This window comes from Streptococcus parasanguinis (assembly GCF_015557775.1).
Classification (GTDB): domain Bacteria; phylum Bacillota; class Bacilli; order Lactobacillales; family Streptococcaceae; genus Streptococcus; species Streptococcus parasanguinis_AA.
The window spans coordinates 271,098-377,215 of the sequence record NZ_JADNOY010000002.1 but is presented as its reverse complement, the minus strand read 5'-3'; the positions used below and the strand labels follow the sequence as shown (position 1 = coordinate 377,215).

Below are 106,118 nucleotides of genomic sequence, written 5' to 3'. Positions count from 1 at the left end.
AAAGATTCTGCGTCAAACTTCCTATTTTGACTTTATCCGCAGACGCCCTTTGTATCTTGATTTAGTCATGGAACTTCATCGAAGTTCGCTGACGTCCGTTCTCACCTAAGGAAAGTTTCTAAGAGGACCTTGTCTACATTCTAATTTCTGAGCTTTTCTTATTACATGATCCCGTTCTTTCCTGTCGGTAGGCTAATCCCTGCTTCCATCAAGGCATCATGGTAGAGTTTATAGTAGGTATGATAGACAGTCGTCTGGGTTCCATTTTGCGCAGTCATCGCAATGCGGAAGGAATAACGGCCATTTTTTTCAATCTGTGGGCCTAAAATCGTAGGACCTGTCAACACCTCTGGGTGTTTATCTTGTTCAGACTGATTGACCTGAGCAATCACCTGATAAATCTTGTCGAGATCGGTATTTGCATCTAGTGGAATATCGATTAGCACGCGCATATCGCCACGTGAGAGATTGCTGACAACGGTAATATTGCGATTCGGAACAAAGTGGAGAGTTCCATCAAAATCCCGCACCTGGGTCGTGCGAATCCCGACACTACTGACGATTCCGGCAATATTAATAGACCCATTCGTGAGACGAACATTGTCTCCCACGTCCAGCTGGCGTTCTAAAAGGATGAAGAAACCATTGACCAAATCGGAAAGAAAACCCTGGGCTCCCATCCCAATCGCCACCCCAGCAATCCCAGCACCAGCCAAGAGACTAGAGACTGGAAGACCCAGAATCGACAAAATCCAGTAGATCAAGATGAAATACAAACAATAGTTTAAGAGGCTCTCAACCAAACGGAGAATCGTATTTTTACGGGCTTCATCCTGCACCGTATACTTAAAGGAAGGGGTTAATATCCGCTTAACCAGGCTATGGATGACCTTTTTAGCGATAAAAAATAAGAGAAAGACAAAAATCAGAGAGATACATTTTGAGATCAGATCATCAAAAATCTTCGTCCAGTCTATTTTACTGAAATAACGTTGGAAAGCTTGACTCATTTATTCGGGCCTTTCTACCAAAGAATAGTATGATTATATCAAATATTCGGAAATAAGGCTATTTTTTAAAAATTTCATTACTTTTCCCCCCTCACTATCGTATGATATTCCTTAATTATTTTTTAAGGAGGTCCTACATGATTCATCGACTGATTACCACTTGGAATAAAACCAACCTTATGAAAAGGATCGCAATCGGGATTGTACTTGGAGTCATCCTAGCACTTCTCTTTCCGAAAGCAACTGGCATTGGACTCTTAGGAGAGTTCTTTGTTGGGGGGCTCCGTGCGATCGCACCCCTTCTGGTCTTTGCGCTCGTCGCAAATGCCCTCTCCCAACACCAAAAAGGGACAGAGACTAATATGAAAAAAGTCATCGTCCTCTATCTTCTAGGAACCTTTGCTGCTGCCTTTGTTGCTGTTTTGGTCAATTACATCTTCCCGATCACCATTACCCTGACTGGAAAGGCCGCTGAAGGATCCTCTCCAAACGGGATTGGCGAAGTGATTAGTAACCTCTTGCTCAAGATCGTCGACAACCCGGTCAATGCCTTGCAGCAAGCCAACTACATTGGAATCCTTTCTTGGGCAACTGTCTTTGGGATTGCCATGAGAGAGGCGAGTGAACATAGTAAAGACCTCCTCCAAACTCTAGCAGACATCACTTCAAAAATTGTTGAGTGGATTATCAACCTAGCTCCATTTGGGATCTTAGGCTTGGTCTTCACGACCATCGCTGGCCAAGGACTCAGTGCCCTTAGTAACTACGGGATTCTCTTACTTGTTTTGGTTGGTACCATGGCATTTGTAGCCCTGGTCATCAATCCATTGATCGTCTTTTTCATGATCCGCAAGAACCCTTATCCCCTTGTTTTTAAATGCCTCCGTGTCAGTGGGGTAACAGCCTTCTTCACCAGAAGTTCTGCAGCCAATATCCCTGTCAATATGCGTCTCTGTGAAGAGTTGGGGCTGAATCCAGACACCTATTCTGTCTCCATTCCACTTGGTTCAACTGTAAACATGGCAGGCGCAGCCGTGACGATCAATATTTTGACGCTAGCTGCTGCCAATACCTTACACATTCAGGTTGACTTTGGAACGGCGCTCATCCTGAGTGTCGTAGCGGCTATCTCTGCTTGTGGAGCATCTGGAGTTGCAGGAGGTTCTCTCCTTCTCATCCCTGTTGCTTGTAGCCTCTTTGGTATCACCAATGATTTGGCCATGCAAGTCGTCAGCGTCGGCTTTATCATCGGGGTCATCCAAGACTCTTGCGAAACAGCCCTCAACTCTTCGACAGATGTGCTCTTCACTGCCATCGCCGAAATGAGCAACTGGCCAAAAGAAAAACGCTATTAAATGATCCTATCTCACATAGACAAGAAAACCCAGACCTCGCGATCTGGGTTTTCTTATTTCTTAAAGTATTGTTTGCTTTCTTTGATGATGACAGGGGAAAGGACTAAGAGGGCGATCAGGTTGGGCAAAGCCATCAGCCCATTCACAATATCCGCGATCACCCAGACCAGGTCCAGCTTAAGGAAGCCTCCCAGTCCAACCATAAAGACAAAGAAGGTCCGATAGAGGTTTATATGTTTGACACCAAAAAGGAATTCGAAACACCGCTCTCCGTAATAAGACCATCCAAGAATAGTCGTGGTCGCAAAAAGCACCAAGCATAGCGTTAGAATGATGCCTCCGACTGGGCCAAAGACGCCTGTAAACGTATCCTGAGTCAGGGTGCTAGTGCTGCCCCTAGCCATCCACTCACCTGAAACCAAGAGCGAAAGTCCTGTCAAACTACAGATGATAATGGTATCAATAAAGGTTCCCGTCATGGAGATCAACCCTTGCTCGACGGGCTCATTGGTCTTCGCCGCCGCTGCTGCAATGGGTGCAGATCCGAGACCAGATTCATTGGAGAAAACTCCACGCGCTACCCCTTTTTGGATAGCCATTTTAACCGTTGCTCCTGCAAAACCTCCCATGGCTGCAGTCCCTGTAAAAGCACCCGAAAAGACTGCTTTTAAGGCTGGAAGCAATTGGTCCAGATGCAAGGCAATAATCGTGATGGTCGCAAAGATATAGGCAGCCGCCATAAAAGGAACCACTTTTTCAGAGACTTTGGAAATCCAGTGAATCCCTCCAAAGATGATGGTTGAAACCACCAGAGCAATTACTACACTAGCCACTTCTGGAGCTGTTCCAAAACTGGCTTGAAGGAATCCCGTAATGGAATTAACCTGGGTCATGGTTCCGATCCCAAAGAGGGCTACCAGCACTCCTGCAACCGCAAAGAAAATAGCCAGTGGTCGCCACTTCTCTCCCATCCCGTGAAGAATGTAGTACATCGGACCACCCGAGATATGACCATTGTCATCCTTGGTCCGATAACGAATGGCTAAGAGCCCTTCTGCATACTTGGTCGCCATTCCAAAGAAGGCTGCCATCCACATCCAAAAGAGGGCCCCTGAGCCACCTGTCTGAATCGCTGTAGCCACCCCTACAATATTCCCCGTCCCTACAGTAGCCGCTAGGGCTGTCGCAAGGGCTCCGAAGCTCGAGATATCCCCGTGTCCCTCATCTTCTGTAAAGATCAGGCGAAAAGCTTTTGGAAGGTAGCGGATCTGAAGTAAACCCAAGCGAAGGGTCAGGTAGATCCCTGTTCCTACCAAGAGCACCAACAGCGGGGCGCCCCACACTAGATTATCGAGTTGTTGAAAAAACTGCAATACATGATCCATTTTCTGTCTCCTTTTTCATCGACCGCTCGACAGAAAAGAGAAAAAGAAAGAGCACATGTCAAACATGTACTCTGGTCCTGCTTAAAATAGGGGACTTCCCCTATCTTTCGCTCTGTCCTTTTACCTGAGAGTTTGAGTAGATGCATCCTCTACCTTGCCCCTTCGGTGCCATTTCTGGTCTCTCCAGAGTTCCGTCCATTCACAGTCACTCACGCTCCTGCAAACTTCATTCGGTCGTATGTAATTTTCTCTATTTTAATCGATTTTCAAAAGTTTGTCAATCATTTCTGAAAATATCTTGTAAACTACCTGAAAATGTACGCTTTTTAATCACTCAAGGAGAAGTGATTGGTCATGAGGTTGCTAGCATCGAGCAAAATCTTGTCCAAGAGTTGATCTGTTGCTTCCTGGATTTGATCACTCATAGCTTGGTTTTCCGCCTCAAAATCAACAGTGTCACCTGCTGCAAGTGCACGATCGACTTTATTGATGCGCGCATGTCCCCAGGCCATTGTCGTCTCTTGGTAATCGTCCAAATCACCAACATGGTGAGCATAGTGAGGATCTGCTAGTCCTGCAATAATCCGGTTGGCCCAGTAGAAGGAATCCGTTGTTACCTTAGCCGTCGTATTGGCAAAGTAGTCTGGCGTTGTATCCACTTGGGTAAAGAAAGGAACGGCTGTATTGTAAGGCATGGAGCCATAAGAAATCCATTGGATGCCTGTCGTTTCTTGTGGTTTATTGGGACGCAATTGCAGAATCGCTGTCTGGCTGGTCCGGTTAATCCCGATCGTCCGAAAGGTCCGTTGACTCACGTGATCTCCTTCAGGACCATAAGGATCGTAGATGGTGTCTTGGTAATGGTTGCTCAAGACATATTTGACATCTTCAATCGTTACCTTGCGATAAGGTTTTTGACACCAAGGAATCTCAAAGCTCCGTGGATCCTGCTTGATTTCAGGATTGAGGAAACGCTGGATGGCCCAAGCCCGCGGTGTATTGTAGTGACGGTCCTTGTCTTTTTGGCTACCAAAGGCATAGCGTGGATTAAAACCTTTCCCTTCTTGATCCAGAATCAAATGGTGCTCTGTGACAAAACGTTCAAGATCCGGGTCACAAAGAAACTCATCTGGATTTCCAAATTCAAAATAATCGCTTCCCAGTTGGTTGGGGTTGGTCACATAGGCATCATCAGGGACACGGCGCGCCATCCAGTGGTGACCTCCGATGGTCTCCAACCACCAGATTTCATTCACATCTGAAATCGCAATCCCGTTAGACTCATAAGTTCCATACTCTTCCAAGATCTTTCCGAGACGCAAGACCCCTTCGCGGGCTGTCTTGACATAAGGCAAGACCAAGGTCAGCATATCTTCCTCACCGATACCACTCTCTACAAGAGGATCTGCCCCTAACACACGGCTATTGGTCGTAATGGTCTCTGTCTCACTCATGGCTACATTATAGACATTGATCCCAGCTTCTCCCCAGATCCCGTCTTTAGGAATCGCATCTGGAACCGCTGTATAGCGAACTGGATTATCTGGCAAGTCGATTTCAAAAGTTGATAAAACAGACTTGTAATGACGCGGTTGATCTTCTGGTTTGACCACGATCAATTTCTTGGGCGTAAAAACGCCATTTTGAGAATCCTCTGTTCGTGCTACAATGGTCGAACCATCATAACTAGCATTTTTTCCGACTAGAATCGTTGTACACGAATCTGCACTTTCACGTATACGCATGCGTATCCTCCCAAATCATTCATTGCCTCTATTATATCACTTTTAAAAGGGAGGACCTATTGAAAATCAGATTTAAAAGCGAATCCTTTTCAACAACTTTCAAATATTTTCATTTTATAAAATTTTAAAAACCCTAGCTGATAAACAGCTAGGTTTCGATTAGCCTTTAAACGTAACAATAGTCGCGCCACTTCCACCTGCATTTTGGGGGGCATATTCAAAACTCTTGACGTGTTTGTTGCGGCGGAGGTACTTGGTCACCCCTTCACGGATAACTCCCGTCCCGATTCCGTGGATGATATCGACTTGAGCCATGTTGTTGAGCAGGGCCTGATCGATAAAGCCATCTAGCTCTTGCATGGCCTCTTCATAGCGTTTCCCACGGAGGTCCAGACGCGCTCTCGGGCCACTCGTGTTCGAGCGTTTGACGACATTCACCTGGCGTTTCTTAGGTTGAGCCGCTTCTTTTTCAGCCTTGATGAGGTTGAATTCTTTTTCTTCCAAGGTCATCTTGATCAAGCCGACTTGCGCCTCCCAGCGGCCATCTTTGAGTTGCTTGACCAGGGTTCCGCGTTGGCCATAGCTGATAACCAAGATTTCATCTCCCACCTTAGGAGCACGCGCCTTTTTGGCTTTTTTCAAGACCTTGTTTTTAGAAAGGTCGACGGTTTCAGGAGCGAGTTTTTTCAACTGAGCCTTGGCTTCAATGATCTCATGTGGTTTCAACTGGGATTTGGCGTGAAGGCCTTGAAGGATACGGTCACTCTCTGAGAGGGCCATGTCCACAATTTCCTTGGCTTCTTCTCTCGCCTTATTGAGCTCTGTTTCTCTCTCTCGGGTCAGTTCGTTATAGAGTTTTCGAAGAGCACGATTGAATTTGAGATTTTCTTGCTCGACCTCTTGAATGGTATCCAAGCGCTTGCGACTTTCTAAGGTCTGTGCCTCCAATTTTTCAATAATCTGATTGACATCGTTATCCGTATTGGTCATCTTCATGGCATCCTGGATAATGGTCTCAGACAAGCCCAATCGGCGAGCGATCTCAAAGGCATTGGAGCGTCCAGGCACCCCTTGCATGAAGCGATAAGTCGGACGCAGACTCGCTGTATCAAATTCCATGCTGGCATTTTGCACTCCTGCAGTCTCAATCCCGTAGGCCTTGAGCTCTGGATAGTGGGTTGTCGCCATGGTCTTAATCCCGCGTAAGTGCAGGTCTTCTAGGATAGCAATAGCAAGGCCAGCCCCCTCTTGAGGATCGGTTCCAGCCCCCAACTCATCCAGAAGGATCAAGGAGGCGGTATCCACTTGATTTAAGATAGATACGATATTGGTCATATGACTGGAGAAGGTCGACAAGCTCTGCTCGATCGATTGTTCATCTCCAATATCCGCAAAGACCTGTGAGAAGATGCCCACACGACTACCTGGATCCGCTAGGATGGGAAGACCAGACTGGGCCATAATTTGCGCTAGTCCCAGCGTTTTGAGCATGATGGTTTTCCCCCCTGTATTGGGACCGGTAATCACGATTTCTGTCAAGTCCTCGGTAAAATGCAGGTCATTCGCGACGGCATTTTCAATCAAGGGATGACGTAGTTGCAAGAGCTGAATAGAGCGATTGCTACTAACCTCTGGTACCACTGCCTTACAATCGCGCATAAAGCGATACTTGGCTTTGATCAAGTCCAAGTGACCGATAATCCAAGCGTTATTTGCAATCTCTGCTGCATGAGGGCGCAGGGTGTCAGACAATTCCTCCAGAATCTGAATGATTTCATACCGTTCATCGGCTCGATGATTGGCAATTTCTTCATTAAGATTGACCACTGCTCGAGGCTCGATATAAACGGTATTCCCGCTGGCTGAGATATCGTGGACCACCCCTGCAATCCGGTTGCGATAGGTGTTTTTTACGGGTAGAACATTGCGGCCATTCCGACTAGCAATCACAGCATCCGCCAACATATCGGCCTTGCTTTTCAGCAGGTCTTGGAGAATCTCTCTGACCTGGTGTTCATTTTCCTGGATTCGACGGCGGATTTTGGCCAATTTTTCGCTGGCAAAAGACTCGACAAAGCCTCCTTCGTTGATAGCTTGAAGCCCACCTTGTAGGCGAGGAAGATCCACCAAGTTGTCAAAGAGGCGATTGAGCCTTTCCAGACGGACATTTTCCAAGTTGTCGTAGAAATCCTTGAGTTCATGTGTCACCCGAAGGACGGCTTTTAGCGCTAGTAATTCATCGATATTGAGGGATGCCTCCATCTCCAAACGCTTGGCGACTGGACGGACATCTTGAATGGTCGACACGGCAAAGCGAGGCTCTTCCAAGAGGATCTGCTCCATATCTTCTAGCTCCATAAAGGCCGTTTCGATGCTTTCTTTTTTATCAGTTGGAGTAAGGGCTGCTAGCTCCATCTCCCCTTGTTCTGTCTGTAGATAGGGTTCAAAGAGTTGCTTGACCTTGTCAAACTCCAGAATATCTAAGATTTTTTTGTTCATATTTCTCCTACAAAAAAAGTGAGCGTCCTTCTTTGAATCGGACTTGTCTCACTCCTTTCTTCATTTTTGCTCCTTAAGCTCCGATAATCGCAGTCACCCACAAGTTGTGGAACAAACTGGAACTAATCGGGGTATGAAGGATGATAAAGCGGATCAATCCACTTGCATTGAGTCTATTTTGGATGGAAGCCATGGGAACTGTTGAGAGGACAGTCAAGCCCATCTGGATGACCAAGAGAGTTATCACGACGGCGATCACTCCCGCTCCAATTTGATACTTGCGATCCTCCAATTTTTCTGGCTGAGGTACCAAGTGCATAAAGATCCCAATCACACGACCAATCAGGTAGACCATCGCAAAAATCAATACATATGCTAATCCTGCATAAAAGATGTCATCTAATTGAAATAGGTAGCGGTTGGCATAAAAATAATTCACCGATTGCTGGGTGGGACTCGAAAAAGGAACCCATAGAGACAACACCTTGGCCAGTCCCTTATAGCTGCCACCTGCAATCAAGAGGGCCACTAAGGTCACTAGAAAGTAATAGGACTGGAGGATAATCCCTCTTGCATAGCCAATATAAAAGCTCCATGCCAAAATCAATAAGATTAAGAAAGTTAACATGTATCTCCTCTTATTTGGATGATTTATCCTTTAAGTCGTCTAAAGCCTTGCGACGAAAAGCATCTAATTCTTTTTCTTTGTCATCAAACTCAATCTCGCGATTCAGTTGCATGGACAAACTATTTACTGCCAATAAGATCGCGATGGTTTCATCATCTGCCTCTGGCATTTGTTCCTTAATTGCTTGGTATTTTTCTTTCGCAACACGTTCGACTTCTTCCATAAACAAATTATCATGGTTGGTTGTTAAAGTGAGCGCTTTGTTTCCAAATGTAAATTTATATCTATTTAAGCTCGCCATAAAAATCACCTCACGGTATTATACCAAAAAAGGCTAGCTTTGTCAGTAGCAAAGCCCCTCTTCACAGGGATTTTCCAGTGGATTCTTTCTTTCTTTTTGCTCCCTCTCTCCCTGAATTTGTGGTACAATAGTGGTTATGGAAAGTATGACACTCACTCCAACACAGGAGCAAATCCTTGATTTTGTCCATACCTATCGCAACTCTCTCTCTCAAAGCAAGAATCCTCATATGGATTATTTCTTTCGACTAGAGGGAGCGACCGTTTCGATCTACAAGTCTGGAAAAGTCTTGCTTCAAGGCAATGACCTTACTCCTTACCTGGCCTTTTTCGGGCAAGATGCTGGGAACCCTAAAGGTTCTACTACTTCATCTGCAGGACAAGATCTAGCCATGATCGGAACCGACGAGGTCGGAAACGGCTCTTATTTTGGTGGACTCACCGTCGTTGCATCCTTTGTCACACCTGACCAGCACGACTGGCTCAAAAAGCTCGGTGTTGGGGATTCAAAGACCTTGGATGATCGAAAAATTCAGCAATTGGCTCCTCTCCTTGAGGAAAACATCCAGCACCAAGCACTCTTATTGTCTCCAAAGAAGTACAATGAAGTCATTGCTTCTGGCTATAATGCTGTTTCGGTCAAAGTGGCCCTGCACAACCAGGCCATCTATCTTCTATTAAATAAAGGAGTCCAAGCAGAGCGAATTGTGATCGATGCCTTTACGACGGCTAAAAACTACCAAAAATATGTGAAAGCTGAAAAAAATCAGGTCACCCAAGCCATTGAGTTGGAAGAAAAAGCAGAAGGTAAGTATTTAGCTGTTGCAGTTAGTTCCATCATCGCCCGCAATCTCTTCCTTCAAAATCTGGAAGATCTGGGCAAGGAACTGGGCTTTAATCTCCCTAGTGGAGCAGGGACGAAGTCTGACCAAGTCGCTGCTAAATTGCTCCAGACCTACGGGATGAAAGCTCTGGATTATTGTGCCAAACTCCATTTTAAAAACACAGAAAAAGCAAAGAAATTACTAGAAAGATAAGTTATGTCAAAAAGAAGTTCAAAACAGTCATCTAGCTCACCAGTGGTGAGATTCCTTAAAGAATGGGGCCTCTTCAGCATCATCGTTGGTCTCATCATTGCCTCTCGCATTTACCTCTGGGCTCCGGTCAAGGTGGATGGCCATTCGATGGATCCGACCCTGGCTGATAGCGAGTACCTCCTTGTGGTCAACCACCTCTCGATTGATCGTTTCGACATTGTCGTTGCCAGTGAAAAAGACGATGACGGCAAAACCAAGGACATCGTCAAGCGGGTCATCGGTCTTCCTGGAGATACTATCCAATACGACAACGACACCCTTTACATCAATGGGAAAAAGACCAATGAGCCTTATTTGAAAGACTACATCGCTCGTTTCAAAAAAGATAAATTGCAATCGACCTACACTGGAAAAGGGTTCGAAGAAAACGGAGAACTCTTCCGTCAATTGGCCAATACAGCCCAAGCTTTTACAGTAGACAAGGATGGCAATCCTAAATTTACCTTGAAGTTACTCGACGATGAATACCTCCTACTTGGAGATGACCGGATCGTTTCAAAAGATAGCCGTCAGGTCGGAGCTTTCAAGAAAGAACAAATCAAAGGGCAAGCCGTCTTTAGACTATGGCCGATCTACCCTTTCAAAACTTATTAGTATAGATTAACAAACTGAGGCTGAGACAAGTATGTCCCAGCCTTGCTTTATAAAAAGGAAAGAAATGATGGAATATTATTTTTCTGGTACTATTGAGCGCATTATTTTTGAAAACCCTAGCAGTTTTTTTCGAATCCTCTTGCTCGACATCAGCGATACCGATGCCGAAGACTTTGATGATTTTGAGATTATTGTGACAGGAACCATGGCAGATATCATGGAAGGCGAAGACTACACCTTCTGGGGGGAGCTGGTCCATCATCCTAAATACGGAGAGCAGCTCAAAATCAGTCGCTATGAACGTGCCAAACCCTCTAGCAAGGGCTTGGTGAAATATTTTTCCAGCGATCACTTTAAAGGAATTGGTCTCAAAACAGCCCAAAAAATCGTGGACCTCTATGGGGACGATACCATTGACAAAATTTTGGAGGCCCCTGAAAAATTAGAAGAAATCACAGGTCTCTCCAAGAAAAATCGCCTGGCTTTTGTGGAAAAACTCCGTCAGAATTACGGAACGGAGCGCATTCTCGCCCAACTAGCCAACTATGGCATTCCCAATAAATTGGCCTTTCAGATCCAAGATTTTTATAATGAAGAAACCCTCCAGATCGTGGAGCAACAGCCCTATCGATTGGTGGAAGATATCCAAGGCATGGGCTTTAAAATCGCGGACCAACTAGCCGAAGAATTGGGGATTGCAAGTGACGCCCCTGAGCGTTTCCGCGCGGGCCTGATCCACAGCCTTTTTAGCTACTCTATCGAGACTGGAAATACCTACATCGAAGCCAAGGACCTCCTGCGCTATACCATTGACCTGTTAGAATCCGCTCGTCCAATAGAATTGGATCCTTCCACTGTCGCCCAAGAATTAGGACGCCTCATCGAGGAAGACAAGGTCCAAAACGTGGACACCAAGATCTTTGACAACAGCCTCTTCTTTGCGGAGGAAGGGATTCGTAGTCATATCGGTCGATTATTGGAAAAAGGAAAGTCGACTTCATTTGACCCTGAGAAAATCAACCAGGCGATTGAGGCGGTTGAAAAAGATTTGGGGATTCGCTACGATGCCATTCAAAAAGAGGCCATTCACCAAGCTATCCAAAATAAGGTCTTTATCCTCACCGGGGGACCGGGGACAGGAAAGACTACCGTTATCAATGGGATGATCAGTGTCTATGCCCAACTCCACCAGCTGGATCTTCGGAAGAAACAAGACCTGCCGATCCTCTTGGCTGCCCCAACAGGACGGGCAGCTAGACGCATGAATGAGCTGACAGGACTTCCGAGCGCCACCATCCACCGCCATTTGGGGATGACAGGAGATGATGACACCAGCCACTTAGAGGACTATCTGGATGCAGACTTCATCATTGTGGACGAATTTTCCATGGTTGATACCTGGCTGGCTAATCAATTACTCAGCAACATCGCAACAGATACCAAACTCTTGATTGTGGGAGATGCCGACCAATTACCTTCCGTCAGCCCTGGTCAGGTCTTGGCTGATCTCTTGCAGATCCCAAGCATCCCTCAGACCAAACTCGAACATATTTTCCGTCAGAGTGAAGATTCGACCATTGTCTCACTTGCAGGAGACATTCGCCAGGGCAAGCTTCCTCAAGATTTCACAGAACGAAAAGCCGACCGCTCTTATTTCGAAGCCGGAAGCGAACACATCCCTAAGATGATCGAACAGATCACCTCAGCTGCCCTTCGCAGTCAGATCCCGGCTCGAGATATCCAAGTCTTGGCACCTATGTACAAGGGCCAGGCTGGCATTGACAACATCAATACACTCATGCAAGACCTTCTCAATCCAGCTATCAAAGATCAGGTCGTCTTTGACACGCCAGACTGCCAATACCGCGATGGAGATAAGGTCATTCATCTGGTTAATGATGCAGAAAGCAATGTCTTTAACGGAGATATCGGCTACATCACCGATCTTCTCCCAGGAAAATATACAGAATCCAAGCAAGATGAATTGACCATCCAATTTGATGGCAATGAAATCGTCTACCCGCGCAATGAATGGTACAAGATTCGCTTAGCCTATGCGATGAGTATTCACAAATCGCAAGGAAGCGAATTTCCGGTAGTGATTTTACCCATTACCAATCAAAGCCACCGGATGTTGCAACGTAATTTGATCTATACTGCCATCACGCGCTCAAAAAGCAAACTGATTCTCTTAGGAGAATACAGCGCCTTTGATTACGCCACTAAAAATACAGGCACAGCGCGCAAGACCTACTTGGTGGAACGCTTCAAGGACCTGGACGGAGGCGAGGCAACCAAAGACTCTTCTTCATCCGTTGCCACGGATTCCCCTACAGTCGAATCCGCACGAATCAAGGAAGAAACTGTTGTAAAGAAGGCTGAGCCTGATGAACCGACTGTCTATCGACTGACAGAAGACAATCTCCACACCATCTCTCCTATGATTGGACTGACTGAAGAAGAGATTGCAGCCTTTTTTGACATCAAAAAATACGACTAGTGAACAAACTAGTCGTTTTCTTTTTCTTCCACCAAAGGCAACTCGGTATGATCCACGAAATTGGTCATGGTGACACCCAAGAGGCGGATTCCAGTATTTGTCGATTCAATTTCTTGAAAAATTTGGCGAGCGGAACGATTGATCCGCTCAGCCTCTCGTGTTGGCTCCGTCAATGTCATTCGCTTGGTCAGGGTGGTGAAGTCTCCATAGCGCACCTTTAAAACCAAGGTCTTTCCTTGCTTGCCGTTTTTTTCCAGCGATTGGGCTACTTTACTGGACAGATTGACAATTTCTTCTAAAATATCATCTTCAGCATAAAGGAGCTTGCGGTAGGTCCGCTCTTTTCCAATCGACTTGCGAATACGATGGCTCTTGACAGGGCTATTGTGAATTCCTCGCGCCTTGCGGAAGAGATCATAGCCAAAGCGTCCAAACTGATCGATCAAGGTCATCTCCGGAATGGCTAAAAGATCCGCGCCAGTATAGACCCCCATCTCATGCAGCCGCTCCACTGTCTTCTTTCCTACCCCGTGAAATTTGGCAATGTCCATCTGGCTCAGGAAATCCTCAGCATCCTCCGGCAAGACCACCGTTAGGCCACGGGGTTTTTGGTAGTCACTTGCCATCTTGGCCAAAAACTTATTATAAGAGACACCCGCTGAAGCTGTGAGATGCAGCTCTTCCCAGATCGCATGCTGAATCAAGCGAGCGATCTTGACAGCTGATTTGCTCTGGATTTTATTTTCCGTCACATCTAGATAGGCTTCATCAATACTCACGGGCTCGATGAGATCCGTATACCGCCTAAAAATCTCACGAACCTGCTCACCCACTTCTCGGTATTTTTCATAATTCCCAGAAATAAAGATCGCTTTTGGGCAGAGCTCCAACGCTTCTTTGGAGCTCATAGCCGAGTGGATCCCGTATTTTCGAGCCTCATAGTTGCAGGTCGAGACCACCCCTCTTCCCCCTGACTGTCGAGGGTCCTGGCCAATGACAAGCGGTTGTCCTTTCAAACTAGGATTGTCTCTTTCTTCGACAGCAGCAAAAAATGCATCCATATCAATATGAATGATCTTACGACTTGTATCGTTCACTAATGGAAATATCAGCATTTTTCACCCTCCTTTTTCTATTATAAAAATAAAATTTTGGAATTGCAAAAATCGGCCCTTCCTAAAAACATGAAAATTGATGGAAATTCGTGTTCATTTTCAAAAATGTAGTACAGTATCACAGAAGAATTGAAACTGTATTATAAAAGAATCTGCTATTTTTCGCAATTTGTCTTTGTGTAACCGATTTCTGTATGGTATACTACTATTGTAAGTGCAACAGATATAGTTGCTAGAAAGACAATAGAGGAAAATAAAAATGGTTGTTAAAACAGTCGTTGAAGCACAAGATATTTTTGACAAAGCCTGGGAAGGCTTCAAAGGTGAAGATTGGAAAGAAAAAGCAAGCGTTTCTCGCTTCGTTCAAGCTAACTACACACCTTATGATGGAGATGAAAGCTTCCTAGCTGGTCCAACTGAACGTTCTCTTCACATCAAGAAGATTGTTGAAGAAACAAAAGCTCATTACGAAGAAACTCGTTTCCCATACGATAACCGTCCAACATCTATCGCTGATATCGCAGCTGGATATATCGACAAAGAAAACGAAGTCATCTTCGGTATCCAAAATGATGAATTGTTCAAATTGAACTTCATGCCTCGTGGTGGTATTCGTATGGCGGAAACTACTTTGAAAGAAAATGGATACGAACCAGATCCAGCAGTTCATGAAATCTTCACAAAATACGTTACAACTGTAAACGATGGTATCTTCCGCGCTTACACTTCTAACATCCGTCGTGCTCGTCACGCTCACACAGTAACTGGTCTTCCAGATGCATACTCACGTGGACGTATCATCGGGGTTTATGCTCGTTTGGCCCTTTATGGAGCTGACTACTTGATGGCTGAAAAAGCAAACGACTGGAACGCGATTACTGAAATCGATGAAGAAACAATCCGTCTTCGTGAAGAAGTAAACCTTCAATACCAAGCGCTTCAAGAAGTTGTTAAATTGGGTGACCTTTATGGTGTAGACGTACGTCGTCCTGCCTTCGATACAAAAGAAGCAATCCAATGGACAAACATCGCCTTCATGGCTGTCTGCCGTGTGATCAACGGTGCTGCTACTTCTCTTGGACGTGTGCCAATCGTTTTGGATATCTACGCTGAACGTGACTTGGCTCGTGGTACTTACACTGAATCTGAAATCCAAGAATTCGTTGACGATTTCGTTATGAAATTGCGTACTGTTAAATTTGCTCGTACAAAAGCTTACGACCAATTGTACTCAGGTGACCCAACCTTCATCACAACTTCTATGGCTGGTATGGGTAACGACGGACGTCACCGTGTTACTAAGATGGACTTCCGTTTCTTGAACACTTTGGACAACATCGGTAACTCTCCAGAACCAAACTTGACAGTTCTTTGGACTGACAAATTGCCATACAGCTTCCGTCGCTACTGTATGCACATGAGCCACAAACACTCTTCTATCCAATACGAAGGTGTAACTACTATGGCTAAAGACGGATACGGTGAAATGAGCTGTATCTCATGTTGTGTATCTCCACTTGACCCAGAAAATGAAGAACAACGCCACAACATTCAGTACTTCGGTGCTCGTGTAAACGTGCTTAAAGCTCTTCTTACTGGTTTGAACGGTGGTTACGACGACGTTCATAAAGACTACAAAGTATTTGACATCGATCCTATCCGTGACGAAGTTCTTGAATTCGAATCTGTTAAAGCAAACTTCGAAAAATCTCTTGACTGGTTGACAGACACTTACGTAGATGCTTTGAACATCATCCACTACATGACTGATAAGTACAACTACGAAGCTGTTCAAATGGCCTTCTTGCCAACTCACCAACGCGCTAACATGGGATTCGGTATCTGTGGATTCGCTAACACTGTTGATACTTTGTCAGCAATCAAATACGCTACTGTTAAACCAATCCGTGACGAAGATGGCTACATCTACGATTACGAAACAATCGGTGAATACCCACGTTGGGGTGAAGATGACCCACGTTCTAACGAATTGGCAGAATGGTTGATCGAAGCTTACACTACTCGTCTTCGCAGCCACAAACTTTACAAGAACGCTGAAGCAACTGTTTCACTTCTTACCATCACTTCTAACGTTGCATACTCTAAACAAACTGGTAACTCACCAGTCCACAAAGGTGTATACCTCAACGAAGATGGTTCTGTGAACTTGTCTAAACTTGAATTCTTCTCACCAGGTGCTAACCCATCTAACAAAGCTAAAGGTGGATGGTTGCAAAACTTGAACTCACTTGCTAGCCTTGACTTTGGTTATGCAGCTGATGGTATCTCATTGACAACTCAAGTATCACCTCGCGCTCTTGGTAAAACTCGTGACGAACAAGTTGATAACTTGGTAACAATCCTTGATGGTTACTTCGAAAACGGTGGACAACACGTTAACTTGAATGTTATGGACTTGAACGATGTTTACGAAAAGATCATGTCAGGTGAAGACGTAATCGTACGTATCTCTGGATACTGTGTAAACACTAAATACCTCACTCCAGAACAAAAAACTGAATTGACACAACGTGTCTTCCACGAAGTTCTTTCAATGGATGATGCATTGAGCTAAGATTCAAATAGGTCTTAAAAACCAGTCGGAAACGGCTGGTTTTTTCATCCCCATCGCAAGAGTATTCTGAATTTTGAAAGAGTTTAAGAGCCTACCATATAGGGTTTGACAGCGCTTTCTCCAAGTGTTATAGTAGAGCTGTAAATAAGTTAGAAGGGGTGATCCTATGTTTTTAACATTTATTTTCGCTATTATTTGGCTCTTTATCCTGATTGCACTGATCTTTTTAGCAACCCTTCTCGTCCAGGATAGCACCGTGCAGCACCACCACCCGAGTTAACGAATGATAAGCCTAAACAATAGCTATTCTAAACGAATTCAGAAAGGATAAGAAACAAACTAGAATTGTCAAATTTTAGTTCTGTCTCTCGTCCTTTTTTGCTATAATAGAAACAGATTATTTAGTAAGAAGGAAATTATGGAAGAGTCAAAACAGATCAACCAAGTGATCGACGTCCTGATGTTAGCTGGAACCCTCCTGATCGAGAGCGGTTCTGAGATTCACCGGGTCGAAGATACCATGATCCGGATCGCCCATTCACAAGGAATCGTCGATTGCAATGTTTTAGCGATGCCAGTCGCTATTTTCTTTTCAATTGAGAATGCCAATGTCACACGCATGAAACGGATCTTGCGGACCAATTACAATATCGAAAAGGTCTGTGATGTCAATCAGATCTCTCGTCAACTTGTCTCTGGAGAGATCGATCTTGAGCAAGCCTACCAGGCCCTGAGCGAGTTGAAAATGAAGCGCGTTCCTTATACTAATCTCCAGTTAACCATTGCGGCAACCCTCAGTGCCCCTTTCTTCTCCATCATGTTTGGAGGAAATTTCTATGATGCGATTGGAGCAGGTATTGCGACTGTCTTTGCCTTTGCTTTTTCTCTTGTCGTTGAGAAATACGTTCGCATTCCTTTTGTCACTGCCTTTGCGGCCGCCTTTGTCTTTGGTTTTTTGGCCCATATCTGGACGCGCTATAGTGGTTTTCCTTCCAATACCGATCTCATTATCGCAGGCTGTGTCATGCCCTTCGTTCCTGGAATCGCTATGACCAATGCCGTCCGAGATCTCATGAATTACCACCTCAACTCTGGGATGAGCAAACTCTTTGAGACTCTTCTCATTACTCTTGCACTTGGTGCCGGTACAACCGTTGCCCTCGTCCTTATGAAATAAAATCATGAACTTAACTGAATTTTTAATCCAAGCGGTGGCCAGTTTGATTGCCATCATCACCTTTTTAATCGTCCTCAATGTGCAGCGCTCCATGTTGATTCCTGGAGGAATCCTCGGTATGGGCATCTGGCTACTTTACTATATCCTAAAAGGGCCTACCAATGTCATCGTTGCAACCTTTATCGCAGCCATTGTCGGCTCCTGTATCAGTCAGATTTTAAGTATCATTCTCAAGACGCCTGTCGTGGTCTTTATGTTGTCCATTCTCGCGCCCTTGGTTCCTGGATATATTTCCTATCGAACTACTTCCTTTTTTGTCAGTGGCCAATATCGTCAGGCAGTGACCAGCGTGACCCTGGTGGTTATTCTGGCCTTGGTGATCTCCATCGGGATGGCTAGTGGATCTGTCGTTTTGAAACTCTACCATTCTTATCAACGCTATCAAAAAAGAAAAATGACCAATGCTAACTAGCATTTGTCATGTTGGTAACAAAGTCTTCTTAAAACTTTCCTTAGGTGAGCACGGACGTCAGCGAACTTCGTAGAAGTTCCATGACTTAGTTTTGGACCTAAGGTTCCAAAACTCCCGAGTGCTAGAAACAATAGTGTTTCTAGCACTTTTCTCACGGCGGAAAGTTTTTGTATTTTCTTGATTCATTTTAACAATTGGAACTCATTTTTATTTTTTGAAGAAAACTAAAAGTTTATGTACAATTGACTAAACTAAAGCTAAACCATTGATACAACTGAATTAGAAGCATAAAGTACATTCTTTAAAAAGTGTACTTTATTTTTGTTTTGTAAATTATTCTGAAACTACTTTCACATATTAAAAATTGAATCTAAATTGCTGTAGGCCTATAATAAAGATAGGAATAATAAGAATTCTTCCTAGAAAGGAGTATACTGTATCATATATGACAGTATTATTAATAAATCATGAAAAAAATAATTACTATAGTACAGTGCATTTTGTTCCTCGTGTCTCCTTACATAGCTAGAGAACTATGCTTGATGAGTAAAAATCTAGTCGATAATATGTTCCTTACATTCTTTATCATGCTAACAATTTCTTTTTGGCTTGGTATTTGGAAGTTGGGAGATCTTGTAGGAAATCCAAAATAGAAAGTAAAAAGTTGTGCTAGAGATGAGATTTTTATTTATTTTAATCATTTATATGCCTTATTTCTTTTATTTAAATTGGAAGGATAAGCCTAAACAAAAAAATAAGTCCTTTTGCTATCTTTATAAGTTTTACATGATTTACTTGTGGTTTATCCTCATAATTACCATAATGGCTATCGGTATTTTATCCCTTGGAGTAGTAGCTGGTATGAGAGAAGAACTTACGTTTGGTTTCTTTGTTTTATCTTTTTTAGGTGTAGTTCTATTTAGTTTCTATATTTTTAGTATTCTAAAAGAGATAAAGGAATTAAAGCAAATAAAAGGTAAGTAAATAGATAGACGTAATCTAATTTGAATTGTCTTTATCTGGACTATACATCAAAATAAACAAGAATAGGGAAAAGTCTTTAGGATCAAAAAACGCATAATATTAGGTTTTGAAGAACCTTGATACTATGCGTTTTATTGTGGGGAGATTTACTTTATTTTCTCCTGAAATTAAGTTTTTACCTAGTATCGTTTTACTTCCGATTAGAGATAACAAATTTATCAATGAATAGTAAGTGATATAATGCAAGTACAAATCCCCAGAAACTACCACGAAGAGAAAATTCTTGATGATTAAGAGGAAGCAAATCACGGTTTCCTATATAGATGCATGTCAAAATCACAAATAGAATCCAAAATAAATCAGTCCATTTATATTTTGAAAAAAGACAAGGTGTTTTATCCTTGTCTTTTTCGTTTTACGTTTTAGTACTGCTTTTGTTTCAATGTCAATAAATGTGTTCTTTTTGGAGTATTCTATAGATTCGAGGTAACATTATCACGGTATAGATCAGGAGAGAAACACCTCCAAATATGAATATAAGACCTCCGTTTATGTCCTTTTGAAATAGATAAGTAAATACAATGGTACCTATCGGCATGATAGACGTATTTAGTGTGAACAGAGTACTCATTACTCTTCCTAAATAATTTGTTTCAATACTACTTTGAAGATAGGTCATGACGACAATATTTAGAATAACAAGAGTAAATGCTATAATTCCCATAAATAAACCGCCAACGGAAGAAATAATCACTTGGGTGTTAGTAGTTGCAAATGTAATACCCAAACCAACGATAGCGATGGTTAGAAGAAAAAGTGGAATGCGAATTCTATTAGAAAGAAGTGTATTATTTTCTTTTTTGTCTGGCAATAGTGACATAGACACACTGGCTAATAACATTCCAACTGCAGACATTGTTTCTAGGATACCTACTGTTGCATTATCTAATAAGAGTTGCTCTTTGACTACAAATGGCACTCCAATGCTAATGGAAGTATAGAAAAAATTCAGTACAACACTAACAAGAATAATATATTTGACAATCTGATTTTCTTTTAAGAATTGGATAATTTCTTTGACCCCGTGTTGATGCTTTTCATTCTGTTTAATCTTAGCTTCTTGCTCTTCGTGTTCATAGAAGAATTTCATGGTAAGTAAGACACCTAAAGAAAGGATATTTGCAATGATTTCTATAAGAATAAAGCCTGAGAAGCCTAACCAATTATAAAGAATGACTCCAATAGCTGGGGAAAGCATGGTTGCGATAGCAATGGCGGTTTGTGTAACAGAGCTTAATCGTTGAATTTTTGTATCATTTACTAACTCGTGGATAGAGGCTGAATAACAAGTATCATTGATGTTAACTGTGACAGAGTGAAGTATGACAAACGGAATTACTAAATATAAGATAGTAGATGAATTCGTTAAAAAATAAAATGCATAAAACAGAAGAAAGATAATAATTCTAAAAATAAAATTATAAATTAAGATCTTTTTATGACGGTATCGGTCTACTAAATTACCGATTGGAACCAAGAAAATCAAACTAACTAAAGGATAGATGATCATATTGATTCCAAAACTCATTGCCGATTTTGTTTGGTCCAGTAACATTAATCCTAAAGCAAAATTAAAAGCTTTTCCACTTAAAGAACTAATAAAACTACTAATAAAGTCTTTGATGATTTGTCTATTAGACATTTGATCACTTATTAAATTCTTAATATTAGCCCCCTCCATTCGTTTCAACATTGCTTCGGTTATCTAATCCTATTCAATCAACCTGTGTTGTAAGGTAATTGGGATAGTAGATAGACCATAATTTTTATTAATTAAGATTTTACCAATTATACTAATAAAAGTATAATAAAAAATGTAAAAAATATTGTCTTTATGTTTACTAATTATATTTCTCTCTTGCTTGACATTATCTAAATTGATAACTTCTTACGTACCTCTTCTAAAATAGGATATATTTTACAATCGTTAAAGGATTTCAAAATGAAACAGATTGTTTTATTTTGCTTTTTGTAGGTTTTAACTTCATTCTAGATGTTGATACTATTTATCATAACGCTTGACGTCGCTTTCAAACGGGAGTACAATAATATTGAGGACAAGATGGTTAATCTCTTTTATTTAGGAGGTGTCAGATATGCAAATCTATTTTGTTTATTCTATTTTCTATCTATTATCACGCGTAGTAGCACTTGTAGTTCTAGCTTATCTTATTAAGTTACTCATTGCTCGTTTAAAAAGAAACTAAGTAACATTTTGCCCAAATAGTAGTTATTTGGGCTTTTTGCTATACTTTAGCCTAGTGGATTAAATTTATAAAGATAGGATTTAGCATATTCTTATTGAGTGATTTTATTTTATGAAGGTTGTTTATAGGTAAAGGGGAAAATAGATGGTTTCTAAAATTGATGTGGCTTGGGACTTGTTTCTGGAGGGAAAAACATCAGAAGCTAAAAAGTTGGTTGAACAAGATTTTTCCATTGATACCTGTACAGATTTTAGCCTTTTAAATCTGATGGGGTATTTATTATTGGCAGAAAAAGACTATGCCTCGTGTACCCGTATCTTTGAGAAATACATTTTATTAGCTCAACAAAATGAAGACAAAGAACATGAACACATTGGATTACATCAATTAGCTATGATCTACAGAGATCAGGGTGATTTTCATAAGGCTTTAAAGCTCATTGAAGATGAAGAGAAGATAATTGAAGAGCATTTTCCCAATGATAATCTAAAGAAAGCTGTGAATAACTACGAACAAGGCTATTTGAGATTGAAATTAAACAATCTTGATGAAGCTCTTACATTCATGAATCTATCACTGGAACAATCTTTAGAAACTGATGATGTGATTTCTCAAGCTTGTAGCTATAGAGGGTTAGGTGAAATCTATTTAGCTTTGGAAGATACGGAATTATCCAATAGACATTTCAAACGAGCTATAGAACTTTTCGAAAGTGTTGGAGAGTTTGAAGGGATAAAGGAAATTGAGGAATTGATTCACGAATGATTTTACATTTAGTTTTTGTTATTAGTTTGCTTAAATAAAGTACATAATTGACATGATTAGCTCAAAAAATTTTTTTGTTACTAAAGTAATCGCTTCACTTATCTTAAAATAGTTTTTCTCCATTCAAACTAATGCAAAATAATATTCGTTTTTCAATTTCTCAAAGTGTTATCGCTTGCATTTTTACTTAAAAGGGATACAATGATGGTGAAAAAACAAATCCTTTAAAGTATGCGAGGTGCTGTATGATGATAAGCAAGTATATCAAGTATCTTCCTTGGATGATCCTAGGAACCCTCTCCTCCTATCTATTAGCAACTGATTATGCCCGTAATTCATTTGACTTGTTCTATCTGACCTTGAACTTTACGATTGTGTACATCGCTTTAATCGTCTTCTACGAAAAAGTTCTAAGAGACAAATGCAAAGAACTCTTCATACGAATCATGAGCAATCCTAAAAAAGATAAGCAAGGATAAGAGTTGAAAAGCCATCTGAGGATGGCTTTTTCTTATAGATTCTCTATTTTTCTTTGAAACATTGCAAAATCGGTCCCGAGAATGATTTCCTTGCTGATCTAGCTTTTTCAAGGGAGTTTAACCCTTAAATATGGTAAAATAGTAACGAAATATACTAGTAGATATCAAATAAAAAAGAGGTTAAGAATGACAATTGGGATTGATAAGATTGGTTTTGCGACGAGCCCTTATGTCTTGCGTTTAGAAGATTTGGCTACTGCTCGTGATACTGATCCCGAAAAACTGAGCAAGGGTCTTCTCTTAAAAGAACAAAGTGTTGCACCGATCACAGAAGACATCGTCACATTGGCTGCTACTGCAGCAGATGATATTTTAACAGACGAAGATAAAGAAGCAATCGACATGGTGATTCTTGCGACAGAATCTGGAATTGACCAGAGTAAGGCTGCTGCTGTGTTTGTCCATGGCTTACTAGACATCCAGCCTTTCGCCCGCTCTTTTGAGATGAAAGAAGCCTGCTATGCTGCAACTGCTGCCTTGGATTATGCTAAACTCCATGTTGAAAAATTCCCACAGAGTAAGGTTTTGGTCATTGCCAGTGACATTGCTAAATACGGAATTGGAACTCCTGGAGAACCAACACAGGGGGCCGGAGCGGTTGCCATGCTAATCAGCCAAAATCCTCGTATTCTATCTTTTAACGATGATAATGTTGCCCAAACACGCGATGTCATGGATTTTTGGCGTCCAAATTACGCGACAACTCCCTTCGTGAATGGAATTTATTCAACACAACAATATCTAGATTCTCTGAAAACAACCTGGGCGGAATACCAGAAACGGACTGGCCTTACCTTGACAGACTTTGCGGCCGTCTGCTTCCATTTACCTTATCCAAAATTAGCTCTCAAGGGCTTGAAAAAAATCTTGGATAAGTCAGTACCAGAAGAGAAAAAAGATCAATTACAATACAACTTTGATCAATCGATTCTATACAGCCAACGCGTAGGAAATATCTACACTGGATCTCTTTTCCTAGGCTTGCTGTCACTACTGGAAAATGACCCCCAACTCAAAGCTGGTGACCGAATCGCCCTCTTTAGCTATGGAAGTGGAGCGGTTTCTGAGATCTTTAGTGCCAATCTCGTTCCTGGTTTTGAGCAACTCTTAGATCACAAACGCATGGAAAGACTGGACCAACGTACGGTTCTTAGTGTTGCTGACTACGAACGACTCTTTTATGAAGAAGTAGATCTAGATCCTAGTGGCAATCAAGTGTTTGAGCCTGCTACGCATCAAACTTTTGCTTTGACAGAGATCAAGGAACACCAACGCACTTACCAGAAAGTAGAAAAATAATGGCACGATTACCAGGTTTTGCAAAACTTTCGCCCACAGAACGCATAGAGGCCTTACTGAAGGAAGGCCTCTTAACTTGGGATGAAGCACAGATCTTAAAAGAACAAAAGGGACTTCCCCTTTCTATTGCAGATCAATTGACGGAAAATGTCTTGTCGACTTTTGACTTGCCCTTTAGCCTTGCTCCTTATTTCCTGATCAATGGTCGTGACTATGTCCTTCCCATGGTCACAGAAGAGCCTTCCGTGGTAGCAGCTGCCAGCTTTGCGGCCAAGCTCATTCAACGTTCGGGCGGATTCACCACCCAGGTGCACCAACGCCAAATGATCGGTGAGATTGCTCTGACGGATGTTGAAGACATGGAAGTTGCTAGCAAGCGCATCCTCGAAGACAAGGAAACTCTTCTTCAGCTGGCTAATGAAGCCTATCCTTCGATCGTCAAGCGTGGAGGTGGAGCGAGGGATCTTTGGGTCGAAAACAAGGGGGACTTTCTTATTGTCTACTTGGCTGTCGATCCCAAAGAAGCCATGGGGGCCAATATGCTCAATACCATGTTAGAAGCTCTGACCGATCGTATCCAGGAACTCTCTGGTGGTCAGGCCTTGATGGCAATTTTATCCAACTTGGCTACTCGCTCTTTGGTGAGTGCACGATGTGCCATCGATTTTAAAGCACTGAGTCGAAATCCTGAGGAAGCCATTGAGATTGCCCACCGGATGGAGTTAGCCAGCCAACTGGCCCAAGTGGATCCTTACCGAGCAGCCACTCATAACAAGGGAATTTTCAACGGGATTGATGCCCTAGTCCTTGCGACAGGCAATGACTGGCGGGCCATCGAAGCAGGAGCCCATGCCTATGCTGCACAAAGTGGTTCATACAAGGGCTTGAGCCACTGGACAAGTCAGCCAGAAGAGAAAAAACTCTATGGAGAGATCACCCTACCAATGCCGGTTGCGACAAAAGGAGGCTCGATTGGCCTCAACCCAACGGTTCAAGTCAGTCACCGCTTGCTAGGGGAGCCTACTGCTATCGAATTAGCAGGTATCATTGCTTCACTCGGTTTGGCACAGAATTTCGCGGCCCTCAAAGCCCTTGTCACCACCGGGATTCAAGCAGGACATATGAAACTCCAAGCACGCTCTCTAGCCCTTCTAGCAGGAGCGAAGGAAGAGGAAGTTCCCCGATTGGTCAGCCAACTCCTTGAAAACAAACCCTTTAATTTAGAAAAAGCACAAACACTCTTACAAGAATTGAGAAAATAAAAGAACTAAGACCCACGTCTTAGTTCTTTTGTGTTTGAAAAATTTTTCTTATTGTTTTAAAAATGGCAACTCAGGATGTTTCTTGGTATAGAGCACCACTTCGATAAAGGTCCCTACTTGGACAGCAAAGAGCAGTCCGACGAGAAGATTAATCCGATGGTCTGTTTCATAAAACGGAGAGTTCCATAAGAAGTGATTGGCTACTGTTGAGAGAACACACCAGAGCCCAAAAAGTTTTTCCTTTTGCTGGGTCACTTGAGACAACAAGAGGAAGACACCAACTGATACAACAGCTGTATAGAGGGCATGTGAAGCTAATCCACCAGAGATCCGGTTGATGGCCTCAGTGACAGCGGCTAATTGGCTGGTTTTGGTTTGGCGGGCAACATACCCTAAATCCTCAATGATTTGAAAACCAAAGCCAGAGCCCAAGCCTGCAATTAGAATCGCTTTTAGATCTTTCTTGCCAACCATCAAGACAACCCAAAAGGCAACTAGAGCCTTAAAGAATTCCTCTGAAAATGGGGCCGTCAAGGCATCGGTCCACTTGTTAAAGACAGTGGCATCCTTGATCACATGGCTATTCATAATATCAATCAAGCTATTGCCTGAAAAGCTCAACCAGCCTGCTATGAAGGCTCCTCCAAACATGGCAATCCATAAGAGATAGGTTGGGACAGTCAACTGCTTGGCCAATCGTTTTGAAAAGAGATAGAGCGGGATAATAATAGCAGCTAAAACAGACAAGTTTAAGACCAAGTCTCTGCCTGCAGACTGGCTAAATTCTTGTTGAGAAAGATGACCGAGTTCAAACTCCAAGCCAATTCCTGCAAACAGTAGAAAAAGATAGATCGAGGCTCTTTGAATTTTAGTCATCTTGTTTTCCTCCCTTTTGTTTCTTTGAGCGAATCAAGTAGATCACAATCGCTAGAAGGGTTGCTCCGAACAAGCCTGCTGCTAAAATGTAATCATAGTCAAAATCAACGAGATCAATCTTTTCTTCATAAGCAGCATCTTCTTCGTCATCTAGATCCTGCAGGGCACTTTTTCCGTGTTCATCTGCTACCTTTTGTTCTGCTTCTTTTCTGATTTCTTGCAAGCGTTCGAAGGTTTTCTCAGCTCTCGCCAAGCTTTCCTCTGTTGCCTTCTTACTAGCTTCTTCAGGCTGAGAAGCAAGGGCGATTTGTTCCTGATCACTCAGATCTTGTTCGACCATCCACTGAGACTCCAATCGTTCCATTTCAGTACGAATCGCCCCATCTTCGAATAAATCTGGATACTTGGCCACAAGGTCATTGATTCTTGAAATGGTCCAATACCAAGAGCGATCATTGTAATGATCCCCTAATTCTTGGTAGGCTTGATAGGTGTTGAGAATATTGCCATAGTAGGGTAGGTATGGAGCATTTCGTGGACTACCCATCGACAGCCACATGGTACCTCCACCTGCACTTGCTGGGACATCATCTTTCAGTTGGAAAATATGGGCCTCCATGACATTTGGATTGGAAATAGGGTATTTATAAACCGCATCAAACTCTCCTTTTTTCGGAATGCCTTTTCCATCCAACTCCATTTGATCCTGTGGTTTATATTTGGTTCCTTCCAAACGATTGCGTTGGAGATTCATGGCATCGCGGAGGGTTAATTTTCGATCGGTTGTATGAAGAAGGTCAAAGGACGCATCGTCATATTTAACAGGAGAGCTTGGGTCTAGCGATTTGATTCCCGACCAAACCCGAGAGCGATCTGCTTCTTGCAAAGGCGGATTATAGGATTGAGAAACGTGGAATTTTTCATCCACTTCCTTATAGCTATTGGCTTTTTTGGCGACTTTTTCAAGATCTTTTGAAGCGATCGTGCGTTCGGTATCTGATAGATCGACATGCCCTAAGAAGAAGGTATTTGGAAAGACCGCAAATCGATCCTCTGGGAAGAGAATCGCTGCATATTGATGGCCAGATAGGATTTCCATATACCAGACGCCTTCTTTATCGGCAATGGTCACAATATTTCCTTCTGCAGCGCCTTTTTCTTCGACGATCTTAGCAATGAGTTCAACCCCTTCTCTTGCGGTTTTCACACTAGGGAGAACGATACTGGTCAAGCCCGATTCTGCGAGGCCATCCTTGACGTAGGGATCCACTTTTTGGATCTTGTCATTTGCTGAAGCAGATACAGTGGCAGAAATGGAAACCCCATATTCATTGAATCCTGCTTCGTCAAAAATTCCCTGATCAGGGGTGACATCTGGAACCGCTGTATACTTATAGCTAATCTCTGGCAAGGGATATTGAAAACCGTTGGCAGCATCCTCAAAGATGGCTCCTTTTTTATTGTAGACACGCTCTCTGACCACAAAATTTTTATTATGGTTGGGCTCTAAATCTTCGGTACGACCTACCAAGGTCGAACCGTCGGCCGTCAGTTTCTTCCCGATGATGAACCCTGTACAAGCCTCAACAGGTTGAGCAATCAACAAAAGCGGAAGCAAGGCTGCTACAGCTGATCGAAAATAGTGCTTCTTCATCCTAAACTCCTTTTTAAAAATGTTTTTCCTTATTTAGTATACTCTTTTACACGCCTATTTTGCAAGCGATTCCACCAACCGTAAACGATTCGTAAACTATCAGAATTTTTGAGGGGAATCACTTTTTCAAAAAAGAAAGGATTGGCTTATTTTGCCAATCCTTTTCATTTTCTCTGTTGCTTCGCTTGCCACAATTTTCCATAGAGGAGATAGTCGACTTCTCGGAGCTCTTTCAGGTTCTGACAACCGAGCGCACAAAGGAGTAATTTAAGGTCTTCTTTCCATCCTTGGACAATAGCAATCACTTCTTCGATGCTCTTGGTCTCTACCATCTCAAGAAAAACGCGGGAAAGTCCTACGCCACGCGCTCCAAGGACCAAGGCCTTGACCATATCAAGGGGATGACGGATGCCACCACTCGCGAGGATCTCAACCTGATCTATCTGATCTTGTAACTGTAAGAGACACTGCGCAGTTGATTGTCCCCAATCATCCAGATAAGCGCGACTGCCACCACGACGATTCTCAATATAGGCAAAACTAGTGCCACCACGGCCAGAAATGTCAACTGTTTTAATCCCAGCCTCTAGTGCCAGCTGGACTGTTTTGGGATCCATACCAAAGCCGACTTCTTTCAGGACTACCGGCACAGGAAAGGCCTGCCCATAGCTCTTGAGATGGTCTTTCCAAGTGTGGAAAATCCGCTCCCCTTCTGGCATGAGTAACTCTTGCATCAGATTCACATGAACTTGAAGAAAGAGAGGGTGCAGCTCTTCCACCGTTTGTAAACCCAAGTCTGGCTCTTTATCGAGGCCAATATTGGTCGCTAACAGAAGACGAGGGTGATCTGTTTTGACAGCGTACGATTGATCGCTCGGATCCTTCAGCCCTGCACTGTAAGAGCCCGTCACAAAGAGAATCCCACAGGCTTGGGCTACTGCTGCCAACTTTTGATTGATCTCTTTGGCCCGTTCACTCCCGCCTGTCATGGCATTGATATAAAAAGGGACTTCCCAATCACGGCCTGCGAAATGGGTCGTTAGATCAATCTCCGCTAGATCTACAAGTGGGAGGGAACGGTGAATTAGCTCGATCTCATCAAAGCTATTATAGGAGGAGCTTTGCTCTAAGGCATAGTGAATATGCTGGTCTTTTCGATTTTCGCTCACGAATCTCCCATCCTTTCTTGGTAAATGACTTCAATATTCTTTTCCTTCCAGCGGTCTATCAAGGTCTGAGTCTCAACCGGGTCAAAACTAAGGGCGATTCCACAGTCGCCGCCTCCAGCACCACTGGATTTGGCACAGGCAGAAAGGCCCTCTGTCGCTTCTTGCAACTTTTTTAGAGCTGGGGTATAGATCAGATGGTTTAAGGATTTTAGGTTCTGATCTGCACGTTGGATACTGGCCTCGATCTCCCTTTGTTTTCCTTCACGGAGGCCTTTTTCAAGATTCTTCACTGCAGTCTGACTCTTCTTGAGAAAGGCTTCATTGATCGCCCCCTTGACCTTGCGGATCAAATCACTTGAAATCGCTGGTTCCTTGGTCCAACCAACCAGAAAATCATAAGAGATGGCTGGCTGAATCACTCGGATCTGGTAGTTCCAATCCAGGTCTAAAACTTGTGAGAGGGGCTGGAAAGTCAAGACTTCAGGCAACCAAGCCCGATCAAAGGATTGGTAATAAATCAAGTCCTCGTAGGCAATACAAGCCAAATCACCCATGGAACCATTGTCCCCTCTTTGCACTAAGACGACTGCTGCTAGTCGAAAAAGCAGATCGGGGCTTAGGTCTATTTCATACAGAGCGGCCATGGCCTTGATCACGAGCAAAACCACACTTCCGCTGGAACCAATCCCATACTTCTTCCCCTCTTCACCCAGTGTCCCCCTAAGGTGAAGATCAAGGGGTTTCGGGGCTATCCCCTGATCTTTCAGCCACTCTTCCATAAGCTGAATAGTCTCTTGAATCAAGGCGTAGTCCTTATTTGGGGTCAAATCTACCTTGTAACCAAAAAGGTCTGAGGCTAGCTGGTAGGCTGTTGCTTCTTGGATGGTAGCTGATAGATAAATGGGGATAAACTGAATCACTGCCCCATAGCCAGGTGTTAGCACCGCGTATTCTCCAGCTAGATAGAGCTTACCTCCAGTCTGTACCTGATACTTAGTCTTCATCTTGAGGGTCCTTTGTTTTAGATACGATGGTCCGATAGCGGGCATCAAATAAAGGCACCAGCTGATCCAAGTCTTCTTCTAAACAGAGAACCTTAACATTCGGCCCTGCATCCATGGTAAAGTAACAAGCATGGCCTGCAGCGCGAAGCTCACGGACAAAGTCCATAGCTTTGTGGCTTTCTTCTGTCAAGTAGCTAAAGGCTGGAGTGGCTGTTCTAGTCGTCGCATGCATAGCAAGGGCATTGCGCTCTGTCAGCTGACCGACATGTTCAAAATTATTGCCAGCTAGATAGTCCAGCATATCCTTATAATCTTGTCTAGACTCTTCTATCCATTCTTTGAAATTAGTCGAAGTCTCCATGCAGCGTTTCATCCCTTCCCGGCTGGAAACGGGCTTTTGCTTGTCATTGAGAACCAGCATGATCATCGCGAGTTTTAGGTCTGTTTTAACCTTATAAATTTCTCCACTTTCTTTGTCCCAGGCTGCTAAGGGTCCAAAGAAAGACCGTGAAGAAGAACCCGAAGCAAACTTGGCTTTTTGAGCTAATTCCTCCTGACTCAAGCCCAAATCATAATACCGATTGCAAGCCTTGACGAGAGCAGAGAGCCCACTCGAGCTAGAGGACAAGCCTGCTGCTGTTGGCATGTTGTTGCTGGTATCCACCCGAACAAATCCCGCTTCATTTGCTGGCTTCAAGCCATCAATCACAGCTCCAATTTTGGCTTGCTCAGCTGGATTTTGGAATTCCCCATCGATGTAAAATTCATGCGCAGTCGCATTTGCTGGCAAGGGAGAGAGACTGGTCTCTGTATACATATTTTCTAAGGTCAACGAAATCGAACTGGTCGAAGGGACCATCTGTTTGGCATCTTCTTTTCCCCAGTATTTGATAATCGCGATATTGGCATAGGACTTAGCCTTTACAGGTTTTCGATCCATGTATGGTGCGCTCCTTCTTTTTCTAATGCATGGGCAATGGTTGCTGCTTCACGAGAATCCTTGACGAGGGCAATCACACAGCCACCAAGACCGCCTCCGCTCATTTTAGCGCCTAAGGCCCCATTTTCAAGGGCAACGGCGACCAGATGGTCTGCTTTTTCACAGCTGACACCCACGGCTCTCAAGTGCTCATGGCAAGTAGTCAGAGCCTGTCCTAGGTTCGTTAGATCATTCATTTTCAGAGCCTCTTCCACCTGCTGGGTCAACTGACCAATCTCATGGAAATGAGACAAAACTTCCTGCCCTTTAGCTTCAACCTTTTGAATCGCCTCACGGGTATTGCCGTGAATCCCCGTATCCGCAATCACCAAACTCGCTTTTATACCCAGCTCCAGTGGGTAAAAGCCGACATTCCGGATGAATTTAATGGCTTGATCGCTCAAACAGGTCTTGGCATCGAGTCCGCTTGGGTTCATATGGGCAATGGTTTCTGCTCGATTGACCAGGATTTCTAAGGTCTCTTCATCCAGCTCCTCTTGATAATAGTCAAAAACTGCACGAATAGCTGCGATACTGACCGCCGCAGAGGACCCCATCCCACGTTTTTCCGGTACCATGGACTGAATCCGGCAGCGAATCCGGGCCTCTTTAATCCCGAGGTGCTCAAGAGACGCAAAAACCGCCATGGACAAGGTGTCGTCTTCAAACAAAACCCATGGACTGTCTGCCGGGATGATCTGGCAGATCACTTCGATATGATGGAGTGGCAGCGCAATAGCCGGATAACCATAGACCACCGCATGCTCTCCAATTAAGATAATTTTACTATGCGCCCTTCCGACGCCTATCTCTTTGTTCATATTCATCTCGCTCTATTAAGGTCATTACTATTTTAATATAAATCAGCCAAAAAAGCGATGCTTTTGAAGGAAATCCAACCTAAGACGGAGTTGAGTTCTATCTGACAGACCGTAAAAGGCCAGGATCCATCATCCTAGCCTTCCATTTCTATTTTTCAAATTCTTGTTTGATCAAGTCCATCAAAGAGTTGCGGTCGAGGATCCATTGGGCCCGTTCGTCCTTCTCATAGGTCCGGTTGGACAAAAAGATCACCGCTTCCTGCCTCTTTCGATTGTACATGATGAAGGTTCCAGTATAGCCCGTATGATCTAACCAGTCCCCCTCTAGATTCCATCCGAGAGCGCGGGTCTTGCCCTCTTCACGCGCAAAATTCTGAGACAAGTCACGCGCAAAATCCTCCTTCAGATAACGCTCTAAGAAGCGCTCTAGATCAGCAACAGTTGAAAAAAGTCCAGCACTTCCCGCATGACGACCCAATACTCTCGCTTTGGGATCATGAACACTTCCAGAAGCCACTCCACGGACCGTTGGCACCGCCTTTTCGACCGGTCCAAACCGTGTCTCCGTCATCTTCCAAGGTGTAAAAATCAGCTCTTCAAATAAGCGATCCAAGGGCTGGCGAAACCTGTCTTCTAACCAAAAGCCCAGCAGAAGAAAATTGACGTCGGTGTAATGAAAACTCTTGTCTTCTTTTAACTGCAAATTTTCAAGAGCTGTTTTCAACTGTCTCGCATCCAATTGATCCCGGTTGGGGATAAAAGGATCGAGCCCAGAAGTATGGGTCAAGAGTTCCCGGATGGTCGTCTTCTCATGAGCAAAACGCGGGTAAAGCTCTTTAAAGGGGCGATCAAGCGCAAGCTCCCCTTTCGCATACAAAAAGGCACAGATGGTAGCAACTCCGACGACCTTACTGACACTAGCCAAATCATAGACCAGGTCAGCCACTACTGGCTCTCCTTTTTCAGGATCCGCTAGTCCCAGATAGTGCTCACTCCACTGACCATGGCGGTAAAGCGTAAGAGAGGCACCTGGATAGATGCCTTCTTGGATTTGTTCGGTAATTTTTTCGATGATTGCCTTCACGCTCATCACTCCATTCTTATTCTTCATAAGAAATATGGACCTGATCTTGATTGGCTTCAAACCAGAGTTCGATCTGACTTGGATCCTTGGCAATCAAGAAAGTTCCCTTACGGTGCACAAAATCGACAGCTTCTCCCAAGCGTTCTTTCAAGTCTTCCACATCAAAAGATGCCAATTCGACCTTGATCATGCTCAAATCCCAAGTAACCTTGTTCTCAACTTGGAGATCTTTTCCTTGGGCTTCCTGTAAATGGATAAAGTGGGCCAAAGCTGGCAAGTTGCTATAGAACTTCTCAGCCTCAGCAAGATCGGCCACATTGACCTCAAGAAAGTCCACATCAAAGCTGGTCAAACCTTTGAAATCTTCTGGAAGCTCAACAAGAGGCGCTTTCTCCAACGGTTCTAGGCTTTCAAGATTTTCTTCCGCATGCACGAAAATGGTATCTCCTTGAGGAGACACAACTTCAAAGGCGCGACCATTAGCTCCTTGGTAAAGGGCGCTTGTTTCTGGCTGGCGGGCCAACAAATAATCAATTTCTTGAGCTTGTGCCACTTTCACCACGATGCGACCCAATTTCTTTGGACCTTCGACCTTACGCGAACGCATACTCGGTGACTCTTCTAAGACAATTTTCTCTACTTTTGAGGCATCTCCTAAAGATAGGAGAGCTCCTTCTTCCACTAATACTTTCATTCCCAATGTCTCTTCATAAAAGCGTTGATTGACATTTCGGTTATTCACTTTCAAGACTGGGATCACTCTTACGATCTGATTTGCTGTCATACTTTCCTCCAAGCACTTTTTATTGTAAAAGATTTTCTGGCTTTTTACAAGAAATCTTGTGCAAAAAAGACAGATTTTTCAAAAATAAAAATCTGTCTTTCTTTTTTTAGTATACTGTTCGTGTATGGACCCGCCCGTTTGGAGCTTCAAATTCGTATTCTAAGTAATCCTGATAGGTCCCTGGTGCAATCACTCCACGCACATCTAATACAGCCGTTCCTGCCTGTCCCACAATGGAATCTGCTAACAGGCAGCAATTAGTAGACAGAACAAAGTAAGATTTAAAACGCGAAGAAGTAAATTTATATAGCTCAGCCCCTAAATCATATTTCAATTTGTAAGCGTAGGTCGGCTGACCGTCTTCCAGTAACCTCCTAGGTGGATCCCAAGGTTCTAACAACTGATCAATTTCAGCTAGACGCTTCTCTACTGCCTGATTCTCTTCTTCGGTAAGGGATAGGCTGTAGCCAAACAGCGTCTTTTGACTCTCTTTTTTACATAGTTCGATGTATGGTTCCTTATCCACTTTAAACAGTACGCCATCCCCAATCGTCCCAAATAGACGCTCTGAAAAGGGATCGTAACTTCCGTAAGAAATGACCTTCCCCTGATAACAAATATCTACATGCCCAATCGCTCCAAATAAGTTGCTGTCAGAAGTATGAACCAAAATTTCTAATTCCCTTGCCTCTTCTTCTTTTTTCACCAATCGATAAGGGCCTGTGTGTCCCGCCGAGCTCCCTTTTTGAAGAAACTGGTTAAACCGTTTTAACTCCTTAGCAGGGATAAAGGCTGCAAAGATAACCGGTAGGCTAATACGAAAGCGACGTTTTAACTCTTGGCCTTGTTGGTCTTTGTCAAATAAAATACCATCTCGAATATTAGAAATCCCCAACAAGACCAGATAAGCCCCCAAGAGGATAAATTGGAAGTGCCCATCTGAACCAGGTTCCAAGACAGTTGCTAGACCAAGCCCACCGTTTAAAAGCGCATCCCATAAATAGAGCCAGCCTCCTTTTACCCGATTGGCCTTATAAAGCCAAAATGTGATCCCATAGACAATGGCACTCCCCAACTGATATGCCCCTAAACAAATCACAACTAAGTTTACGGGCAGACTACTCAGTCGATTCAACCAGATCAACGCAAGTGAAAGAAAAATAAACCAAATAGAGTGGCTATAGGAAATAGACTTGCTACGTAACAAAAAGCGAAGAAGAAAGCTTCCTAGTCCATCAACTAAAAAGTAAATGGCTAATAGATCCAAGGAAAATTTGGTGAAACCAACGCCGTTTCGAAAAATGAGAATCCCAAAAATGACGGCAAGAACCCCAAACAATAAGGTCCGTCTTCTTGCAACTTGTTCAAAAGATATTTTTTTCAATATTCCTTCTCCTTATAGACGAAAGGTCTTTAGACAAATACTATTTTATCAAGTATAATATAAGAAGTAAAGAAAAAAGAAACTGATAAAAGGAGCAGTCTATGAAATACAATCAATATAGCTATCTATCTGTTGACCAAAAAGACATTCTTAAGGAACTAAAAGAAATTGGGTTTGACCTTCCCACCCACCTCCCAGAAAAAGAACTGTTTGAATGGTTTGTCCGCAAGGTTTACTTCACCTATAAAGATACAGATTATCCCCTCTCTAACCTAGTGGTGGATTCTAAAACAGACTTTTTAACGTATATCCAATCTGACTGCGAATGGTCTCCGAACATTTTTTACACAGTAGCCCTCCAATTACTCGGTTTCCGCTATTTTATTGATTTTGAAGATACGGATAGCTTCTTGAAAGAAGTCCAATTTCCGATTGAGTATGGAAACTTGGTAGAAAACCTCTATCACCTTCTCAATACTCGAACAGTAAAAGGAAATTTACTCATCGATCAGTTGGTCAGCGATGGCTTGATTCCTGAAGATAACCAGTATCACTATTTTAACGGCAAGAGCCTCGCAACCTTTACGAGCCATGATGCCATCCGCGAGGTCGTCTATGTGGAAAGTCGGGTCGATACCGACAAAGATGGTCTGCCAGACTTGGTCAAGGTCAGCATCATCCGTCCTCGCTATGAAGGCAAGATTCCAGCTGTTATGACCGCAAGTCCTTATCACCAAGGGACCAACGATAAGGCCAGCGACAAGGCCCTCTACAATATGAATGTCGACCTCGAGGTCAAAGAACCTCATACCATTCAAGTAGAAGTACCTCAATTAGAATTGGTGGATCCTGTCGGTTCAGCTGAGCTAGTCGATGAAGCTGAAGAAACTCTCACCCATATCAATTCCAGCTATACCCTCAACGACTACCTCCTTCCACGCGGCTACGCTAATCTCTACGTATCTGGAGTGGGGACAAAAGATTCGCAAGGCTTGATGACCAATGGAAATTACCAACAAATCGAAGCCTACAAGAACGTTATCGACTGGCTCAATGGCCGTTGCCGGGCCTTTACAGATCATACACGCCAGCGTCAAGTCACAGCCGATTGGTCTAACGGAAAAGTCGCAACGACAGGAATCTCCTATCTTGGAACCATGTCTAACGGTCTTGCGACCACAGGTGTGGACGGTCTTGAAGTCATCATTGCAGAGGCTGGGATCTCTTCTTGGTACAATTACTACCGTGAAAATGGTCTCGTGACAAGTCCTGGTGGCTATCCAGGTGAAGATTTTGATTCACTTGCCGAATTGACCTACTCACGCGCCCTTCGAGCTGGAGACTACCTCCGCCACCATGCGGCCCACCAAGCCGATCTTGATCGCGTCAAAAAAGAGCTGGACCGAGCTTCTGGAGACTACAATCAATTCTGGCACGATCGCAATTATCTCTTAAATGCAAATCGGGTCAAGGCAGAGGTGGTCTTTACCCATGGTTCCCAAGACTGGAACGTCAAACCGCTTCACGTCTTTAACATGTTCCAAGCCCTTCCAGCAAGCATCAAGAAACACCTCTTCTATCACAATGGTGCCCATGTCTATCTCAACAACTGGCAGTCTATTGACTTCCGTGAGAGTATGAACGCCCTTCTCTCTAAAAAATTGCTGGGCTATGCTTCAAGCTATGAGTTGCCAACTGTCATCTGGCAGGACAATACAGGGGAACAAAGTTGGACTTCCTTGGATGATTTTGGCAACCAAACAAGTCAGCGGACCTTCTCGCTGGGAGACGGTGAAAAAGTCATCCAAAACCGCTATGCGACAGAAGATTACGAGCGCTATGGAAAGGCTTATCCGACCTTCTTAAGCGATCTCTACCAAGACAAGGCGCAACAGGTGACGATTGATCTTCCAATCGAAGAAGACCTGCACCTCAATGGGAAAGCTCGCCTTCACCTACGACTTCACTCCAGCACCAATAAAGGCCTTCTCTCAGCCCAACTCTTAGAGCTTGGAAACAAGAAATACCTCCAACCCTATCCTGCAGTCTTATCGGTCCGTACACTGGATAACGGTCGCTACCATATGCTAGACAACTTGACCGAGTTGCCCTTCAAGGAAGCGGGCCAACGAGTCATTTCGAAAGGTTATCTCAACCTCCAAAACCGGCATGACCTCTTAGAGGTTGAGGCCGTAACACCAGGCGAGTGGATGGAATTTGACTTTGATCTCCAACCAACCATCTACAAGCTCGAAAAAGGGGCAACTCTTCGCTTGGTCCTTTACACGACGGACTTTGAAATCACTGTGCGTGATCAAACCGATTACCAACTCACCATTGACTTAGCACAATCAAGCCTCCATCTTCCTGAAATGACAGAGGCCCACTAATCGTGGTATCAAGGCGTAGCCTTTCTTTGCTTCATTTGACAGCTTAGCCTACTTATGTTACTATCTAATAGAGTATTTCATAGAAAAAGATATTAGAGGAAGTTATGGCGATTGAAAAAACTGTCAGCGAAATTGCTGAAATTTTAGGAGTCAGCCGCCAGGCGGTCAATAACCGTGTCAAGGCGCTGGCTCCAGAAGATACCCAAAAAAACGAAAAAGGGGTTACCGTTGTAACCCGTAGTGGCTTGATCAAGCTCGAAGAAATCTACAAAAAAACTATTTTTGAAGATGAGCCAGTCAGCGATGATGTGAAGCAACGCGAATTGATGGAAATTTTGGTAGATGAAAAAAATGCTGAAATCGTCCGTCTCTACGAGCAACTCAAAGCCAAAGACGAGCAACTCGCTAAGAAAGATGAACAGTTGCGCGTGAAAGACGTTCAAATTGCTGAAAAAGACAAGCAATTGGACCAACAACAACAATTGACTTTACAAGCAATGAATGACCGCGATACCTTGAAACTTGAACTCGAACAAGCCAACGAAAAAGTTCAAGAGCAAGAAAGCAAAGGTTTCTGGGCACGCGTTTTCCGTCGATAATCCGGGGCTGGATCCTACCAGTCCCTTTTCTTTTCTACCACAGGAGATTTCCCATGAAAGCATTAGAAGATTATATCGCCTTTGACCTCGAATTTAACCAATACGAAGGCGCCTATCAGATCATCCAGGTATCTGCCGTACGCTATACGGACGGTAAAGAAGTCGATCACTACGACTCCTACGTTTACACCGATAAACCCCTAAAAAGCTTTATTAACGGCCTGACTGGCATTACCCAAAACAAGATCCAAAATGCCCCACAACTCGAGCAGGTCCTCAGCGAATTCAAGGCCTTTGTAGGAGACCGACCCTTGATCGGATACAATGCCAAAAAGAGCGACCTACCCATCCTGCTTGAAAATGGCTTGGATCTAGAAGACCAGTACGCCGTCGATGTCTTTGACGAGGCTTTCGAACGTCGTCCATCTGACCTCCACGGCATTAAAAATCTCCAACTCCACACCGTTGCAGAATTTTTGGGAGTCGCAGGAAAATCACACGATAGCTTGGAGGATGCCCGCATGACAGCCCTTGTCTACGAACAATTCCTCGAATTCGATCAAGGCCGTACCCTCCTTGAAGAGCAAGAGAACTTCTCCACCAACCCCTTCGGAGGCTTGGACTTATCCGGATTCTTTGATGAATAAAAAAAGGCTCAAAACTGAGCAGTACTCCTAGAGTTAGATGTTTTCATATCTTTCTTTGGGGGTGCTTTTTATTTCATTTCTGTAAAGATTGACTAAAGTAAATTTTCATCCGACAGACAAATAGAGCATTTTCAAAGGCTTATCTTAAAATATTAGTTATTAAAGATTTAATCATTTCTAATTTTTTGAATATTCATTGACCAGACTTATTTTTAGATGTATAATGAGCATGTAAAATATATCACAAAGAATAATATGTAATAAGATTTAATGATTATATCTGATATTTCTCAATCATAGGGTTCTATTTTCTAGGAGAGATTTATGATTCATATCTTTAAATATCTTGATAAAAAAACAAAATACCTAACCATTATTGGAGCACTGGCAAATGGGGGTCTTGCATTAGGGCAACCTTTGGTTGTCGCCAAAGCATTATCAATAGATCAAAATAACCTTACCTATTCCTCTATTTGGAAATTTGCTCTCTTTGGTTTTTCTGTCTATTTCGCTTTGTATAGTCTAATGTTATTTTGTAATCATGCAAATAATGTCTTTAGACGCGAAATTCACATGAATATCCGAACGGCACTTTTTCAGAAGTTAATGGAAGACAGGGAATATAGTGAAGATGAAAAGATTACCATGCTGACACAGGATATGGAATTTTTAGGAGATAACTTTTTTGAACGCTATATGTCTATTTCATGTTGGGGATTTGGGGCACTGATTACGGCGATCTATATCATTGCCCAAAATGTTTTATTGGGTTCTATCTTTGTTTTCTTCACGATCTTACGTCCCATTCCACAATTCTTGATGAATAATAAGCTAAAGAATTCAGGGGATGAAATGTCTCAGGGAAGAACAGCTGTTCATAACCAAATCTCTGATAGTATTCGAGGGGCTCAGACCTTGCGGATGAATCAAGCCTTGCCTGAAAATTCTCAGCGCGTCTGGAATATCAATCTTCGTTATCAACGAGCTATTCAAAGGTTTGCTTTTACCCATAATATTGTTTTCTTTTGTAATGGTTTTATGGTCTTTCTGAGCCAAGTACTCCCCTTGGTATTAGGGTTCTTCCTTGCTATGCAGGGTCATCATGTTTCAGTGGCTAGCCTGGTTGCTATGTATATTGCTGCTGGTCAACTGGTAGGACCTATCCAAAATATCATGTATGATGTGGTTGAAGTACAAGGAGCCAAAACAACGGCAGAAAAGATTTTCGGAATTTTAAATCGAGCAGATGATAGTGAAACGGACAATCATTCGATCTCTCAAGTAGAAGAACTAGAAATTTCTCATTTAAGTAAATCTTATAATGGTAGAGAGATTCTTCGCGATCTTAATCTAGCCATTCGACAAGGCGAAAAAGTCCTCATCAAAGGGCCAAGTGGCTGTGGGAAATCAACCCTCTTCCGAATGATCACAGGGGAAGAAAAGCCGGATGCCGGAACGATTACTTGTCGTACAAGGGATGGAGTTAAAACAAGTCACTTTGTTCGTCAGGTAGGCATTATCAGCCAGCATCCTTTCCTATTTAATGATACTGTTCGCTACAATCTCAGTTTGGGACAAGAGTTTTCAGATCAAGAATTGGAGAATGTTTTGAGACAGGTCAAACTCGACCATGAACTAACTGATGGACTTGATTTTGTAATCACTAATAACGGAGAAAATATTTCAGGTGGACAACGAGTCCGGGTTGAACTAGCCCGCTTCCTTCTTCGTAAAAAGGATATTTTATTAGCAGATGAGGTAACTGCAGCTCTTGACGTAGAAAATAGCCAGATGGTTCGTGACTTGATTTTCTCACTACCGATGATGGTGTTAGAAATCGCTCACCATATTGATAATGAAAGCCGATACGATCAAGTCATTGAATTAAGAAAAGAATAAAATTGCTGACACAAACCTAAAAATATATCGTTAGTATATCAAAGAAAGAAAATACTAAAACTTTCCGCAGTGAGAAAAGTGCCTGAAACAATAACGTTTCAGGCACTCGGAATTATTGAGACCTTAGGCTCAATAATTAGTCTTGGAACTTCCTGGATTGCTGAAATCATCCACTGGATAATTTCACCTAACGTCCGTACTCACCTAAGGAAAGTTTTTAATATGACTTTGTCTTCAATCTGAAAGAGGCTCAAAACTGAGCCTCTTTTGAATTAATGAAAACTTCCTTAGCTTAAAATGGTAATTTCCCTGCGAAAGCACCGAGTTTTTTCTTGGTTGCCGCATCAATTTCTTCAATGGCAGCATTGATGGCTTGCACCGTCATATCAGAAAGCGTTTCTGTATCTTCTGGGTCGACCACTGCAGCATTGAAATCAATGGAAACAACCTTCTTATCACCTGTAAGAGTTGCAACAACCAAATCCTGAGCAGATTTCCCTACAAATTGAGTTGCGGCTAATTCCGCTTGGCTTTGCTCCATTTGCTTTTGCAATTTTTGAGCTTGCTTCATCATATTCTGCATATTCATCATAATGTTTTCTAGATTCCTTTCGTATCAAGGGTTTATACCCTATTGTTCTATTTTTACTGCCCACTTCTGCCCATTTTTTTAAAAATCGTCAAATGCGTTAGCGACTTCTTTTTGTTGTGATGGGAACAAATGTGAGTAGATATTTATTGTTGTATTGATAGAACTATGTCCTAGTCGTTTCATTAGAGTGAAAAAGATATAATCCTTTCCTTCTCCTCTCCTCAATCCCTGATTAATTAAAAAGGCAACATGCGAATGCCTAAAATCATGGTTTCGAATCAATTTGAAGTCTTCTGGCAATCGTTTCTTGAATGATGCTCTAAAGTTAGAAACATTCGGAGCAGTCATAGGCTCCCCTGAAAATTGGAAAATCTGTAAATCATCTGTTGAATCAGTTAGCTTAGCCAGCTTCTGACTTTGAATTGATTTCCAAGTTCTCAACTCACCCACAAAAGCTTTATGGATGTAGATTTCTCTATTTGATTGAGTTGTCTTTACAGATCCAATATGTGTTTTCCCATTACGATAATAGGCCGACTTACGGATCTTAATATATCCCTCATCAAGAAAAATATCTCTCCAAGTTAAGGCAAGTGCCTCCCCAATACGAATTCCCGTAAACATAAGTACACGATATAAAAGTTTAAAAGGATATTCACTTTCTTCGAAATAGGACTCAAACTCCTTGAATTGTTCAGGAGTATAGTAGGACATTTCTTTATGCTTTTCTGGAAGTTTCCGAATAGCATCACATGGATTATCCTGTCTGAATCCTTTCGAAATAGCAATATCAAACAACTTATGAACAAAAATCATTTGTTGGTTAATATGCGTTGGTGTAAGCGTCCCACCTTTTACACTAGGCTGTTCAATTAACCAATCTCGATATTTTTTTACATCTTGAATGGTAACTGAAGACATATCAGCATTTTCAAAGAATCGCGATACATATTGGGTATAGTATGAGTTCTGAGTATCTATTGTACCTCTTTTATTTCCACGAAGCTCATCTTCTTCTTTTAACATTACATAAAGAGAGGAAATGGCGAGTTTTTTTGTATTTTGTATCTGATTTAACTTATGGATACGGTAATAAGCCTCATATTCCTCTGCTTCTTTTTTCGTTAAAAAATTAGATTTGCGGTGTCGTATACGTTTGCCAGTTAAGGAACTTTTACCATCACTAATATCAACTAGCCACAGTCCATCGTCCTGTTTTATTACCGCCATGCTATTTTTCTCCTTCAGTCATGACAGCGCTTTGAAGGTTCCCCTCAATTATATCATTTTTTAATTGTATTTGAAAACCAAGAATGGATTCAACTGTAATAATCGGTACACGTCCAATACGTTTATTCTTATACCATTCAAATCCTTCTTGTACAAGCTGGCTTTTAGCCTTTCGTATTAATTTACTAGCTTGTGTTTCAGAATATCCAATCAATTCCATTAAATCATTTTTATCTACAACTTGAATCATCTATATCTATTCCTTTCTAATGTCCTATTACATAGGTAAATTGTTTTGCAGTTTCTGCGTCAAAAGTACGGTAACTAATGATCCCTAATCCTTTAACATTACACTCTGAGACGAGAATTGAACCATCTGATTTGACCTGTTCCACAAATGAAACATGTCCGTATATTGGATCAGCTCCAGCTTGGCCAGGGCTAAATGATAGAGCAGAGTGTTCTGTTGGTGTATGGGTTGTTGTGAAACCTGGCTTATTCATCCATTGTCCACCATTTCCCATAAATGGATCAAAGTTAACTCCGACTTGTTTCCCACGGTTGAAGACATACCAGGTACATTGTCCCCAAGGATAGGTACTAGTGATATATCCTGTGGTATCAATAGCTGTTGTCAAACTATAACCTACAGGTATATCATTTGAAGTTACTCCTCCACCATCTCTAGTTTTTCCTGTAGTTTGTTCAGGAGCTTTTGGTGTTCCTCCATGTTCATCAATGAAAGTATCCAGTTTTTGCATGGTTTCTGCACGTCTTTTTCCTGATCCGGTGGTATCTGTGAAATAGACCCCACCATCAGTTGCTGGATTGAGTGTTCCATTCGCAAACTTTTTAGCCTTATCATCTTGAATTTTGAAGGTTTGGTTTTTATTTCCAATGATAGTTTGTTGGGTTAGTCCGACAACAGCAATCTCATCATTAAAATTACTGGCATATTCTGGATTGGAGTCATAGGCTCCAAAACCAAACATATTCGCTCCAGGATTGGTGGCCACACCAGCAGTTCCAAGAGAACTTTCATTCAGTGCGATTGCAACGATTCCACGGACATCAAGATTAGATTTAGCTTCCCATTCGAGGAGCTTTTTTCCATTAATTCGGTTCTTATCATAGGAGATTCCTAACGTATCTAAAAAGCCGTCTAATTGTTCTGCTGTAATACCGAAGCGATGAACCAGTAGGTTGTGAGTATAGGGATCTCCATCTGACCAGTGATCCGCATAAGTCACTCCATTTTGGGATTGGGGTGAGCCATTCGTTCCACCACCTCCGACAGCCCCCATAAGGATAATGATTATGAGGACCGGTAGAAAGAGAGGAATGAGACCGGCTAATAGAAACCATTTTAGTTTTTTCATCGAATCTCCTTTCTAGTTAATGTCTTATATAAGCAGTGAACAGAACAGTCCCAAAACGCCATTTTGCATCTAAAACGACTGAATAGGACTTAGCCTGTTGGATGATTTGGTCTCTTTCTTGTTCTGAGACTGGAAACAAAAGAAGGAAATCGACTGAGCGTTTTCCTTCTTGGTAGGCTTGATAAAGAGTTTCTTCAAGAACTCTTGGAAAAGCAGTTCTTGAACGTATCTTGGTATTCATATCATTCTCCTCTAAGTTGTTTTAAGCGTTCTGTTAATCGGTCTCTTCGTTCAATATTGGCTCTCAATTTATCATCTCGTGTCATGGTTTTCCTATAAGCACGAGTGAAGGCATTCGATCCTTGGGCTTTATACATGGATTGAGGATCTTTATATTCCTCTAATTTGTGCTCAATACTATTAATGCGGAGCTGTTTAAATGGAGAAATCCATTCTTCTTTAAGAGTTTGAAATTCCTCGTTTGAACTTGGTGTTGGCTCCACCGTGATTGGGGATTCCATTGAAGGAGTTTGTAGTGTTTTTTCTTCAACTGGTTTAATCCCTTCTAGCGTTGGCTTTGTTTTCGGAATGTTTGGTTCTGGAGCATCTGGACTTATTGGAGTCTCAAGTGTTTCTGTTGGGAGCACTTCATCGGGTTGGTGCTCTGATTCCTTATTGATAAAGAAAGAACCAACATTTTGGAAGTGACTCTTGGCATTCATCATCATTCCAGCTCCAAAACCAGCACCTGCTAAGGCAAAGTTCCCAAGGTGTTGAGCAGATGAAAGACTTCTCGATGGTACTTGTGAAGCCACCTCTCTGGTCTTTGTGACCCCCTTTTCAACTTTGTTTCCAATATCATTCGCAACCATTCGTGCTTTAGATCCAAGAATAAATTGGATCAATTCAGCTTTGTATTTCCATAGAAGGAAGTATACAAGTCCTTTTGAGACAACTGAAATGAGTAGTTTAAAGACAAGGCCGAAGATAATCAAAGATGGAAGTGTTTTAAGGATGCCATCAAAACCTGTAATGACAATGTTTTCTATCATTTTTTCAATGTAGAAAACTAAAAGAGTTAATAGACTCGTGATAGCTGGAAAAAGCAGCCCTCCAAACATGACTTTTAGAACTCCAAAAATCAAATCTTGCATTCTTGGTACGAAGGACATTAATAGTACAATTGGAAAGAGCAGGATCATCATCAGGACGAGTGTCTGAGCAATGACGTTTAACATCTGAATCAAGATAACGGGTATCGCTAATACAAAGGCTTCACAGATTTTGAAGATCACATAAAACATACGAGTAAAGATGAAATCTGGCATAGCTGAAACCCAACGGTTCTTTTCACCATCATCATTGGCTCCATTTCCTAGTTCATCTAGATATTTATTGCGATCTTTAGACTTAACTGCTTTAAAGTTTCCATTCTTATCGCCTGTTCCTAGTACCTTACTATCGTCAAAAGTTTCTTGTTTCCCATCTTGGCTGTTCTTATATTTCCCATTTTCTTGACCTGTATTGACAAAGACATAAGCTTTATAAGAGGTTTCTGCAATATAGCTATCTGCCATGGAATCGCCAATTTTAATGGATTTATTATTGCCATACTCCACCTTGATATTCGTGATATTTTTGGTGACATCTTGAGAGACATGGTTGATAGTATCAAGTAGATACAGACCCCCTGATGTTCCAGCAATTGTTCCAAAGTAACCAAATCCAAGGATGAGAACTAGAAAGACATGAAGGAGAGTCCTTGAAAAAGCTCCTTTCGAAAAGAAAAACTGGTAAAAGAGATAGAAAGCTAGGATTAGAAGCAACATTGAAACGAGTGATTGTTTTGCGACTCCACCAGAACTTGAACCGATGAATCCTTTCCAGATATTCATCGCTCCATTAAAGACATAGTTCTTATAGCTAGAGTAGAGATCAATTTTTTCAAGAATTCGAATCAGCAAAGAAAAGAAGCCCACCACTGCGTTTAGAATGAAAAAGAAGAAGTTGACGAAAAGCTCATTAATCAGAACCCAAGCTCCGTTAAAGGAAGCGAACCCAGTAGGCTCCATATAGGACTTGAGAGAGAAGATATCGACTCCTCTTAGTTTGTCAAAAGCTTCTTGCATGGGTTCACCTCCTAACTAGCGTATTTATTTTCAAGGCTTGATGATACTGTAGCTTTCATTGGTTTTAGAAGCATATCAATATCTTCAAAGATGTTGTGTACGGAAATCATATTGAGATTGCCATACACGTCATAGTATAGGCATTGACCAGAGATCATATTGTCAATCCATTCGAGATTGCTTTCAGTGACTTCGAGATTGACGTGTTTTAAGATATCTTCACGTTCAGATTTTTCATAAAAAGCAAAGATAGTCCCGAACCCCGTTGTATCATCATCATTTTCTGCATCATGTACAGATTGAGTTATCAGTGCTAAGGTATTGTTTTTGGAGCGTCCAATCCGACGCATATTTTTGATAACGGCTTTTCCTTCTGCGGACTTCATAAGAATCCACGCCTCATCAAAGAACTCAATGGTATCTTCATTTTCATTTCGTTCTCCAAAGTGGGTACAGAAGGCACCAAGCGCAAACATGAGGGCAATAGAATTGCGTTCATGATCTGAAATTTTTGTGGAATCGTCCTTTGGTAGTTTGAGGTTATTGACCTCCAGGATGGTCACTCGTGACTCGTAGTTAAGTCCTTGAGTGGTTCCATCTGAAAAGGCTAGTTCCAAGATGGAGTTTGTGACAATTGAGGTCAGATAACGACCAACCGAAGCAATTTCAGAGGAAGTGGAGTCTCTAAGTACTTTTAGGACGTGTTTAAAGCCGACTTTCTCACCAGCGACTCGTTTTTCTACAATCGCATTAATAGCTTCTGTGATAGCTGTTTTCTGGTCCATTGTGACATCATCCACAGCTTGTAGTAGAAACTCGAGCATATTTTTGGCAACCTCTACAGCTTGTTCTTTATCTAGAACAACAATCGGATCTAAGACTCCGTGGTTTGATGGAAGCGAACTATCTAGTGTCACAAAGTTAAAGTTCTCAATCTGTTTCTTGCGTTCAGGATAGAGACGTGCAAATTCAGGTGAGTTGATCACTTCTTGATAGTGATTTCTAAGTTCACGTTTAGGGTCGATATAAAGGGTTTTAACATTCTGTAAAGCCACGCTTAAGAAGATGATCTGTGCAAGGAAGGATTTTCCTTGACCTGTTGCCCCCGTAATAATGATGTGTGGGTTCTTGGTAATCTTTCCAGCGATATCTTCTTTATTTCCTACTGTCGCATTATAGAGTACAATGTTCTTTGAAGAATCAATGGCTTTTGCAATATTGTCCCAACGGCCTGTCCAGTTATCTACTCGGCCGATATACCAACCGATACGGTTTCCAGAAGAGGTATTGGTGAAGGGCATGAGCTCTGAAAATCCACGAGCTGTGACCATATGTGTCCAGGTGCGAGTTTTCTTTTGGAGATTTTCTCCATAAAGCAGAGCTTGAAAGAGATAGGGTCCATCTTGAGAGGCTTCACTAATTTCGACTCCCATATCATCAAAGTAGTTCAAAACTACTTGTCGTCTTTGACGGAGCTGATTCACACTTGAAGCAGAGATAATCAGATAGGCTCCATATTCGATGATATCTTCCTTGTTTCCGACTTTCTTCATCAAGTCTTTTAGGGAGATAGAGCCCATGATGATCTCATCTTGTTGGACAGTATCCGTATTTTCTGCCTCTTCCATGATGTTTCTGTAACGTGTATTCGATCGTCCCATTCGACCTTTGATCTTACCAGTATCAATGAATTCTGCCTTGATTCGTAGCTCAACGGGAAAGTTTAAGCGTTGGATAAATTCGCCTAGATGAAAACCGTTGAATTGAACAGGAAATTTACCAACCGGAAGAATAGTCACAAAAGAAGATCCATAAGGGCTTTCTAGCTTAAGAAAGCCACCTTTTAGGACTTTGATCAAGGTGTCTGTGATATTGAATTGAGCACGGTTAGCAAGCACCTCCTTCTTGTAGTGAGGGATATAGCGGAGGTACTGCATCCGCTGGTAATAAAAGAGTTCTTCATTGGATAAACGTTTTGCCCGAAGGACAGAGAAGGCTTGAAAAATAGTGAATTCATCACTTTTATAGTCTTCATACCAAGTGGGGCTTAACTCATATTCGTAACCAAGACCCTTGGCAATTTTTTCTGAGAACTCATTGAAGCTCTCATAGGCCAAGTCTTTGACAGTAGCTCCATGATTTTGTTTGCGTAAGGTCACTCCAACGACCCAGTCAAACTGATAAGGAATCTCCATTTCATCCGTTAGACGATCCACTGTGTAAAGAAGAAGTTCTTCTCCTAGTTCTCGGCTGTCATCTGCTAGAGCATCTGAAAAGTCCCGCATTTTCTCTTCTAAAAGATAGTCTTTAGGGATCAGAGATATTTCAAAGAACTTATTTTTCTGGAGCTTCTTCATCATTTGAGCAACAGTGATTTTGTGTTTGCCCTTTTTTTCATCATCCGTAATCGTGATAGGAGTGTTTGGAATACGATAATAAGCAACGACGGTTTGATCTTTTTTGAGAGCTAGGTTTTCATGTGTTTCCCTAATAGGATAGGTTAAAGTAATACTCATAGGTCCTCCTTTTCTATAGATTTGTTTTTTCAAAGACAATTTCTTCTACAGGCTCTATCCGATCTTCATGGTAGATAGCTTTTTTATTGATCTTAAAGTCCCAAAAGTAAATCAGGTAATCTCCAATAAAGACGTGCATCTTCTTACCGTGAGGCTCGTATTCCGTATAGAACTTAGCCAATTTGTAAGGGAGATACCAATAGAGCAAGAGAGAAATTGAGTGAGTGATTTTTGCGAGTGGCACAAAGATAAATCCTCCAAATAGTAACATGGCCACAAAAACGATGATAAAAACAATAAAAAAGGACAACTGCATAGGTGTCGCAAAGTACCATAGTCGAGTGCCCTTTTTTGTCTTAATTTCTTGGATCCAATAAGGAGCATTTAGGCCCTTACTGTAGTCATAAAGTCTTTCTTCATTCATACTTAAAGTCCTGATTCAATACCGAAGAGTCGCAGGAACCAGCCGACTGCTTTTAGGATATCTTGTCCTTTCGCAATCGAAACAATAACGGCATAGAAACCAACGACAGAGAAAAGTTGAAGCCAAGAGCTGTTCCGCCAAGCCTTGATCGCTAAGAGCACGGCAATAGCTGTTAGGATCCAAATTCCATCGCCCTGGAGGAAGGTTCGTAAATTGTTTGTATTCATAGAGTTCTCCTATTCTTTATCATTTGCATAGTTTAGTGGTATGGTGTGTTCTAGTTTTGTGACATAGTAGGTCTTTTCTTTTTCTGAGAGAGTAAAGGTGAAGTTTTCTGAGTGAGTGGTTCCTCCAACTTCAAAAGTAGCTTGGACATAAGCGATTAGATCATTACCTTCCTGTTTAAGATAGGTGTAGTCGATCGTTTTGAAAGTACTATTTGCGATGATATCCACATTTTTAGCGATCAGATTAAGGTTATCTTGATTTGTGGTGTAGTTGGTAAAGAAGACCTTGAGGAATTTTTCTACCTTCTTTCGCTCACTGTCTGAAAAATGATCATTGGCAGTTAATTGGAGCTTATCATCTTCGCTAAAGTGTCCAGCTTGTGAGGATTCAATGGCAGAAAACCAAGGAAGGCCAGAAACGTAATATTTTCCATCTTTTTCATCAAATGGAATATTGAAACCTGTCACAATTTCTTTTTCTTCTGTGTTGTTATCCCGATGGATACTTTCCTTGTATTTAATCTTATAGGTCGCAACCTTTCCTTCTACAGTCACTAACTGAGAATAGAGAAGCTCACTTGGATTTCGAACTTGCCCTTGAGATTTTACATCAGGGATGAAATTGTAAAATTTATTTAAGTAGTCCACTTGAGCTTTTTGTTTATCGCCTTCTTGTGGAAGAGTGAAATAGGCATAGACGTAGTCATTCAAGTAGTACTGGAGTTTGTAGTCATATTTTCTACTAGACTCCATAGGCTTTGTCTGTTGCTTTTGAGTGGCCTCTACTTGAGCTTGTAGTGTACTTACCTTATTTGAGAGTGTGATCGCTCGAATAGCACCCAAGAAACCAACAAAAAGGAGGAAAGAAATCCCTCCTATGACTGCAATATTGACGGTCTTTTTATTGGTGACTTTTAGCTTTGGTGGACCTCCTTTTTTCTCCACCTTTTTAAAGTGTGAGAGATATTCTTTTGCTTGAAGCAAGTAGCGTTTGGCTTTATCCATAGATCCTCCTTTTAGAGAGTAGCGAGTTCAATGAGCTTTGAGCCTTTTGCATAGAGGCGCTTATTGGCTTTTTCGATCTCGCCATTAATGTAATAGTAGCCTCGTAGCTCAGTTTGGAGTTGTTCGATCAGGTCAGGTTTTAGGTCTTTGGCTTCTTCTTTTTTAAGGAGACTATTTAATTCTCCAGCCTTGGTCCAAGCCTCTCTGTGATCTTTCTTTTTAAGTAATTCTCCCAGTTCATTCGTGACTTGAGAGACTTTCTTTTCAAAAATAGTTTTAGTAGCCATTTCAATTTCCTTTCTAAATTTTTCTTGGTTGTCTTTGATGGTCTTTTGGATATAAGTAATGAGTGAGGGGCGCATTTTTTTATTTACACTCAACACTTGACCATCTAGCGTGAAACAGGCATGTTCATAGTTATAGAGCCCTCTACTATCTGGAAGATCTTCTGTACATCTGCCTGCACATTCGTAGTAAAAGTCTTTGCCCTTTCGTAAGAGGATATACATATGCCAGAATTCTTGTTCTGGAAGAAGCAGAAAGTCTGCTTGATAAATTTTCTTTAGCATCTCAAGAAGCCTCTAGCAGATCATCGTAGCCTAGAGCTTGGTAGATAAAATCTGAATCAAACCATAGCCAGTCATTGATTTGTACTTCTGTTGGTGTATTCCCAGAGAAGATATCTTCACAAATGACGGTTAGAGTATCTACTCCACCACGTTCACGGACAGTGTTCAAGGTGGTTAGTCCACCAGACCAGGCTTTAAAGTTATCTAGTGAATTGATTTGAACTTTGTATTCCATATCGTTTTTCCTTTCTAGTGTTCATAGTGTTTATTAGCTTTGAGAAGTCGTAACATGGCCTTTCCTCGGTCTGTTATTTCTCCGCTGTTCTGAATCATTTTCATGTATTCTGTTTGGAGGATTTTGTCTGCCTCAGAAACTAGTGCAAGGGAGTTAGCAACTTGATAGGTCAGCCAGCGAATCGTTCGCTCAATACTGTAAGGCTGTGGGTTAGTTGAGAGCTTTAAGGGTTCGACGCCTCCAAAGAGACGTTGCCATTTTTCATCAGGTTTATAGGCACCAAAACGAGTAACACCATCATAGACTTGGATTTCTTTATTGATGATGCCTCTAGCGATTTCTCCGAGATCTACACCATTGATGTATTCCTCCACAATGCCTTGAGCTTTCTGATCTGAAAAGCGGAGTTCATAGCGATTCCAGATACCAAAAATCTCCAAGGATTCGTCCAAGGAGATGTTTTCCATACGAGCTATTTCATAGCGCTTTTCATAAAAGTTGAAGTAGAGTTGACTTTGACGACTTCCAAAGTAAATGGACAAGCCGTGATTAGCTTCCATGTCTTCATTATCTGTGAAAGATCCACCACCCGTGATATTCCATTTCTTGATCGTGTCTAGGATAATCTCTTTGGAATAGAGTTTATCAATCAATTTAGGAATTTGAATTTGTTCGTCCTCGTGACCATAACCCTTATAGAGTTCATCTAGAGCAATATCGAGTCGCTTCACCCGAACATCTTCATAGGAATAAAGAATGTTTTGAAGAAAGATCTGCCAAGTGATTCCCTTGTCTTCTAGAAGCAATTCCAACTCACGGCATCCTTGCCCAGATAATTGAAGACAAGTTTGGTAGTCATTCGTCACAGACTTATCAAAGAAATCAAAAATCCAGATGTTTCCTCGTTGCCATAAGTGGGTATAGTTCATAAGGCGAGTTTCTTGTTCTGTAAATTCGCTTAGGTGACAGTGAAGAAAATTTTCACAGAAAGCATCTAAATCCTTTAATCTAGGAAAGGTCAATCGTAGATAGTCAATTTGAGCCCGAAGACTGTTTTTATCGCAATCTTGATAGTAACCAAGTTTTTCTTTAAGTTCTCTAAACTTATCAATCGTCAGTCCTCTTTCACCTGTTTCATAAGAGCGGTAGGTTCTTGTAGGTAGATTAACAGCTTGTGCAAATGCTTTTTGACTAAGTCCTGTTTGTTTTCTGAAATTCTTAATATGAAAAGGACTAATTTTGTCCATTCATCGCAACACCTCTTTCTAACAAAGTGACACACTTTTTTGACGAAAATGACACACTTCATAAAAATTGAAAACCCAACTCCCATAAGGAATGAAGAGGGGTGGACTTGGCGTTTTTGCCAAATGTAACCCCCCTATTAGAAAACGGGGGTTCGTTGTCATCATGAGCCAGGAACGGCGGGCTTCGGTCTTCGCCTGACCTGCGGTCAGGCTTGCCCTTGCCCTTGTCCTAGCCCATGATGACGGACAATCGCTTCAATAGCTTTTGGATAAGACTTGCGTCCATCTTCCTCAAATCGAGTGATTGTTTCAAGAAGTAACTTTTCTTGGAAAGGTTCAATGAGAATAGCGGAGTCAGTCCGTTCAAATGAAATTCCATGTTCTTCCAGATAAGGAATGATTTTTCGAAGAGTTTGCATCTTTAAATCATACTCATCCGCAAATTCCTTGAGTGGTCGCTTGTTCGGTTCGTTTTCTATAACCTTCTCTTCCTCTATGGGATAAATTGTTTCAACTGGTGGTTTGTATTCTTCAAATACTGAGAACTCTTCTCCCTCAAATTCCATAATAGGAATTTTAGCGTATTCATCATAGAATGAAAATCCTTGATCGAGTGGAATATAAGGCGAATAAAACTCACCAGCTAGATTCCCGCTTGAAGCAATATAACCACGACCGACTACTTTCACTCCGTTAATCTCGTCTAGCTTTTTAAATTCTTTGGTTTTATTAGCATCTCCAAACATCATGTCATAGCCTGTTGATTCCAAATGACCGACTGAAAGACGCATCATAAAGTTGTCTCGAAGAGAAGTTTTGATATATTCTCCATCGGGCCGTTGCATGGCAAAGATCACATATACTCCAGCTTGACGACCCTCTAGAACGATTTGAGTTAGGTATTCCATGAGCTCCGATTGTTGGCTATAGTCACGGTCAATCTTGGCCATGAGAGCAGCCCATTCATCCACTAGAATAAACTTAGGTTTTAGATTGTAATGGGTGTAATAAGTACCTGGTCTATAGTCTGGAAAAGACGTTAAGACCTCGTAGCGCTTCTTCATAAACTCGACATTCTCTCTAAAGCAATTAATGATATCCTCTTTACTAGAATACACTCGACCGTGAAAGACTGGAAGTTTCTTTAAAGAAGCTAAGTCTGAGTTTTTAGGATCACAAATATCTATATAGCCAACTTTTAATAGGGCATAGATAATGGACATGAGAGTAACAGTTTTTCCTCCACCAGTACCTCCACCAACTAGTAAGTGGGAATCTTTCACATAGTCCCAGTAAACATCTTTCATAAGTCGGATCTTTGAGCCTTTCACTTCAACTTGATCAATTGAAATACGACTATCAATCCGATTGATAGCAATTTTGTATTTAACAAAACAATTATCAAAACTCTTATCACGAAAGTCCCCATTGAACATGACTTCAAGAGTAGAGCCAAGATTTAAAAACCGATCTTGAAACTTGTTCCCCTCTAATATAAAATTGACTTGAATCTCGTAACGACTTTGTTTTAGGTAGACCTTGGGAAGAGTGATTTTCTCTACTATTCCTTTGTCCCGTCTGACCTTCTTCACAAGATACAAGTTATTCTCCAGCAAAAAGCGAGAAAGGATTCGAAGACTATTGAGCTTTTGAAAAAAGAGCAACTTTCTGTAGCAAACCCGATTGATAAACCAAGAGAAGATTAAAGAAAAGAGAAGCCCAGCTCCTAGAAAATATCCTTGGGGTAAGGGATGAGCTTTTAATTCTTCTAGATGTAAGTAGCCATAGTAACTAATAGCCAACAAAAAAGGAAACCACCAGATAAACCATGTGATTCCCTTTAGTTTACGATGAAAAACTCGAACTCTTTTTCCCCGATAGGTAAAGAGTTTCATCCTGCGTCACCTCCTAGTTTTCCTTCTTATTTTCTACCGGTTTGTTTTCTTTAGTCGGTGCGCCTCCAGTTTTTTTCTTGATTTTAGAAGCAAAGAGCTTATAGATATCATTACGATTGACGTGGGTATGAGTGATAACAATATCTTCCAATTCAACCTCTTCTCGGTATTTAATACCTAGGTCTTCAATTTCAGACTCAGACATATCTGCGATAGTGAAAAAGAGGGTTTCATGCTGGACAGAAGAATGAATTCCTACAACAATTCCACGAATCTCACCTGTATTAACTTGTACAAATGATCCATCAGGATTTCGTTGTGAACGATCCACTTCAAAGATGATATCAGGACCTTCAATGCCTCGGAAAGACAGTTTCCCAAGGACAGCTGGGACATCTAGTCCATCTGTAATGACACGATAAGTCTTGTCAGCAATTTGTAGTTTTTCTCCGTAGTTTAATCCAATTTTAGCCATGTGATTTTCTCCTTTTATTTCTTATTTTTTAATTACTAATTTTTCCGCAAAGACATTGAGATAAGGTGCAACAGTATTGCCGTTTAAAGCAGTATCAGGGAAGAAGATTGGGTTGACAGTTTCTACTAGAGCATCTTCTGGAAAGACCGTTGTAGAAGCTGGTGTGATAACATGAAAGGCACCGTGCTCTGCGCTATTTAGAATGTGACGTTGGTATTTGCCTTCTTTTCCAAAAATAAATTTAGGAGCATTTCCTAAACGTTCATAGTAAGCAGGGCCAATAAATTCTGGTTTCATTTTAAGTGTTTCTGAGATCATAAGATTTTCCTTTCTGAGTGTAAAATAAAAAGAGTTAAGCTAGTTGCTTCACTCTTGAGTAATAGTGTGTAAAAAGTTTACGTTTAAACATACGACTATAGAATTGAATATCCCCATGAGCATAGCCATTTCTACGAGCAGCATCTGCGAGATGGTCTAAATCAATTTGAGCTTGAGCATAGAGTTTAGCCTGTAGTTTATCAGATTCACTAAACATACCATAGGTAAATTCATAGTTATCATAGAGTCGCTCACATTGTTGTGCGAAAAAAGTTTGTCATATCATTCTCCTTTATTGTAATAAGTAAAAAAGCTACTAAGTGAAAAAAGGAAAGAACTTAGTAGCTTGAGAGTAGGTCTATCTTAGTAGATAGACAGCAGTAAAGAAAAGTTATTTGGTTGGAAAGATCCCTCTTTCCACGGTGGCAACGTTTAGCAAGGTGCTTTGCGTCAATTACCATCGCTTTCCCAGCCAATCTCTTTAGGTAGTCTTGATCATACCCAAGGGATTCTCTTACGCCCTTTGGCGAAGCCAGTTCACTTTACTATTCGGAAAAGTGCGAAAGTCCGAAATGCGTGGAAGCCCACAAGAATTGAGTTTTGTTTTATATCTTCACTTCAACCATAAAACGGACTTGACTTTTAATATCAAAACATTTACAATAAAGGTACGAAGTTTATGTGTAGTTCTGATGATCAGTCCTCTGGTTGTCAGACGCACTTTTTATTTAATTGTCAATGATCTAAATCCGGCCTTTAAAATAGGTTATTATTTTTAGGTCGTATACAACTATCAGTTGTTGATTATATTATACAACCTTTAGTTGTATTTTGTCAAGGGATTATTTGAAAAAATTGAAAATTTTTTAGAGGTTTTAAAATGGAGTTTTCAGAACGCTTAAAAAAACTTAGGAAAGATACTGGTTTAACTCAAGTTGATGTAGCAAGTAAATTAGGGATTTCCCAACAAGCATATGCTTCGTGGGAACGTGGAATAAAAAAACCAACCCAAGAAAATTTAGTCAGGCTTGCACAAATTTTGAATGTTTCAGTCGATTATATAGTTGGTAACTTACAAGAAACATCAGATGAATTGGATAATATTGAATTACTTTTCCGTATGAACTCAAAGGGATTGACTGATGAAGAAAAAGAAGTCTTCAAAAAAGAATTGATTGAATTTATGGAAGAACGAAAAAAGATTTTTGAAGAAAATAAAAAACTGTAAATGTAAAGAAATTAAATATTTAAACTGAAATAACATATTTATTTTATAAAGGAGCTATATTAATGTATACGACAACAATAGATTTTAATGAGTTCGATGAGATTTGGGATACATGGGAAACGGCCTTTGATTTACCTAACGGAGCATGCTTCAAATTTTGGAGATGTACTTTAAAGTTCATATATACTAAGGAAATTAAGTATTTGCAAGTCATTTCAGATCAAAAGCAAAACATTGAAGAGTGCTTAACTATTTTGTCATTTTTTTCTAATATACCTCTTGTAATAAGAGGTATATCAAAATACAATGAAGTTTTACCAGAGGTAAAACAACAAGATAAGATGTCTCAATGGCTAACAAAATTGCAAATAATTGAAAATGGTTTAAATAGAAAGAAAAATAGAAAAAAACGTCAACTTATATTAAATTTAATGAGAATGTATAGTATTGGTTTGCAACATGAATACAGAGAATATATTGAAGAAGAATTTTTGATGTGTTTCAAACCAATTGAGGTAATTGCTAAATTAGTGATAGAAAGCGAAAGATTATTCTCCAAAACTAAACACCAACAACGTAAAGTTAAAACACAATCATTTTTAAATCATTTATTAACTGATTCACTATCAACAGAATTAGATATAGAATCTATAGATAATTTATCTGGAGATCTTATAAACTCTTTAAATAGATTTCTTAAAGGTCGAAATTATACAAGGATATTACTAGCATGGAATCAACTAAAAATAAAAATAGCTGAAAATTATGAATTTCTGGATCCGAAGATTAAAGCAAAATTTTTGGAAATTAATAGTAGACTAATTCATGAATTAGTCGATATTAGAAATAGTATAGCACACGGGAAAATTTGTGAAATTTCAGAAAATAATATTAGTAATCTTCATTTTTTATCATGTCAGTTTATATCACTGTATGTGTTAGAGGAACCTTATTCTGAATTTTATTTACCTACAAAAAAATTTGGGAGTAGGTTTTAGAAAGAACTATTCTACAGTATTTAAAATCTAACTTTAAGCAAATTTTTTATTAGATCGTTTTTAAATCAAGAATGTAATATTTATTGAATTAATTGTATTCAATGTTCGATAAATAATAATGTATCAAAACACTAATTTTATCAATTAATGTTAGATGGGAAAATATTACTTTTGATGAATTATGTAGAGTTTATAATAATATCAGTGGATTGTTTTTTCGTTATTGAAAGATGGACAATTGTCCTTCTTTTTTATATAATAAATTCAACCAAAAAGGTTTAGTTTTTTTGGGTGGATTGAGCCTGAAGGAGGTTGTTGTTAATTGAACGAATTGTATTCAAGGATAAGTAGTACCACAAAGCAAGTATTGTATCAGTATATGAAAGATAATAAACTTCCTCTATTGAACTATAAATTTGAATATTTTTTTCAGCATTATATTAAAAAAAACAAAATTCAAGTAATAGGACATCATTTTTCAAATCATAAGATTGAAGGATTGACTATTATTGATGAATTAGGTATTAGTTTTTCTTATGAGAAAAATAATCCCATTGTGAAGCAAAATTTCACTTTATGTCATGAACTAGGACATTTCATACTTAAACATGAAGGTAATTATTTTACAGAATCTATTGATAATCAGGAAAGCCTATTAGAGCGAGAAGCGAATATTTTCTCTGCTGTTGTATTAATGCCTGACATTGTTTTGTTGTCGAAGATTTATTATAGTTGCGACACCTTCCAACACATTCAAAATAGCTTGGATGTCTCAAAGCAGGCATTGTTCTTCCGCCTTTTAGATCTTCTTCGAGAATATTATCCTGAAAAAGAGAACACCATTAGGCAAGCAATTGAGGCTTATATTGATGGACAAAATGCTTCACTACTCCTATTGTTTCACGGTATAAGAGAGCAAATTATTAAAGAATTTAACGGATATCAAACTTCTCTTATTACGAGGATAGAGCAATCTGTAAGCAAAAGAGGTTTAGTTACAAGTCAAGAGTATCCAGAACTTCTAGATCAAGAGAATTGGAAAATAATAAAAACTTGCTATGATAATCTAAGAGTATGGCTCATTTATGACAGAGGGAAATCAATAGCTTATGTTTGGGATAAAAATAGGCTAACAGATAAAGAAGCAAAACAAAAAGCTGAATTGAAATTATTGTTAATGTGAGGTAAATGATGTACCAGCCAGAAAAACTAAAGGCTCGTAGAAAAGAGCTAAAAATGACTCAAAAAGATATTTCAGATCAATTAGGCATTAGTTATCAGGCATATTCTGCCTGGGAACGTGGAATAAAACAACCATCAATAGAAAAAGTAAATCTTTTGGAGCAGATTCTAAATGTCCCAAAAGGTTATTTTACAGAAGTCGAAATTCTCCGACTATATAATACTTTATCAGATGAAGGTAAGAATAATGCACTAAGTTATATCAGAAGCCTAGTTCAAAAAGAAAAATGTAAGAACGTTGTTTCAATATCAGAAAAACTATACGAGTACCATGTTTACGAAAAAATGTCTGCCGGTATCGGTTCGTCAGTTTATGATGATCAGAACTATGATATAGTCTATTTTGATGAAGAACTAGCCCATGATTTCGCCTCATGGATTTCTGGTGACTCAATGGAGCCCAAATATCAAAACGGTTCTGTTGCTCTTATTCGTGAGACAGGATTTGATTACGATGGGGCAGTTTATGCTGTAGTCTGTAATAGCCAAACTTATATTAAACGAGTTTATCGTGAAGAATACGGCTTACGTTTGGTGTCTATCAATCAAAAATATCATGATATTTTTCTTTCGTATGATGAAGATCCTAGAATTGTGGGAATTATTGTTGGGAATTTTGTACCCTTTAAAATATAACTAAAGGATTGTTCTGTTTGTTTACTAGAGTTTAAATATAAAATTACCTTGTGTCTACTTATGTTATTGTAGGATGTAAAGTAGAAAATAGTTATTTTCTTAAAAATATAAATTCACTTAATTAAGAAAGAGGTATACAGTGTATAGTTATTTTGTTTCAGATTGTGATAATAATTTATTAAAACAAATAAATGAAATAGAATTTGAAGACTTCAAAAGTAATAAAAAAGATTTAGATAAGTTTTCTAATCTTTTTGACTGTTATCAAAATTACAAAGAATCTGAAAAAATTGTCAAACATTATATACAAAATGTTGACAAATATGGAACTAGAAATTTAAACAATGTGTTCCGTACTTGCAAATATATTTTTATGCAAAATATAATGTTTGGAAGAATTTTGATTGACAATGTGAAATCATATTGTAATCAACTAAATCGCATTGAACTCAAAAGAAAAATCTTAAAATTTGAGGATTCAGATGAGTTTAAAATGCTAAAATTACTGAGAGATTTCGGACAGCATTTTTCATTGCCATTCAGTAATGTAAAAATAGAATATAACTTTCCTGACGAAAGAACAAGTAAAATAGAACCATTAATTTCCGTCAATGAATTGAGAAGAAATAAAAATAGCAATAAACAGAATAGAATTTTTCTTCAGCATATTCAAGACAACGAAATTTCCATTATGGATTATTTTGAAAAATGGTCGATTAAACTTGATAAACTTTATGTATTAATAAAACAAGATTTTTCTTCTTTTATTAGTAAGGATATGAATAATTTTATCAAAAATAATATTCTATGTTTTAATGTCAATAGTAATGATTATATCCCAATTGGTTTGTCAAAGACTATATTTTTAGAGCAAAACAACGGACAATTTCAAACTGTTGAATTCATACCTTTTGATGAGATGGCTTTATTTGAATTATTCTATTAATTTATAAAAAACAAAAAAACAAAAACATACCTAGATTACCGATAATTCTAGGTATGTTTTAGTATATAGTTAACTTGCATCTATAGCTTCTCTAACCTTTAAGGCTACTGCTCTAGCTAGTAGAGGAGGAACGGCGTTCCCTACTTGAGTAAATTGAGGAGTTTCTTGAGACCGTTTATCGCCTCCTGTTGTCCTCTTGCCTAAAAATTCAAAACTATCATCAAATGATTGTATTCTAGCCATTTCTCTTACAGTAAGTACTCTATCAAAATAGGGGTGAATAAAGTCATCGGGTAAAGTAACTATAGTAGGTGACACAGAATCGGGATTAAGTCTGGTTCGTATTGATTTTCTTGTTAGAATCGCCTCACCAATCTTATCAGTAATTTTTCCATCCATAAGTAAGTGATGGAAAGTATCTGCATCGTATTCTCTATTCAGCAATGGCTGCACTGTTTTCCAGAAAATGTTTGCCTGATCTAGGGTAGTATTTAACCTACTAGCGAGTGATCTTAGAACATTGGTAAATTCGTGCTCATTATTTATTAGACTAGATAATATGGCCAATTGACGATTAGTGAAATGCAACCAACGACTGGCTTTGAACTTATTATCGAATAAGTTAAGTTCTATGAGTGTATCATGTATAACTTCAGTATTAATAGCTAGGTTAACTTGAAAAAGGCTTTCATTAAATAATTCTGGGCAAGTATCACGAAGATTTATACCTTCTGTTTTTAGTCGGTTAATCACTGCGCGGGTGTTCTCTCCAGGTTGATATAGAGAAAATCTTTGGGAAACCAGTATATCGTGTCTGGATTCTTCCATGTTTGTAATTCGTTCTCGCGGAATATTTTTTCCTGCTGTTGTAGGTGTTTCACCTTGTATTCGATTTCGAGCAAAGTCAGATAAATTATCGTTGTTCTTGGTATCATATAAACCGTCTAATGCTTGTCTTACAGTTACTTCTGGTAGTTCGTTTGGCTCAGGATAATCAAGAGGATGAACATCATTTCGATAGGCTAGGAATACCACTCGATTACGTTGTTGAGGGACACCAAAATCTGCTGAATTTAATATTTGGACATCAAGAAGAGTATAGTCGAGTTCTTCTAGCTCTTCCTCTAAGATTTCTTTAACTAGTTTTTGTCCTAAATATGATTCGTCTCTAACCACGCTAGGAAAATCTAACATGAGCATGTCAAGGATACCCGTTACATTTTCCATTACGACATATTTGGGGCGAATATCTCGAATAATACGAAGGTACTCATGAAACAGCATATTTCGGGGATCATTCGCATCTCTTTTCCCAAGTCGACTAAAACCTTGACAAGGTGGGCCACCAAAAATAACATCCACATTACCAGATTTAAAAATATTTCCATAACGTAAGCCATTAATTATTTCGAAGATACGTTCAGAGGTTAGTTCTTTGATATCCGCTAGTTCAAAGTGTGTATCAATTCCCTCTTGTAAACCAAGTTGTCGGTGCCTATTAACATATGTTTCTTGAACCATTGGACTTCTATCACTAGAAAATAATATGTCGAATCCTGCTTGTATGATGCCTTCACTAAATCCTCCAGCACCACAGAACAAATCAATTGCGTATGGCATTATTTAATTTCTCACTTTCTTTCTAATATTATATCAAAAATCACTTTTTAAGTCCAGGGTGAAGTATCAAGTTATCTTTATATAAATTTTTAAGCCATATTTATTTTCGATAGCTAAAATTCAAAGTTATCTCTTCATCCATTGTAAATCTAAATGAATTAATTGACTTAAATGTGTAAACTTAAATGAACTATTTCAATTAAAACGTGTAAACTTAAATGAATAAACTCCTGTTTGTGCGTAGTATCATAAAGACAGTAACGATGGGGGAACTAATTTTGAAACCTTTTATAAAAGATAGAATTTTTGCTATGCTTTATAAAAAAAGCATGAATGTAAAAGATTTAGCAAGTAAATCAAATTTAAGTAGACAAACTATCAGTAAATTACTTTCTAACAATTCCTATAACCCTAAATTATCAACTCTAGTAGCTGTTTCTAATGCATTGTCAATAAATCTAGACGATCTACTAGATGAGAATACTGATTTTTCTACTGAAAAAAAGTTTCATAATAACTCATTAGACTATTATCAAAATATTTTAATCCAGAATGTGAAACTATATTTACGAAGAAATAAACAATATTCTTTAAGTTACAACGGAGGAGTACGGGAATCAACAATTAGTAATATTGTAAATAAAAAAAATTCTGATTTACGTTTAAAAACTATTACTTCTATTTCTACACAAATGGGTGTTGAAATTAATTATTTATTTACGAGAGGGGAAAAGTAATGCAACATATTCCTTATGATGACGAGTTGGAAATTATTAACAGTATTCATAAATATAACACTAATACTTACGTTCCAATTAGATTAACACAAACTATGATTGATAAAAGTATCATAGATGCAAATGGATTTTTAAGAAAATTTCTACTAGATTTTGACTTATTAGACTATGATCAACTAACAGAAAAAAATTTTTTAGAAGCAAACCTTATCTTGGAAGATCAAATTTTTACTGTAAAAGTGAGTTTTTATAAAGCAAATGCTAGAGGAGATCAGCGTTTTTGGATTTATGGGTTAAAAAACATTATTAGATCTTCAAAAATTCAAGTAAATGATCTACTATATTTTTCCGTTGATAATAAAAAAGAAAAGAAGTTAACTATTTGTAATGTATCACGTAGTATTCCTAGTGAAAATGTTATTGTTAAATTCTTTGGACAGGATAAACTTGAGGAAAAACTTAATGAATTAATCCCTAAAATTAAGGCAATATCGAATAAGGGTTATCATAACAATTCAAAAGGAAAAGGAAAAATTCATCCAAAAGATGCCGGAAATACTCTGGAATTCTTGTTAGGTATTAAACCAAACAACAGTAAAGAACCTGATTATGAACGAACTATTGAATTGAAAACAAAAACATCTAAATCCTTAGATACACTATTTACCTTACGTCCCAACTTTCAAGGCACACCTGTTTCAGAATATGAACCAATTGATAAAAATAGAGTTTCTGCTTTTACTAGATTATATGGCTATGATTCTGACCAGCATGCTGGATTCAAGAGCCTATATATTACTATAGGACCTAAGGAGAGTCCTCAAAATAATCAAGGATTTTATCTTGAAGTTAATGATGAAGACAGTATTGTTGAGCTAAGAAAAGTTGAAAATTCTTCCAGTATCTTGGTTGCATTCTGGGATTTTAAATCATTGGAAAAGAAATTAAAGGAGAAGCATCCAGCAACATTGTGGGTCGAAGCAGTTCCAAAAATGGACGGAGAAATGGGGCAATTTAAATATGTTAAAGCAGAGTTAACCCGTTCCCCACAATTCATGACATTTCTTTCTTTAATTAAATCTGGGACAATCACTTATGACTGGCGTGGTTATACAACTCCTGAAGGAAATTACACTGGAAAAAACCATGGAAACCCTTTTAGAATTAAGAATAAACAAAGAGGTTTACTATTTGGTAGCTCAGAAATTATTAGTTTAGATGATTGATCATAGTTTTAAAATTATCCTATCTCAAGTTGAATCTAATAAATACTATTGTATGCTTCAAAAGATTCTCTCCCTATCCATATTTGGGTAGGGCTTTTTATCGCATACCACACGTTCTAAACATTCAATGCTCGATTGTAAATGAAACATTTCATATTTCCAATCTTCTTCATCTTGAGCGTTCCATAGTCCTTCTAGGTGGCGCTTAATATGCCAAATGGCTCTTCTAATATTTTCTTCTTTTAAATTATTCATGAGTTCATTATACAACATAATCAAATCTAATATTTTAATTAAATTATTCTGTAAGAAATATAAACTATTTGGTACAAATAGATGCATCTAAAGCAGAAAAATCATCTATATTGCACTAAAATACACCTATTCGGTAAAATAGGTGTATTTTCTTATCTATAACCAAAATCTTTGAGAGCTTTCTTATATGCACTGCTCCCCTTTAAGTAGTAATCGTGTTTCATTCCACTAATATCAACAGACAAGACACCATCTTCAAATGAATATTCTTCTGTTCGACTTGCAATATTTTGTCCAGTTAACTCAATGGTTTTCTTTTGTTTATCAATCTTAAAGCTATCAGCTTCTCCATGCTCAATAGAACCCTTGGTACCTTTTATAGTAAATGCTAATTCATTTCTCTCGCTTGATATCCAATAATATTCACCATCCAACGATTGTTGATTGCTTTTAGAACATGCAATTAATAGGACTGCCATTATTGAAAGTAGCAAAACACTTATAAATTTTTTCATATCCTTCGCCTCCTTTTGTAATATTATTTTACCAAAATAATATTACAAAATTGTGTCAATGTCTGTTATAATAGAAATTTCAATAAATGTCTATTATAATAGCAAATATGCATTATTGGGAGATATTCTCTTGTATAATATATAAGGCACTAGAATTCTTGCATTAAATACTCACTAAAAACTTACTAGTATTTACTAGAATAAAGAAGAAATTGAAATCCTATATTTCTTGATATAAAGCGACTCTAAAGGATATAGTTTCACCTTAATTTGTCAGTGACCTTAAAAAGTTTTTTAATCCATATACTTACTTCCTAAAATCATAGATCGTACCATTATTCTCAAAGTAAAAAACACCCCAAAAGCTAGAAATAATCCAACTTTTGGGGTGTTAATCAATTAAGGCTCATTAGTAATAAGTGCCCCACTATCAGAGAAAGAGTATGAAACACCGTCTATTATTAAAGTTTTATTTAATGCAAGTGCTCCACCATCATTTGGGTCTCCATAACGTTTTCTTCCGTTATATTCAAACCATCCTGTTATCAATTCACAAGTAACTGGATCAAAATAATAAAGTTTCCCATCTATAGTATAAGTATGACCACAATATGCCCCTTCTGATGTAAGGTAATACTTCTTCCCATCTATGTCTTTCCAACCTAACAGTCGTTCTCCACTTTCTGGGTCATAATAATACCATTTTTTAACATCAGATTGTCGGGATATCCAACCTGTTTTCATATCGGCATTAACTGGATCGAAATAATATTCTTTTCCACCTATATTAGTGAATCCTTTTAATGCATAATTATGAGTAGAATAGTCTAAAAAGTAATACCATTTACCATCTATCTGTTGCCACCCCTTTAATGCGGCTCCACTTACTGGATCGTAATAAGACCAATTTGTACCATTAAGACCTGGTGTAGATATCCAACCTGTTTTCATATCACCATTAACAGGATCAAAATAATAATTTTTTTCATCAATAAAACCCTTACCTCTAGCTATCGAATTTGAATACAAGTAATACCATTTACCATCTATCTGTTGCCACCCCTCCCCTAATCGGGCTCCACTCACTGGATCAAAATAAGACCAGTCTTTTAATAGACTACCACTAGTATCCCTATACTCCTCTAAATACCAGCCGGTTATCATATAACCTCTTTCATCAAATCTATAAATATTGTTGTCAATATAAGCTAATGTATCTTTATAATAAGATCCATTATTTGTTGAATACCACCAACCAATATTATCTTGATGCCAATCAGCCTTAACTTGAGATGGTAGAGCTAAAAGCAATATTACTAATGCACCACCTAACAAAAGCTTAGTTATTTTTTTCATTTTTTTCCTCCTTATATCACCAGATGTATACGCTTTCATTGTAGCATCTTTATTACTTTAAATCAAATAATGTGTGGATAGAGTGACGTCATAATCACCAAAATAAAATATAAAGTCTGTCTCTTTTTTGTCCTTCAAAAGTCTGTCACTGTACGTTTTTAAATGATAAATAAGAGAAAATGTCATCTGGAATAGAACTCAAAAGTTAGTTTTAAAAATAACGTTTCCTACGAACTTAGAAATTATCAAAAGTTTAGCAACTAGTTTTATCAAAGACTAGCTATAAGTAAGGATCTAAATGAAGCTTCTTAACTACCAAATAACTCACTCTGATTGTATAATGTAATTCTTTTTCATAGTTAAAAACACCTCAAAAGTTAGAAAAAATTGACTTTTGAGGTGTTGACCAGTTAAGGCGCATTATTGATAAGAATGCTATTGTAATCGAATGTGTATGAAATACCATCTATAACTAAAGTTTTATTTGTTGCAAGTGCCCCACCATCGTTAGGATCTGCATAATATTTGTTTCCCAACGCCTCAATCCAGCCTATCTTCAATTCATAAGTATCTGGATCAAAATAATAAACTTTTCCATCTATTTTTATATGCCTTCTCAATGCCCCATTCCAACCAAAGTAATACTTTTTCCCATCTATTTCTTGCCAACCTTCTACTTTGGCTCCACTTACAGGGTCGAAATACAACTTTTCTGTCCCATAATGGTATTGTTTAGATACCCATCCTGTTTGCATATCACAATTAATCGGGTCGAAATAATAATCTTTTCCATCTATACTCCAGAAACCAGTCACTGCATGATAATATTTAGGAAAGTAATACCATTTACCATCTATATTTTGCCAACCCTCTACTTTGGCTCCACTTTCAGGGTCGAAATAATTCCAAATTGTATTTGAATTTTGTTGTTCGGATCGCCAACCCGTTTTCATATCACCATTAACAGGATCAAAATAATAATATTTCCCATCTATGTATTGATCACCCATAAGTGCCCCGTCTTTAGTAAGATAATACCACTTTCCATCTATCTTTTGCCAGCCCAATTTTTTATCACCATTTACTGGATCAAAATAAGACCAGTTTTTGATAATCCCATAATTACTATCATTACGCTCCCATATTAGCTGCCAGCCGGTCATCATATAGCCTCTATCATCAAATTTATACCACTTCTCGTTAATCTTAGCTTCCGTGTTTTTATAATAAGAACCATCATTTAGTGAATACCACCAACCAACATTATCTTGATGCCAATCAGCCTTAACTTGAGATACTGGAGTTAAAAACAATATTACTAATGCACCACCTAGCAAAAACCTAATTGTTTTTTTCATTTTCATTTCCTCCTTATATTTTTTGTATACGCTTTCATTGTAGCATGTTTATTTCTCTAAATCAAATAATGTGTGAATATAAGGAGAGCTACTATCAATTAATTTAAGGGTAAACAATAAATTTGCACAATTTGCTTATAATAAAAGAGGCGCTTAGGCCTCTACTTATTTTCTTCAAAAACACTGTCACTGTCCATTTAATGTCCAATATAATGTAACTCATCTATAAATTGTTGATTTTATCGAATGAAAAATCGCTTAAAATCAGTATTTTGATAAATAACAAGACTTTAAGAATATTAAATTAAGTCTTGCATAAACTATATAAATTAAAGATAGTAAGAAAATCATTTAGACAATACATGAATATTTTGAAAACGAAAGATTAATAATGGCCATTTACTGATAGAAGACCTTATGTCATTAAATTCGTTTAATGAAACTGACAGAACTTTTTTCTTAAATTAATTACTGAGCCAATCTCCCTTTTATCATTCAATTTGAATTTTTACTCTTAGTAAATCCATTCTGTCCCACAATCCTCTGCCGCAACTAACATTTTAGGATCCGGGGCAGCATCTGAAATAATCGTTTTGTAGGCCGACAGTTGGTTAATTTTATAAAATCCAGTGTGAAAGAATTTTGTTTGATCGACTAATAAAATCGTATTTTTAGCACTTTCGAGTCAGTTTCAGCTTGATTCACCCATATAAAAAAGCAAGACTAAATGAATCTCAAATAACATTCATTCAGTCTTGTTCTTATATTTTAAATCAAACTTTCCATCGCTATCATTTATAATCAACGATAGTCCAAGTCAAAAATTGTCTCAATTGAACATTATTTTAAAGGAGGGAGATCTTGGACTATCGCTAATATACAAGAATAATAGAGGCTAAATTCCTAGCACTTCAATGACAAAGCTCTTTTGATCAGCTTGCTTTGGTTCAACAAATGATACATCCCGTTTTTGATCAAATTGGTCAGATTCCTCTAAAGAGGTTGATAGGCCACTCCAAGGTTCCAAAGCTATGAATGGACCTTTATTGGTCGTAGACCATAGAATCAGATGAGGGAAGTCCTTAAATTGCAACTGAATTCCCTTATCATGCTTTTTCGATTTCAAACGGATACTTCTTGATGACAATTGATCAAGTGTCACCGCGTCTTTTTCAAAAATCTTGAAGTCCAAATCTAGTGTTTTTTGACCTTGCAAGAACGGTGTACGATCTTGTACATCTAAAAGCCCTGTATCAGGAAATTGTTTTGGAACTGTACAAGTTTCCTCGTTTTCAAATTCCAAATAATAATCTTCATAAGCTTCATCCGCAAGAAGAGGGCAATTGAAACCAGGGTGTCCACCGATAAAGTAAGGCATCACTTCATCTGAAAGATTTTCAACAATGTATTCTGTTACAATTGATTTTTCTTTCAAAGTATACAAAATACTCAACTTAAAATGATAAGGATATTGCTCAAACATCTCTGGAGTATCTTCAATCGTAAACTTCACTTGGTGATCGTTTACAGGATGAGCCTGGAATGTTTTTTTACGGACCAATCCATGTCTTGGAAGCTGACCCACTTTTTGACCAAATAAGGCCTTATCGTCACGAACACTTCCGCAATTCGGGAATAAGACTGGCGCTTGGCCACTCCAATAAGTTGCATCCCCTTGCCAGAGGTATTCAACCCCGTCTTTATCCTTAATGGAAGAAAGGGCTCCACCGACCTCTTGGAATTGGACAGTTAAGTAATCATTTTTTAATTCAATCGTCACAATCAATTCCTTTCTTTTTGTTATTGAAAAGGGAAAAAATCTACATCGAAACAAACGATACAGACTTTTTCAAAACCATTTTATGGAAATCCTTGACCTTTTCTAGAGTATCTGATAACAAAATAGGATACGTTCAAGTGAGGTTATTCAATCACTTGAGTTTCAGCTAATTTCTTGTACCAATGTGCAGATTTCTTAGGATAACGTTCTTGTGTATCGAAATCAACGTAGAAGAGTCCGTAACGTTTTTCATAACCATTTGACCATGAGAAGACATCCATCAGGGACCAAATGAAGTAGCCCTTGACGTTTGCACCATCGGCAATCGCATCAGACAATACTTCCAAATGTTGTTTCACATAATCGATACGGCCATCATCATAAACAGTGTTGTCCACAAATTCATCTTTGTATCCAAGTCCGTTTTCAGTGATGTAGATCTTCTTGTAGTTTGGATAATCTTTCTTGACACGCATGATTTGATCATACAAACCTTGAGGGTAGATGATCCAGTCCCAGTCAGTACGAGGTACATAGTCAGGAGCTACACGACGTCCAACACCTTTGATTTGGTATTTAGAGCTTCCTTTCTCCCCTTTACCATTGTGGATGATTTCAGTTTCACCATCAAAGGCTTCCATCCAGTCACTCATGTAGTAGTTAATTCCAAGGAAGTCGTTCAAATCTTTAGCTGCTTCAAGCGATGCAAAGTCTTCGTCACGAAGATCCAAGCTACCACCATTGACGGATAAGATATGGTTTACACCTTCCATGGTTGCATCTGAATAGTGTCCAAGGTAAGTCGCATCCAAGATAAATTTGTTGTGGATGATATCTTCCAACTCAGCCGCCCGAACGTCTGCAGGATTTTTAGGATCCAATGGATACTTAGTTGGAAGGGCGTGAACAACCCCGATTTCACCTTTGTAGCCTTTGTCTTTGTACAATTTCACAGCACGTGCATGAGAAACCATCATATTGTGGTGAGATTGGAAGACTTTGGCAAGGTCATATTGAATACCTGGTGGGAATTTACCAACCAAGTATTGACCATCACCGATTGGGCCAATTTCATTGAAGGTTGTCCAGTAGTTTACTTCTGGGAATTCTTCAAAACAGAAGGCTGCATAATCTACAAAGTGTTCGATATTTTCACGATTCAAGAAGTCTCCATTTGAGTGAAGAGCTTCAGGAGTATCAAAGTGGTGAAGAGTTACGAATGGTTCTACATGACGTTTATGACATTCTGCAAATAACTTATGATAGAATTCTACCCCTTTTGGATTGACTTCACCATAACCAGTTGGGAAAATACGGGACCAAGCAATAGAAATACGAATTCCGTTTACGCCATATTCTTCAGCCAACTGTAAGTCTACTGGATATTTATGGTAGAAATCACTTGCTGGTTCAGCAGTATACCAATAGTTGTCTGCTAAGTATTTGTCCCATGCAACTGGTCCTTTACCATCTGTATGAGTCGCACCTTCTGCCTGATAAGCTGCTGTTGCGCCACCGAAAATAAAATCTTTAGGTAATGTTTTTGACATAAGTTTCCCCTTCTCAATCATAAAATAAAAACAAAGCAAGATGGAGAGGAGTCAGTGAGCAATCCTTCTCCATCTCACTTCAATCAACAGTAAATCTATTTATTATTGAAATTGTTCTTGAACGAATGCAAGAGCACCTTTACCATCACGAGTCAACTTGATGTATTGAGCTCCTTCAGTCTTAGCCAATTTAATTCCAAGTTTATCTGTTTCAGCCTTCATATCTTCATAGTTTGAAGCTACTTGAGGAGCAAGGATAACAAGGTCAAATTCTGGCAACATTTCACGGTGAGCACCGTAGCCACCAGCAGCAGCCTTCACAGGAACATTGTATTCTGCAGCAGCTTTATTCAAAGCGTTGGCAAGAAGTCCACTAGTTCCACCACCGGCACAAAGAACCAATACGTTTGTTTCTTTTGTGATATTGTTTTGAACTGGTTCACCTTCAACACCAGCTTTTTCAAGAATAGCATCTGCTTTTGCAGTGTTAAAGTTTGCAGCAACTTTTTCTTTCAAGCTATCGTTTGATTTACCTGAACGTTCTTCTTCAAGAATTTGTTCATCGTAAACCTTCACGAATGGATAGTAAATGATCACGTCAACTACTACTAATAGCGCAGCAAGGATGAAGGAAAGAACTTGGAAGTTCGTACCAAGAACAATACCCAGAGGTCCAGGAGTTGTCCATGGTAGGTTAGAAGTAAATGAGTTCATTCCCAAGGTATCAACAAAGAATTTGAAGATCCATACGTTTGCAATTGGAGCAAAGATAAATGGAACAAAGAAGATAGGGTTCAATACAATTGGAGCACCGAACAAGATTGGTTCGTTAACACCAAAGAATGTTGGGACTACAGATGCACGTCCAATGGCACGGTTACGTTTTGATTTCGTTAACCACATAAACATGAATGGAACCACAAGAGTTGCACCAGTACCACCCATAGTGACGATGAACATTTGTGTACCAGATGTAAGGATCTTATCAGCGTGCATACCTTGTTGAAGAAGGTTCAAGTTGACTTCGGCATTTGCATAAGTAATCGCTGCAATCGCAGGCTCAACGATAGATGGGCCGTGAATACCAATAAACCAGAAGAAGGCATAAGCACCAAAAATAAGGGTAATTCCAAGATATCCATCTGCTGCAGAGAACAATGGAGCTAGAAGTTTTCCGATTGATTCCGCAACTGTTACACCGATAGCACCTTTAACAATCAATTCAAGTGCATACAAGAGTACAACTGATAATGTAAATGGAATCAAGTCTTTAAATACTTGTGAAATATTTGGTGGAACCTCGTCCGGCATGCGGATGGTCACATTGTTTTTCACACAGACTTTGTAAACATTAACAGTAATGAATGCAGCAATAAAGGCTGTTAACAACCCTTTAGTCCCCATAAATGCTGTTAAGAATCCGCCATCTTTAGCAGGTTCAGCAGCCATGAGCAAGAAGCCAACCATAGAAGCCAACATTGTTGAAATGTAGTTGATTTGGTTGGTTGCTGGGAGGTCACGGTTCATTGAATCTGTCAAACCCTTAGCCGTTGTCCCAGCAACGAAGAAGGCCAAGATGCCCATAGAATAGCTATATGGAGTCATCAAGAAAGTTTCAATATCTTTAGACCAATGGAATCCCCATGCGTTTGGTACATACGCAATTAGGATGAAGATAGATGAGAATAAGATTACAGGCATCCCTGCAATGAAACCATCACGAATCGCTCGCAAATATTTATTACGAGAAATCTTTTCAAAGAATGGTTTTCCTTTTTCAATAAGCTCAATGAGTTTGTTCATTATTATTTAGCTCCCCGTTTGTATAATTCAATAAGATGATGAACCACATCTTTTAACAAGATGGTTGTCATCAAGTGATCCTGTCCGTGCATCATTGTGATGCTGTATGGAATTTCTTCCCCCGCTGCTTCTTGCGCTAGCATGGTTGTTTGAGCCTTATGGGCCTCCGCAATACAGCCACCTGCTTCTTCAACAAGAGCTTCTGCTTTAGCAAAATCGCTAGCTTCAGCAGCTTTTAATGCTTCAAGTAGTTTAGAACGAGCATCACCAGCATAAGCGACAATTTCAAAGCCAAGTAATTGGACTTCTTCTCTATTCATAATAGTTCCTCCTTATAAATTTAATGATATAGAGCAAATTAATTTTTTACAAGAGACGTTGAATATGAAGAACGATATATATTCGTTCACTGTGGAATAAATCCACTCCTGTTTCTCTTGCAATGACATTATAGATTCTGTTTCCTATTTCAAAAGCTTTAGGATACGAAACCTCTAGATGTTCTTCCATTCCCAGCAAGGACGTGTTATCTTTCCTAGATCGATCAATATAATCCAAAAAATAACTTAGATGAACCATGAAACGATCATAGAAATTACTATTCTGTGGAGTTCGTTCAATATTGTCTCGAGACAATTCCTGCTTAACTAATTCAAGAATATGCTTCGTTCGACTAATCTGAAACGATGGAGTCACTTCCCCTTCTCTCTTAGCATTTATAAAATGAATAGCAATTCTTCCAAGTTCGTCCTCAGGAAAACCATCAAATAATTTTGATTTGAAAATGGAAAGAGCTTCTTCACCAATTTGATATTCAATTGGATACTCATTTGAAACATCTGGCAACTTACTACTTTGGTAGTTACCTGTTTGAATAGACTGGTAAGCACAATAAATGTGATCAGTTAAAGTTACATACAGATAATCCTGTACAGGATAATTGTATTTCAGTGTTAATTTATCAATAACATCATATGTCACTGTAATAAAATCAAGAGGAACATCTTTTAAGAGAGCCAAAAAGTTTTCTTTTGATTCTTCCGTCTTCAAATGGAATACCTTGTCAACTAAACTAGTTACAATAATGTCTCCTTTTTTCTTTTGAAAGACAATACCTTTACCAGTAACGATTAACTCTCTTTGATTTTCATCTCTTACTAAAGCAATATTGTTATTAATCGGGCTTACAATCCGAAACACTGTAACTCCTCCTTTCTCCCAGTATTATGACCAAAAGTAAGATAATCATAACGTCATAGACAAATATAAAAAGACCACAAACGAGCAGGGAAAACAGAATAATACTACCCCCCGAATTCATTTGCAGTCTCGCCTAATATTACTCAGTTACGATCCACCCTATTCAAACTATGTTTTCATTATAACACTTATAATTGATTTTGTAAACCCTTTCTGATTATTTTTTTGCTATTTTTGTTATTTTTTTGTTTGCTTTAAACAAAAAATATGTTTTCATTTTTACAACTAAAAAACTTAAATCAAGGAGTTTACCATAAAAAATGGAGAGAAAAGTTAGAAAAATTACTTTAACGACTACCCTTTTCACCATCTCCTACTATTGTCCTCAAAATAGAGGGGAAATTCTAATTGAGGACAACTTTATTATATACCTTTATTCCTATGTTTAGTTATATAATAACTGAAACTAGGAACATTTACAGTTTTAGTTTCTGACATAGGAAAAGAAAACCATCGAAAACTTCCAAAATTTGAAAGTCTGACGATGGTCTTCTATTTAATAATTTCAACAAAGAAGAAATTTTAATATATCACCTTAAGATACTTTAGGAGGTTAAATCGTTGAAATTTTAAATCAAGTGAATTTATTTTAAACTCTTTCTTTCCAAGAAGTAGCAGTTTGTTGAAGAACTTTGTTCAATTCATCAATGTTTTGGAATCCTGTTGTACGCAACCATTCGCGAGCTGCTTCTTCACCTTTTTCAACATAAGATTGAACAGATCCAGCCCAAGTTGCACGTCCACAAAGTACACCGTTGAAGTTTGCACCTGAATTGTGAGCAAATTCAAGAGTTTCTTGGAACAATTTAGCTGATACACCAGCACTCAAGTAGATGTATGGAAGGTTTGTAGCTTCGTCTTGTGCTTTGAAGTAAGCAGCAGCTTCTTCACGGCTGTAAACCACTTCACCTTCAGCAAATCCTTCAACATATTTCATGTTTACTGGAACTTCAACTTTCAATACATCGATATTGAAGCGTGGGTTTGAGAATACTTTCATTGCTTCAATAACTTTACGAGGTTTTTCTTTAGCAAATTCAACAGAACCTGTGTCAGCATTCTTTTCATCGTAAGCCAAGATTTCCAAGAAGAATGGGATATCTTCAGCCACACATTCAGAACCTACACGTTCGATGTAAGCTTGTTTTTGTTGGTTCAATTCATCTTCACTATCTACATCATAGTAAAGCAAGAATTTAACAGCATCTGCACCTTGTTCTTTGATACGTTTTGCAGACCATACATCCAAGCAGTCAGGCAAACGTTTTGTGCTTGAAGTATCGTATCCTGTTTTTTCATATGCAAGAAGGAGTCCAGCATTTTTGTCCAAAGCTTTAGTAGCAGGAAGTCCATATTCAGGGTCAAGAAGCATAGATGAAGCATATTTTGTCAATTCATCTGCTACAAGAACTTTCAATTCTTCCATTTGAGCTACAGTTGGTTCAGCATCTTGGTATTGACCCATCAAACGTTTCAAGGCACCACGTTGGTCGAATGCCAAAGCTGAGATGATTCCATTTTCGTCTGAAAGTTTTTCTAATGATTTACGTTTTTGTGCTGTAAGTGCCATTTTTATACCTCTTTTACTTTAATTTCTTTATATAGTTGATTGTAGTTGTCCATATTCACATGGCCAGTCATTTTTTCTTGTGCATTGAGCATTCCCAATACCATTGCGTGTTTCAACAATTCTTCGTCATTTTTTTGACTATTGAGAGCTGATGAAATTCCTGCAACCGTAGAATCTCCAGAACCAACCGGATTGACTACTTCAATTTTAGGAATATCCACTTTGTAGAAGGTGTTTTGATGCTTAGCAAATGCACCATCTCCTCCAAGTGAGACGATAATCCATTCAATGCCATCAAACAATGGATCTGTTAACACTTCTTTCAAATCTGAAAGATCTTCTGTTACTTCTTTACCCAAAAGTTGAGAAAGTTCTTCATTGTTTGGTTTGATAACAGTTGGCTTGAAACTAGATTTCAAAACTGCTTCTAGAGATTTTCCAGATGAATCTAGTACAACCTTGCGTTGATGCTTTTGTGAGATTTCAATCAGTTTTGCATAGTAATCTGTAGACAGGCCAGCTGGGAGACTACCAGAAATAGCAATAACATTTGAATCTTTCATCAATCCTTCAAAATGGTTTAAGAATCCTTCTGACTCAGAGTTACTAATTTCAGGTCCTGCTTCCAGGATTTCTGTCTGATTCCCTTCATGTAGAATCGCGATACAATTCCGTGTATCACCATCGATATCAAAGAACGCTGCCTGAACTCCTGCTGGCAAATGCTCTTTCAAAAATTGACCGTTTGTCCCACCGACAAAACCTGTCGCTACTACTTGATCTCCACTTTCTGAAAGGACACGTGTAACATTAAGACCTTTCCCACCAGCTGTTTTAGAAACTTCAGATACGCGATTGACGGTATCTAAGTTCAATTTTTCTAGTGGATAAGAAATATCAATAGATGGATTCAAAGTTACCGTTAGAATCATATTCTACCCCTTAGTCGTGATATTCACCGCGATCCCATTTTTCAAGAAACTCAGTAAAGAAGTCTGCATCTGCTTGGTGAGCATTATGGGTTTCAACATGTTGGATTTTTGCAATCAATTTTTTGTTTTCTTCAGTTGGTTTGTATTCAGCATGAATGAATGCTTCGATGATATCGCACATCAACAATTCACCAGTGATCTTACCACCAAATCCGATAACGTTCGCATTCAATTGTTCTTTAGCGTAAAGAGCAGAAGTCATATCACGAACCAAGGCAGAACGGATACCAGGAACTTTGTTTACCGCATTGTTGATACCAACACCGGTACCGCAGATACATACACCAAGATCTGCTTGACCGCTAGCTACAGCTTCACCGACTTTCTTACCAAAGATTGGATAGTGGGTACGTGTATGGTCATAAGTCCCAAAGTCGAGCACTTCGTATCCTTTTGATTTCAAAAAATCAGAAACAGCCATTTTTTCATTTGTAACGATATGGTCACAACCAATTGCAATTTTCATTTTTTTCTTTCCTCTTTCCTAGCACATTTTATTAAGCATATCTACACGAATTTGGTGACGACCACCATCGTATTTACCATTTACGAAACCTTTAACGATGTTTTTAGCTAATTCATCCCCAACGATTTCAGCACCCATAGTAATCATACGAGAGTTGTTGTGTCCACGAGTCATATATGCAGAACGTTCATCAGAAACTTCAGCAGCAACCATTCCTTTGATCTTAGTAGCAACCATGAATGGACCAGCTCCATAAGCATCGATTACAATACCCAAATTGTCATCAGCTGTATTCACTTCTTTTGCAACTGCCAAAGTGACGTCAACAAAATCTTGACCATCTGCAGTTACATCAACTACTTCAAATCCTTCAGTGTTTAAAAAGTCTTTTACAAGTTCTTTTAAACGTTTTCCAGATGCATCTGCACCAATTACAATAGCCATTACTATGCCTCCAAAAAATTATTTATGATTGATCGATTGCTCGATCAGTTAAAAAAGCACCTCAGATGCAAAGCATTTTAAGTTACTTTTCAGATACACCTATAATATACACCATTGTAAACAAAAAGTCAACATTTTTTGTTTGATTTTATCTTTTTTTGTACAAATAATGAGTTTTTAAGTTTTTTATAGCGCTTTCTGTTGTTTGTTTTCGAACAAAAAGATCCGAGACAATCAATCTCGAATCCTTTCTCTATAAACTTTTTCGTCTATTACTCATTTATAATAATAGATAACAATGTCTTCTATAAAAATTTAATAGTTTTTTTAATTATAATAATAAACTAGCTGCTCCAATGACTCCTGCCATATTTCCTAGAGTAGCCAATTTCAATTCAGTCAACCTACGAACTGTTGGAAAAGCATACCTATTAAACTCTTTTTTACATTTGTTAAAAGAAATTCGCCTGCACCTTTCCACCTCTCTCCAAGGGCAGCAACATTCGCATCATTTTCAATTAGAAATGGTAGGCTAAATTCTTTTTCAAATTGATCTCTAACCTCTTGAATTTCATCCCATCCAAGATTATAAGCACCACATACTGTTCCATATTGATTGTACTATGTCCGGAATTATTTGTTTCCCTTGATTTCTGGTATCTGTTGGGATACTCCATACTTCTAATACCTCGCCTATTTTTGATACAAGAGCCATTTTTACACTAGTACCACCTAAATCAATACCAATTATCTTTTTTCCATGTTACCTACTCTTTTATACAATTACTTGAGTGTACACCTCTAATGTGTCGTGTACATTATCAGAAGAGATATCCGTTATGACTGCTGTTACATTTTCTAGCGAACAGATAGAAGTGAAATCTTCTTTACCAATTTTAGAAGAATCCATCAATAGGTATACTTCCGATGATTTTTCTATTGCTAGCCTCTGAGTAAAAGCCTCCTCAAACGAAGAAGTCATAACTTGACCATCTTTGATACCATTCCCACTAAAGAACATTTTATTGTAATACATTCGATCTAATAAAGCGTTCGTTATCTCACCAACAAAAGCCTGAGTCAGATTTCTCATTTCACCCCCTAGCAAAATGACTTTAAACGTATCAGAACTTTTTTTATATAGCTCATTGAAAATCGGTAAACAATTCGTAATCACTCGCAATTCTTCATTCTGAATTTCTTCAGCTAAAATTTCAACAGAGGTCCCCGGTCCAAGGAAAATAGTTTCTCCATCCTGTATTAATTTTGCTGCTTTGGATGCTACTTTCCTCTTTTCTTCAATGTGTTGATACAGCTTTTCTTCATGAGGAACTTCTCTATATTTAAGTTGTTGGATACTTCGTGCTCCACCATGGATCCTAGTAATTAATCCCTGTTCTTCTAATACAGCTAAATCTCTTCTAATCGTCATATCTGATACATTCATCATCTCAACGATTTCAGCAACTGTTATTACTCCTCTTCTATTCACTAATTTCTCTATTTCTATCAAGCGTTGATGTTTTTTCATTCTTTTCACCTATTTCACATGTTTTTTCATTCTCTTTACATTATACTCTTTTTTAAATTTCAAATCTACATTTTTTGTTTGAAGCAAACAATTTTTGATTAAAAAATGGTCCCCAGTTCTCCAATTAAACAAAAAGAGCCGTTAGATATACTCAAACTAACAACTCTAATTATATTTTTTAACAAACGAAGGCATCAATCCCTGCAAATGTGTGAAGGTGAAGAACTGCAAATGACAATTAAAAAGTTAGACGAAAACTTTCAAGTTCAGAAGATTTAACACCACGAGTGGCGAAAACTTATGCTGATTCAAAAGTAAACTTAGAGGATAAGTAGCAGCTATCATACACGATTACAACTCCTCGTTTTTTACTTCTTCTAGTTAAAAGTTGATCAATTGGGTTGAATCTTCAATTGTTTGATGAACTACATAAATGTTAAACTGATTTCTCAAGTATCAATTAACTTACAAATACCAGCTGCATCAAAGTCTAAGTTGGTATAGAAAAAAAGTTCTTTTTAAAATTCGAAAAATATAAATGCAAACTAGATAACGCTTTTCTCACGAATATAGATTGGTTCTTCAAAATCTCCCACCTCTATACATAAATGTTATCTTATATATCGCTCAATTTCCGCAATTTAGTAAAAATCAAAGAGATGTCGAGCATTTTTTAGATCTATCCAATCCAACAGTCACGAAACTATTAAAATCGATGGAAAAGAAAGATGGATACTTCAGAAATTCGACCAATTTGATTTTAGAAAAAAATTGATTGGATTAACAGAAAAATCATTTATGCTACTATCAACCGAAAATAAGTAATCCCAAGCAAATTCGAATAAAAGCCTAACTCAATATAAAATACCAAATAGCACCCCATATATTAGTGTCTTTTTAGAGGCTACTAAATTATTTATTTTTCAAAGTGATATCTTTTTAAAAATACATAACTTGCATAACTGTTACATATTATCTATATATTCTATCTACTTCTAGTCCACAAACATATAAAAAAGAGGCATTTAAGCCTCTTTTACTCTCCTTCAAACACTCTGTCACTGTCCATTTACTGTCCAATATACTGTAACACATCTATAATTTATTGATTTAAACGGATGCGAAATCCCTTAATACCAGCATTTTGATAAATAACAAGACTTTAAGAATCTTAAATTAGGTCCTGCATATTCATCATAGTAATTACATTCCTTCCAACTTCTGAAATTTACAGTTCATTATACCATTTTTTAGACGCTTGGAAAAGCTTTGGATAGTAATCATGAAAAGCTTCTTTCACTCTAGATTGATTTTTAAGCTTTCACTACAAAATGAAAGAGACCCTTCTTGAGCCTCTCTCAGAAAATAATAAAATGTATTAGGATAAAATCATCGAAGCCACAATTGGACTAATGAACACATACAAAATTCCTGTGATCCCAATTGCCAATCCTGCCATAGCACCGGCCACATGACCATACTTAAACGCTGTCCCTGTTCCTACTGCATGTCCAGTTCCTCCAAGGGCTAAACCAATAGCCACTGGGTCTTTAATCTTTAGCAGTTTCAATATCGTTGGACCCAAGACACTTGTCAATAATCCAGTTGCTACAACTACCACAAGAGTGATGGTCGTAATTCCTTGCATTTTTTCAGTAATCCCAACTGCCATTGCAGTCGTAACCGATTTTGGAAAGAGCGAAATGGCTAGAAAGTACTTCATTCCAAATGCTTTCGCGATCAAGGCTGTAAAAATCGTATTCACAATAACTGCCACTGTCGAGCCAATCAGAATACTCCGTGCATGATGCTTCATCAAATGGAAACTTTTATAGAGAGGAATCCCCAAGGCGACAGTCGATGGTCCAATCAACTGATTTAACAGGGAACCACCGACATAGTAATCTTTATAAGAAATTCCTGTAATCATTAAGAATAAGATAACGATTACTGTAGCCACTAAAAGTGGCGTTGTTATTGGGTGGGGATACCTGCGAAAAATTAACATTCCAATCAAGTAAGCCCAAATAGATAAGACAATCCCAAATAAAGGATTACTCGCAAAATTAGCCACGCTTGTGTCCCCCTTCTGGATAATCACCCTCAAAACGATTTTTTATAAAACTAACCACGATTGCAATTAAAGCCACATTGATGACCAAGGCTCCAAGTAGAATCAACATGATTGGAAACAGATAAGGCGCAATCACATGAAACTTATCCATAATACCGACCGCAGGGGGAAGAAACAGAATCGTCATGTTAGCTAACAAAAAATTTCCTACCATATTGACGTGGCGCATGCGTAATAATTTAAACTGCAATAATAAAAATAGGATCAACAGCCCGATCATACTCCCAGGAATTGGTAAGTGCAACCCATCCGAAATGATTTCACCAATTAATGAAATCGTGAATATAATCGTCAGTTGTACATATAATTTCATCTTCATCTCCCTTTTTATGGATCATTTCCAATAAGGATTCGTATCCTCGATTCTGCTTACTTAGAAGTAAACATCCATTTATCCCTATCAGTTTACTCCTTTTCGGAAAATTTGCAAGCTTTTTTCTAAAAAAATAAAACAAATTACCAAAAATTGAAGCTACTATTTTGATTCATGACATCCATTTTATGATACAATGAAACCAAAAACGGTTAAGTTACCATGAAAGGATCTACATGACTCATTTTCACACCATTGTCATCGGTGGTGGCCCAGCAGGTATGATGGCGACCATTGCCAGTGCCTCTTATGGCCAACCTACACTACTGATCGAAAAAAATAAAAGGCTCGGTAAGAAACTTGCTGGTACCGGAGGAGGTCGCTGTAATGTCACGAACAACGGAACCTTAGACGATTTGATGGCCGGTATCCCTGGAAATGGGCGCTTCCTTTACAGTGTGTTTTCCCAATTTGATAATCATGATATCATCCAATTTTTCACCGATAATGGCGTCAAGCTAAAAGTCGAAGACCATGGCCGGGTCTTTCCTGCTAGTGATCAATCTCGCACCATTATTCAAGCCTTAGAGAATAAGATCCTTGAGCTAGGTGCTAGCATTGCCACCAACTGTGAAGTGGTTTCTGTCACCAAGCCCGAGGACGTCTTTATCATCAAGTCTTCTGAGCATACGTGGACAGCTGACAAGCTAGTCGTTACAACTGGTGGCAAATCTTACCCATCGACTGGCTCTACGGGTTATGGGTATGAGATTGCCCGTCACTTCAAGCATACCATCACCGATCTCGAAGCGGCAGAGAGTCCTCTGTTGACAGATTTTCCCCATAAGGCCTTGCAAGGAATCTCGCTAACAGATATCACACTGAGCTATGACAAACACATGATCACCCACGATCTTCTCTTTACTCATTTTGGACTTTCGGGTCCTGCAGCTCTTCGGATGTCCAGCTTTGTTAAGGGCGGGGAAATCTTGTCTCTGGATCTCCTGCCAACCACTTCTTCTCAAGATCTAAAAGACTTCCTCGAAGAGCATCGAGAAAAGGCCATTAAAAATAGCCTCAAAACCCTTCTTCCTGAGCGTCTAGCTGATTTCTTAGCCCAAGGATTCCCTGAAAAAGCCAAACAGCTGACTCCTAGTCAGACAGAAGAGCTGATCCAAAAGATAAAAGAAATGCCCATTCCAGTCACTGGTAAGATGTCTCTAGCCAAATCCTTTGTGACCAAGGGAGGGGTTAGCCTCAAAGAAATCAACCCTAAAACCTTAGAAAGTAAGCTAGTTCCTGGACTCCACTTTGCAGGAGAGGTCCTCGATATCAATGCCCATACAGGCGGTTTTAATATCACATCCGCCCTCTGTACCGGTTGGGTAGCAGGAAGCCCTCATTACTGATAGAAATTCACTAACTTTATTATTCATCTATTGAAATAAAATTTTTAAAAATTCTTTACAAGTTAGTATTTACTTGATAGAATGGATTGGTATAAAATTTATAAAGGAGATTATTAGAATCATGGATTTTGATTTTAGTGTTAAACTCATGACTGAGTTTTTCGGGACAGCTTTGCTACTTATCCTCGGAAACGGTGCTGTTGCAAACGTTGAATTAAAAGGAACTAAAGGTCATCAAAGCGGATGGCTTGTCATTGCGATTGGATATGGGATGGGGGTAATGATTCCAGCCTTGATGTTCGGTAATGTTTCAGGGAACCACATTAACCCAGCCTTCACTCTTGGACTTGCGGTTAGCGGACTTTTCCCATGGGCAAATGTTTTACCATACATCGCTGCTCAACTTCTTGGAGCTATGTTTGGACAATTGGTTGTCGTTGCGACTCACCGTCCATACTACATCCAAACTGAAAATCCTAACAACATCTTAGGAACATTCTCAACGATTTCTAGTTTAGATAAAGGAACTCCTGAATCACGCAAAGCCGCTACCATTAATGGCTTCATCAACGAGTTTGCTGGATCATTCGTCCTTTTCTTTGGTGCCCTCGGCTTGACGAAACATTTCTTTGGTGCAGAGGTTGCAGGTCTTGCTCAAAAAGCTGCTGCTGAACAAGGAGGCGTCTTTGATGCTACCACATCAGCAGCAAAATTGGCTTTATCACAAGCACATGCTTCAGGTTTAGGAATTGCTCACTTGGCTCTTGGTTTCCTTGTTATGGCTCTTGTTACGTCACTTGGAGGTCCTACTGGACCTGGTTTGAACCCTGCTCGTGACTTTGGTCCTCGTTTGGTCCATGCCTTCCTTCCAAAATCTGTATTAGGAGAACACAAAGGGGATTCTAAATGGTGGTATGCTTGGGTACCAGTTGTAGCCCCAATTCTTGCTGCTATCTTAGCTGTATTATTGTTCAAAGTTATCTATCTTCGTTAATCTATCAAAAAAAACGAACTCGATTTTCCATCGAGTTCGTCTTTTTATTGTTCTTTGGTTAATGAAAAACGGAAATCATTGTATTTGGTGTAGTCAAATTCTGTATTGAGATCCGTTGTGAAAACAATCGGTGTATAGTATCCTTCTTCTAAGACAAAACCAGGTTCAAATCGGAAGTTTGCTCCACCTAGCCCTGTGATCCCAGGAAGCAAGGCATCAGCTCCATCAAAGCCTTCAACATTCCAATAATAGATATTGCCTGTTGCTTGGACTGCTCTTGCTGTATAGGTCGCTGTCCGAGTCGGTTCGCTATCATTTTTGAAGCTAACCACTGTTGTCACATTTCCATTGGCATCCACTGTCATTTTAATCGCATCTGCTTGTGGGCTAGATCCTACCCAAGTTCCCACCAATTCTGCAGGGACAGTAGCTTGCGTCGTAGTAGACGCATTCTCAGTCTTACCAGAGTCTTTTGAAGCTGTCGCGCTACTTGCTTGAGTCGAAGAGCTAGCTGTATCGTTTGCCTGAGAGGAAGATGCTGCACTCTTTTTGCTATTACTTTTGGCTTTTTTCTCTACCTTGCTGGTAGATGCTTTTGCGGATGAGGTAGCTGTCTTTTTATCCTTTGCACCACAACCACCGAGAGCTAGACCAAGTGAAGCAGCCACCAGAACAGCGGCACTCCAACGGAAGATTGATTTTTTCATACGATTACCTCTTTATCTTTCTGACTCCCATTATACCTCAATTATTACAAAAATCAAGTATTTTTGTAATAATTGTAATTTTTCTATAACATATTTTTCCATTTAAAATGCCAATCGTAATAGGGCGATCAAGACAATCCCAAACAAAACGGTTCCCATAAGGTTTTTGTAACGAAAGGCTACAAAGAGACTGGGAATGGTCACTACTAGGTCCAACCAGTGGAGCTGCGGGAGACTTCCAATTTTTCCATCTACTAAGCTTGATAAAACCAAGGCAAAGATAATGGAAATGGGCAGGTATTTGAGAAAGCGGGTCACAGGAGCCGGCAGTCCCTTGTATTTGACTAAGAGGAAGGGCAAGATCCGAGGAATCCAGGTAACGAGGGCTGAGGCCAGAATGGCCATGAAGATATAACTATTCACACGCATCACAGACCACCCCCACAAAACAGCCGATCAAGGTCGCAGCTAGCACAGCTAGCGGTTGCGAAACAAAAAAGAGTAAGAGAAAGAAACTCACTGCTACTGCTAACAGCACCATGAGCATGGTCTTGGTCTTTTCTGTCAGTTGCATTCCTTGAAACTGGGCTGCAAAAATCCCAATAAACATAGCCACCAAAGCAAAATCAAGCCCAAAAGCCTTTGGATCAGGTAGGAGAGATCCTAGAGCTGTTCCGATAACCGTCGCACTGATCCAGGCCACATAGCCTACTAGATTGTTCCCATGCATCCAAGGAACTGTAATGGTGTCCGTCTTTAACTTCTCACTCAAGTAGACCCCATAACTCTCATCAGTCAGGAGACTGCCAATCCCAATGGTATGAGCAAGACTAGCATCCTTAAAGTCAGACGACGTATGTAGGCTCATCAACATATTACGGAGATTGATCAAACACACCGTCAAGGCCATATTCAATATCGAAGAATGAGCCGCAATCAGAGAGATCATCGCAAACTGAGCCGCCCCAGCATAGACCAAGACACTCATCAAGGCCATCTCCAAAGGAGAAAGATAGGGAGACGCCACCACACCGCAAGCCAGGCCAATACTGATATAGCCCAAAGCCGTCGGTAGCGCTTCCCTCACCCCCTGCCAAAAATCTTTTTCCACTCTCTCGCTCCTTTCTGAATCATTGACCTCTATTATAACACAAGAAAAAAGGTTGAAAAAGGACCAATGAAAGAGAAAGCTTTATAATCCCTTCGCAAATCCGCTACTAGTTGGTGAGATCCCAGCAAAAAAGCCATTGGACCTTGCACATCCAATTGGCTCCTTTTTCTTATTCAATTCCTTCAAAGGCTAGGCTTGGTTTGGCATTGAGGTCCCAGCCTGCGAAGTTTTCTTTGTTCCATTCACTAACACTGGCATAGGCGATCATCCCTGCATTGTCCCCGCAGAGGCGCAGAGGCGGAATGATGACCTTGACATCGGTGATCTCAGAAGCCAAGCGTTCACGAAGGCCTTGGTTGGCTGCGACGCCACCAGCGACGACTAGAGTCTTGACTGGGTATTTCTCCAAAGCCTTCTTGGTCTTGGCCATGAGAATGTCTAAGACGGCTGCTTGGAAACTCGCTGACAGGTTCGCATTGGATAGGCTTTCTCCTTTTTGCTCGGCATTATGGTGCAGATTGATAAAGGCTGATTTGAGCCCTGAAAAAGAGAATTCCAGATTGTCTTCCTTGATCATGGCCCGAGGGAAATCGTAGATATCAGCCCCTTGGTGGGCCAGCTGATCAATCTCACGTCCTGCTGGATAGGTCAAGCCCATCACGCGCCCAACCTTGTCATAAGCCTCTCCGACAGCATCATCACGGGTCTCTCCGACGATCTTATAATCACCCGCTTCACTGACGTAGACTAGCTCGGTATGTCCTCCACTCACCAGCAAGGCCAAAAGCGGAAACTCTAAGGGCTCGACGCTTTGAGCGGCCATCAAGTGCCCTGCCATATGATTGACAGGAATCAAAGGGAGGCCGTGCGCCCAGGCAAAAGCCTTGGCTGCTGCTAGGCCGACCAAGAGAGCTCCAACCAGGCCTGGACCGTAGGTGACAGCTACAGCTGTGACATCGGCTTCTGTGATGCCGGCTTCTTCTAAGGCTTCTTCAATACAAGCGGTGATGACTTCCACATGGTGACGGGAGGCTACCTCAGGCACTACCCCACCAAAACGCTTGTGACTTTCGATTTGACTGGCAATGACATTGGACAAGAGTTGGTCGTCATTTTTCAAGACAGCCACGCTGGTCTCATCGCAAGATGTCTCAAAAGCCAAAATATATCTATCTTTCATTTGGGTTCCTCTTCATGATCACAGCATCCTCTATGGGATCGTGATAGTAGTTTTTCCTCCGTGCAATTTCTTCAAAATGCATTTTTTTGTATAGGCCTTGGGCCGGTTGATTCGACACGCGCACTTCTAAGAAAATTTCTTTTTGGCCCGGCAACTGCGCGAGTAACTGCTGAGCTAAGCCTTGGCCTTGAAAGGCGCGCTTGACCGCGATCTGTAAGACCTCTGCTTCATAGAAAGTCTCTTGAATGGCGACAAATCCAAGGACTTGCCCCTCATCCACAGCTAGGAAATAGAAGGTCGATTCCTGCTCTAAATCAGCTTCAATCTGCTCCAACTTCCAGGGACTTGCTTCATAGACATCTTCCAGCACAGCGAGAATAGCGGCTGCATCCCGGCTGCTCCCTTTCCTGATTGTTCCTTTCATCATAGGCGCTTGATGTAAGAGGTCGTTGTTTCCGTGTGATCTTTGAGCCAATTTTCCTCTGCTTCGACCCGTTTCAGATAATGAGGGACAAAATCATGGAGGCTAACAGGCGCTTGTTTGAGACCGAGACGTCCGATTTTCACTGCATCTGGCAAGGTTTCAAAGTAAGTAGCCCTTGGCAGGCTAGAGGCGATCTGCTCCTTAAAGGCAGTGACTTCTCCGACAAAGGTGACCTGCTCACTTGTCGCTGCACGCTCTAGGACTTCCTCAAATGGAAAATGCCCTTCTGGTGCGACCAGCTGATCATCTTGGTAAAAACCTGCATAAACGTTGTTTCGACGGGCATCCATGACAGGCACTACTAAACCTTCTAGACCATCTGGCACTAGGGCTAAGAGACTTGAAACCCCGACCAATTCAATTCCTAAGGTATGAGCCAAGGTCTTTGCCGTTGCGACCGCAATGCGCAGTCCAGTGTAGCTCCCAGGACCTTCTGCCACCACGATGCGATCCAAGTCCTTGGGTGTCAAGTCGATTTGTTGCATCAAAAAATCGATGACCGGCATCAAGGTAATACTATGATTTTTTTTAATGGTTAATGTTGTTTCTGCAAGTAGAGTCTCATCTTCTAAAATCGCTACAGAAAGAGCCTTACTCGAGGTATCAAATGCTAATAATTTCATTTCCTACTCCTCTTGAACTGGATTATATTATACTACAAATTCCCTTCAAATCCCAGCGAAACTTTCCCTTAGAGGAGAGGATTTTCCTATCCAAAACCGCTCAAAAGCTTCTCTATTATAGGTCTTTGCTTCTCTGACTTTTCCAGTCTATCTTTTACTTACAGGCAAATTTATGATATAATGATAATTAATTGTATCGAATCAGGTCCACTGGTTGCTAGTAGGAAACTCTAGTGATTGCACTCCTCCGTAGCTAACAAATAGACCGAAATAATGAAAGGAAAATTACTTCATGATTTACAAAGTTTTTTATCAGGAAACTAAAAACCGCAACCCTCGTCGTGAAACCACGCATGCACTTTATCTCGATATTGATGCACCAAATGAACGCGAAGGACGCATCCAAGCTCGTCAATTGGTTGAAGCAAACACAGATTTCAACATTGAATTTATCACACCACTTTCTGAGCAACACCTTGCTTACGAGAAAGAGTCAGGTGCTTTTGAACTAACGGAGTACTAATCCATGGCTTATACCTTAAAACCTGAAGAAGTTGGTGTATTTGCCATTGGTGGACTTGGAGAAATCGGAAAAAATACCTACGGGATCGAATACCAAGATGAAATCATCATTGTCGATGCTGGGATCAAATTTCCAGAAGATGACCTCCTTGGGATCGACTATGTAATCCCAGATTACTCTTATATCGTTGACAATATCGATCGCGTCAAGGCGGTCCTCATTACCCACGGGCACGAAGACCACATCGGTGGGATTCCTTTCCTTTTGAAGCAAGCCAATGTCCCTATCTACGCTGGACCTTTGGCACTTGCCTTGATCCGTGGAAAATTAGAAGAGCACGGCCTTCTTCGTGATGCCAAACTCTACGAAATCAACCAAAACACTGAGCTTCAATTTAAAAATCTTAAAGCAACCTTCTTCCGTACGACTCACTCGATTCCAGAACCTTTGGGAATTGTGATTCACACCCCTCAAGGAAAGATTGTCTGTACCGGAGACTTCAAGTTTGACTTTACACCTGTTGGTGAACCAGCTGACCTCCATCGCATGGCAGCCCTTGGAGAAGAAGGCGTTCTCTGCCTACTCTCAGACTCAACCAACGCAGAAGTCCCAACCTTTACCAACTCTGAAAAAGTGGTTGGCCAATCCATCATGAAGATCATCGAAGGCATCCACGGGCGCATCATCTTTGCTTCCTTTGCTTCGAATATCTTCCGTCTCCAACAAGCTGCCGAGGCAGCTGTCAAGACAGGTCGTAAGATCGTTGTCTTTGGACGCTCGATGGAAAAAGCCATCGTCAATGGAATCGAGCTTGGCTATATCAAGGTCCCTGCTGGAACCATTATCGAGCCAAATGAGATCAAAGACTATGCGGCCAATGAAATCCTGATCATGTGTACAGGAAGCCAAGGAGAGCCAATGGCAGCCCTCTCTCGGATTGCCAACGGAACGCACCGCCAAGTGCAACTCCAACCAGGAGATACCGTGATCTTCTCTTCTAGTCCGATTCCTGGAAATACAACCAGTGTGAATAAATTGATCAATACGATTTCTGAAGCGGGTGTCGATGTCATTCACGGGAAGATCAACAACATCCATACTTCTGGACACGGGGGGCAACAAGAACAAAAACTCATGCTCCGCTTGATCAAACCAAAATACTTCATGCCTGTCCATGGTGAATACCGGATGCAGAAGATCCACGCAGGACTTGCGCGTGATTGTGGAGTAGAAAAAGACAATATCTTCATCATGAGTAATGGTGATGTCCTCGCTCTTACAGCTAACTCTGCTCGGATCGCAGGAAGCTTCAATGCTCAAGATATCTATGTCGATGGAAACCGCATCGGGGAAATCGGGGCTGCTGTTCTTCGTGACCGGAGAGACCTTTCCGAAGACGGTGTTGTGCTTGCTGTTGCGACTGTTGACTTCAAATCGAAGATGATCCTGGCTGGACCAGACATCTTGAGCCGTGGTTTCATCTACATGCGTGAATCAGGAGATCTGATTCGTGAAAGCCAACGCATTCTCTTCAATGCTATTCGTATCGCCTTGAAGAACAAAGATGCCAATATCCAAACTGTCAATGGTGCGATTGTCAATGCCCTTCGCCCATTCTTATACGAGAGCACGGAACGTGAACCTATCATTATTCCTATGATTCTCACACCAGATGACGAAAATTAACAAAACAACCAGTTGAGACCATTGTTTCAACTGGTTTTATGGTGTCTTTTTGAGAATCAAAAAGAGAGTGGGACAGAAATCGGTAATTCGTTAGAATTCGATTTCGTCGTCCCACCTCCGCACAGTTGAGTAGGGCTGTAAAAGCTGATGAAATCAGTGTAGTAGAGCCCACTCAATCACTGCGTCTTGCTCGACAATCCAAAAATAATTGAGAGGCTAGGACTTTTGTCCTAGCCTCTTTACTCTTGTTTCTTAATAAAGATCTAAATAGTTGTCTACTTCCCATTGGGATACGAAGGTCGCATAGCTTGCCCATTCGATTCGTTTGGCTTCAAGGAAGCTGGTGTAGATGTGTTCACCCAAGGCAGCTTTCACCACTTCGTCTTCTGTCAAGGCTTTCAAGGCATTGTGAAGGGTAGAAGGGAGATCTGTGATTCCAGCTGCTCTACGTTCTTCTGGTGTCATCACATAGATATTTTCTTCGATCGGAGCAGGTGCTTCGATTTTATTTTCAATCCCGTGAAGGCCGACTTCAAGCAAGACAGCCAAGGCTACATAAGGATTGGCCATTGGGTCTACGGAACGCAATTCCAAACGAGTTCCCATCCCACGTGAGGCTGGTACACGTACCAATGGGGAACGGTTGCGACCTGCCCAAGCGATATAAACAGGTGCTTCATATCCAGGAACCAAACGTTTATAAGAGTTGACGGTTGGGTTGGTCACGGCTGTAAAGTTGTAGGCATGCTTGATCAAACCACCCAAGAAGTGATAAGCAGTTTCTGACAATTGCATTCCACGTGGATCTTCTGGATCAAAGAAGGCATTGTTGCCATCTTGGTCAAAGAGAGACATATTACAGTGCATACCTGATCCGGCAATTCCAAATTTTGGTTTGGCCATAAAGGTTGCATACAAACCGTGTTTACGAGCGATGGTCTTCACAACGAGTTTAAAGATTTGAATCTTATCACAAGCGCGGAGCACTTCATCATATTTGAAGTCGATTTCATGCTGACCAACGGCTACTTCGTGGTGGCTGGCTTCTACTTCAAAGCCCATCTTGGTCAAGACATTTACGATTTCACGATGAGTGTTATCTGCAAGGTCTGTTGGAGCCAAGTCAAAATAGCCACCTTTGTCGTTTACTTCAAGAGTTGGATCTCCATTTTCGTCCAACTTAAAGAGGAAGAATTCTGGTTCTGGACCAAGGTTAAAGGATTTGAATCCAAGTTCTTCCATATGACGAAGGGCACGTTTCAAGTTGCCACGTGGGTCCCCTGCAAATGGTTCTCCTTCTGTCGTATAGACATCACAGATCAAGCCAGCTACGCTACCATTTTCATCTCCCCAAGGAAAGACTGTCCATGTATCCAAATCTGGGTAAAGATACATATCTGACTCGTTGATACGGACAAATCCTTCGATAGAAGAACCATCAAACATGGCTTTGTTTGAAAGAACCTTGTCCAGTTGCTCATCGGTAGCTGGAATTTCGACGTTCTTCATGGTTCCCAAAATATCAGAGAACATCAAGCGAATAAAAGTAACATTTTTTTCTTTTACTTCACGGCGAATATCTGCAGCAGTAATTGACATTTTTGTCTCCTTAAAATAGATTACAAGCTTATGAAATGATCAACGAAATTGACCATATGGCGATGGGGAAGATGTGAAGCGACTTTGCTGAAGAATGTCACGATGAAGAGCCTTACGGATCTCTTCTTGACTGACAACCTTGGTTTGCTCTTGCTCTTTTTCCGCATATTTCTTCTTAATATCCGCAATATTGAAGCCATCTGAGATATAATCTTTGATCTCAAGCAAGCGGTCCATATCGTCCAACGAATACATGCGGCGATTGCCTTCTGTCCGGTCAGGAGAAATCAATCCCTGATCTTCATAATAACGAATCTGGCGAGCTGTCAAGTCGGTCAGCTTCATAACACTGCCAATCGGAAAGACTGCCAGCGAGCGTCGTAATTCCTTTTCCTTCATACCATTCCTCTTTCTATTCTATTATATCGAAAAAAAAATCTATGTCAAGATTAAATGTTACATAATCTTACATAGGTTTTTTGTGTTTCTTGAGAAAATCGCGAATGCGATCCACATCCGAATTGACCAAAATCGCAACGAAAACACCAATAAAGGTCTCAAATATTCGGGCAAAAACATACAAGAAGGTTTCTCCGTTAGGAATTGAGAGGGTAATGATCAGCATTGCCGAAACTCCTCCGATAATTCCTGCTTTATTATTCATAGCGACATTTGTCATAATGGTTAACATAGTCGCAATGGGTACAAAAATTAGAGTCACCCAATACGCCCCATGAAAGAGCATTTTTAAAAGGAAGAACAATACGGCATAAAAACCTCCGATGCTGTTGCCCATGACACGCGAAGCCCCGAAGTGGACACTCTTATCAAAGTCTTCCCTCAAACTAAAAACAGCTGTCAACGTCCCGATCTGAAGGCCTCGCCAGCCAAATATTCCAAAAATAAGTAGTACAATAAAAACGGCAATCCCTGTTTTAAAGGTTCTCATCCCCAAACGGAATTTGGACCAATCAAATTTGTGTCGTTTAAAGTAATCCATGGTCACCTATCTTTCTATTTCTATTATTCTACCATATTTTCAGAAAGGAGAGAACAAATATCAATAGAAAGAAAAAAGAGTGTGGGACAGAAATCGGTAATTCGTTAGAATTCGATTTCGTCGTCCCACCTCCGCACAGTTGAGTAGAGCTGTAAAAGCTGATGAAATCAACGTAGTAAAGCCCACTCAACCACTGCGTCTTGCTCGACAATCCAAAAATAATTGAGAGGCTAGGACTTTTGTCCCAGCCTCTTTCATTCTATTTAGATTATTTGTCTGTAAGAGCAGCCAATCCTGGAAGTTCTTTCCCTTCAAGGAGTTCCATAGAAGCACCACCACCAGTAGAGATCCATGAGAATTTGTCTGCACGGCCAAGGTTGATCGCAGCAGCAGCTGAGTCACCACCACCGATGATTGATTTAACGCCTGGTTGTTTCACGATAGCGTCCATCACACCGATTGTACCAGCTTGGAAGTCAGGGTTTTCAAATACACCCATAGGTCCGTTCCATACAACTGTTTTCGCACCAGTCAATTCTTGGTCGAATTTAGCGATTGATTTAGGACCGATATCCAAACCAAGGAAACCTGGGTCTACTGCTTCACCTTCAGTGTCTTTCACTTCAGTGTAGTCAGCAAATGCGTTCGCTTCTTTTGAGTCAACTGGCAAGATCAATTTGCCGTTTGATTTTTCAAGAAGAGCTTTCGCCACATCCAATTTGTCTTCTTCTACAAGTGAGTTACCGATTTCGATACCTTGTGCTTTGTAGAATGTGTAAGTCATCCCACCACCGATAAGAACTTTATCAGCTTTTTCAAGCAAGTTTTCGATAACACCGATCTTGTCAGATACTTTAGATCCACCAAGGATAGCTACGAATGGACGTTCTGGAGCTTCAACTGCTTCTTTGATGTAAGCAATTTCGTTTTCAAGAAGGAATCCAGCAACAGCTTTATCAACGTTTGCAGAGATACCAACGTTAGATGCGTGTGCACGGTGAGCAGTACCAAATGCATCGTTTACGAAGATACCATCTCCAAGTGATGCCCAGTATTTACCAAGTTCAGGATCGTTTTTAGATTCTTTCTTGCCGTCAACATCTTCGAAACGAGTGTTTTCAACCAAGAGAACTTGTCCATCTTCAAGAGCGTTAACAGCTGCTTCCAATTCAGCACCACGTGTAACACCTGGGATAAATTTCACTTCTTGACCTAATTTAGCAGCCAAGTCAGCAGCTACAGGAGCAAGTGATTTACCTTCTTTATCTGCTTCTTCTTTTACACGTCCAAGGTGAGAGAAGAGGATTGCACGTCCACCTTGTTCAAGGATGTACTTGATAGTTGGAAGAGCTGCAGTGATACGGTTATCGTTAGTGATCACGCCATCTTTTACAGGAACGTTGAAGTCAACACGAACGAGAACTTTTTTCCCTTTCAAGTCAACGTCTTTAACAGTCAATTTTGCCATTAGATATGACTCCTTCTTTTTTTAATACATGATAATTATATCACAAAAGCTGTAAAAGAGGTAGAAAAATCCAATGCTTTTCCCCTCTAATTCGCAGGATCCGAACGACACTTCTAGATACAAGATCAAACCTCTCTAGTTTTCACCAGAGAGGTTTTTTTGAGAGTGACTTTTTAAGTGAACGAAAGAATCCTGTAAAAGACTTACTCTTCTTTCTTCTTACCAGCCAAGAGGAAGCCGCCTAAGGCTGCTAGGAGAACAGCTTCAGCTGCAAAGGAAGCTTCTAGGCTTGCCGTATTTGGTAAGTGTTCCGATTGACTTTCTTTGCTGGCATCTTTTGTTTCTTGCTGAACTGTTGGCTGTGCGTTCCCCCCTTGGTGGGCACTTAACAACTGATGGATCTCTTGATCAACCATATCCTTGTGTTTTTCCTCTTGATGACCCGCTTGAGTAGAAGTCGTTGGGGCCAACTGATCCACTTGAGAAGACTCTGTAGGCTTCAATGGATTAGCTGGATCCGGAGTCACTGGGGCAGCTGATTGGACTGGTTGATTTGGTTGAGCTGGTTGAACAGGCTGATCAGGTTTAGCCGGTTCCTCTGGTTGGATCGGTTGATCTGGTCCTTCCGTTTGTGCTGGCTTATAGACAATCGCATAGTGAGTAAAGTGAGGAGCTGTAAAGATGACTACATCTCCAACTCTCTCAAAGGCCAAGGATTGAGGAGCTTGACCTTCTGGGAAGAAGAGAACTTGCTCCACTTCTTTATCCTTATCCACAGGGATTTTCACAAGGGATGGATGGTGGGTATCGATATCTTGACCGCTTGCATCCACGCCTTCAATATCAAATACGATTCCTTCTCGGCCCTTCAGCTCTTCTTTTTCTACCTGATTGGCTTCAACTTTTGCGACTTTTAGTCCTTTGACAACGGTTGGCTCTAAGTTGGAGAATTGAACTTCGACTCCAGTCGCAGGGTCTACAAAGACCGCTGGCTTGTCTTCTTTCAGGAGCGCAATCAAGGTCTCTAGACCTGTCTTAGCCGTTTCAAGCGCTTCAGGAGTGAGCTCTGAAGAAGCTAGGAGCTCTTTATTTTTCTCCAGGAGTGCCTGTAAAGCTTCACCAGAAGGGTGATTTGGCTTGCTTGCTAATAGAGCAGTCGCTTCTGTTGTTAGGGCAGAGAGAGCTTCTTTCTCTTTGACTAGATTAGCTTGACCATCCAAGGCTTTCAAGAGAGCGGTCAATTGGTTCAACTGCTCATTGACTTGATCTTGTGTGCTGGTATCATGCTCTTTCAAGACTTTTTCAGAAGCAGCCATTCCAGCTAGCAAGGCTTCTTTGACTTCTGGAGTGGCAAATGTAAAGTCTACTTTGGCTTTTGCAGCTTCAGCTTCAGCCAATTTTTGCTTGAGGTATTCATCGTTGAGAGCTGGTTTTGGATTCACGAGGACATCAAAGCTTGTGCTAGCTCCTTTGTAATGGACAGTGATGGTTTGGCGACCTTCCTTAGTCGTATCAAAACCAGTCACTTCCACCCCTTCATCTGTCAAGGCATGTGTTTCGGTCGTTTCATCTTCAAAGACGACTGTAAAGCGTCCGCCTTCTTTCTCCAATGCTTCTCCGACAATATATTCCACTTTTGGTTTGTCGGTCAATTCTAGACCAGCAACTGCTTTTTCACCTGCTTCTTCTGCACTGACCACAAAAACAGTGAGAGTCTTATCCAATTTCTGACCAAGGTAAGAGACTTCTAGATGTTGTTCTCCCAGCTTGCTACTGTCAAATCCATGAATCTCTATACCTGAGTTGGTGAGGTTGACCAGTTGATCTGCTTGGCCATCTTTATAATGAACGCGGAGAGTTGCCCCTTTCAAGGAAAGGGCATCACCTTCCCGGTAGACCTTCTTAGTCAATCCATCTTCAAATTGAAGTCCTGCAATTTCTTTATCATTCTTTGGAACTTCGATCGCCAAAACATTACTGATATCTTTACCAGGAACTTGTGCGCGATAGTAAAGAAGAGACGGGGTTGATTCAAAAGCGAGTGGTTTAAAGATGAGATTTCCAGCTTGATCGGCTGTCATGGTCGCAATTGGACTAGTGGCTTCTTTATCGGCATAAAGAGTCAGAGTAGTATGAGCCGGAACATCTTTGAAGCCGACTTGGACAAAATGATTACCCAGATTTTGCGCTGCAGCATGTTTCATCGGGATGTTGACCGTTTCCGTATCCAGACTTTCATACATCTTCCAGTTGTAAATCCGGATGGCTTGCCATGGGGTGCCGTTATCGGCTGTAATGACATGGAGACGCCAGTCTTGAGCCTTGATCGGATGATCAAGTGTAATGTCAGATACATGGGCTTTATTGCCACGAACTTCCTTGGCTAATTTCCACTCACCGGCTTCGTCCTTGTAGTAAAGGTCGAAGTCACGGGTATTCATCTTGCTATCATCGACAGATTCTCCACCAGCACCAGCATGGTCCATGACCCAACGAACAATGGTCCGAGGTTGTGTCAAGCGGATATCGACGGTTCCACTCAATTGAGCAGAAGACCATTTATCTGAAAGACTGGTAATGGTCCCATTTAACATCCCCTCGATGCCTTCACTACCATCCGCATCTGGGAAGCTCGAACCGATCACTTTGGCTCCGATGACCACGTTTGGTGCTAGGGCTTTTGGAAGACTGGTATCTGACACGGTCATACCCCAATCAAAGGCCACAGTTCCTGCATCTGAACGTTGGCCGTTCTTCCCAACTGCCACAACCTTGAGGTCCTGAGTCGTTCCTTCAGCACTTGCTGAACGGCTAACTTTTGGTAGATAGACGGTTGTTGCAGAAGACCCTGTTAAGAGACGCCAGTTGTCGCCATCTTTTTCATAGACTTCATAATAATCCGCATCTGCTACCCCTTTAAAATTGAGAACTGCTTCTGCTTCTTGCGCATTTTGTAGGCGTTTTGCTCGAACGGTTACTTCTGCTGGAGTAGCTGGTTTCTCTTGGTTCGACGTAATCGACAATTGGCCAAGATTAAATTTGTAGTCTTTGACATCCGTATCATGGTCAAAGAACATCTTCACAGCATAAATGGTTTTGCCAGCCAAACTTCCCAAATCAAAGGTTTGAGTAGACCAATCCGCACTCGGTGTCAATTCTTTCCATTCGTATTCAGAGTAGTCTTCTTTTGTGGCAACAGCTATCCAGGCAGCTGCTCCGACCCCACCTTTATGACTGACGCTTAATTTTGTCGTTTCTGTCACAGGGATCTTGGTCGAATAGAGCATGACATTTTGACTGCTATTGGCTTTTAAATCTCCTTCAAAGGCTAGAGAATTTCCTCCATTGTAGGCTTGATCAAAATCATAGCGACCTTTTAATGGTGTACTATCTTCACTATGCTCTACCCACCAACGCCAGGTTGGAAGGTAGCCTGAAACAGAACGGTAGTTCCACTCCCCTTCTTTAGAAATCTTGCCATCGACAAACCAGTGTTTTCCGTGACCAGTATTGAAGGAAGTATTGAAATTTTCACTAGTGATTGGGGTTTTGTCCACAACCAAATTAGACATTCCATACCAAGATTGGTCTGCTGGTTTTCCTTTAGTCGGATCTCCTTGGAAACCTGTCCAGAATAGATCTTCATGGGTATGGTAACCTTCACCAGTCTTTCCTAGACCTGTAATGGTATCTGGTGCATAAAGACCAAGAGATAGACGCAACTTTCCATGTTCATCTAAAATGGCATTCCAGTCTACATTAGTCTTATAAGAGCCTCCTTTTTGGAGCTCGAGTCCAGCTAGAACATCATAAGGATTCCGATGAATCCATTTGGCTGTACTGATGGAATAATCCACTTCTGATTTACCCCAGTTAAAGTTGGCAAAGAAGGTATCAACTGGGTTTTCCCCATTTTCTGGCTGCATGAAATTGTAGTTGTATTCCCCCAGCGCATTTTCATGGTAACGGCCATATTCATAGGTCATAGCATCGTACCAGGAATACTTAATCGGATAGTTGAGACTCTTCGCATATTCTTTGGTATAAAGAAGAAAATCTCTCAATTTTGGACCCAATGGTTCTACAAGATTTCCAGTCGTTTCTTGGTTGATAAAGTAACCATCAAAGCCATAGTACTTGGCAAGTTCGACTAATTTACGGGCGATCGGGAAAGTTTTAGAGCCTTCACTATCTTCTTTTAAGGTTTCTGCAAAATGTTCTTGATCCTTGATGCTGCTAGACCAGTTATAAAAGATTGTTCCATAAATAGGAACCCCATTTCGGTGGGCAGCATCGATCACATCTGCTGATGGAACCAGCCCTTCCCAAAAGACCATGGAATCCAAATATTGCCAGTAATCAAAAGCATAGGCTTTAAACTCTTCCCCGCCGACAGACGCATGATCCTTTGCTTTGGAGTTCATATTTGACAGTGCTTGGATCTTCGCTTCAGGGTTGGCTTGTTCATTAATTTGTTTTCCTTGGAAACGACTCGCAAGTGGGACGCTTGCTCTGTTCATATCGTCATCCACTCGTTTTCCTGGTTCCCACTTCAAGAGATCATCCCAGGTATCGAACATAACTTCTTTGGGCCTTAATTGTTTTTCTTCATTGGTTGGTAAATCGGCCACTTTTTCAGCAGTAGCTTTCGGTTTTTCAGTCTCTGAAACAGCTGGAGTATCTGTAGTTGTCGAGCTAGCTTCTGTACTTGTAGGACTAGCCTCCGGAGCGACCGCTTCTGCGACTGGTTTTTCCGTTTCTGCAGCAGGCAAGGCCGCATCTGCAGTATAGACGCCAGCTTCTCTCACTAGATGATTGACATCTTCTGTCGCTACTGAAGATGTTTCTAAGGGTTGTTCACTAGTAGAAACTGTCTCATCTGCAGAGACAGCTCCTGTTCCTAAAAATGCTAACCCAATCAATGCGGAGCAAACTCCCACACTGAATTTTCGTATACTAAATCGTTCTTTCTTTTCAAATAGATGACCTTTCATCTTGACCTCCTTGTATGGTTTTTTTCTTTTTCTTGAGCGATTTCCATTGGCTCCTTTCTCTACGAACTGTAATCGCTTTCATTTTCTTGTATTAGAAATCTCCAATCAAGAATAGGATACCCTAATCTATTTAGCACTGTCAATCTATTTTGCCAATTCCTATAATATGATGAGAAAGCCCTAAAAAAAGTACAAAAAAAGAGGAGGTTTCCCTCCTCTCATCATACGCATGAATTATTTAGCAATTTTTGCGAAGTATTCAAGAGTACGAACAAGTTGTGCAGTGTAAGACATTTCGTTGTCATACCATGAAACAACTTTAACCAATTGTTTACCGTCAACGTCAATAACTTTAGTTTGAGTTGCGTCAAACAATGATCCGTAAGACATACCTACAACGTCTGAAGAAACGATTGGATCTTCAGTGTAACCGTATGATTCGTTTGAAGCTGCTTTCATAGCTGCGTTCACTTCATCAACAGTAACGTTCTTGTCAAGAACAACTACCAATTCAGTAACTGATCCAGTTGGAACAGGAACACGTTGTGCAGCTCCGTCCAATTTACCGTTCAATTCAGGGATAACCAAACCGATTGCTTTAGCAGCACCAGTTGAGTTAGGAACGATGTTAGCAGCACCAGCGCGTGCACGACGAAGGTCACCTTTACGGTGTGGACCGTCAAGGATCATTTGGTCACCAGTGTAAGCGTGGATAGTAGTCATCAATCCTTCAACAACACCGAAGTTATCTTGAAGAGCTTTAGCCATTGGAGCCAAGCAGTTTGTAGTACATGAAGCACCTGAGATAACTGTTTCAGTACCATCAAGAATATCGTGGTTAGTGTTAAATACGACTGTTTTAACATCTGATCCACCAGGAGCAGTGATAACAACTTTCTTAGCACCACCAGCATGCAAGTGTTTTTCAGCAGCTGCTTTAGTAGCAAAGAAACCAGTTGCTTCAAGAACGATTTCTACACCGTCGTTAGCCCAGTCGATTTGTTCTGGATCACGTTCAGCGGAAACTTTAATGAATTTACCGTTAACTTCGAATCCACCTTCTTTAACTTCCACAGTACCGTCGAAACGACCTTGAGTTGTATCGTATTTCAACAAGTGTGCAAGCATAACTGGATCTGTAAGGTCGTTGATGCGTGTAACTTCAACACCTTCTACGTTTTGGATACGACGGAAAGCAAGACGTCCGATACGACCGAAACCGTTAATACCAACTTTAACTACCATTCGTGATTTCCTCCTTATGAAAATCAAAAAAATTTTTTGTGAAAAGAGTAACTTGACACAGCGCCAAACATCTTTTAACAGTCTCTATTATATACTTTATTGCATTAAAAAGCAACTATTTCCCAACGAAAAGCAAGATTTATCATAGATCACCACCTCTTTTATTAAAGTTTTTCACAAAGTCTTGATCGATAGGAAAAGCGCTATTTTACTTGTACTCACTTTTGGAACAAAGAAAAACTCTTCCCACTTTGGGAAGAGTTTTTTTAGCTTTGGTAAATTAAGCTTCACCTTTAGCTTTTTTAATGATTTCTTCTTGTACTGATTTTGGTACATCTTCGTAGTGGTCAAATACCATCATGAAGGTACCACGTCCTTGAGTTGCAGAACGAAGGACAGTAGCGTAACCGAACATTTCAGCAAGTGGCACATAAGCACGAACGATTTGGCTTGCACCGTGTGCTTCCATACCATCTACACGTCCACGACGAGCAGTTACGTGACCCATAACATCCCCAAGGTTTTCTTCAGGAACTGTGATGGTTACAAGCATCATTGGTTCAAGGATAGCTGGTTGTGCAGTCTTAGCAGCTTCTTTAAGCGCAAGAGATGCAGCGATCTTGAAGGCAGTTTCAGATGAGTCGACATCGTGGTATGAACCATCGTAAAGCTTAGCTTTCACGTCAACCATTGGGTAACCAGCAAGAACACCGTTTGCCATAGATTCTTGAAGTCCTTTTTCTACTGCAGGGATGAATTCACGTGGAACCACACCACCGACGATAGCATTTTCGAACTCGAATCCTTTACCTTCTTCGTTTGGAGTAAATTCGATCCAAACATCACCAAACTGACCTTTACCACCAGATTGACGTTTGAAGAATCCACGTGCTTGTGTAGAAGCGCGGAATGTTTCACGGTAAGATACTTGAGGAGCACCAACGTTAGCTTCTACCTTGAATTCACGTTTCATACGGTCAACAAGGACATCCAAGTGCAACTCACCCATACCAGAGATAACTGTTTCACCAGTTTCAGGGTTTGTTTCAACGCGGAATGTTGGATCTTCTTCAGCCAATTTTTGAAGGGCGATACCCATCTTGTCTTGGTCTGCTTTAGATTTAGGCTCAACCATCAATTGGATAACTGGTTCTGGAACTTCGATTGATTCAAGGATGATTTTTGCTTTTTCATCTGTCAATGAGTCACCAGTTGTAGTATCTTTCAAACCAACGGCAGCAGCGATATCTCCAGAGTAAACTGTTTCGATTTCTTTACGAGTGTTGGCGTGCATTTGAAGGATACGTCCGATACGTTCACGTTTACCTTTAGAAGTGTTCAATACGTATGAACCTGAGTTCAAGACACCTGAGTAAACACGGAAGAATGTCAAACGACCTACGAATGGGTCAGTCATGATCTTGAAGGCAAGAGCTGCAAATGGCTCTTCATCAGATGCTGGACGTTCTTCTTCTTCGTCTGTATCTGGGTTTACACCCTTGATTGCAGGGATATCAAGTGGGCTTGGAAGGTAGTCAAGGACTGCATCCAACATCAATTGAACCCCTTTGTTCTTGAAGGCAGAACCACAAAGTACTGGGTAGAATTCAACGTTGATTGTAGCTTTACGGATACCAGCTTTCAATTCTTCGTTTGTGATTTCTTCCCCTTCAAGGTATTTCATCATCAAGTCTTCATCAGTTTCAGCAACTGCTTCAACCAATTTTTCACGGTATTCTTGAGCTTGTTCAAGGTATTCAGCTGGAATATCTTCTTCAAGGATATCTGTACCAAGGTCGTTAGTATAGATTTCAGCTTTCATCTTGATCAAGTCAATGATTCCGCGGAAGTCATCTTCAGCACCGATTGGCAATTGAATTGGGTGAGCGTTTGCTTGAAGACGGTCATGAAGTGTGCTTACTGAGTAAAGGAAGTCAGCACCGATTTTATCCATCTTGTTAGCGAATACGATACGTGGAACTCCGTATTCAGTTGCTTGACGCCAAACTGTTTCAGTTTGAGGCTCAACACCTGATTGTGAGTCAAGAACGGTTACAGCACCGTCCAAAACGCGGAGTGAACGTTGAACTTCGATAGTGAAGTCCACGTGTCCTGGTGTGTCGATGATGTTTACACGAGTGTCTTTCCATTGAGCTGTTGTAGCGGCAGATGTGATGGTGATACCACGTTCTTGCTCTTGCTCCATCCAGTCCATTTGTGACGCACCTTCGTGAGTTTCACCGATTTTGTGAATCTTACCAGTGTAGTAAAGGATACGCTCAGTTGTAGTTGTTTTACCAGCATCGACGTGAGCCATGATACCGATATTACGAGTTTTTTCAAGTGAAAATTCGCGTGCCATGAGGTTTGTTTCTCCTATATTTTTTATTTCTATATTCTATTATAACATGATTTAATAAAAACGGATAGGCAGGACCTACCCGTTCTCAGTGTTTTCATGCTAAGTTTTGGTTCCAACTTGTAAGAAGAGTTGAATTGGGTCCAAGAGCTGACGAAGCTTAATTGAACTCGGGCTAAAAGCTCAAGTTAACTGATTTGAACCCGAGCGAGGCCCGGTGCAAAAAAGATAAACTGCTTTGTGTTCATCGAACACTGCATCAGTTTCCTATTTTTGCCTTGGGCCTTTGCCGCTCTTAGTATCATTTTATTACCAGCGGAAGTGTGCGAATGCACGGTTAGCTTCAGCCATACGGTGAGTATCTTCACGTTTCTTAACAGCTGCACCAGTGTTGTTCGCTGCATCCAAGATTTCTTTTGCAAGACGATCAACCATTGTGTGTTCACCACGTTGACGAGCGATTGTTACCAACCAACGAAGTCCAAGTGTTGTACGACGTTCTGGACGAACTTCAACTGGGACTTGGTAGTTAGAACCACCGACACGGCGAGCACGTACTTCAAGTACAGGCATGATGTTTTCCATAGCTGTTTCGAATACTTCAAGAGCATCGTTTCCAGTAGCTTCTTTAATTTGTTCGAAAGCTCCGTAAACGATTGAAGCAGCTGTACCACGTTTACCATCAAGCATAACGCGGTTGATAAGACGAGTAACTAATTGTGAATTGTAAAGCGGATCTGGCAATACATCGCGTTTAGGCGCACGGTTTTTACGACTCATTTTTCTTTATCCCCTTTCCTTATGCTTTTGGTTTTTTAGTACCGTATTTAGAACGGCCTTGTTTACGATCGTTTACACCTGCAGTATCAAGTGCTCCACGGACGATATGGTAACGTACCCCTGGAAGGTCTTTTACACGTCCACCACGAAGAAGAACCACGCTGTGTTCTTGCAAGTTGTGTCCGATACCTGGGATATAAGCAGTCACTTCGATCAAGTTGCTCAAACGTACACGGGCAAATTTACGAAGGGCAGAGTTAGGTTTTTTAGGTGTCATTGTTCCAACACGAGTTGCAACACCACGTTTTTGTGGTGAAGAAACGTTTGTTTGAACTTTTTTATGACTGTTGTAACCAACGTTCAAAGCTGGTGATTTAGATTTTTCTACTTTTGATTTACGCGGTTTGCGAACCAATTGGTTAATTGTAGGCATCTACATTCTCCTGTGAAATTTTTTATTTTTGGTGATGGTACACTTGGTGACAGCTACCATCTGTGTGTACTTTTGCAACATTTGTCAGCACGTCCCTGTACACTCTTGAGAGACCAAAAGTAAAAAGTACCGTCTATTATTATAACATGACGGCACTTTGATTGCAAGATGTTTTTTTATTTTTTAAAGAAGTCGAAAAAGTTCATTATTGACCAGCTTCAGCAGGTTCTTCTGCCCCTGCATCTGCAGCCGGAGCATACTGTTGTTGCTGTTGTGGTTGAACTGTCGCATTGGCTCCAGCTACTCCAGCATTGGCATTGGCATTAGTATTTGCGTTCGCGTTCGTGTTGGCATTAGCGTCTGTTTGAGTCTGCTGTGTTGCCGCTGTGTCGCTCTCATAGGTCAGTCCATAATAGTTAGCGATGTATTGGATACGGGCCTCAAGCGATTGCTTTTGAGTCGCATCTTTGACTTTCTTCACAGCAGCTTGGGCAGCGTTCACAGAATCTTGACTTGGAGTTGTTTCCATTTGAACGACTGCTTTTTCAGCAGCTTCTGTATTTTTCTTTTCTTCCTTCTTTTCTTTTTCTTCCTTTGTTTCCTTTTTCACTGGAAGGGAACCTGTTTTTTTAGCAGGTTGAATTTCTGTCGTTACCTGGGCAGCTGTATTCTTTTTAACGGTATACAAACCAGCTACCAAAATAAAGGATAGAGACAGAACTGTCACCAAGCGAATCCACAAAGGACTATTATCAAATCGATCTAAAATTCTTTTCACTTTTTGATCCTCCTTTGTTGCTCTTAATCAAAGATATTCCCAACTTCGACACTCAATTTATTTTCTTTTACATCGATGTTGGTCACGCGCAATAAGGATTTGTGTTCAAAGAATTCACGGTCGGTTGCAGCATTATCCGCAAAGACAGCTACCCCTGCTAATTCAGAATCAAATTCAGACAAGAGGCTGACCATCCCGTTAATCGTTCCGCCACCTTTAAGGAAGTCATCGACAATCAAGACCCGGCTTCCTGCTTTTAGGCTCCGTTTTGAAAGGAACATTTTCTCAATGCGATCCCCACTTGAGCCTGAAACATAGTTGACACTAACGGTTGACCCTTCTGTGATTTTCAAATCACGACGGACAATAACAAAAGGAACATTCAAGACATTGGCTACTGCATTGGCTAGAGGAACTCCCTTGGTCGCTACGGTCATGACAGCATCAATCTTCTTATCCCGGAAAGCTTTGGCAATGATGCGGCCGATGCGATTCAAAATCTTTGGATTGCTCAACAGATCAGACAGGTAAATGTAGCCACCAGGAAGGATACGATCACTTTCAGACAGCTGCTTGCAAAGATCCTCGACGATTTCTTTGGATTCTTGATCTGAGATAGACGGTGTAAAGATAACACCTCCACCAGCTCCTGTAATGGTCTCAATATTTCCGATTTCCATCTCTTCAAACGCACGCTTAATGATCACGATATCTTCTGAGATGGAAGACTTGGCAGACTCATACTTTTCCGCAAACGTATTGAGGCTCGTCAATTCATAGGGATGGTTGATCAAGTAATTAGAAATCACGACCATCCGTTCACTTCTTCTTAATTTCATTTTCTCACCATGTAGTTTTTTCTATCATTATACCATAAGAAGCGAAAAAAACGAACATTCTGATTTACAGAAGGCCGTTTTTTCCTGATTATTTTATTTTTGGCAGAATCATTCCCGTATTTATCTCTGTTTTTACTAGTCGAGATTCGGTTTATAGAAGGAACGATTTTCCATAGCAAAGATTTTATTGGTCATTTCGCCAGGACCAATTAAGCCAAGTGCCGTTGTCATCATCATCATTTCTGCATCCAAATTATCGATCATATGAATAATCTCTGCTTCCATGATCTTTGGACGAACAGGACTACCGTATTCGAGCAAGCCATGGTGACTCAAGATCACATGGCGAAGAACGATGACATCTTCTTTTTGGTCATCAATCTTCAAGTCTTGCAAGACCTTGGTGATTTCTTCATCGATGAGTGCAATGTGGCCGATGAGGTTGCCTCGAACAGTGTATTCTGTATTTTCAGGCCCCGTCAACTCGATCACTTTGGCCAAATCGTGTAACATAATCCCTGCAAAGAGCAAGCTCTTATTCAACTGAGGATAGATATCACCGATACTATCTGCCAAGCGGACCATGGTCGCCGTATGATAAGCAAGGCCTGCTTCAAAGGCATGGTGGTTGGTCTTAGCAGCTGGATAGCTATAAAACTCTTTCTCATATTTCCCATAGAGGGCCCGGACAATCCGTTGCCAGACTGGATTTTCAATTTTGAAAATCATGTTTGACAGGTATTCATGCAATTCCTTGGGATCTACTGGTGGTTTTTCCTTAAAGTCTGCTGGATTGTTGGGCTCTCCTGCTTGGGGCAAGCGCATGTTTAATTGGTTGACTTGCGGA

95 protein-coding genes, 1 pseudogene and 1 riboswitch (1 of these 97 only partly in view) are annotated in these 106,118 nt (G+C 40.4%); of the genes and pseudogenes, 27 read left to right on the top strand and 69 right to left on the bottom strand.

Annotated features, from left to right (window positions below; genetic code table 11):
* Positions 1-161: 161 nt before the first annotated feature.
* Complete coding sequence (locus tag I2F76_RS04740) at positions 162-1,010, bottom strand: mechanosensitive ion channel family protein (protein ID WP_003008782.1); 849 nt, start codon at positions 1,008-1,010, stop codon at positions 162-164.
* 137 nt (positions 1,011-1,147) lie between these two features.
* Between I2F76_RS04740 and sstT the strand changes: the two genes are divergently transcribed.
* Entirely contained in the window at positions 1,148-2,365 is a 1,218-nt protein-coding gene (sstT, locus tag I2F76_RS04735) for a serine/threonine transporter SstT (protein WP_070590030.1), read from the top strand.
* A gap of 53 nt (positions 2,366-2,418) precedes the next feature.
* On the opposite strand, the gene I2F76_RS04730 is transcribed toward sstT, so the two are convergent.
* The 5 genes from I2F76_RS04730 to I2F76_RS04710 form a co-directional block, all read right to left on the bottom strand.
* A complete protein-coding gene (locus I2F76_RS04730) occupies positions 2,419-3,750 on the bottom strand; it encodes an alanine/glycine:cation symporter family protein (RefSeq protein ID WP_070590033.1) in 1,332 nt (443 codons plus the stop codon).
* Between the two features lie 102 nt (positions 3,751-3,852).
* Positions 3,853-3,947, bottom strand: a riboswitch (glycine riboswitch).
* A 129-nt stretch (positions 3,948-4,076) separates the two neighbouring features.
* Positions 4,077-5,495, bottom strand: a complete 1,419-nt coding sequence (locus I2F76_RS04725) for a C69 family dipeptidase (protein WP_070590035.1) — start codon at positions 5,493-5,495, stop codon at positions 4,077-4,079.
* 159 nt (positions 5,496-5,654) lie between these two features.
* Positions 5,655-7,994: an endonuclease MutS2 gene (locus I2F76_RS04720; RefSeq protein WP_070590038.1), complete on the bottom strand. Its 2,340-nt coding sequence runs from the start codon at positions 7,992-7,994 to the stop codon at positions 5,655-5,657.
* Between the two features lie 73 nt (positions 7,995-8,067).
* Positions 8,068-8,622: a CvpA family protein gene (locus tag I2F76_RS04715; RefSeq protein ID WP_003008795.1), complete on the bottom strand. Its 555-nt coding sequence runs from the start codon at positions 8,620-8,622 to the stop codon at positions 8,068-8,070.
* A gap of 10 nt (positions 8,623-8,632) precedes the next feature.
* Entirely contained in the window at positions 8,633-8,923 is a 291-nt protein-coding gene (locus I2F76_RS04710; RefSeq protein WP_070506075.1) for a hypothetical protein, read from the bottom strand.
* A gap of 136 nt (positions 8,924-9,059) precedes the next feature.
* On the opposite strand from I2F76_RS04710, the gene rnhC reads away from it, so the two are divergent.
* The 3 genes from rnhC to I2F76_RS04695 all read left to right on the top strand — a co-directional run bounded on the left by rnhC (position 9,060) and on the right by I2F76_RS04695 (position 13,113).
* Positions 9,060-9,959 carry a ribonuclease HIII gene (gene rnhC / locus I2F76_RS04705; protein WP_070590040.1) on the top strand — a complete coding sequence of 300 codons (900 nt, stop codon included), beginning with the start codon at positions 9,060-9,062 and terminating at the stop codon, positions 9,957-9,959.
* Between the two features lie 3 nt (positions 9,960-9,962).
* The gene (lepB, locus tag I2F76_RS04700; protein ID WP_070590042.1) at positions 9,963-10,613 is read left to right on the top strand and encodes a signal peptidase I; all 651 of its coding nucleotides are present in this window, start codon (positions 9,963-9,965) and stop codon (positions 10,611-10,613) included.
* Between the two features lie 67 nt (positions 10,614-10,680).
* Positions 10,681-13,113, top strand: a complete 2,433-nt coding sequence (locus I2F76_RS04695) for an ATP-dependent RecD-like DNA helicase (protein WP_195487353.1) — start codon at positions 10,681-10,683, stop codon at positions 13,111-13,113.
* An 8-nt stretch (positions 13,114-13,121) separates the two neighbouring features.
* Here the strand turns inward: I2F76_RS04695 and dinB are convergent, their stop codons facing one another.
* Positions 13,122-14,228, bottom strand: a complete 1,107-nt coding sequence (dinB, locus tag I2F76_RS04690) for a DNA polymerase IV (protein WP_195487341.1) — start codon at positions 14,226-14,228, stop codon at positions 13,122-13,124.
* 259 nt (positions 14,229-14,487) lie between these two features.
* Between dinB and pflB the strand changes: the two genes are divergently transcribed.
* From pflB to I2F76_RS04670, 4 genes are all read left to right on the top strand, one after another.
* Positions 14,488-16,803, top strand: coding sequence for a formate C-acetyltransferase (pflB, locus tag I2F76_RS04685; RefSeq protein WP_070590051.1), 2,316 nt, complete (start codon positions 14,488-14,490; stop codon positions 16,801-16,803).
* A gap of 418 nt (positions 16,804-17,221) precedes the next feature.
* Positions 17,222-17,980 (top strand): threonine/serine exporter family protein, encoded by a 759-nt coding sequence (locus tag I2F76_RS04680; RefSeq protein WP_021153883.1) that lies wholly within the window; start codon positions 17,222-17,224, stop codon positions 17,978-17,980.
* 4 nt (positions 17,981-17,984) lie between these two features.
* Positions 17,985-18,452 carry a threonine/serine exporter family protein gene (locus tag I2F76_RS04675; protein WP_031575574.1) on the top strand — a complete coding sequence of 156 codons (468 nt, stop codon included), beginning with the start codon at positions 17,985-17,987 and terminating at the stop codon, positions 18,450-18,452.
* Positions 18,453-19,238: 786 nt separating this feature from the next.
* Positions 19,239-19,436 carry a histidine kinase gene (locus tag I2F76_RS04670; protein WP_229289669.1) on the top strand — a complete coding sequence of 66 codons (198 nt, stop codon included), beginning with the start codon at positions 19,239-19,241 and terminating at the stop codon, positions 19,434-19,436.
* A gap of 445 nt (positions 19,437-19,881) precedes the next feature.
* On the opposite strand, the gene I2F76_RS04665 is transcribed toward I2F76_RS04670, so the two are convergent.
* A complete protein-coding gene (locus tag I2F76_RS04665; RefSeq protein WP_229060256.1) occupies positions 19,882-21,138 on the bottom strand; it encodes an MFS transporter in 1,257 nt (418 codons plus the stop codon).
* A 709-nt stretch (positions 21,139-21,847) separates the two neighbouring features.
* Between I2F76_RS04665 and I2F76_RS04660 the strand changes: the two genes are divergently transcribed.
* The 4 genes from I2F76_RS04660 (at position 21,848) to I2F76_RS04645 (ending at position 25,568) form a co-directional block, all read left to right on the top strand.
* Positions 21,848-22,468, top strand: coding sequence for a tetratricopeptide repeat protein (locus tag I2F76_RS04660; protein WP_195487340.1), 621 nt, complete (start codon positions 21,848-21,850; stop codon positions 22,466-22,468).
* A gap of 248 nt (positions 22,469-22,716) precedes the next feature.
* Positions 22,717-22,947 (top strand): hypothetical protein, encoded by a 231-nt coding sequence (locus I2F76_RS04655; protein WP_045759877.1) that lies wholly within the window; start codon positions 22,717-22,719, stop codon positions 22,945-22,947.
* Positions 22,948-23,133: 186 nt separating this feature from the next.
* Positions 23,134-24,306 (top strand): hydroxymethylglutaryl-CoA synthase, encoded by a 1,173-nt coding sequence (locus I2F76_RS04650; protein WP_195487339.1) that lies wholly within the window; start codon positions 23,134-23,136, stop codon positions 24,304-24,306.
* A complete protein-coding gene (locus tag I2F76_RS04645; protein WP_049474348.1) occupies positions 24,306-25,568 on the top strand; it encodes a hydroxymethylglutaryl-CoA reductase, degradative in 1,263 nt (420 codons plus the stop codon). The genes I2F76_RS04650 and I2F76_RS04645 overlap by 1 nt, the downstream gene beginning before the upstream one ends.
* A 48-nt stretch (positions 25,569-25,616) precedes the next feature.
* Here the strand turns inward: I2F76_RS04645 and I2F76_RS04640 are convergent, their stop codons facing one another.
* From I2F76_RS04640 to I2F76_RS04600, 9 genes are all read right to left on the bottom strand, one after another.
* Positions 25,617-26,444, bottom strand: a complete 828-nt coding sequence (locus I2F76_RS04640; RefSeq protein WP_045759880.1) for a PrsW family glutamic-type intramembrane protease — start codon at positions 26,442-26,444, stop codon at positions 25,617-25,619.
* Complete coding sequence (locus tag I2F76_RS04635; protein ID WP_045759881.1) at positions 26,437-28,098, bottom strand: C69 family dipeptidase; 1,662 nt, start codon at positions 28,096-28,098, stop codon at positions 26,437-26,439. Before I2F76_RS04635 ends, I2F76_RS04640 begins: the two co-directional genes overlap by 8 nt.
* A gap of 164 nt (positions 28,099-28,262) precedes the next feature.
* On the bottom strand, positions 28,263-29,267 hold the full coding sequence (gene fni, locus I2F76_RS04630; RefSeq protein ID WP_195487338.1) for a type 2 isopentenyl-diphosphate Delta-isomerase: 1,005 nt from the start codon (positions 29,265-29,267) through the stop codon (positions 28,263-28,265).
* Positions 29,264-30,271, bottom strand: coding sequence for a phosphomevalonate kinase (locus tag I2F76_RS04625; RefSeq protein ID WP_195487337.1), 1,008 nt, complete (start codon positions 30,269-30,271; stop codon positions 29,264-29,266). Before I2F76_RS04625 ends, fni begins: the two co-directional genes overlap by 4 nt.
* The gene (mvaD, locus tag I2F76_RS04620; protein WP_195487336.1) at positions 30,261-31,211 is read right to left on the bottom strand and encodes a diphosphomevalonate decarboxylase; all 951 of its coding nucleotides are present in this window, start codon (positions 31,209-31,211) and stop codon (positions 30,261-30,263) included. Before mvaD ends, I2F76_RS04625 begins: the two co-directional genes overlap by 11 nt.
* The gene (gene mvk / locus I2F76_RS04615; protein WP_195487335.1) at positions 31,193-32,071 is read right to left on the bottom strand and encodes a mevalonate kinase; all 879 of its coding nucleotides are present in this window, start codon (positions 32,069-32,071) and stop codon (positions 31,193-31,195) included. Before mvk ends, mvaD begins: the two co-directional genes overlap by 19 nt.
* 148 nt (positions 32,072-32,219) lie before the next feature.
* Entirely contained in the window at positions 32,220-33,161 is a 942-nt protein-coding gene (locus I2F76_RS04610; RefSeq protein ID WP_195487334.1) for a serine hydrolase domain-containing protein, read from the bottom strand.
* Between the two features lie 10 nt (positions 33,162-33,171).
* Positions 33,172-33,939: a CppA N-terminal domain-containing protein gene (locus I2F76_RS04605; protein ID WP_155172586.1), complete on the bottom strand. Its 768-nt coding sequence runs from the start codon at positions 33,937-33,939 to the stop codon at positions 33,172-33,174.
* A gap of 106 nt (positions 33,940-34,045) precedes the next feature.
* The gene (locus I2F76_RS04600) at positions 34,046-35,323 is read right to left on the bottom strand and encodes an HdeD family acid-resistance protein (RefSeq protein WP_023919173.1); all 1,278 of its coding nucleotides are present in this window, start codon (positions 35,321-35,323) and stop codon (positions 34,046-34,048) included.
* A 101-nt stretch (positions 35,324-35,424) separates the two neighbouring features.
* Between I2F76_RS04600 and I2F76_RS04595 the strand changes: the two genes are divergently transcribed.
* The 4 genes from I2F76_RS04595 (at position 35,425) to I2F76_RS04580 (ending at position 40,858) form a co-directional block, all read left to right on the top strand.
* The gene (locus I2F76_RS04595; RefSeq protein ID WP_195487333.1) at positions 35,425-37,713 is read left to right on the top strand and encodes a Xaa-Pro dipeptidyl-peptidase; all 2,289 of its coding nucleotides are present in this window, start codon (positions 35,425-35,427) and stop codon (positions 37,711-37,713) included.
* 104 nt (positions 37,714-37,817) lie between these two features.
* Entirely contained in the window at positions 37,818-38,312 is a 495-nt protein-coding gene (locus I2F76_RS04590; protein ID WP_003008835.1) for a DUF536 domain-containing protein, read from the top strand.
* Between the two features lie 53 nt (positions 38,313-38,365).
* On the top strand, positions 38,366-38,959 hold the full coding sequence (locus I2F76_RS04585) for a 3'-5' exonuclease (RefSeq protein WP_195487332.1): 594 nt from the start codon (positions 38,366-38,368) through the stop codon (positions 38,957-38,959).
* 324 nt (positions 38,960-39,283) lie between these two features.
* The gene (locus tag I2F76_RS04580) at positions 39,284-40,858 is read left to right on the top strand and encodes an ATP-binding cassette domain-containing protein (RefSeq protein ID WP_195487331.1); all 1,575 of its coding nucleotides are present in this window, start codon (positions 39,284-39,286) and stop codon (positions 40,856-40,858) included.
* Positions 40,859-41,150: 292 nt separating this feature from the next.
* Here the strand turns inward: I2F76_RS04580 and I2F76_RS04575 are convergent, their stop codons facing one another.
* From I2F76_RS04575 to I2F76_RS04495, 17 genes are all read right to left on the bottom strand, one after another.
* Positions 41,151-41,450, bottom strand: coding sequence for a YbaB/EbfC family nucleoid-associated protein (locus I2F76_RS04575; protein ID WP_003005613.1), 300 nt, complete (start codon positions 41,448-41,450; stop codon positions 41,151-41,153).
* A gap of 78 nt (positions 41,451-41,528) precedes the next feature.
* Positions 41,529-42,680, bottom strand: a complete 1,152-nt coding sequence (locus tag I2F76_RS04570) for a site-specific integrase (protein ID WP_195487330.1) — start codon at positions 42,678-42,680, stop codon at positions 41,529-41,531.
* A 1-nt stretch (position 42,681) separates the two neighbouring features.
* Positions 42,682-42,930, bottom strand: a complete 249-nt coding sequence (locus I2F76_RS04565; RefSeq protein WP_003005186.1) for a DUF3173 family protein — start codon at positions 42,928-42,930, stop codon at positions 42,682-42,684.
* A gap of 16 nt (positions 42,931-42,946) precedes the next feature.
* Positions 42,947-44,059 carry a CHAP domain-containing protein gene (locus I2F76_RS04560; RefSeq protein WP_195487329.1) on the bottom strand — a complete coding sequence of 371 codons (1,113 nt, stop codon included), beginning with the start codon at positions 44,057-44,059 and terminating at the stop codon, positions 42,947-42,949.
* Positions 44,060-44,075: 16 nt separating this feature from the next.
* On the bottom strand, positions 44,076-44,300 hold the full coding sequence (locus I2F76_RS04555) for a hypothetical protein (protein WP_195487328.1): 225 nt from the start codon (positions 44,298-44,300) through the stop codon (positions 44,076-44,078).
* 1 nt (position 44,301) lies between these two features.
* Entirely contained in the window at positions 44,302-46,188 is a 1,887-nt protein-coding gene (locus tag I2F76_RS04550; RefSeq protein ID WP_195487327.1) for a conjugal transfer protein, read from the bottom strand.
* Between the two features lie 11 nt (positions 46,189-46,199).
* Positions 46,200-48,704 (bottom strand): ATP-binding protein, encoded by a 2,505-nt coding sequence (locus tag I2F76_RS04545; RefSeq protein WP_195487326.1) that lies wholly within the window; start codon positions 48,702-48,704, stop codon positions 46,200-46,202.
* Positions 48,705-48,717: 13 nt separating this feature from the next.
* On the bottom strand, positions 48,718-49,128 hold the full coding sequence (locus I2F76_RS04540; protein WP_049503699.1) for a conjugal transfer protein: 411 nt from the start codon (positions 49,126-49,128) through the stop codon (positions 48,718-48,720).
* A 2-nt stretch (positions 49,129-49,130) separates the two neighbouring features.
* Positions 49,131-49,355 carry a TcpD family membrane protein gene (locus I2F76_RS04535; protein ID WP_001095596.1) on the bottom strand — a complete coding sequence of 75 codons (225 nt, stop codon included), beginning with the start codon at positions 49,353-49,355 and terminating at the stop codon, positions 49,131-49,133.
* Positions 49,356-49,364: 9 nt separating this feature from the next.
* On the bottom strand, positions 49,365-50,360 hold the full coding sequence (locus tag I2F76_RS04530; RefSeq protein ID WP_195487325.1) for a conjugal transfer protein: 996 nt from the start codon (positions 50,358-50,360) through the stop codon (positions 49,365-49,367).
* A gap of 11 nt (positions 50,361-50,371) precedes the next feature.
* Entirely contained in the window at positions 50,372-50,929 is a 558-nt protein-coding gene (locus I2F76_RS04525) for a conjugal transfer protein (protein ID WP_195487324.1), read from the bottom strand.
* A 1-nt stretch (position 50,930) separates the two neighbouring features.
* Positions 50,931-51,164, bottom strand: coding sequence for a hypothetical protein (locus I2F76_RS04520; RefSeq protein ID WP_049488277.1), 234 nt, complete (start codon positions 51,162-51,164; stop codon positions 50,931-50,933).
* A 14-nt stretch (positions 51,165-51,178) separates the two neighbouring features.
* Positions 51,179-52,411, bottom strand: a complete 1,233-nt coding sequence (locus I2F76_RS04515; RefSeq protein WP_195487323.1) for a replication initiation factor domain-containing protein — start codon at positions 52,409-52,411, stop codon at positions 51,179-51,181.
* Positions 52,412-52,617: 206 nt separating this feature from the next.
* Positions 52,618-54,306: an FtsK/SpoIIIE domain-containing protein gene (locus I2F76_RS04510; RefSeq protein ID WP_195487322.1), complete on the bottom strand. Its 1,689-nt coding sequence runs from the start codon at positions 54,304-54,306 to the stop codon at positions 52,618-52,620.
* Positions 54,307-54,319: 13 nt separating this feature from the next.
* Positions 54,320-54,781 (bottom strand): conjugal transfer protein, encoded by a 462-nt coding sequence (locus I2F76_RS04505; RefSeq protein ID WP_150905052.1) that lies wholly within the window; start codon positions 54,779-54,781, stop codon positions 54,320-54,322.
* Positions 54,782-54,802: 21 nt separating this feature from the next.
* On the bottom strand, positions 54,803-55,099 hold the full coding sequence (locus tag I2F76_RS04500) for a hypothetical protein (RefSeq protein WP_006149313.1): 297 nt from the start codon (positions 55,097-55,099) through the stop codon (positions 54,803-54,805).
* 34 nt (positions 55,100-55,133) lie between these two features.
* Positions 55,134-55,316, bottom strand: coding sequence for a hypothetical protein (locus I2F76_RS04495; RefSeq protein ID WP_049488287.1), 183 nt, complete (start codon positions 55,314-55,316; stop codon positions 55,134-55,136).
* A 663-nt stretch (positions 55,317-55,979) separates the two neighbouring features.
* Between I2F76_RS04495 and I2F76_RS04490 the strand changes: the two genes are divergently transcribed.
* The 5 genes from I2F76_RS04490 (at position 55,980) to I2F76_RS04470 (ending at position 60,149) form a co-directional block, all read left to right on the top strand.
* Positions 55,980-56,327 (top strand): helix-turn-helix domain-containing protein, encoded by a 348-nt coding sequence (locus I2F76_RS04490; protein ID WP_195487321.1) that lies wholly within the window; start codon positions 55,980-55,982, stop codon positions 56,325-56,327.
* 62 nt (positions 56,328-56,389) lie between these two features.
* Positions 56,390-57,325: a hypothetical protein gene (locus I2F76_RS04485; RefSeq protein WP_195487320.1), complete on the top strand. Its 936-nt coding sequence runs from the start codon at positions 56,390-56,392 to the stop codon at positions 57,323-57,325.
* A 322-nt stretch (positions 57,326-57,647) separates the two neighbouring features.
* Positions 57,648-58,508, top strand: a complete 861-nt coding sequence (locus I2F76_RS04480; protein ID WP_195487319.1) for an ImmA/IrrE family metallo-endopeptidase — start codon at positions 57,648-57,650, stop codon at positions 58,506-58,508.
* An 8-nt stretch (positions 58,509-58,516) separates the two neighbouring features.
* Positions 58,517-59,203 (top strand): helix-turn-helix domain-containing protein, encoded by a 687-nt coding sequence (locus I2F76_RS04475; protein WP_195487351.1) that lies wholly within the window; start codon positions 58,517-58,519, stop codon positions 59,201-59,203.
* 139 nt (positions 59,204-59,342) lie between these two features.
* A complete protein-coding gene (locus I2F76_RS04470) occupies positions 59,343-60,149 on the top strand; it encodes a hypothetical protein (protein WP_195487318.1) in 807 nt (268 codons plus the stop codon).
* A gap of 69 nt (positions 60,150-60,218) precedes the next feature.
* Here the strand turns inward: I2F76_RS04470 and I2F76_RS04465 are convergent, their stop codons facing one another.
* A complete protein-coding gene (locus I2F76_RS04465) occupies positions 60,219-61,769 on the bottom strand; it encodes a DNA cytosine methyltransferase (protein WP_195487317.1) in 1,551 nt (516 codons plus the stop codon).
* 218 nt (positions 61,770-61,987) lie between these two features.
* On the opposite strand from I2F76_RS04465, the gene I2F76_RS04460 reads away from it, so the two are divergent.
* Both I2F76_RS04460 and I2F76_RS04455 read left to right on the top strand, forming a co-directional pair.
* Positions 61,988-62,506, top strand: a complete 519-nt coding sequence (locus I2F76_RS04460; protein ID WP_229289667.1) for a helix-turn-helix domain-containing protein — start codon at positions 61,988-61,990, stop codon at positions 62,504-62,506.
* On the top strand, positions 62,506-63,732 hold the full coding sequence (locus I2F76_RS04455; protein ID WP_195487316.1) for an MvaI/BcnI family restriction endonuclease: 1,227 nt from the start codon (positions 62,506-62,508) through the stop codon (positions 63,730-63,732). Before I2F76_RS04460 ends, I2F76_RS04455 begins: the two co-directional genes overlap by 1 nt.
* Before the next feature lie 407 nt (positions 63,733-64,139).
* Here the strand turns inward: I2F76_RS04455 and I2F76_RS04450 are convergent, their stop codons facing one another.
* From I2F76_RS04450 to I2F76_RS04375, 16 genes and pseudogenes are all read right to left on the bottom strand, one after another.
* A complete protein-coding gene (locus I2F76_RS04450) occupies positions 64,140-64,502 on the bottom strand; it encodes a hypothetical protein (protein ID WP_195487315.1) in 363 nt (120 codons plus the stop codon).
* Between the two features lie 399 nt (positions 64,503-64,901).
* The gene (locus I2F76_RS04445) at positions 64,902-65,858 is read right to left on the bottom strand and encodes a cell wall-binding protein (RefSeq protein ID WP_195487314.1); all 957 of its coding nucleotides are present in this window, start codon (positions 65,856-65,858) and stop codon (positions 64,902-64,904) included.
* Between the two features lie 410 nt (positions 65,859-66,268).
* Positions 66,269-67,216 (bottom strand): N-acetylmuramoyl-L-alanine amidase family protein, encoded by a 948-nt coding sequence (locus tag I2F76_RS04440; RefSeq protein WP_195487313.1) that lies wholly within the window; start codon positions 67,214-67,216, stop codon positions 66,269-66,271.
* 895 nt (positions 67,217-68,111) lie between these two features.
* Entirely contained in the window at positions 68,112-68,996 is an 885-nt protein-coding gene (locus I2F76_RS04435; protein WP_195227784.1) for an aldose 1-epimerase family protein, read from the bottom strand.
* Between the two features lie 143 nt (positions 68,997-69,139).
* The gene (gene lacG, locus I2F76_RS04430; RefSeq protein ID WP_195487312.1) at positions 69,140-70,546 is read right to left on the bottom strand and encodes a 6-phospho-beta-galactosidase; all 1,407 of its coding nucleotides are present in this window, start codon (positions 70,544-70,546) and stop codon (positions 69,140-69,142) included.
* A gap of 102 nt (positions 70,547-70,648) precedes the next feature.
* On the bottom strand, positions 70,649-72,349 hold the full coding sequence (locus I2F76_RS04425; protein WP_195487311.1) for a lactose-specific PTS transporter subunit EIIC: 1,701 nt from the start codon (positions 72,347-72,349) through the stop codon (positions 70,649-70,651).
* Positions 72,350-72,351: 2 nt separating this feature from the next.
* On the bottom strand, positions 72,352-72,669 hold the full coding sequence (locus I2F76_RS04420) for a PTS lactose/cellobiose transporter subunit IIA (protein ID WP_195487310.1): 318 nt from the start codon (positions 72,667-72,669) through the stop codon (positions 72,352-72,354).
* 46 nt (positions 72,670-72,715) lie between these two features.
* On the bottom strand, positions 72,716-73,549 hold the full coding sequence (locus I2F76_RS04415; RefSeq protein ID WP_195487309.1) for a PRD domain-containing protein: 834 nt from the start codon (positions 73,547-73,549) through the stop codon (positions 72,716-72,718).
* A gap of 649 nt (positions 73,550-74,198) precedes the next feature.
* Entirely contained in the window at positions 74,199-75,179 is a 981-nt protein-coding gene (gene lacD, locus I2F76_RS04410; protein WP_195487308.1) for a tagatose-bisphosphate aldolase, read from the bottom strand.
* Positions 75,180-75,181: 2 nt separating this feature from the next.
* Positions 75,182-76,111, bottom strand: a complete 930-nt coding sequence (locus I2F76_RS04405) for a tagatose-6-phosphate kinase (protein WP_195487307.1) — start codon at positions 76,109-76,111, stop codon at positions 75,182-75,184.
* Between the two features lie 10 nt (positions 76,112-76,121).
* Positions 76,122-76,637 carry a galactose-6-phosphate isomerase subunit LacB gene (lacB, locus tag I2F76_RS04400; RefSeq protein ID WP_195487306.1) on the bottom strand — a complete coding sequence of 172 codons (516 nt, stop codon included), beginning with the start codon at positions 76,635-76,637 and terminating at the stop codon, positions 76,122-76,124.
* A gap of 18 nt (positions 76,638-76,655) precedes the next feature.
* Positions 76,656-77,081, bottom strand: coding sequence for a galactose-6-phosphate isomerase subunit LacA (lacA, locus tag I2F76_RS04395; protein WP_195227776.1), 426 nt, complete (start codon positions 77,079-77,081; stop codon positions 76,656-76,658).
* Between the two features lie 462 nt (positions 77,082-77,543).
* Positions 77,544-77,796, bottom strand: a pseudogene (locus I2F76_RS04390) (ROK family protein); the annotation flags it as partial.
* A 60-nt stretch (positions 77,797-77,856) separates the two neighbouring features.
* Positions 77,857-78,612: a DeoR/GlpR family DNA-binding transcription regulator gene (locus I2F76_RS04385; protein WP_195487305.1), complete on the bottom strand. Its 756-nt coding sequence runs from the start codon at positions 78,610-78,612 to the stop codon at positions 77,857-77,859.
* A 1,378-nt stretch (positions 78,613-79,990) separates the two neighbouring features.
* Positions 79,991-80,686, bottom strand: a complete 696-nt coding sequence (locus tag I2F76_RS04380) for an LrgB family protein (RefSeq protein ID WP_003008843.1) — start codon at positions 80,684-80,686, stop codon at positions 79,991-79,993.
* Positions 80,679-81,059, bottom strand: a complete 381-nt coding sequence (locus I2F76_RS04375; RefSeq protein ID WP_031576327.1) for a CidA/LrgA family protein — start codon at positions 81,057-81,059, stop codon at positions 80,679-80,681. The genes I2F76_RS04380 and I2F76_RS04375 overlap by 8 nt, the downstream gene beginning before the upstream one ends.
* Before the next feature lie 236 nt (positions 81,060-81,295).
* On the opposite strand from I2F76_RS04375, the gene I2F76_RS04370 reads away from it, so the two are divergent.
* Together I2F76_RS04370 and gla are read left to right on the top strand one after the other, a co-directional pair.
* Positions 81,296-82,468 (top strand): NAD(P)/FAD-dependent oxidoreductase, encoded by a 1,173-nt coding sequence (locus I2F76_RS04370; RefSeq protein ID WP_195487304.1) that lies wholly within the window; start codon positions 81,296-81,298, stop codon positions 82,466-82,468.
* A gap of 121 nt (positions 82,469-82,589) precedes the next feature.
* Positions 82,590-83,462, top strand: a complete 873-nt coding sequence (gene gla, locus I2F76_RS04365) for an aquaglyceroporin Gla (RefSeq protein ID WP_195487303.1) — start codon at positions 82,590-82,592, stop codon at positions 83,460-83,462.
* A 44-nt stretch (positions 83,463-83,506) separates the two neighbouring features.
* On the opposite strand, the gene I2F76_RS04360 is transcribed toward gla, so the two are convergent.
* From I2F76_RS04360 to tsaB, 6 genes are all read right to left on the bottom strand, one after another.
* The gene (locus I2F76_RS04360; protein ID WP_195487302.1) at positions 83,507-84,169 is read right to left on the bottom strand and encodes a hypothetical protein; all 663 of its coding nucleotides are present in this window, start codon (positions 84,167-84,169) and stop codon (positions 83,507-83,509) included.
* 102 nt (positions 84,170-84,271) lie between these two features.
* The gene (locus tag I2F76_RS04355; RefSeq protein WP_195423533.1) at positions 84,272-84,598 is read right to left on the bottom strand and encodes an AzlD domain-containing protein; all 327 of its coding nucleotides are present in this window, start codon (positions 84,596-84,598) and stop codon (positions 84,272-84,274) included.
* Positions 84,585-85,280, bottom strand: a complete 696-nt coding sequence (locus tag I2F76_RS04350; RefSeq protein WP_195487301.1) for an AzlC family ABC transporter permease — start codon at positions 85,278-85,280, stop codon at positions 84,585-84,587. Before I2F76_RS04350 ends, I2F76_RS04355 begins: the two co-directional genes overlap by 14 nt.
* Positions 85,281-85,449: 169 nt before the next feature.
* Complete coding sequence (tsaD, locus tag I2F76_RS04345; RefSeq protein WP_195487300.1) at positions 85,450-86,460, bottom strand: tRNA (adenosine(37)-N6)-threonylcarbamoyltransferase complex transferase subunit TsaD; 1,011 nt, start codon at positions 86,458-86,460, stop codon at positions 85,450-85,452.
* Positions 86,450-86,887, bottom strand: a complete 438-nt coding sequence (gene rimI / locus I2F76_RS04340; RefSeq protein WP_195487299.1) for a ribosomal protein S18-alanine N-acetyltransferase — start codon at positions 86,885-86,887, stop codon at positions 86,450-86,452. Before rimI ends, tsaD begins: the two co-directional genes overlap by 11 nt.
* Entirely contained in the window at positions 86,884-87,567 is a 684-nt protein-coding gene (gene tsaB, locus I2F76_RS04335) for a tRNA (adenosine(37)-N6)-threonylcarbamoyltransferase complex dimerization subunit type 1 TsaB (RefSeq protein ID WP_195487298.1), read from the bottom strand. Before tsaB ends, rimI begins: the two co-directional genes overlap by 4 nt.
* Before the next feature lie 292 nt (positions 87,568-87,859).
* Between tsaB and I2F76_RS04330 the strand changes: the two genes are divergently transcribed.
* On the top strand, positions 87,860-88,090 hold the full coding sequence (locus I2F76_RS04330; RefSeq protein ID WP_195487297.1) for a DNA-directed RNA polymerase subunit epsilon: 231 nt from the start codon (positions 87,860-87,862) through the stop codon (positions 88,088-88,090).
* Positions 88,091-88,093: 3 nt separating this feature from the next.
* Entirely contained in the window at positions 88,094-89,776 is a 1,683-nt protein-coding gene (rnjA, locus tag I2F76_RS04325; protein WP_003008868.1) for a ribonuclease J1, read from the top strand.
* Between the two features lie 252 nt (positions 89,777-90,028).
* Here the strand turns inward: rnjA and glnA are convergent, their stop codons facing one another.
* The 12 genes from glnA to I2F76_RS04265 form a co-directional block, all read right to left on the bottom strand.
* Positions 90,029-91,375 carry a type I glutamate--ammonia ligase gene (gene glnA, locus I2F76_RS04320; RefSeq protein ID WP_195487296.1) on the bottom strand — a complete coding sequence of 449 codons (1,347 nt, stop codon included), beginning with the start codon at positions 91,373-91,375 and terminating at the stop codon, positions 90,029-90,031.
* A 39-nt stretch (positions 91,376-91,414) separates the two neighbouring features.
* A complete protein-coding gene (locus tag I2F76_RS04315; RefSeq protein WP_003008872.1) occupies positions 91,415-91,774 on the bottom strand; it encodes a MerR family transcriptional regulator in 360 nt (119 codons plus the stop codon).
* Positions 91,775-91,841: 67 nt separating this feature from the next.
* On the bottom strand, positions 91,842-92,375 hold the full coding sequence (locus tag I2F76_RS04310; protein WP_195487295.1) for an FUSC family protein: 534 nt from the start codon (positions 92,373-92,375) through the stop codon (positions 91,842-91,844).
* 268 nt (positions 92,376-92,643) lie between these two features.
* Complete coding sequence (locus I2F76_RS04305) at positions 92,644-93,843, bottom strand: phosphoglycerate kinase (protein ID WP_003008876.1); 1,200 nt, start codon at positions 93,841-93,843, stop codon at positions 92,644-92,646.
* A gap of 203 nt (positions 93,844-94,046) precedes the next feature.
* The gene (locus I2F76_RS04300; RefSeq protein ID WP_195487294.1) at positions 94,047-98,837 is read right to left on the bottom strand and encodes an endo-beta-N-acetylglucosaminidase; all 4,791 of its coding nucleotides are present in this window, start codon (positions 98,835-98,837) and stop codon (positions 94,047-94,049) included.
* Positions 98,838-99,071: 234 nt separating this feature from the next.
* Positions 99,072-100,082 (bottom strand): type I glyceraldehyde-3-phosphate dehydrogenase, encoded by a 1,011-nt coding sequence (gap, locus tag I2F76_RS04295; protein ID WP_023919220.1) that lies wholly within the window; start codon positions 100,080-100,082, stop codon positions 99,072-99,074.
* A 280-nt stretch (positions 100,083-100,362) separates the two neighbouring features.
* Positions 100,363-102,444: an elongation factor G gene (gene fusA, locus I2F76_RS04290; protein WP_003003071.1), complete on the bottom strand. Its 2,082-nt coding sequence runs from the start codon at positions 102,442-102,444 to the stop codon at positions 100,363-100,365.
* 306 nt (positions 102,445-102,750) lie between these two features.
* Positions 102,751-103,221 carry a 30S ribosomal protein S7 gene (gene rpsG, locus I2F76_RS04285; RefSeq protein WP_003003105.1) on the bottom strand — a complete coding sequence of 157 codons (471 nt, stop codon included), beginning with the start codon at positions 103,219-103,221 and terminating at the stop codon, positions 102,751-102,753.
* 19 nt (positions 103,222-103,240) lie between these two features.
* Entirely contained in the window at positions 103,241-103,654 is a 414-nt protein-coding gene (gene rpsL / locus I2F76_RS04280; RefSeq protein ID WP_003003125.1) for a 30S ribosomal protein S12, read from the bottom strand.
* Positions 103,655-103,859: 205 nt separating this feature from the next.
* Positions 103,860-104,432, bottom strand: a complete 573-nt coding sequence (locus I2F76_RS04275; RefSeq protein WP_024054651.1) for a hypothetical protein — start codon at positions 104,430-104,432, stop codon at positions 103,860-103,862.
* 23 nt (positions 104,433-104,455) lie between these two features.
* Positions 104,456-105,271 carry a pur operon repressor gene (gene purR / locus I2F76_RS04270; RefSeq protein ID WP_037599408.1) on the bottom strand — a complete coding sequence of 272 codons (816 nt, stop codon included), beginning with the start codon at positions 105,269-105,271 and terminating at the stop codon, positions 104,456-104,458.
* 135 nt (positions 105,272-105,406) lie between these two features.
* On the bottom strand, positions 105,407-106,118 hold the 3' portion of the coding sequence (locus I2F76_RS04265; RefSeq protein WP_049514801.1) for a 3'-5' exoribonuclease YhaM family protein. It continues 233 nt past the right edge of the window; only the last 712 of its 945 coding nucleotides appear in the window; its start codon lies beyond the right edge, outside the window; it ends in the stop codon at positions 105,407-105,409.

Excerpts from the sequence above, each read along its gene's own strand:
- I2F76_RS04740 (WP_003008782.1), bottom strand. The coding sequence starts at position 1,010 with ATGAGTCAAGCTTTCCAACGTTATTTCAGTAAAATAGACTGGACGAAG.
- sstT (WP_070590030.1), top strand. The coding sequence starts at position 1,148 with ATGATTCATCGACTGATTACCACTTGGAATAAAACCAACCTTATGAAA.
- I2F76_RS04730 (WP_070590033.1), bottom strand. The coding sequence starts at position 3,750 with ATGGATCATGTATTGCAGTTTTTTCAACAACTCGATAATCTAGTGTGG.
- I2F76_RS04725 (WP_070590035.1), bottom strand. The coding sequence starts at position 5,495 with ATGCGTATACGTGAAAGTGCAGATTCGTGTACAACGATTCTAGTCGGA.
- I2F76_RS04720 (WP_070590038.1), bottom strand. The coding sequence starts at position 7,994 with ATGAACAAAAAAATCTTAGATATTCTGGAGTTTGACAAGGTCAAGCAA.
- I2F76_RS04715 (WP_003008795.1), bottom strand. The coding sequence starts at position 8,622 with ATGTTAACTTTCTTAATCTTATTGATTTTGGCATGGAGCTTTTATATT.
- I2F76_RS04710 (WP_070506075.1), bottom strand. The coding sequence starts at position 8,923 with ATGGCGAGCTTAAATAGATATAAATTTACATTTGGAAACAAAGCGCTC.
- rnhC (WP_070590040.1), top strand. The coding sequence starts at position 9,060 with ATGGAAAGTATGACACTCACTCCAACACAGGAGCAAATCCTTGATTTT.
- lepB (WP_070590042.1), top strand. The coding sequence starts at position 9,963 with ATGTCAAAAAGAAGTTCAAAACAGTCATCTAGCTCACCAGTGGTGAGA.
- I2F76_RS04695 (WP_195487353.1), top strand. The coding sequence starts at position 10,681 with ATGGAATATTATTTTTCTGGTACTATTGAGCGCATTATTTTTGAAAAC.
- dinB (WP_195487341.1), bottom strand. The coding sequence starts at position 14,228 with ATGCTGATATTTCCATTAGTGAACGATACAAGTCGTAAGATCATTCAT.
- pflB (WP_070590051.1), top strand. The coding sequence starts at position 14,488 with ATGGTTGTTAAAACAGTCGTTGAAGCACAAGATATTTTTGACAAAGCC.
- I2F76_RS04680 (WP_021153883.1), top strand. The coding sequence starts at position 17,222 with ATGGAAGAGTCAAAACAGATCAACCAAGTGATCGACGTCCTGATGTTA.
- I2F76_RS04675 (WP_031575574.1), top strand. The coding sequence starts at position 17,985 with ATGAACTTAACTGAATTTTTAATCCAAGCGGTGGCCAGTTTGATTGCC.
- I2F76_RS04670 (WP_229289669.1), top strand. The coding sequence starts at position 19,239 with ATGATTTACTTGTGGTTTATCCTCATAATTACCATAATGGCTATCGGT.
- I2F76_RS04665 (WP_229060256.1), bottom strand. The coding sequence starts at position 21,138 with ATGTCTAATAGACAAATCATCAAAGACTTTATTAGTAGTTTTATTAGT.
- I2F76_RS04660 (WP_195487340.1), top strand. The coding sequence starts at position 21,848 with ATGGTTTCTAAAATTGATGTGGCTTGGGACTTGTTTCTGGAGGGAAAA.
- I2F76_RS04655 (WP_045759877.1), top strand. The coding sequence starts at position 22,717 with ATGATAAGCAAGTATATCAAGTATCTTCCTTGGATGATCCTAGGAACC.
- I2F76_RS04650 (WP_195487339.1), top strand. The coding sequence starts at position 23,134 with ATGACAATTGGGATTGATAAGATTGGTTTTGCGACGAGCCCTTATGTC.
- I2F76_RS04645 (WP_049474348.1), top strand. The coding sequence starts at position 24,306 with ATGGCACGATTACCAGGTTTTGCAAAACTTTCGCCCACAGAACGCATA.
- I2F76_RS04640 (WP_045759880.1), bottom strand. The coding sequence starts at position 26,444 with ATGACTAAAATTCAAAGAGCCTCGATCTATCTTTTTCTACTGTTTGCA.
- I2F76_RS04635 (WP_045759881.1), bottom strand. The coding sequence starts at position 28,098 with ATGAAGAAGCACTATTTTCGATCAGCTGTAGCAGCCTTGCTTCCGCTT.
- I2F76_RS04625 (WP_195487337.1), bottom strand. The coding sequence starts at position 30,271 with ATGAAGACTAAGTATCAGGTACAGACTGGAGGTAAGCTCTATCTAGCT.
- mvaD (WP_195487336.1), bottom strand. The coding sequence starts at position 31,211 with ATGGATCGAAAACCTGTAAAGGCTAAGTCCTATGCCAATATCGCGATT.
- mvk (WP_195487335.1), bottom strand. The coding sequence starts at position 32,071 with ATGAACAAAGAGATAGGCGTCGGAAGGGCGCATAGTAAAATTATCTTA.
- I2F76_RS04610 (WP_195487334.1), bottom strand. The coding sequence starts at position 33,161 with ATGAGCGTGAAGGCAATCATCGAAAAAATTACCGAACAAATCCAAGAA.
- I2F76_RS04605 (WP_155172586.1), bottom strand. The coding sequence starts at position 33,939 with ATGACAGCAAATCAGATCGTAAGAGTGATCCCAGTCTTGAAAGTGAAT.
- I2F76_RS04595 (WP_195487333.1), top strand. The coding sequence starts at position 35,425 with ATGAAATACAATCAATATAGCTATCTATCTGTTGACCAAAAAGACATT.
- I2F76_RS04590 (WP_003008835.1), top strand. The coding sequence starts at position 37,818 with ATGGCGATTGAAAAAACTGTCAGCGAAATTGCTGAAATTTTAGGAGTC.
- I2F76_RS04585 (WP_195487332.1), top strand. The coding sequence starts at position 38,366 with ATGAAAGCATTAGAAGATTATATCGCCTTTGACCTCGAATTTAACCAA.
- I2F76_RS04580 (WP_195487331.1), top strand. The coding sequence starts at position 39,284 with ATGATTCATATCTTTAAATATCTTGATAAAAAAACAAAATACCTAACC.
- I2F76_RS04575 (WP_003005613.1), bottom strand. The coding sequence starts at position 41,450 with ATGATGAATATGCAGAATATGATGAAGCAAGCTCAAAAATTGCAAAAG.
- I2F76_RS04570 (WP_195487330.1), bottom strand. The coding sequence starts at position 42,680 with ATGGCGGTAATAAAACAGGACGATGGACTGTGGCTAGTTGATATTAGT.
- I2F76_RS04565 (WP_003005186.1), bottom strand. The coding sequence starts at position 42,930 with ATGATTCAAGTTGTAGATAAAAATGATTTAATGGAATTGATTGGATAT.
- I2F76_RS04560 (WP_195487329.1), bottom strand. The coding sequence starts at position 44,059 with ATGAAAAAACTAAAATGGTTTCTATTAGCCGGTCTCATTCCTCTCTTT.
- I2F76_RS04555 (WP_195487328.1), bottom strand. The coding sequence starts at position 44,300 with ATGAATACCAAGATACGTTCAAGAACTGCTTTTCCAAGAGTTCTTGAA.
- I2F76_RS04550 (WP_195487327.1), bottom strand. The coding sequence starts at position 46,188 with ATGCAAGAAGCTTTTGACAAACTAAGAGGAGTCGATATCTTCTCTCTC.
- I2F76_RS04545 (WP_195487326.1), bottom strand. The coding sequence starts at position 48,704 with ATGAGTATTACTTTAACCTATCCTATTAGGGAAACACATGAAAACCTA.
- I2F76_RS04540 (WP_049503699.1), bottom strand. The coding sequence starts at position 49,128 with ATGAATGAAGAAAGACTTTATGACTACAGTAAGGGCCTAAATGCTCCT.
- I2F76_RS04535 (WP_001095596.1), bottom strand. The coding sequence starts at position 49,355 with ATGAATACAAACAATTTACGAACCTTCCTCCAGGGCGATGGAATTTGG.
- I2F76_RS04530 (WP_195487325.1), bottom strand. The coding sequence starts at position 50,360 with ATGGATAAAGCCAAACGCTACTTGCTTCAAGCAAAAGAATATCTCTCA.
- I2F76_RS04525 (WP_195487324.1), bottom strand. The coding sequence starts at position 50,929 with ATGCTAAAGAAAATTTATCAAGCAGACTTTCTGCTTCTTCCAGAACAA.
- I2F76_RS04520 (WP_049488277.1), bottom strand. The coding sequence starts at position 51,164 with ATGGAATACAAAGTTCAAATCAATTCACTAGATAACTTTAAAGCCTGG.
- I2F76_RS04515 (WP_195487323.1), bottom strand. The coding sequence starts at position 52,411 with ATGGACAAAATTAGTCCTTTTCATATTAAGAATTTCAGAAAACAAACA.
- I2F76_RS04510 (WP_195487322.1), bottom strand. The coding sequence starts at position 54,306 with ATGAAACTCTTTACCTATCGGGGAAAAAGAGTTCGAGTTTTTCATCGT.
- I2F76_RS04505 (WP_150905052.1), bottom strand. The coding sequence starts at position 54,781 with ATGGCTAAAATTGGATTAAACTACGGAGAAAAACTACAAATTGCTGAC.
- I2F76_RS04500 (WP_006149313.1), bottom strand. The coding sequence starts at position 55,099 with ATGATCTCAGAAACACTTAAAATGAAACCAGAATTTATTGGCCCTGCT.
- I2F76_RS04495 (WP_049488287.1), bottom strand. The coding sequence starts at position 55,316 with ATGTTTAGTGAATCTGATAAACTACAGGCTAAACTCTATGCTCAAGCT.
- I2F76_RS04490 (WP_195487321.1), top strand. The coding sequence starts at position 55,980 with ATGGAGTTTTCAGAACGCTTAAAAAAACTTAGGAAAGATACTGGTTTA.
- I2F76_RS04485 (WP_195487320.1), top strand. The coding sequence starts at position 56,390 with ATGTATACGACAACAATAGATTTTAATGAGTTCGATGAGATTTGGGAT.
- I2F76_RS04475 (WP_195487351.1), top strand. The coding sequence starts at position 58,517 with ATGTACCAGCCAGAAAAACTAAAGGCTCGTAGAAAAGAGCTAAAAATG.
- I2F76_RS04465 (WP_195487317.1), bottom strand. The coding sequence starts at position 61,769 with ATGCCATACGCAATTGATTTGTTCTGTGGTGCTGGAGGATTTAGTGAA.
- I2F76_RS04460 (WP_229289667.1), top strand. The coding sequence starts at position 61,988 with ATGAATAAACTCCTGTTTGTGCGTAGTATCATAAAGACAGTAACGATG.
- I2F76_RS04455 (WP_195487316.1), top strand. The coding sequence starts at position 62,506 with ATGCAACATATTCCTTATGATGACGAGTTGGAAATTATTAACAGTATT.
- I2F76_RS04450 (WP_195487315.1), bottom strand. The coding sequence starts at position 64,502 with ATGAAAAAATTTATAAGTGTTTTGCTACTTTCAATAATGGCAGTCCTA.
- I2F76_RS04445 (WP_195487314.1), bottom strand. The coding sequence starts at position 65,858 with ATGAAAAAAATAACTAAGCTTTTGTTAGGTGGTGCATTAGTAATATTG.
- I2F76_RS04440 (WP_195487313.1), bottom strand. The coding sequence starts at position 67,216 with ATGAAAAAAACAATTAGGTTTTTGCTAGGTGGTGCATTAGTAATATTG.
- lacG (WP_195487312.1), bottom strand. The coding sequence starts at position 70,546 with ATGTCAAAAACATTACCTAAAGATTTTATTTTCGGTGGCGCAACAGCA.
- I2F76_RS04425 (WP_195487311.1), bottom strand. The coding sequence starts at position 72,349 with ATGAACAAACTCATTGAGCTTATTGAAAAAGGAAAACCATTCTTTGAA.
- I2F76_RS04420 (WP_195487310.1), bottom strand. The coding sequence starts at position 72,669 with ATGAATAGAGAAGAAGTCCAATTACTTGGCTTTGAAATTGTCGCTTAT.
- lacD (WP_195487308.1), bottom strand. The coding sequence starts at position 75,179 with ATGGCACTTACAGCACAAAAACGTAAATCATTAGAAAAACTTTCAGAC.
- I2F76_RS04405 (WP_195487307.1), bottom strand. The coding sequence starts at position 76,111 with ATGATTCTAACGGTAACTTTGAATCCATCTATTGATATTTCTTATCCA.
- lacB (WP_195487306.1), bottom strand. The coding sequence starts at position 76,637 with ATGAAAATTGCAATTGGTTGTGACCATATCGTTACAAATGAAAAAATG.
- lacA (WP_195227776.1), bottom strand. The coding sequence starts at position 77,081 with ATGGCTATTGTAATTGGTGCAGATGCATCTGGAAAACGTTTAAAAGAA.
- I2F76_RS04385 (WP_195487305.1), bottom strand. The coding sequence starts at position 78,612 with ATGAAAAAACATCAACGCTTGATAGAAATAGAGAAATTAGTGAATAGA.
- I2F76_RS04375 (WP_031576327.1), bottom strand. The coding sequence starts at position 81,059 with ATGAAATTATATGTACAACTGACGATTATATTCACGATTTCATTAATT.
- I2F76_RS04370 (WP_195487304.1), top strand. The coding sequence starts at position 81,296 with ATGACTCATTTTCACACCATTGTCATCGGTGGTGGCCCAGCAGGTATG.
- gla (WP_195487303.1), top strand. The coding sequence starts at position 82,590 with ATGGATTTTGATTTTAGTGTTAAACTCATGACTGAGTTTTTCGGGACA.
- I2F76_RS04360 (WP_195487302.1), bottom strand. The coding sequence starts at position 84,169 with ATGAAAAAATCAATCTTCCGTTGGAGTGCCGCTGTTCTGGTGGCTGCT.
- I2F76_RS04355 (WP_195423533.1), bottom strand. The coding sequence starts at position 84,598 with ATGCGTGTGAATAGTTATATCTTCATGGCCATTCTGGCCTCAGCCCTC.
- tsaD (WP_195487300.1), bottom strand. The coding sequence starts at position 86,460 with ATGAAAGATAGATATATTTTGGCTTTTGAGACATCTTGCGATGAGACC.
- rimI (WP_195487299.1), bottom strand. The coding sequence starts at position 86,887 with ATGATGAAAGGAACAATCAGGAAAGGGAGCAGCCGGGATGCAGCCGCT.
- tsaB (WP_195487298.1), bottom strand. The coding sequence starts at position 87,567 with ATGAAATTATTAGCATTTGATACCTCGAGTAAGGCTCTTTCTGTAGCG.
- I2F76_RS04330 (WP_195487297.1), top strand. The coding sequence starts at position 87,860 with ATGATTTACAAAGTTTTTTATCAGGAAACTAAAAACCGCAACCCTCGT.
- rnjA (WP_003008868.1), top strand. The coding sequence starts at position 88,094 with ATGGCTTATACCTTAAAACCTGAAGAAGTTGGTGTATTTGCCATTGGT.
- glnA (WP_195487296.1), bottom strand. The coding sequence starts at position 91,375 with ATGTCAATTACTGCTGCAGATATTCGCCGTGAAGTAAAAGAAAAAAAT.
- I2F76_RS04315 (WP_003008872.1), bottom strand. The coding sequence starts at position 91,774 with ATGAAGGAAAAGGAATTACGACGCTCGCTGGCAGTCTTTCCGATTGGC.
- I2F76_RS04310 (WP_195487295.1), bottom strand. The coding sequence starts at position 92,375 with ATGGATTACTTTAAACGACACAAATTTGATTGGTCCAAATTCCGTTTG.
- I2F76_RS04305 (WP_003008876.1), bottom strand. The coding sequence starts at position 93,843 with ATGGCAAAATTGACTGTTAAAGACGTTGACTTGAAAGGGAAAAAAGTT.
- I2F76_RS04300 (WP_195487294.1), bottom strand. The coding sequence starts at position 98,837 with ATGAAAGGTCATCTATTTGAAAAGAAAGAACGATTTAGTATACGAAAA.
- gap (WP_023919220.1), bottom strand. The coding sequence starts at position 100,082 with ATGGTAGTTAAAGTTGGTATTAACGGTTTCGGTCGTATCGGACGTCTT.
- fusA (WP_003003071.1), bottom strand. The coding sequence starts at position 102,444 with ATGGCACGCGAATTTTCACTTGAAAAAACTCGTAATATCGGTATCATG.
- rpsG (WP_003003105.1), bottom strand. The coding sequence starts at position 103,221 with ATGAGTCGTAAAAACCGTGCGCCTAAACGCGATGTATTGCCAGATCCG.
- rpsL (WP_003003125.1), bottom strand. The coding sequence starts at position 103,654 with ATGCCTACAATTAACCAATTGGTTCGCAAACCGCGTAAATCAAAAGTA.
- purR (WP_037599408.1), bottom strand. The coding sequence starts at position 105,271 with ATGAAATTAAGAAGAAGTGAACGGATGGTCGTGATTTCTAATTACTTG.